Origin of the sequence: Desulfitobacterium hafniense DCB-2 (assembly GCF_000021925.1) — a bacterium.
Taxonomy (GTDB): Bacteria; Bacillota; Desulfitobacteriia; order Desulfitobacteriales; family Desulfitobacteriaceae; genus Desulfitobacterium; species Desulfitobacterium hafniense.
Genome location: NC_011830.1, coordinates 387,844 through 503,186, shown reverse-complemented (window position 1 = coordinate 503,186; position 115,343 = coordinate 387,844). Strand labels below are relative to the sequence as shown.

117 protein-coding genes, 2 tRNA genes, 1 riboswitch and 2 other annotated features (2 of these 122 only partly in view) are annotated in these 115,343 nt (G+C 48.8%); of the genes, 31 read left to right on the top strand and 88 right to left on the bottom strand.

The window, feature by feature from the left end; genetic code table 11:
• The 3 genes from acs to DHAF_RS02405 form a co-directional block, all read left to right on the top strand.
• Positions 1 to 89: the 3' portion of an acetate--CoA ligase gene (acs, locus tag DHAF_RS02415; protein ID WP_011459120.1), read on the top strand. It extends 1,843 nt beyond the left edge of the window; 89 of the gene's 1,932 nt are visible here — the last part of the coding sequence; its start codon lies beyond the left edge, outside the window; it ends in the stop codon at positions 87 to 89.
• A 268-nt stretch (positions 90 to 357) separates the two neighbouring features.
• Positions 358 to 1,605, top strand: a complete 1,248-nt coding sequence (locus DHAF_RS02410) for an L-lactate MFS transporter (protein WP_011459119.1) — start codon at positions 358 to 360, stop codon at positions 1,603 to 1,605.
• A 314-nt stretch (positions 1,606 to 1,919) separates the two neighbouring features.
• Positions 1,920 to 3,494, top strand: coding sequence for an FAD-dependent oxidoreductase (locus DHAF_RS02405; protein WP_015942778.1), 1,575 nt, complete (start codon positions 1,920 to 1,922; stop codon positions 3,492 to 3,494).
• Between the two features lie 131 nt (positions 3,495 to 3,625).
• On the opposite strand, the gene DHAF_RS02400 is transcribed toward DHAF_RS02405, so the two are convergent.
• On the bottom strand, positions 3,626 to 5,593 hold the full coding sequence (locus DHAF_RS02400; RefSeq protein ID WP_015942777.1) for a sigma-54 interaction domain-containing protein: 1,968 nt from the start codon (positions 5,591 to 5,593) through the stop codon (positions 3,626 to 3,628).
• Positions 5,594 to 6,007: 414 nt separating this feature from the next.
• On the opposite strand from DHAF_RS02400, the gene DHAF_RS02395 reads away from it, so the two are divergent.
• The 5 genes from DHAF_RS02395 (at position 6,008) to DHAF_RS02375 (ending at position 11,365) form a co-directional block, all read left to right on the top strand.
• Complete coding sequence (locus DHAF_RS02395) at positions 6,008 to 7,618, top strand: FAD-dependent oxidoreductase (RefSeq protein WP_011459116.1); 1,611 nt, start codon at positions 6,008 to 6,010, stop codon at positions 7,616 to 7,618.
• A 118-nt stretch (positions 7,619 to 7,736) separates the two neighbouring features.
• Complete coding sequence (locus tag DHAF_RS02390; protein WP_005810083.1) at positions 7,737 to 8,462, top strand: RluA family pseudouridine synthase; 726 nt, start codon at positions 7,737 to 7,739, stop codon at positions 8,460 to 8,462.
• Positions 8,463 to 8,581: 119 nt separating this feature from the next.
• Positions 8,582 to 9,241 carry a hypothetical protein gene (locus DHAF_RS02385; protein ID WP_015942774.1) on the top strand — a complete coding sequence of 220 codons (660 nt, stop codon included), beginning with the start codon at positions 8,582 to 8,584 and terminating at the stop codon, positions 9,239 to 9,241.
• A 270-nt stretch (positions 9,242 to 9,511) separates the two neighbouring features.
• Positions 9,512 to 10,798 (top strand): HD-GYP domain-containing protein, encoded by a 1,287-nt coding sequence (locus DHAF_RS02380; protein WP_011459114.1) that lies wholly within the window; start codon positions 9,512 to 9,514, stop codon positions 10,796 to 10,798.
• 18 nt (positions 10,799 to 10,816) lie between these two features.
• Positions 10,817 to 11,365, top strand: a complete 549-nt coding sequence (locus DHAF_RS02375; protein WP_015942773.1) for a DUF5317 domain-containing protein — start codon at positions 10,817 to 10,819, stop codon at positions 11,363 to 11,365.
• 71 nt (positions 11,366 to 11,436) lie between these two features.
• Here DHAF_RS02375 and DHAF_RS02370 read toward each other — a convergent pair whose 3' ends face one another.
• From DHAF_RS02370 to DHAF_RS02150, 46 genes are all read right to left on the bottom strand, one after another.
• The gene (locus tag DHAF_RS02370) at positions 11,437 to 12,402 is read right to left on the bottom strand and encodes an ABC transporter ATP-binding protein (protein ID WP_005810089.1); all 966 of its coding nucleotides are present in this window, start codon (positions 12,400 to 12,402) and stop codon (positions 11,437 to 11,439) included.
• Positions 12,399 to 13,397: an ABC transporter ATP-binding protein gene (locus tag DHAF_RS02365; RefSeq protein WP_015942772.1), complete on the bottom strand. Its 999-nt coding sequence runs from the start codon at positions 13,395 to 13,397 to the stop codon at positions 12,399 to 12,401. Before DHAF_RS02365 ends, DHAF_RS02370 begins: the two co-directional genes overlap by 4 nt.
• Positions 13,398 to 13,410: 13 nt before the next feature.
• Positions 13,411 to 14,340, bottom strand: coding sequence for an ABC transporter permease (locus tag DHAF_RS02360; RefSeq protein WP_005810093.1), 930 nt, complete (start codon positions 14,338 to 14,340; stop codon positions 13,411 to 13,413).
• Positions 14,341 to 14,352: 12 nt separating this feature from the next.
• Positions 14,353 to 15,360 (bottom strand): ABC transporter permease, encoded by a 1,008-nt coding sequence (locus DHAF_RS02355; protein ID WP_015942771.1) that lies wholly within the window; start codon positions 15,358 to 15,360, stop codon positions 14,353 to 14,355.
• A gap of 160 nt (positions 15,361 to 15,520) precedes the next feature.
• Positions 15,521 to 17,101 (bottom strand): ABC transporter substrate-binding protein, encoded by a 1,581-nt coding sequence (locus tag DHAF_RS02350; RefSeq protein ID WP_015942770.1) that lies wholly within the window; start codon positions 17,099 to 17,101, stop codon positions 15,521 to 15,523.
• Between the two features lie 324 nt (positions 17,102 to 17,425).
• Positions 17,426 to 18,469 (bottom strand): 4Fe-4S binding protein, encoded by a 1,044-nt coding sequence (locus tag DHAF_RS02345; protein WP_015942769.1) that lies wholly within the window; start codon positions 18,467 to 18,469, stop codon positions 17,426 to 17,428.
• Positions 18,470 to 18,656: 187 nt separating this feature from the next.
• Positions 18,657 to 18,995, bottom strand: coding sequence for a 50S ribosomal protein L17 (rplQ, locus tag DHAF_RS02340; protein ID WP_011459109.1), 339 nt, complete (start codon positions 18,993 to 18,995; stop codon positions 18,657 to 18,659).
• 26 nt (positions 18,996 to 19,021) lie between these two features.
• Entirely contained in the window at positions 19,022 to 19,969 is a 948-nt protein-coding gene (locus tag DHAF_RS02335) for a DNA-directed RNA polymerase subunit alpha (protein ID WP_005810110.1), read from the bottom strand.
• A 63-nt stretch (positions 19,970 to 20,032) separates the two neighbouring features.
• Positions 20,033 to 20,659, bottom strand: a complete 627-nt coding sequence (rpsD, locus tag DHAF_RS02330; RefSeq protein ID WP_015942768.1) for a 30S ribosomal protein S4 — start codon at positions 20,657 to 20,659, stop codon at positions 20,033 to 20,035.
• Between the two features lie 12 nt (positions 20,660 to 20,671).
• Positions 20,672 to 21,061 (bottom strand): 30S ribosomal protein S11, encoded by a 390-nt coding sequence (gene rpsK, locus DHAF_RS02325; RefSeq protein WP_005810114.1) that lies wholly within the window; start codon positions 21,059 to 21,061, stop codon positions 20,672 to 20,674.
• 18 nt (positions 21,062 to 21,079) lie between these two features.
• Positions 21,080 to 21,451, bottom strand: a complete 372-nt coding sequence (gene rpsM / locus DHAF_RS02320; protein WP_005810116.1) for a 30S ribosomal protein S13 — start codon at positions 21,449 to 21,451, stop codon at positions 21,080 to 21,082.
• A 176-nt stretch (positions 21,452 to 21,627) separates the two neighbouring features.
• Complete coding sequence (rpmJ, locus tag DHAF_RS02315; protein ID WP_005810119.1) at positions 21,628 to 21,741, bottom strand: 50S ribosomal protein L36; 114 nt, start codon at positions 21,739 to 21,741, stop codon at positions 21,628 to 21,630.
• 23 nt (positions 21,742 to 21,764) lie between these two features.
• Positions 21,765 to 21,983: a translation initiation factor IF-1 gene (infA, locus tag DHAF_RS02310; RefSeq protein ID WP_005810121.1), complete on the bottom strand. Its 219-nt coding sequence runs from the start codon at positions 21,981 to 21,983 to the stop codon at positions 21,765 to 21,767.
• Positions 21,984 to 22,017: 34 nt separating this feature from the next.
• A complete protein-coding gene (gene map / locus DHAF_RS02305) occupies positions 22,018 to 22,764 on the bottom strand; it encodes a type I methionyl aminopeptidase (RefSeq protein WP_015942767.1) in 747 nt (248 codons plus the stop codon).
• Positions 22,757 to 23,410, bottom strand: coding sequence for an adenylate kinase (locus DHAF_RS02300; protein WP_005810125.1), 654 nt, complete (start codon positions 23,408 to 23,410; stop codon positions 22,757 to 22,759). The genes map and DHAF_RS02300 overlap by 8 nt, the downstream gene beginning before the upstream one ends.
• Positions 23,411 to 23,421: 11 nt before the next feature.
• Entirely contained in the window at positions 23,422 to 24,711 is a 1,290-nt protein-coding gene (secY, locus tag DHAF_RS02295; protein ID WP_015942766.1) for a preprotein translocase subunit SecY, read from the bottom strand.
• Position 24,712: 1 nt separating this feature from the next.
• Positions 24,713 to 25,156 carry a 50S ribosomal protein L15 gene (gene rplO / locus DHAF_RS02290; RefSeq protein WP_015942765.1) on the bottom strand — a complete coding sequence of 148 codons (444 nt, stop codon included), beginning with the start codon at positions 25,154 to 25,156 and terminating at the stop codon, positions 24,713 to 24,715.
• An 18-nt stretch (positions 25,157 to 25,174) separates the two neighbouring features.
• Positions 25,175 to 25,357, bottom strand: a complete 183-nt coding sequence (rpmD, locus tag DHAF_RS02285) for a 50S ribosomal protein L30 (protein ID WP_014792401.1) — start codon at positions 25,355 to 25,357, stop codon at positions 25,175 to 25,177.
• 11 nt (positions 25,358 to 25,368) lie between these two features.
• Complete coding sequence (gene rpsE / locus DHAF_RS02280; RefSeq protein ID WP_015942764.1) at positions 25,369 to 25,869, bottom strand: 30S ribosomal protein S5; 501 nt, start codon at positions 25,867 to 25,869, stop codon at positions 25,369 to 25,371.
• 24 nt (positions 25,870 to 25,893) lie between these two features.
• Positions 25,894 to 26,262 carry a 50S ribosomal protein L18 gene (gene rplR, locus DHAF_RS02275; protein ID WP_015942763.1) on the bottom strand — a complete coding sequence of 123 codons (369 nt, stop codon included), beginning with the start codon at positions 26,260 to 26,262 and terminating at the stop codon, positions 25,894 to 25,896.
• A 52-nt stretch (positions 26,263 to 26,314) separates the two neighbouring features.
• Entirely contained in the window at positions 26,315 to 26,869 is a 555-nt protein-coding gene (rplF, locus tag DHAF_RS02270; RefSeq protein WP_005810135.1) for a 50S ribosomal protein L6, read from the bottom strand.
• A 24-nt stretch (positions 26,870 to 26,893) separates the two neighbouring features.
• The gene (gene rpsH / locus DHAF_RS02265; protein WP_011459105.1) at positions 26,894 to 27,292 is read right to left on the bottom strand and encodes a 30S ribosomal protein S8; all 399 of its coding nucleotides are present in this window, start codon (positions 27,290 to 27,292) and stop codon (positions 26,894 to 26,896) included.
• Between the two features lie 25 nt (positions 27,293 to 27,317).
• Positions 27,318 to 27,503 (bottom strand): type Z 30S ribosomal protein S14, encoded by a 186-nt coding sequence (locus DHAF_RS24870; RefSeq protein ID WP_011459104.1) that lies wholly within the window; start codon positions 27,501 to 27,503, stop codon positions 27,318 to 27,320.
• Between the two features lie 20 nt (positions 27,504 to 27,523).
• Complete coding sequence (rplE, locus tag DHAF_RS02260; RefSeq protein ID WP_005810141.1) at positions 27,524 to 28,063, bottom strand: 50S ribosomal protein L5; 540 nt, start codon at positions 28,061 to 28,063, stop codon at positions 27,524 to 27,526.
• Positions 28,064 to 28,084: 21 nt separating this feature from the next.
• Positions 28,085 to 28,423 carry a 50S ribosomal protein L24 gene (rplX, locus tag DHAF_RS02255; protein WP_015942762.1) on the bottom strand — a complete coding sequence of 113 codons (339 nt, stop codon included), beginning with the start codon at positions 28,421 to 28,423 and terminating at the stop codon, positions 28,085 to 28,087.
• Between the two features lie 27 nt (positions 28,424 to 28,450).
• Positions 28,451 to 28,819: a 50S ribosomal protein L14 gene (gene rplN, locus DHAF_RS02250; protein WP_005810144.1), complete on the bottom strand. Its 369-nt coding sequence runs from the start codon at positions 28,817 to 28,819 to the stop codon at positions 28,451 to 28,453.
• Between the two features lie 35 nt (positions 28,820 to 28,854).
• The gene (gene rpsQ / locus DHAF_RS02245) at positions 28,855 to 29,115 is read right to left on the bottom strand and encodes a 30S ribosomal protein S17 (RefSeq protein ID WP_005810146.1); all 261 of its coding nucleotides are present in this window, start codon (positions 29,113 to 29,115) and stop codon (positions 28,855 to 28,857) included.
• A gap of 23 nt (positions 29,116 to 29,138) precedes the next feature.
• Positions 29,139 to 29,342, bottom strand: a complete 204-nt coding sequence (rpmC, locus tag DHAF_RS02240; RefSeq protein WP_015942761.1) for a 50S ribosomal protein L29 — start codon at positions 29,340 to 29,342, stop codon at positions 29,139 to 29,141.
• Positions 29,332 to 29,769: a 50S ribosomal protein L16 gene (gene rplP, locus DHAF_RS02235; protein ID WP_015942760.1), complete on the bottom strand. Its 438-nt coding sequence runs from the start codon at positions 29,767 to 29,769 to the stop codon at positions 29,332 to 29,334. The genes rpmC and rplP overlap by 11 nt, the downstream gene beginning before the upstream one ends.
• Positions 29,770 to 30,429, bottom strand: a complete 660-nt coding sequence (gene rpsC, locus DHAF_RS02230) for a 30S ribosomal protein S3 (protein ID WP_015942759.1) — start codon at positions 30,427 to 30,429, stop codon at positions 29,770 to 29,772. It lies immediately after the preceding gene.
• 3 nt (positions 30,430 to 30,432) lie between these two features.
• The gene (gene rplV / locus DHAF_RS02225; RefSeq protein WP_015942758.1) at positions 30,433 to 30,777 is read right to left on the bottom strand and encodes a 50S ribosomal protein L22; all 345 of its coding nucleotides are present in this window, start codon (positions 30,775 to 30,777) and stop codon (positions 30,433 to 30,435) included.
• 18 nt (positions 30,778 to 30,795) lie between these two features.
• Positions 30,796 to 31,077: a 30S ribosomal protein S19 gene (rpsS, locus tag DHAF_RS02220; protein WP_015942757.1), complete on the bottom strand. Its 282-nt coding sequence runs from the start codon at positions 31,075 to 31,077 to the stop codon at positions 30,796 to 30,798.
• A gap of 19 nt (positions 31,078 to 31,096) precedes the next feature.
• Complete coding sequence (gene rplB, locus DHAF_RS02215) at positions 31,097 to 31,927, bottom strand: 50S ribosomal protein L2 (RefSeq protein ID WP_015942756.1); 831 nt, start codon at positions 31,925 to 31,927, stop codon at positions 31,097 to 31,099.
• A gap of 24 nt (positions 31,928 to 31,951) precedes the next feature.
• Complete coding sequence (locus DHAF_RS02210; RefSeq protein ID WP_015942755.1) at positions 31,952 to 32,239, bottom strand: 50S ribosomal protein L23; 288 nt, start codon at positions 32,237 to 32,239, stop codon at positions 31,952 to 31,954.
• The gene (gene rplD, locus DHAF_RS02205) at positions 32,239 to 32,862 is read right to left on the bottom strand and encodes a 50S ribosomal protein L4 (protein ID WP_015942754.1); all 624 of its coding nucleotides are present in this window, start codon (positions 32,860 to 32,862) and stop codon (positions 32,239 to 32,241) included. The genes DHAF_RS02210 and rplD overlap by 1 nt, the downstream gene beginning before the upstream one ends.
• A 24-nt stretch (positions 32,863 to 32,886) precedes the next feature.
• The gene (gene rplC, locus DHAF_RS02200; protein WP_015942753.1) at positions 32,887 to 33,516 is read right to left on the bottom strand and encodes a 50S ribosomal protein L3; all 630 of its coding nucleotides are present in this window, start codon (positions 33,514 to 33,516) and stop codon (positions 32,887 to 32,889) included.
• A 254-nt stretch (positions 33,517 to 33,770) separates the two neighbouring features.
• Complete coding sequence (rpsJ, locus tag DHAF_RS02195) at positions 33,771 to 34,079, bottom strand: 30S ribosomal protein S10 (protein ID WP_005810163.1); 309 nt, start codon at positions 34,077 to 34,079, stop codon at positions 33,771 to 33,773.
• A gap of 227 nt (positions 34,080 to 34,306) precedes the next feature.
• Positions 34,307 to 35,509, bottom strand: a complete 1,203-nt coding sequence (tuf, locus tag DHAF_RS02190) for an elongation factor Tu (protein ID WP_005810165.1) — start codon at positions 35,507 to 35,509, stop codon at positions 34,307 to 34,309.
• 124 nt (positions 35,510 to 35,633) lie between these two features.
• Entirely contained in the window at positions 35,634 to 37,712 is a 2,079-nt protein-coding gene (fusA, locus tag DHAF_RS02185) for an elongation factor G (protein WP_015942752.1), read from the bottom strand.
• Between the two features lie 68 nt (positions 37,713 to 37,780).
• Complete coding sequence (gene rpsG, locus DHAF_RS02180) at positions 37,781 to 38,251, bottom strand: 30S ribosomal protein S7 (protein WP_015942751.1); 471 nt, start codon at positions 38,249 to 38,251, stop codon at positions 37,781 to 37,783.
• Between the two features lie 51 nt (positions 38,252 to 38,302).
• Complete coding sequence (gene rpsL, locus DHAF_RS02175; protein ID WP_011459097.1) at positions 38,303 to 38,725, bottom strand: 30S ribosomal protein S12; 423 nt, start codon at positions 38,723 to 38,725, stop codon at positions 38,303 to 38,305.
• A 99-nt stretch (positions 38,726 to 38,824) separates the two neighbouring features.
• Entirely contained in the window at positions 38,825 to 39,076 is a 252-nt protein-coding gene (locus DHAF_RS02170; RefSeq protein ID WP_011459096.1) for a ribosomal L7Ae/L30e/S12e/Gadd45 family protein, read from the bottom strand.
• Positions 39,077 to 39,169: 93 nt separating this feature from the next.
• Positions 39,170 to 42,637: a DNA-directed RNA polymerase subunit beta' gene (gene rpoC / locus DHAF_RS02165; protein WP_015942750.1), complete on the bottom strand. Its 3,468-nt coding sequence runs from the start codon at positions 42,635 to 42,637 to the stop codon at positions 39,170 to 39,172.
• 24 nt (positions 42,638 to 42,661) lie between these two features.
• The gene (gene rpoB / locus DHAF_RS02160; RefSeq protein WP_015942749.1) at positions 42,662 to 46,009 is read right to left on the bottom strand and encodes a DNA-directed RNA polymerase subunit beta; all 3,348 of its coding nucleotides are present in this window, start codon (positions 46,007 to 46,009) and stop codon (positions 42,662 to 42,664) included.
• Positions 46,010 to 46,506: 497 nt separating this feature from the next.
• Positions 46,507 to 47,700 (bottom strand): EAL and HDOD domain-containing protein, encoded by a 1,194-nt coding sequence (locus DHAF_RS02155; protein ID WP_005810182.1) that lies wholly within the window; start codon positions 47,698 to 47,700, stop codon positions 46,507 to 46,509.
• Positions 47,701 to 47,771: 71 nt separating this feature from the next.
• Positions 47,772 to 49,775, bottom strand: coding sequence for a methyl-accepting chemotaxis protein (locus DHAF_RS02150; protein ID WP_011459092.1), 2,004 nt, complete (start codon positions 49,773 to 49,775; stop codon positions 47,772 to 47,774).
• Positions 49,776 to 49,979: 204 nt separating this feature from the next.
• Here DHAF_RS02150 and DHAF_RS02145 point away from each other — a divergent pair, with 204 nt between their 5' ends.
• Both DHAF_RS02145 and DHAF_RS02140 read left to right on the top strand, forming a co-directional pair.
• Positions 49,980 to 53,036 (top strand): ATP-binding protein, encoded by a 3,057-nt coding sequence (locus DHAF_RS02145; protein WP_011459091.1) that lies wholly within the window; start codon positions 49,980 to 49,982, stop codon positions 53,034 to 53,036.
• A gap of 59 nt (positions 53,037 to 53,095) precedes the next feature.
• Positions 53,096 to 54,226 carry a response regulator gene (locus DHAF_RS02140; RefSeq protein WP_015942748.1) on the top strand — a complete coding sequence of 377 codons (1,131 nt, stop codon included), beginning with the start codon at positions 53,096 to 53,098 and terminating at the stop codon, positions 54,224 to 54,226.
• Positions 54,227 to 54,301: 75 nt separating this feature from the next.
• On the opposite strand, the gene rplL is transcribed toward DHAF_RS02140, so the two are convergent.
• From rplL to DHAF_RS02040, 20 genes are all read right to left on the bottom strand, one after another.
• Positions 54,302 to 54,676, bottom strand: a complete 375-nt coding sequence (rplL, locus tag DHAF_RS02135) for a 50S ribosomal protein L7/L12 (protein ID WP_011459089.1) — start codon at positions 54,674 to 54,676, stop codon at positions 54,302 to 54,304.
• A gap of 158 nt (positions 54,677 to 54,834) precedes the next feature.
• A complete protein-coding gene (gene rplJ, locus DHAF_RS02130) occupies positions 54,835 to 55,359 on the bottom strand; it encodes a 50S ribosomal protein L10 (RefSeq protein ID WP_005810195.1) in 525 nt (174 codons plus the stop codon).
• Between the two features lie 27 nt (positions 55,360 to 55,386).
• Positions 55,387 to 55,522, bottom strand: a sequence feature (ribosomal protein L10 leader region).
• 65 nt (positions 55,523 to 55,587) lie between these two features.
• Positions 55,588 to 56,280: a 50S ribosomal protein L1 gene (rplA, locus tag DHAF_RS02125; protein WP_005810196.1), complete on the bottom strand. Its 693-nt coding sequence runs from the start codon at positions 56,278 to 56,280 to the stop codon at positions 55,588 to 55,590.
• A 49-nt stretch (positions 56,281 to 56,329) separates the two neighbouring features.
• Positions 56,330 to 56,758, bottom strand: coding sequence for a 50S ribosomal protein L11 (gene rplK, locus DHAF_RS02120; protein WP_005810197.1), 429 nt, complete (start codon positions 56,756 to 56,758; stop codon positions 56,330 to 56,332).
• Between the two features lie 47 nt (positions 56,759 to 56,805).
• On the bottom strand, positions 56,806 to 57,333 hold the full coding sequence (nusG, locus tag DHAF_RS02115) for a transcription termination/antitermination protein NusG (protein WP_005810198.1): 528 nt from the start codon (positions 57,331 to 57,333) through the stop codon (positions 56,806 to 56,808).
• A 74-nt stretch (positions 57,334 to 57,407) separates the two neighbouring features.
• Positions 57,408 to 57,626 (bottom strand): preprotein translocase subunit SecE, encoded by a 219-nt coding sequence (gene secE, locus DHAF_RS02110; protein ID WP_015942747.1) that lies wholly within the window; start codon positions 57,624 to 57,626, stop codon positions 57,408 to 57,410.
• A 109-nt stretch (positions 57,627 to 57,735) separates the two neighbouring features.
• Entirely contained in the window at positions 57,736 to 57,885 is a 150-nt protein-coding gene (rpmG, locus tag DHAF_RS02105) for a 50S ribosomal protein L33 (protein WP_005810204.1), read from the bottom strand.
• A 162-nt stretch (positions 57,886 to 58,047) separates the two neighbouring features.
• A tRNA-Met gene (locus tag DHAF_RS02100) sits at positions 58,048 to 58,122 on the bottom strand.
• An 8-nt stretch (positions 58,123 to 58,130) separates the two neighbouring features.
• A tRNA-Tyr gene (locus DHAF_RS02095) sits at positions 58,131 to 58,214 on the bottom strand.
• 189 nt (positions 58,215 to 58,403) lie between these two features.
• A complete protein-coding gene (gene sigH / locus DHAF_RS02090) occupies positions 58,404 to 59,057 on the bottom strand; it encodes an RNA polymerase sporulation sigma factor SigH (RefSeq protein ID WP_015942746.1) in 654 nt (217 codons plus the stop codon).
• A 261-nt stretch (positions 59,058 to 59,318) separates the two neighbouring features.
• Positions 59,319 to 60,059 carry a 23S rRNA (guanosine(2251)-2'-O)-methyltransferase RlmB gene (gene rlmB, locus DHAF_RS02085; protein ID WP_011459087.1) on the bottom strand — a complete coding sequence of 247 codons (741 nt, stop codon included), beginning with the start codon at positions 60,057 to 60,059 and terminating at the stop codon, positions 59,319 to 59,321.
• Entirely contained in the window at positions 60,049 to 60,753 is a 705-nt protein-coding gene (gene thyX, locus DHAF_RS02080) for an FAD-dependent thymidylate synthase (RefSeq protein ID WP_011459086.1), read from the bottom strand. The genes rlmB and thyX overlap by 11 nt, the downstream gene beginning before the upstream one ends.
• Positions 60,754 to 60,784: 31 nt before the next feature.
• Entirely contained in the window at positions 60,785 to 61,258 is a 474-nt protein-coding gene (locus DHAF_RS02075) for a Mini-ribonuclease 3 (RefSeq protein ID WP_011459085.1), read from the bottom strand.
• Between the two features lie 30 nt (positions 61,259 to 61,288).
• Positions 61,289 to 62,722 carry a cysteine--tRNA ligase gene (gene cysS / locus DHAF_RS02070; protein ID WP_011459084.1) on the bottom strand — a complete coding sequence of 478 codons (1,434 nt, stop codon included), beginning with the start codon at positions 62,720 to 62,722 and terminating at the stop codon, positions 61,289 to 61,291.
• Between the two features lie 5 nt (positions 62,723 to 62,727).
• Positions 62,728 to 63,399, bottom strand: coding sequence for a serine O-acetyltransferase (gene cysE / locus DHAF_RS02065; RefSeq protein WP_011459083.1), 672 nt, complete (start codon positions 63,397 to 63,399; stop codon positions 62,728 to 62,730).
• A 78-nt stretch (positions 63,400 to 63,477) separates the two neighbouring features.
• Positions 63,478 to 63,683, bottom strand: a binding site (T-box leader).
• A 194-nt stretch (positions 63,684 to 63,877) separates the two neighbouring features.
• Positions 63,878 to 65,344 (bottom strand): glutamate--tRNA ligase, encoded by a 1,467-nt coding sequence (gene gltX, locus DHAF_RS02060; protein WP_005810213.1) that lies wholly within the window; start codon positions 65,342 to 65,344, stop codon positions 63,878 to 63,880.
• A gap of 30 nt (positions 65,345 to 65,374) precedes the next feature.
• Positions 65,375 to 65,851, bottom strand: a complete 477-nt coding sequence (ispF, locus tag DHAF_RS02055) for a 2-C-methyl-D-erythritol 2,4-cyclodiphosphate synthase (RefSeq protein ID WP_011459082.1) — start codon at positions 65,849 to 65,851, stop codon at positions 65,375 to 65,377.
• 89 nt (positions 65,852 to 65,940) lie between these two features.
• The gene (ispD, locus tag DHAF_RS02050; protein ID WP_015942744.1) at positions 65,941 to 66,669 is read right to left on the bottom strand and encodes a 2-C-methyl-D-erythritol 4-phosphate cytidylyltransferase; all 729 of its coding nucleotides are present in this window, start codon (positions 66,667 to 66,669) and stop codon (positions 65,941 to 65,943) included.
• Positions 66,662 to 67,828: a PIN/TRAM domain-containing protein gene (locus tag DHAF_RS02045; RefSeq protein WP_015942743.1), complete on the bottom strand. Its 1,167-nt coding sequence runs from the start codon at positions 67,826 to 67,828 to the stop codon at positions 66,662 to 66,664. The genes ispD and DHAF_RS02045 overlap by 8 nt, the downstream gene beginning before the upstream one ends.
• Before the next feature lie 81 nt (positions 67,829 to 67,909).
• Entirely contained in the window at positions 67,910 to 68,386 is a 477-nt protein-coding gene (locus DHAF_RS02040) for a CarD family transcriptional regulator (RefSeq protein ID WP_005810219.1), read from the bottom strand.
• A 201-nt stretch (positions 68,387 to 68,587) separates the two neighbouring features.
• Here DHAF_RS02040 and DHAF_RS02035 point away from each other — a divergent pair, with 201 nt between their 5' ends.
• Positions 68,588 to 68,980, top strand: coding sequence for a nucleoside triphosphate pyrophosphohydrolase family protein (locus DHAF_RS02035; RefSeq protein ID WP_005810220.1), 393 nt, complete (start codon positions 68,588 to 68,590; stop codon positions 68,978 to 68,980).
• A gap of 135 nt (positions 68,981 to 69,115) precedes the next feature.
• On the opposite strand, the gene radA is transcribed toward DHAF_RS02035, so the two are convergent.
• From radA to DHAF_RS02000, 7 genes are all read right to left on the bottom strand, one after another.
• Positions 69,116 to 70,465 (bottom strand): DNA repair protein RadA, encoded by a 1,350-nt coding sequence (radA, locus tag DHAF_RS02030; RefSeq protein WP_015942742.1) that lies wholly within the window; start codon positions 70,463 to 70,465, stop codon positions 69,116 to 69,118.
• Positions 70,466 to 70,717: 252 nt separating this feature from the next.
• Complete coding sequence (locus tag DHAF_RS02025; protein ID WP_005810223.1) at positions 70,718 to 73,198, bottom strand: ATP-dependent Clp protease ATP-binding subunit; 2,481 nt, start codon at positions 73,196 to 73,198, stop codon at positions 70,718 to 70,720.
• A gap of 37 nt (positions 73,199 to 73,235) precedes the next feature.
• Entirely contained in the window at positions 73,236 to 74,288 is a 1,053-nt protein-coding gene (locus tag DHAF_RS02020) for a protein arginine kinase (RefSeq protein ID WP_015942741.1), read from the bottom strand.
• A gap of 4 nt (positions 74,289 to 74,292) precedes the next feature.
• Positions 74,293 to 74,790, bottom strand: a complete 498-nt coding sequence (locus DHAF_RS02015; RefSeq protein ID WP_015942740.1) for a UvrB/UvrC motif-containing protein — start codon at positions 74,788 to 74,790, stop codon at positions 74,293 to 74,295.
• 16 nt (positions 74,791 to 74,806) lie between these two features.
• A complete protein-coding gene (locus DHAF_RS02010; protein WP_005810233.1) occupies positions 74,807 to 75,277 on the bottom strand; it encodes a CtsR family transcriptional regulator in 471 nt (156 codons plus the stop codon).
• 226 nt (positions 75,278 to 75,503) lie between these two features.
• On the bottom strand, positions 75,504 to 75,917 hold the full coding sequence (locus DHAF_RS02005; RefSeq protein ID WP_005810236.1) for a hypothetical protein: 414 nt from the start codon (positions 75,915 to 75,917) through the stop codon (positions 75,504 to 75,506).
• A gap of 185 nt (positions 75,918 to 76,102) precedes the next feature.
• Positions 76,103 to 76,531 carry a universal stress protein gene (locus DHAF_RS02000; RefSeq protein ID WP_005810241.1) on the bottom strand — a complete coding sequence of 143 codons (429 nt, stop codon included), beginning with the start codon at positions 76,529 to 76,531 and terminating at the stop codon, positions 76,103 to 76,105.
• Between the two features lie 160 nt (positions 76,532 to 76,691).
• Between DHAF_RS02000 and DHAF_RS01995 the strand changes: the two genes are divergently transcribed.
• The gene (locus DHAF_RS01995; RefSeq protein WP_015942739.1) at positions 76,692 to 78,011 is read left to right on the top strand and encodes an MFS transporter; all 1,320 of its coding nucleotides are present in this window, start codon (positions 76,692 to 76,694) and stop codon (positions 78,009 to 78,011) included.
• A 184-nt stretch (positions 78,012 to 78,195) separates the two neighbouring features.
• On the opposite strand, the gene rbr is transcribed toward DHAF_RS01995, so the two are convergent.
• Positions 78,196 to 78,780: a rubrerythrin gene (gene rbr / locus DHAF_RS01990; RefSeq protein WP_015942738.1), complete on the bottom strand. Its 585-nt coding sequence runs from the start codon at positions 78,778 to 78,780 to the stop codon at positions 78,196 to 78,198.
• Between the two features lie 252 nt (positions 78,781 to 79,032).
• Here rbr and DHAF_RS01985 point away from each other — a divergent pair, with 252 nt between their 5' ends.
• Both DHAF_RS01985 and DHAF_RS01980 read left to right on the top strand, forming a co-directional pair.
• A complete protein-coding gene (locus DHAF_RS01985; RefSeq protein ID WP_015942737.1) occupies positions 79,033 to 80,256 on the top strand; it encodes an MFS transporter in 1,224 nt (407 codons plus the stop codon).
• 41 nt (positions 80,257 to 80,297) lie between these two features.
• On the top strand, positions 80,298 to 80,897 hold the full coding sequence (locus DHAF_RS01980; protein WP_015942736.1) for an NUDIX hydrolase: 600 nt from the start codon (positions 80,298 to 80,300) through the stop codon (positions 80,895 to 80,897).
• 48 nt (positions 80,898 to 80,945) lie between these two features.
• Here DHAF_RS01980 and panB read toward each other — a convergent pair whose 3' ends face one another.
• Positions 80,946 to 81,782 (bottom strand): 3-methyl-2-oxobutanoate hydroxymethyltransferase, encoded by an 837-nt coding sequence (panB, locus tag DHAF_RS01975; protein ID WP_015942735.1) that lies wholly within the window; start codon positions 81,780 to 81,782, stop codon positions 80,946 to 80,948.
• A gap of 370 nt (positions 81,783 to 82,152) precedes the next feature.
• On the opposite strand from panB, the gene DHAF_RS01970 reads away from it, so the two are divergent.
• Complete coding sequence (locus tag DHAF_RS01970) at positions 82,153 to 84,273, top strand: transglycosylase domain-containing protein (RefSeq protein ID WP_015942734.1); 2,121 nt, start codon at positions 82,153 to 82,155, stop codon at positions 84,271 to 84,273.
• Positions 84,274 to 84,278: 5 nt separating this feature from the next.
• Here DHAF_RS01970 and DHAF_RS01965 read toward each other — a convergent pair whose 3' ends face one another.
• Positions 84,279 to 84,806 (bottom strand): WapI family immunity protein, encoded by a 528-nt coding sequence (locus tag DHAF_RS01965; protein WP_015942733.1) that lies wholly within the window; start codon positions 84,804 to 84,806, stop codon positions 84,279 to 84,281.
• A 33-nt stretch (positions 84,807 to 84,839) separates the two neighbouring features.
• The gene (locus DHAF_RS01960) at positions 84,840 to 85,616 is read right to left on the bottom strand and encodes a YdcF family protein (protein WP_015942732.1); all 777 of its coding nucleotides are present in this window, start codon (positions 85,614 to 85,616) and stop codon (positions 84,840 to 84,842) included.
• A gap of 192 nt (positions 85,617 to 85,808) precedes the next feature.
• Between DHAF_RS01960 and DHAF_RS01955 the strand changes: the two genes are divergently transcribed.
• Positions 85,809 to 87,167, top strand: coding sequence for an IS1182-like element ISDha8 family transposase (locus DHAF_RS01955; protein WP_015942731.1), 1,359 nt, complete (start codon positions 85,809 to 85,811; stop codon positions 87,165 to 87,167).
• A 231-nt stretch (positions 87,168 to 87,398) separates the two neighbouring features.
• Here the strand turns inward: DHAF_RS01955 and DHAF_RS01950 are convergent, their stop codons facing one another.
• The 3 genes from DHAF_RS01950 to DHAF_RS01940 all read right to left on the bottom strand — a co-directional run bounded on the left by DHAF_RS01950 (position 87,399) and on the right by DHAF_RS01940 (position 89,653).
• Positions 87,399 to 88,238 carry an alpha/beta hydrolase gene (locus tag DHAF_RS01950; protein WP_015942730.1) on the bottom strand — a complete coding sequence of 280 codons (840 nt, stop codon included), beginning with the start codon at positions 88,236 to 88,238 and terminating at the stop codon, positions 87,399 to 87,401.
• 101 nt (positions 88,239 to 88,339) lie between these two features.
• Complete coding sequence (locus tag DHAF_RS01945; protein WP_005810266.1) at positions 88,340 to 89,068, bottom strand: M48 family metallopeptidase; 729 nt, start codon at positions 89,066 to 89,068, stop codon at positions 88,340 to 88,342.
• A gap of 48 nt (positions 89,069 to 89,116) precedes the next feature.
• Positions 89,117 to 89,653: a nitroreductase family protein gene (locus DHAF_RS01940; RefSeq protein WP_011459068.1), complete on the bottom strand. Its 537-nt coding sequence runs from the start codon at positions 89,651 to 89,653 to the stop codon at positions 89,117 to 89,119.
• 185 nt (positions 89,654 to 89,838) lie between these two features.
• Between DHAF_RS01940 and DHAF_RS01935 the strand changes: the two genes are divergently transcribed.
• A complete protein-coding gene (locus DHAF_RS01935; RefSeq protein ID WP_015942729.1) occupies positions 89,839 to 90,876 on the top strand; it encodes a hypothetical protein in 1,038 nt (345 codons plus the stop codon).
• A gap of 67 nt (positions 90,877 to 90,943) precedes the next feature.
• Here the strand turns inward: DHAF_RS01935 and dinB are convergent, their stop codons facing one another.
• From dinB to DHAF_RS01905, 6 genes are all read right to left on the bottom strand, one after another.
• Positions 90,944 to 92,215 carry a DNA polymerase IV gene (dinB, locus tag DHAF_RS01930; protein ID WP_015942728.1) on the bottom strand — a complete coding sequence of 424 codons (1,272 nt, stop codon included), beginning with the start codon at positions 92,213 to 92,215 and terminating at the stop codon, positions 90,944 to 90,946.
• Positions 92,216 to 92,409: 194 nt separating this feature from the next.
• Positions 92,410 to 94,284, bottom strand: a complete 1,875-nt coding sequence (locus DHAF_RS01925) for a TRAP transporter large permease (RefSeq protein WP_015942727.1) — start codon at positions 94,282 to 94,284, stop codon at positions 92,410 to 92,412.
• A 158-nt stretch (positions 94,285 to 94,442) separates the two neighbouring features.
• Positions 94,443 to 95,465, bottom strand: a complete 1,023-nt coding sequence (locus DHAF_RS01920; protein ID WP_015942726.1) for a TRAP transporter substrate-binding protein — start codon at positions 95,463 to 95,465, stop codon at positions 94,443 to 94,445.
• A gap of 21 nt (positions 95,466 to 95,486) precedes the next feature.
• Positions 95,487 to 96,419, bottom strand: a complete 933-nt coding sequence (hpsH, locus tag DHAF_RS01915) for a (2S)-3-sulfopropanediol dehydratase activating enzyme (RefSeq protein ID WP_015942725.1) — start codon at positions 96,417 to 96,419, stop codon at positions 95,487 to 95,489.
• Positions 96,420 to 96,481: 62 nt separating this feature from the next.
• On the bottom strand, positions 96,482 to 98,959 hold the full coding sequence (hpsG, locus tag DHAF_RS01910) for a (2S)-3-sulfopropanediol dehydratase (protein WP_015942724.1): 2,478 nt from the start codon (positions 98,957 to 98,959) through the stop codon (positions 96,482 to 96,484).
• 308 nt (positions 98,960 to 99,267) lie between these two features.
• On the bottom strand, positions 99,268 to 100,662 hold the full coding sequence (locus DHAF_RS01905) for a sigma-54 interaction domain-containing protein (RefSeq protein WP_005810284.1): 1,395 nt from the start codon (positions 100,660 to 100,662) through the stop codon (positions 99,268 to 99,270).
• 303 nt (positions 100,663 to 100,965) lie between these two features.
• Between DHAF_RS01905 and DHAF_RS01900 the strand changes: the two genes are divergently transcribed.
• The 12 genes from DHAF_RS01900 (at position 100,966) to DHAF_RS01845 (ending at position 109,481) form a co-directional block, all read left to right on the top strand.
• Positions 100,966 to 101,904 (top strand): amidohydrolase family protein, encoded by a 939-nt coding sequence (locus tag DHAF_RS01900; RefSeq protein WP_015942723.1) that lies wholly within the window; start codon positions 100,966 to 100,968, stop codon positions 101,902 to 101,904.
• Positions 101,905 to 101,933: 29 nt separating this feature from the next.
• Positions 101,934 to 102,119, top strand: coding sequence for a hypothetical protein (locus DHAF_RS26295; RefSeq protein ID WP_144677438.1), 186 nt, complete (start codon positions 101,934 to 101,936; stop codon positions 102,117 to 102,119).
• On the top strand, positions 102,083 to 102,799 hold the full coding sequence (gene eutJ / locus DHAF_RS01890; protein ID WP_015942722.1) for an ethanolamine utilization protein EutJ: 717 nt from the start codon (positions 102,083 to 102,085) through the stop codon (positions 102,797 to 102,799). The genes DHAF_RS26295 and eutJ overlap by 37 nt, the downstream gene beginning before the upstream one ends.
• A gap of 50 nt (positions 102,800 to 102,849) precedes the next feature.
• On the top strand, positions 102,850 to 103,140 hold the full coding sequence (locus DHAF_RS01885) for a EutN/CcmL family microcompartment protein (protein WP_015942721.1): 291 nt from the start codon (positions 102,850 to 102,852) through the stop codon (positions 103,138 to 103,140).
• Entirely contained in the window at positions 103,133 to 104,488 is a 1,356-nt protein-coding gene (locus tag DHAF_RS01880) for a 4Fe-4S dicluster domain-containing protein (RefSeq protein ID WP_015942720.1), read from the top strand. The genes DHAF_RS01885 and DHAF_RS01880 overlap by 8 nt, the downstream gene beginning before the upstream one ends.
• Complete coding sequence (locus tag DHAF_RS01875; protein ID WP_015942719.1) at positions 104,470 to 105,015, top strand: BMC domain-containing protein; 546 nt, start codon at positions 104,470 to 104,472, stop codon at positions 105,013 to 105,015. The genes DHAF_RS01880 and DHAF_RS01875 overlap by 19 nt, the downstream gene beginning before the upstream one ends.
• A gap of 48 nt (positions 105,016 to 105,063) precedes the next feature.
• Complete coding sequence (locus DHAF_RS01870; protein WP_015942718.1) at positions 105,064 to 105,681, top strand: cupin domain-containing protein; 618 nt, start codon at positions 105,064 to 105,066, stop codon at positions 105,679 to 105,681.
• Between the two features lie 57 nt (positions 105,682 to 105,738).
• Positions 105,739 to 106,017: a BMC domain-containing protein gene (locus tag DHAF_RS01865; RefSeq protein WP_005810301.1), complete on the top strand. Its 279-nt coding sequence runs from the start codon at positions 105,739 to 105,741 to the stop codon at positions 106,015 to 106,017.
• Between the two features lie 28 nt (positions 106,018 to 106,045).
• A complete protein-coding gene (locus DHAF_RS01860; RefSeq protein WP_005810303.1) occupies positions 106,046 to 106,336 on the top strand; it encodes a BMC domain-containing protein in 291 nt (96 codons plus the stop codon).
• Between the two features lie 19 nt (positions 106,337 to 106,355).
• Positions 106,356 to 107,843, top strand: a complete 1,488-nt coding sequence (locus DHAF_RS01855) for an aldehyde dehydrogenase family protein (RefSeq protein ID WP_015942717.1) — start codon at positions 106,356 to 106,358, stop codon at positions 107,841 to 107,843.
• 29 nt (positions 107,844 to 107,872) lie between these two features.
• Positions 107,873 to 108,529: a phosphate propanoyltransferase gene (locus DHAF_RS01850; RefSeq protein WP_015942716.1), complete on the top strand. Its 657-nt coding sequence runs from the start codon at positions 107,873 to 107,875 to the stop codon at positions 108,527 to 108,529.
• 232 nt (positions 108,530 to 108,761) lie between these two features.
• The gene (locus DHAF_RS01845) at positions 108,762 to 109,481 is read left to right on the top strand and encodes a sulfite exporter TauE/SafE family protein (protein ID WP_015942715.1); all 720 of its coding nucleotides are present in this window, start codon (positions 108,762 to 108,764) and stop codon (positions 109,479 to 109,481) included.
• A 47-nt stretch (positions 109,482 to 109,528) separates the two neighbouring features.
• Here the strand turns inward: DHAF_RS01845 and DHAF_RS01840 are convergent, their stop codons facing one another.
• On the bottom strand, positions 109,529 to 110,527 hold the full coding sequence (locus DHAF_RS01840; RefSeq protein ID WP_015942714.1) for a type II TA system antitoxin MqsA family protein: 999 nt from the start codon (positions 110,525 to 110,527) through the stop codon (positions 109,529 to 109,531).
• Positions 110,528 to 110,802: 275 nt separating this feature from the next.
• Here DHAF_RS01840 and carB point away from each other — a divergent pair, with 275 nt between their 5' ends.
• Positions 110,803 to 114,030: a carbamoyl-phosphate synthase large subunit gene (gene carB, locus DHAF_RS01835; protein WP_015942713.1), complete on the top strand. Its 3,228-nt coding sequence runs from the start codon at positions 110,803 to 110,805 to the stop codon at positions 114,028 to 114,030.
• A gap of 213 nt (positions 114,031 to 114,243) precedes the next feature.
• Positions 114,244 to 114,427: riboswitch (cobalamin riboswitch) on the top strand.
• Between the two features lie 148 nt (positions 114,428 to 114,575).
• Positions 114,576 to 115,343: the start of an anaerobic ribonucleoside triphosphate reductase gene (locus DHAF_RS01830; RefSeq protein ID WP_015942712.1), read on the top strand. It continues 1,602 nt past the right edge of the window; only the first 768 of its 2,370 coding nucleotides appear in the window; the start codon lies at positions 114,576 to 114,578; its stop codon lies off the right edge, out of view.

Here is a 115,343-nt window from a genome sequence, read left to right as displayed (position 1 = left end):
ACATTGCCGAGGGACGTGCTATCGGTGATACCACCACTTTGGCCGATGCCTCTGTGGTCAATACCCTTAAAGCCAATTACCAGGAGTAAGTCAACCCCATAGTGAGAAGTCCCTCACTACTATGAGGCCAGGGATTCCCCTGGCCTTTCTTTAACCATATCTCCAGCATTCCAAGCCTTCATTTTCCTAGTGTATATGATAAGCCTCCCTAAATGTATATTGATGAAAATATAAAACCCCGCAGCCGTCTTAAATGAATCCTGTCAAAGATGACCAAAGCCATAATTTCATAATTATTGTCAATTCCCATCGGATTTTCTTGAGCCCCAACGTTTCCCAAAGGAAAGGAGCGAGATTATGAATAAAACTACGCGCGGGTGGACTGTAACCTTTGCCGGCACAGGTATCAACCTTGCCCTGGGAGTGCTCTATACCTGGAGTGTTTTCGCCGCTGCCTTGACCGAGCAATTAGCCTGGTCAAAAACTGCCGCCTCCCTGCCCTATACGGTGGCCTGTGCGGTATTTGCCCTGATGATGGTTCCCGGAGGCCGCCTCCAGGACCGTTTCGGACCCCGCTGGGTGGCTACGGCAGGAGGCATCTTCGCCGGAGGAGGACTTATTCTAAGCAGCCTGACGGATTCTCTCTTCGTCCTCACCTTAACCTTCGGACTCATCGCCGGAATTGGGATCGGCCTTGGCTATTCGGCAGCAACCCCGGCCGCTGTAAAATGGTTCCCTCCCCAAAAGAAAGGCCTGATCTCAGGCATCGTCGTCGCCGGTTTTGGATTAGCCTCCCTCTACATCGCTCCCCTGACCAATTCTCTCATCGGCAATCTCGGTGTCAAAAGCGCCTTCCGCATTGAGGGATTGATTTTCCTCTTTGCCATTGTTGCTCTCTCCCAAGTATTAGCAGTTCCTCAATCTAACCCCACCCCCACCGCTCCCTCCACACCGGCCTCTCCCCAAGCCGCCACTTCCCTCAATGCTCCCCCATCTCCTCCGCCTGCAGCAAAAGGGGATTTCAGCTGGCAGGAAATGCTTAAAGATCCCCGCTTCTATCTCCTCTGGGTTATGTTCGCTGCCGGTGCTACCGCAGGACTTATGATCATCGGGCAGCTTTCCACCATCACTAAGCTTCAGACCGGGATCTCCTGGGGTTTCGCCATGGTCGCTTTGTTGGCCATCTTTAACGCCGGCGGCCGGGTGTTGGCCGGTTGGCTTTCAGACCGAATCGGCAGAAGTTGGACCATGCGCATCTTTTTCAGTCTGCAAGGTCTTAATATGCTGGCCTTTACCTTCTACAGCAGCCCCGCGCTCATCGCCCTGGGGGCCATTATGACCGGTCTGAGCTATGGTTCCCTCCTTTCCCTTTTCCCCTCAGCCACTTATGACTTTTTCGGCACCAAAAACGGCGGTGTCAACTACGGGCTGATCTTCACCGCCTGGGGTGTGGGCGGAGTCTTCGGTCCTCTGATGGCCGGAGCAGTGGTGGACCTGACCAACAGTTACTTCTATGCTTATTTAATCGCTGCCGCTCTCTGTCTGATCGCCGCTTTCCTGACCATCTTCCTAAAAAGCAGTCCCCTGGAAGCGGAAAAAGCATAGTCAAGACTGCAGGCCAGAATACGCCGACAAGCCGACAAAGCGTAAACATTGACTGCATCTTAACTTAATAAATATGGCGGTTAAGCTTAACGTAAAGACCACTGGCTACCAGAGGTCTTTACGTTTTTCTTATGCTCTTCAAAAGTGCTAAGGTCCGGATAACGGTATTCTTCTTTAAGCCTTATTTACGAAAACCTGATTTATCAAATAACATTAGAGTTTTTTGGAATAATAAAAGCCTGTAGATAAGTTAAGCACTGGTTTCTCTCCTGAAATCAGTCTCCATCAAATTGAACCAAAGGAGGGTATTAAATATGACTCTAAATCGACGGGATTTTCTTAAGAAGGCATCCTTAGGCGCTGCCGTAATGGCTGGTTCCGGCTTCTTAGTCGGCTGTAACACCACCAATGTCACTCCCCCTGCCGCTACTCCTGACAAATGGGATATGGAGACGGACGTGGTCGTTGTCGGAGCAGGCAACGGCGGCTTAAGTGCGGGTGCCGCTGCTGCGGAAGAGGGAAAAAAGGTCATCATCTGCGAAATCAGTGGTTTCATCGGCGGTGGTTCCATTTATTCCGGCGGCGGGCTCCACACCTGGGGCACCAAAACCTGGGAGGAATACAAAGCTCACACGGAAGACTTGCACGACCCGGTCTTGGCTAAAACCTATGTGGAAACCTTCAGACAAACCTACATTCCCTGGCTGCAAAAAATCGGCATTCCCATCACCCCAGCCGGCGGGGATCGGGGTTATCTCAAAGACTACACCATGGGCTCCGGAGAGCAGGGCTATCTCAGGCAAAAAGCCTATTTCGATGCTTTGCAAAAATTCATCGAAGGCAAAGGCGGCCAGATCTTAACCAACACCCGGGTTCGCCAATTGGTTATCGACGAAAACGGTGCCGTCAACGGGGTTTACGCTCAGAAAAAAGGAGAGAATCCGGTCTTTATTAAAGCCGGTGCTGTGGTCTTGGCTGCCGGAGGCTTCCAAGCCAACAAAGGCCTGACCGCCCAATACATAGGCTCCTATGGGGACACTGTCCGCAATATGGGAACTCCCTACAATACCGGGAGCGGTATGCTCATGGCTCAAGGTGTGGGAGCATTGACCGGCGGCAGTTTCTCCACTTTCTCCGGAACCCTCATCGGAATTTCTCCTAATCGTCAAACTGAGGAAAACCCTGAAGAGTATGAAAAGGCCCGGAGCGGCGATCCCCAGACTCTCCCCGGCATCGGCAACGGCCGGCCGCCCGCGCCCGGCTGGGTCTCCTTCCTTTTCCCGGAAGATACCACCGGCATTTTAGTCAATCTTCAAGGCAAGCGGTTTATGGATGAAACTTCGCCTATTGATGCCAAGTATCCCCGGGTCCCCCAAACCATTATCAAGCAAAAGCGGGGCATGGCTCTTATGATCGCCGACCAGGCCATCTTTGACAAAAACAAAAGCTCAGACGCCATTCTGAAAATGAATGAAAGCCAGGGAGTCAAGGTGATCAAAGGCAATACTCTGGATGAATTGGCCACGAAATTGCAGGATGCCTATGGTGTCTATAAAGGAACCTTGATCAAAACCATTAACGACTATAACACAGCTGTTGGTAACGGTACCGCGGCTCAGTTGGATGTTCCCAGAGTAGGAGGGCATTTTAAAGTTGCCGCCGGCCCCTTCTATGCCTTTCCCACAGGTGTCGCCATCTACCACACCTTTGGCGGTCTGATTATCAACGAAAAGGCTCAGGTTCTCGATCTGCAGCGGCAGCCCATCGCGAATCTCTATGCCGCGCCTCCTACTGCCGCCATGTTCCGGGAACCCTATGCAGGTGGGATCGCCTCGGCAGGAACCTTTGGCTACATTGCCGGTAAAGTGATTGCCAAGGGCTCAGTCTGATTCCCTCATAGTAACCGATAAGATAAGATTCAAACTGGCATGCTTCTAGCCAAAAGAGGTATCTTGCCTGATACACTTCTCTGTCAATAGAAAACAGGGCTTATCAGTTCTTGCTGATAATGCCCTGTTTTTTATGCATCCAATACCTCTCTGCCGGAATTGGATTTACCATTGAGCTTCGTGTAGAGGGTCCTGCGATTGATTCCCAGCTGTTGGGCAGCCAGACTTTGGTTCCCATCCACCAGCTCCAGGACATACTCAATGACCCTTCTCTCAGCCAATTCCAGCAAACCTTGGCGATGGGAGGTCGTCTGGACTGTCTCTGCCACTAATTTTTCCACAGTTCTTTTCCTATAAGCTTGCTGTATGCCCGGAGATAGATGCTCCAGCATGAGAGTCTCTCCATCCTCCAGCATAATGATCGCCCGCTCCATAGCATGCTCCAGTTCCCGGACATTGCCCCGCCAATAATACCTCTGCAGCGCATCGACGAACACTGGATCCATTTTAATCTTACCCCGATCGTATTTTGAGGCAAGCTTCTTAATAAAATACTCGGCCAAAGCTCCAATGTCTTCCTTGCGCTGCCTTAAGGCCGGCAGCTCAATAATAAAGGTACTGATCCGGTAGAATAAATCCTCACGGAATAAACCATCATCGGCATGCTTCAGCAGATCGATCTTGGTGGCCGCCACGATGCGGACATCCACTTGGATTTCTTTGGTGCTGCCGATCTTCTGCACTTTCCCAGTGGAGAGCACACGCAGGAGTTTGATTTGATCCTTAAGGGGCATGCTTTCGATCTCATCCAGGAAGAGGGTTCCTCCTGAAGCCGCTTCTACCTTACCGATCCTGCCTCCCTTCAGAGCACCGGTAAAAGAGCCTTCTTCATAACCGAACAACTCACTTTCCACCAGCTCCCCGGGGAGGGCCCCGCAGTTAATCGCCACGAAAGGTCCGTTGCGGCGAGGACTGGCACAATGCATGGCTTGAGCAAACATTTCCTTACCTGTGCCGCTCTCGCCATGAATCATAACCGGTACCGAAGTCCTGGCTACATTGGCAGCAACCTTTTTGGCTTCCTTAAGGAGGGTACTTTCCCCAATAATCTGGTCAAAGGTAAACAGCCCTTTTCCTTCCCCTTCCGGAGATGGAGAAATTCCAGGCTTTCTGCCCTCCAGCCTGTCTTTAAGCAAGATAAGCTTATAAGGTTTTTCATTATCCACCTGAATTTCTGCACAAGTAACCGCAGCTTCTTGCTTATCCTTAAAACCTGCTCCGACACCCAACCTTGCCAGATGCTTGTTTAATTCGCTCTCTATATTGTTCTTGCGCCTAATCTTCAATAGTTCCAAAATTTTATTGTTATAAAGCTGAACCGTATCCCGCTCATCCACAAAGGCAACTCCATGGGGCATACAATCAATAATCTTTTGGATATGCTTCTCATACCCATTTGTCAAAGGCAGGTACAAGCTATCAAAAGCCTGGGCGATAAAGCTGATCATACTATAAGCCTGAATGCAAAATCGGGGATCTTCAAATCCTAAACCCAAAGCTCCGATGACTTCATTCTTTTCATTATGAATCGGAGCCGAAACACCATGATTCTGAGTATAGTTTTGACTGTACCGATAAGGGTGAACCAGAAGGATGGGCTGATTATAAAGTTTTGCAAGGCAACTGGCGGTGGTACCTACGGTTTTCTCATTGCAATGTCCCAAGGAAGCATGACCGGACATTCCACCACTGCGAAACAGATGATAGTTTAAACCATCAGCAGTATTAAGGTATAGGGTAAGATCGTCCTGCTCCACGAGTTCCACTATCCGCTCAAAAAAGAACCCGTATCTGTTTAAAATCTCCTGTAAATTTTTATATTCTTTTCCTGAGAGATTGACCGGATGGGGGTCTGTCCCATAGGGATCGATCCCATAGCTTCTGCTCCGCTCCCATGATTCAATCACTTCGCTCGGAACCATTTGCTTATTAACCTTTTCCCCCGCTAAAAAGCGCTGCCATTCATCCTTAATCTTCGGGAAGTATGCGGGATCAATCCCTTCCGCCCTCACTAACTTCAAACAATCGTGCAACCTCATCTTTCTTCACTCTCCCCAGGCATCCTCTTTTCTACCCTCGCATAGTTTCCTGGCCCTATAACGGTTATACCGCTCTTTATATTTCTTGATACCAGGTTATGAACTTCAAGCAAAGGATAACTATTTCTTTCACATGAACGCAGATATGCTTTAATTATACTAAATGGAACAATTAAGAACAAGAAGGGGTTAAGAGGGCCAGATTTTGAGTAAAAAATAAGCACTTGCTCTAAAGTGGATAAAAAATCTCAAGCCAATTCATGGGGTATTGACTGTTTTGAGCCGGAAGTCCTTGATAACACGAGCACAATTCAACTCTTGGAGCCGCTGGCATACTTTTTGCATTATAAAATTCATATCACATCTCCTTCACCCCTGAAAAGATAAAAAGCGACAGGCGGATAGGAAGGGATAATGCAAAAAGAAAGCTCAAATAACAAGGAGGAAGAATTAACAATGAACAGAAGGGATTTTCTCAAAAAAGCTTCTTTAGGCGCTGCCGTAGTCGCCGGCTCCGGCTTCTTAGTAGGCTGCAACACCACCGACGCCACCGCTCCCGCTTCAGCCCCGGAGAAATGGGATATGGAGACCGATGTGGCTATCGTCGGCTCCGGCAATGGTGGATTAAGCGCCGGATGCGCTGTGGTCGAAGAAGGAAAAAAAGCTGTCATTTGCGAAATCGCCGGTTTTATTGGCGGCGGCTCCATCTATTCCGGCGGTGGTATCCACTGCTGGGGAGTTAATACCTGGGAAGAGTATCGAAAGCATTTCGAAGACTTGCATGATCCAGTTCTCGGCAAGACCTATGTCGAAACCTTCAGACAGACCTATATCCCCTGGCTCCAAAAGAATGGTTTCCCCATCACCCCTGCCGGCGGCACCCGCGGCTACACCAAAGACTGGACCATGGGCTCCGGTGAACCGGGTTATCTCAAGCAAAAATCCTATTTTGATGCTCTCCACAAATTCTTTGAAAGCAAAGGCGGCCAGGTTTTATTAAGCACCCGTGTCATGCGTCTGGTCATCGATGAAGCCGGTGAAGTCTGTGGGGTTCATGCCCTGAAGAATGACGGAACCCAGCTCTTTATCAAGGCCGGTGCCGTCATCCTCGCCGCCGGCGGCTTCCAGGCCAATAAAGGGCTCACTGCCCGCTATATGGGTCCCTACGGTGATTCCATCCGTACCATGGGTGTTCCTTACAACACAGGCAGCGGCATGCTCATGGCTCAAGGAGTCGGCGCTTTGACCGGCGGAAGCTTCTCCACCTTCTCCGGAACCCTGATCGGAATTTCTCCTAATCCTCAAACTGAGGAAAACCCTGAAGCCTGGGAAAAAGCCCGCGGCAGCGATCCCCAAAGCTTACCGGGTATCGGTGATGGCCGCCCCCCTGCTATCGGTTGGGTCTCCTTCCTCTTCCCTGAAGACACGACAGGATTATTGGTCAACCTTGAAGGAAAGCGTTTTATTGATGAATCCTCTCCAATCGATGCTAAATATCCCAGAGTTCCCCAATCCATCATCAAACAAAAACGAGGCATGGCCCTCATGATCGGTGACCAGGCTATCTATGATGCCAACAAGAGCTCTGAAGCCATTATGAAGATGAATGAAGCCCAAGGCTGCCTGACGGTCAAAGGCGATACTCTCGAAGAATTGGCTGTTAAGCTGCAGGAAACCTATGGATTCTATAAAGGGGCATTCCTGAAAACCATCAGTGAATATAACAAAGCCATCGACAATGGAACGGCTGACCAGCTGGATGTTCCCCGTGTAGCCGGACACCATAAAATAGCCCAAGGACCTTTCTATGCCTTCCCGACGGGAACCTGCGCCTATCACACCTTCGGCGGTTTGGTCATTAACGAAAAAGCTCAAGTCCTCGATGTGCAAAGACAACCCATTAAAAACCTCTACGCAGCTCCTCCTACTGCAGCCATGTTCAAGGAGCCTTATGGCGGTGGTGTAGCTGCTGCAGGAACCTTCGGATATATTGCCGCCAAAGTCATCACCAAAGGGTCTGTTTAATTCAACTCTTTACAGCAAAGCCAGGTCAATTCATGACCTGGCTTTTTGTTTCACTATTCCGACAAAATGCAGCAGGAAAATCCTGCTAAAAATAGAAGTAGTAATCAACTGAGCGTAAATGAGGTTTGAAGGAGTTGGCGAGTTGTTCACGATACCAATTGTCTATGAAGATAATCATTTACTGGTCGTTGATAAACCACCCAATATCCTATCCCAAAAAGACAGTACCGGGGATATGGATATACTTACCTTACTCAAGCAGGATATCAAAATACGCTACAATAAACCCGGCAATGTCTATTTAGGCCTGGTTCATCGCCTGGACCGGCCTGTAGGCGGAGTCATGGTTTTTGCCAAAACTTCCAAATCGGCAGCGAGACTTTCCGAGCAGATCAGAAATCGGGAGTTTACCAAAACCTATTTAGCACTTATCCAGGGGCAGCCGGCGAAGCAAAAAAACACCTTAATCCACTATTTAGTCAAGGACGAAAAGTCAAATAAGGTATCCGCAGTGAAGAAAGGCGCTAAAGGGGCCAAAGAGGCTATTCTGGACTATGAAGTGGTGCATAGTCAGTCTGATCTCAGCCTGGTAAAAGTCAATTTGCGTACAGGCAGACCGCATCAAATCCGTGTGCAGTTTGCCCATCTGGGCCATCCTCTTTATGGAGATTATAAATACGGCAAGATAGTAAAGACTTCTAAAACATCCCTGACGAAACCGCACCTTGGCCTTTGGTCTTATGAGATTTCTTGTCTGCATCCCATATCCAAGGGTCAAATACATTTTAAGAGTTATCCCCATCAACACAAGCCTTGGAATCAATTTGACCTGGGTTTGCCATGACCAAAACAGGGACATATCTGGAAGAAATATCTTTTCATAATCCAAATAAAGAAGGAAAGTTATGAACTAGTGTCGAAATACACAAATCGACAAATTATCTTGGTTTCGGGAGGAACTTTATGTCAGGCGAAATGATCTGGGCGTCCTATGAGGAGGCCATTAAAAAAATCAGGTCGGTCATCGGAACGCGCATAAAAGGTAATGAGTCTAATGAAATCTCCGAGATTCATATTCTGGCCAATTCAGAGCGTAACCCCAAACAAATCGTACGGGATGTCGAATCCGTACTGGCTGCTCAATTCGGCATAGAAATCGACCACAAAATAGTGAGTGTTGTGCAACTGGAGCAGCAAGAAGATGAAGAAAGCCCTTCTCCCAACTTCCCCCCGAAAAGAGCACAGATCCGCCCTAAGCTGATCAGTATATCCTTACATACAAACAAGATGATGGCTGAGGTAAAAGTTGAGCTCTCTATGGGAGATGAGACCTATGAAGGAATTGCTTCAGGCACCTCCACAACTTATAACAGACTGCGCCTTTTTGTGGATGCTACAATCAATGCCTTATCAGGTTCCCTCATGGAAAAACTTTTCTTTGCCACGGAAGATGTGATGATCACCCGTTTAGGAAAATATCAGGTGGCACAGGTCATCATCTGCTTGATAACCCCCTTAGGCGAACAGAACTTGGTTGGCTGTGCACTTGTCAAAAACGATGAGCGGGAAGCCATCGTCAAAGCGACCTTAGATGCTGTAAACCGAAAACTATGGTTTTATTAAATTAAATTTAAAAAGATAACTTTTTAGCTATGTTGATTTTGACCGGCTTAACACCTAAAGATTAGCATTGTAAAATCGTTCTTTCCTATTTGAGCGAAGCGGAAAAGAGCGAAGCGGTTACACCTTGATCTTAAATAGATTAAAAGGGGGTCTACCGCAATGAGCAAACTCTATAAAATCATTACTGTCCTTGTAACGCTTGTTCTCGCAGGCGGCGCAAGCTACAAAATCTAATCTGTGTTAAAGCCGGTCATTCAAGATGAGGAGAGCATGTTAAAAGCAAACTTCAAATTCCGCAGCTATTTTAACTTCATAGTTTTTTGTGCAACCCTCATTCTGATATGGAGCATGTTAAGCACTCATTGGGAAATAGGTATGCTGTCTTCTTTTTTAATTTTTGCAGTGTTAACCGTTGCCAGTGAGTGCTTACCTGTAGCTCTGCCTAAGGGTGGCTACGTCACAGTAAGTTGTGCAGTCTTTGTCGCAGCGGCCATCTTATTCCCCATGGGAGTTATCCTTCCCATAGCAACCTGTGGAGCATTGATTCTCTTTGGCAAGGCGGCTGAAGATCAGCCTTTATGGAAACGTTTTTTCAATGCCTCACAATTTATCATCTCCTTAGCTATGGCTAAAACTGTCCTTATCCAAGCCGGACTCACTGATTTTGCGGTGGATATAAGACATTTACCCTTCTATCTCCTTGCCGCCTTTACGTACATGCTCTCCAATGTAACTCTTGTCTCCATTGCCTTAGGAAAAATCAGCGGCAAATCCCCTTGGGCTATTTGGAAGGGCAATATCCGCTGGTCTGTACCCAACTTTCTGGCCCTTGCTCCTCTGGGGGTCCTTATGGCTATGATTTATGTACGTTATGGCCCCTTAGGACTGATCATGCTTTCCGTACCCCTGCTGCTTGCCCGCCACTCCTTCCAGCTCTACATCGATATGCGGAAAAATTATCTTAACACGGTTACCGCCCTCGTCCAGGCTTTGGAAGCCAAAGATTCCTATACCAGCGGCCATTCCAGCCGTGTTGCCCAATGGTCTATTAAATTAGCTGAAGAAATGAACTTGCCGGAGGACCGGGTGGAGTTTATCAAGTACGCCGGAATTTTGCATGATGTGGGGAAAATCGGAGTCAGTGAAACTATTCTTAATAAAAAAGGCAAACTGGATGATGCGGAATGGAAATTTATCTGCAATCACCCCGTGATCGGTCAAAACATTATTCAGAGCATTGATTTTCTCTTTGATGTGGGATCTGCAGTGCGCTTTCATCATGAGCGCTTTGATGGTGCAGGTTATCCCGACGGTATCAAGGGCAAGGATATTCCCCAGGAAAGCCGGATTATTGCTGTGGCCGATACTTATGACGCCATGACCTCAAGCAGAAGCTACCGGCAGGCCCTTTCTTCCTCAGAAGCTATTGCCGAATTGCGGCGGGTTGCGGGAAGCCAATTGGACCCGGAAGTAGTAGAAGCCTTTTGCCGGGTTATTCAGAAGGAAAATCAGATGGAAAAACTTTCGCCCATAACAGACATGCCAATAGCCAACTAAGGGTTAGGGGGAGATGAGATGCTGCTTGAATCCATTATTTTGGCTATCCTGATCGGCTTTTTAGTTGGAGGAAAGCTTAATTCTTTGTTTGAAATAAACCTTAAAGGACTGGAGCTCTTATTTTTAGGAGCTCTTTTGCAACTTTTTGCCTTTTGGTCAGTAAAACTCCATCTGGAGTGGGCAAATTACTGGGTTATACCTTTTTCTCACTCACTATCTTATTTATTGCTGATGGGCTTTACCTTGAAAAATCGAGCCTATAGAAGCTTTTCTCTGGTTGCTCTGGGAATTGCCCTAAATGGGGTGGTCATTGTTCTTAATGGGGGACTAATGCCGGTTGACCCTGCTTATCTCCCTGAAGCAAGCCGACAACTTCTCCAAGCTGGAACAGGCACCCATGGCATCCTTACGGATTCGACCCGTTTAAAAATACTGGCGGATATCTTGTTTATAAATATCCCGGTTTTGGGAAAGCAGCTCTTTAGTCTGGGTGATATTCTTATCGACCTGGGCATGGGAACCTTTATTGTCATGCAGATGCGCCGATCATATGATATTCCACAATAAAGAAAGATGACCTTATCTTACAATAATGCAGGCTAAGGTCATCTTTCTTTATTGATTTTCGATAAGCCTTCCTAATCAAAAAGATGGCAGGCCACCCAATGCCCCGGAGAAATCTCTTTCAGCTCCGGTGCTGTTTCTTTACAGACAGGCATTTCCTTAAAACAGCGGGAACAGAAGCGGCAGCCGGCAGGGGGGTTAATGGGGCTGGGCACATCCCCTTCCAAAATAATCCGCCGCTTTTTCTTCTCCGGATCAATGATCGGTATAGCGGAAAGCAAAGCCTGGGTATAAGGATGCAAAGGATTGGCATACAGCTCCTTTTTAGGGGCTATTTCCACCAGTTTCCCCAGATACATGACACCTACCCGGTCGCTGATATGCTTCACTACATTCAAACCATGGGCAATGAAGAGATAGGTCAGCCCGAATTCATCCTTCAGATCAGCCAAAAGATTAAGGACCTGGGCTTGAATGGACACATCCAAGGCCGAAACCGGCTCATCACAGACAATGAGCTTGGGTTCTACAGCCAAAGCCCGGGCAATCCCTACCCGCTGGCGCTGGCCTCCGGAAAATTCGTGAGGGTAGCGGTTTCTTTGATGCTGGGCCAGACCGACACAGTTCAAAAGGTAAGTGACACGTTCCTCCACCTTGTTGGCCGGCAATAACTTATTGATCACAATCGGCTCAGCAATGATATCCCCTACGGTCATCCGGGGATTTAAGGAAGCGTAAGGATCCTGGAAAATCATCTGCATATCCTTGCAATAGGCCCGGCGCTGATTTTCCTTAAGCTTGGTAAGATCCTTGCCCTCAAAAATCATACTGCCCTTTGTGGGGCTGTAGAGATTAACAATAATTTTACCCAGAGTGGTTTTTCCGCAACCGGATTCTCCCACCAGACCAAAAGCCTCTCCTTTATGAATGGTAAACGAGACATCGTCCACTGCCTTCAGCAAACTGCTGGATTTGCCGAAAAAGTTGCTTTCTACAGAAAAGTGTTTGGAGAGATTTTGAATTTCCATTAAAACGCTCATTGGGCAGCCAATCCCCCTTCCTCAGCTTCTTCCTGAGCTTCTTCGTATAAAAAGCAGCGCACTTTGTGCCCGTCGATCTCCAGAAGTTCCGGGGTTTCCCTGGTGCAGCGCTCCATGGAGCGGTCACAGCGATCAGAAAAAGAGCATCCGGGCGGCATATTTAAGGGATTAGGCACCATGCCCTTGATCATATACAAACGTTCATCGCTGTCATCATCGATCTGGGGGATGGAGTTGAGCAGCCCCACCGTATAGGGATGGAGAGGATTTTTAAATAAAGTCTTCACATCAGCCTCTTCCACGATTTTTCCGCAATACATGACGATGACCCGGTCTGCCGCTTCTGAAACAACACCCAGGTCATGGGTGATCAGCAAAACCGCCATATTAAATTTTTCCCGCATATGATAAAGCAGATCGAGAATCTGAGCCTGAATAGTGACATCAAGAGCTGTGGTCGGTTCGTCGGCGATCAACAGCTGGGGCTCACAGGACAAGGCCATGGCGATCATGACTCTCTGACGCATTCCCCCGCTCATTTGGTGGGGATAATCATCAGCCCGTTGAGCCGCCGAAGGTATACCTACCATGTCCAGCAACTCTATGGTTCTGGCCAGAGCCTCTTTTTTGTTGATCTTTTTATGGATCATCAGGCTTTCCATAATCTGATCCTTAATCCTTTGGACTGGATTCAAAGAAGTCATGGGTTCCTGAAAGATCATAGAGATTTTGTTGCCCCGAATATCCTGAAGCTCCTTCTTGTTCATCCGGGTCAGGTTTTGGGAATCAAACAGAATATCGCCGCCGGCAATTTTGCCGGGGTTCTGTAAAAGCCCCATAATGGACAGGGAGGTCACGCTTTTACCGGAGCCCGATTCCCCCACAATAGCCAGAATTTCACCTTTATCTACAGAAAAACTGATGTCGTCAACGGCTCTCACCGTACCGCGCTTCAGTTTAAATTCCGTTTTTAAATTTTTTACTTCCAATAACATTGTACTCATACCCCTATTTTATTCTGGATTTTGGATCAAGAGCATCACGAAGCCCGTCACCCAGTAAATTAAAGGCCAAAACCGTAATCGTGATGGCAATGCCCGGGAAAATCAAGGTATAGGGTGCGGTAAAAATGAAACCTCTGGCCCTTCCTAACATATCTCCCCATTCAGCAAAGGGCGGTTGGACACCCAGTCCTAAAAAGCCAAGAGCCGCGGTATCCAGCACAGCTGTGGAAATTCCCAAGGTGGCCCGCACAACGATCAGGGATACGATATTGGGCAGGATATGTTTAAAGATGATCCGGCTGTCCCTGTTGCCAATCACCTTGGCCGCCTGCACATAGTCACTTTCTTTGATCGAGAGAATACTGCCCCGGACGATGCGGGCATACTCCGGAATGGACACCAAGCCAATGGCTATGACCGCTTTATCCAGGCCCTTGCCCAGAGCAGCCATGAAAGCAATGGCCAACAAGATGGAGGGGATGGCCAGGATCATATCCATGAATCTCATGATGATCGTATCTGTTCGGCCGCCGCGATAGCCGGCGATGGCTCCCAGAACAACACCGACAGTAAGTGAGATGGAAACTGCCGCAATTCCGACAAAGAGAGAAATCTTCGTTCCATCCATGACTCTGCTGAACATGTCTCTGCCCAACTGGTCGGTGCCAAACCAATGCTCGGCATTAGGATGAGTAAAGCTTTTGGACATATCGGAATAGTTGGGGTCATAGGGCAAAACCTGGATGCCCAGGAGGTTGCTCACCCAGACCACGAGAGAAATAAGAACCAGCATGATGATGATACATAAGCCGACCACTGCGGCCTTATTCTGTTTGAGTGTATCCCACATTTCCTTCAGCTGCGACTCCGGTTTTTCCACGTATTCAGCAGCCTGCAGAGTGTTATCTGAGCTTGAAACATTCGTGTTCTTCATACAAGCTACCTCCTACTTGGAATATTTAATACGTGGATCTAAAAAGGCATAGATCACGTCGACCAGCAAATTCATCAGTACAAAAACCGTGGCAATCAGCAGTACAACTCCCTGCACCACCGGAAAATCAGACTTAAGGATACAGGCTACGGTATAGGAACCGATGCCCGGCCAGGAGAAGACGGTTTCTGTCAGCACTGCTCCGCCGAGCAGACTCCCCAATTGGAGACCAATAACCGTGACGATAGGTATCAGACCATTGCGGAAGGCATGCTTGCGTATGACCTTCCCCTCAGATACTCCCTTCGCCCTTGCGGTGCGGATATAATCCTGCTGCAGGGTCTCCAGCATGCTGGAGCGGGTCATCCGGGTAATGATGGCCATGGAGTACATAGCAAGGGCCGTACCCGGTAAGATCAAATGCTGGAAAGCATCGGCAAAGGCTTCTAGGTCTCCGGCAATCAGACTGTCAATAAGATAAAATCCAGTAACACTCATGGGCCTCAGCAACGGATCGATCCTGCCGCTGGAGGGAAGCCAATGGAGAGTCCCGGAGAAAAGAATAATCAGCAGGATTCCCAGCCAAAAGATGGGCATGGATACTCCCACCAGGGCCAGGAACATACCTGCATTATCAAACAAGGAGTTCTTTTTCACCGCGGAAATAATACCAATAATGATTCCGAATACAGAAGCAATAATAATAGCGAACAAGGCCAATTCAATAGTGGCCGGAAAACGGGACATAATTTCCTCAATGACCGGTGCCTTAGTATAATAGGATGTTCCAAAGTTGCCTTGCAGAGCACCTGTAATAAAATGAAGATATTGAAGGGGAATGGGGTCGTTTAAGCCGTTGGCCTGCCTCCAAACATCCACTGTCTCCTGAGTCGCATGCTGCCCGAGGACAATGGGCGCAGGATCGGGTGAAAAAACACGCATGATCAGGAACACAATAATGGATACACCTATCAATACTGGAATTAACATTAAGATTCGTTTAATGATATATTTTAGCATCTCCAACACCCTTCGGCTCTAAAGATAAAGAAAACTTGGCGGGCGGCAAGCCTCGTGAAAAAAATCCGGCTTTGCTTAAAAACACCGGGGGGATTAGTTCAGTGTGAAAAAGCAAAACCGGGAACCGGTAAAGATACCGGTTCTCGGCAGCCTGCGCTTGCTATTGTTTGGATACTCCGGCAAATGGAGTAACACCGGTTACATGATATAAGAAGTTTTGAACATTCGGTCTGTATGCAGCAAGGGTCTGAGCATGGGAAATGGGGAGCCATGCTGCGTCGGCAGCTGCGATCTTTTCCAGTTCAGTATAAATCTTATTGCGCTCTGGGCCTGCAGGAGCTTTAATACCTTCTTTAATCAGGTTGTTAAATTCAGGGTTAGCATAGCGGGCTACGTTCATAGTCGGATCTTCATGGGCCAGCAGATACATAAAGTTGTCCGGATCTCCGTTATCGCCGATCCAACCGTAGAAGCAAATATCATAATCTCCTGCCTTAATTTTCTCTTTATAGGTGGTCCAGTCAAAGGAGTCGATGGTGGCAGTTACACCAACTTTAGAAAGGTAACCTTGAATTGCTTCAGCCAAGGCCTGACCGGTAGCGGCATTGTAAGGTCTGGGGTTGGTATAGGTGATGATATGAACATTTGTTATGCCGGCAGCCTTGAGGGCTTCCGCAGATGCCGCAGGATCATAGGCAGCTTGAGTGATGCTCTTGTCATACCCTTCCATAAAGGTCGGCAGAATGGAGGTTGCCGTCTCGGAATAGCCTTGGTAGAGACTGTCAACTAATTCCGGAACATTAATAGCTTGAGAAACGGCTTTGCGGGCTTTAGCATCATTAAAAGGTGCTTTTGAAGTGTTATAAGCCATGTAGTTGATATTCATGCCGGGAGCCTGGAAGACTTTATTCCCTGCACCGGTGATTTGATCAACCACTGTAGCATCGATGCCATCGATCATATCGGCTTCGCCATTATTTAAGGCAACCACACGGGCTGAGTTATCTTTGATGAATTTGAAAATGACATTCTTGGTCAATGCTTTTTCGCCCCAGTATTCATCATTGCGAACCAGAACGATGTTTTCATCCTTAGCCCAGCTGACAAATTTGTAGGGACCGGTGCCTACAGGAGTTTGGTTCACGTTGTTATTGTTGTCCTGTAAGGCCTTAGGACTGACCATAGGAGCACTCATAACCATAGCCAGGTTATTGAGGAAAGGAGTACTGGGATCTGTTAAATTAATTTTAACTGTGTAGTTATCCACAACTTCTACGCTTTTTACCGATCCATAAACAAAGGAACCATAGGCCATATCAGGAGTGGCCTGAGGCGGAATTTGACGGTCGATATTGAACTTCGCCGCTTCGGCATTGAAGTCTGTTCCGTCATGGAACTTGACGCCCTCTTGAAGGTAGAAAGTGTAAGTAAGGCCATCTTCACTTACATCCCACTTTTTAGCCAAAGAAGGTTCAACCTTTGTTGAATCCTTATTGTACTGCAGAAGGCCTTCATAAATATTGATCATGACCTTTGCCGATTCTCCATCATCGACAAGGGCTGGGTCCAGTCCTCTGGGCTCGGCACCCTGAGCATAGATTAATGTTTCTTTTGCTTTGTCCACTTTTTCTCCTGAGTCAGGACTCCCTGTGCTTGTGCTGCCTCCACCGCAACCGGTGATGGAAATGCCGACTAAAAGCACCATCAAGGCAAGGGCAATAAACCGTTTTCCTTTTTTCAACTTTCTTCTCCCCTTTGTTATATATTAGTTAACCTTATTTTATTCTATCACTCAATAGGATTCTGTCAATAATCTAAATCTTTTCTAGATTATAAAACTTTTAGGTAGATCTAAGGAATATTCAGTTAAGATATGGCATTTCTTAAATATTTGAAAAAATAGGTGCAGATCTCATGAGTTATCAGTGCTTCTTGATGGGATTTAAATTCTCCTAAGAGCAAAATCAGCTGACCGGGTTATGCTGGACATGGAAAATCTCCCGCAAAGGTGAGCTTTGCGGGAGATCGGCAAAATAACCTGAACAGAATGAGCAATTTGTTTCTCCTAATGGTTAAGCTGCTCCGCTTGAGGAATAAGAACTCTATACATTTCCGGGGGAATACTGGTTTCCCAATGTCCCGTGAACTTTGCCAACCCAACCACCATAAACCAGACCAGGATAAGGGCAATAGCCGTCCTTTTAGGGTCGAAGGCCAGCTCTTTCCCACCGGATGAAGGTAAACTGAATTCTAAGGTTCCTTTGACCGGACAACTTTTAATACAGTTCAGACACCCGGAGCACTCCGGCGACCAAATAGCTTTTGCTTCAGCTACTTTGAGCTGATTAGGGCAAACAGCCGTACATTTTTGGCAGGAGATGCATGTATCCCCATTTCTACGGATCTTCCAGGGGCTGAAGATGCTGAGCAGGCTCATCAGCGCACCATAGGGACAAAGATATCTGCACCAGAAGTTCTGGATAACTACCGAAAGCAAAGCAAGCACGGCAATAACGGTCATGCCCGTCACGGTAAGGTTTTTAAAAAAATCCAGCATTTTAACATCAGCGATCATATTATAAGGGGTCTGCAGAAAACCATAGGCACTGGGGCCATCCATAAGGATCAGGATAAAGACAAGGAAAAAGCTGAGAAGAATATATTTCAGAGAACGCAAAGGATAATCCAGCCAACGGGGCAAAACAAAATTCCTGCCCCAAAGCTTCCTGCCGAGGATAGCCAATCCCTCGGATAAGGTGCCAATGGGACAGATCCAAGAGCAGAAGCTCCGTTTGAATAGAAGAGAAAGGGCCATAGCCAAGAGGAGGATGACAAGTCCCGCTGGATGAATAATATCAAATATCCCTGTGTACAGCCAGGATTTCAGAGCAACCAAGGCACTGATGGGCAGAAAAGCTTCCACTCCGGCCGGACGGTGAACCAGCAAGGCGGCATTAGGATCGGCATAGGAATTAACAAAGCGAATGAATTGAATGCCGATCAACAAAGTAATCAACCCAAATAAAAGCTGCACCACCCTCCGCTCCAGAGGTGCCTGGTCTTGATTGAGCAGCTTCAATCTGCTTTTTTTCTCTTTTTTAATACTCATTATTGTCCATCCTTCTTGCACATCTTTACTCATTATTTTGGCATACATCTCATTTTACTTAAAAATTTCCTACCAGAGTGTGATTACAATCACTTAATAGTGTTTCAGCAATCGAACGCAACTCAAAAAGCCAGGCTTAATAAAGCCTGGCTTTTCTCACAGAGACCAGAATCCCGCTAATGTTTCACTAGACGAGTTCAATAAGAACCATTTCTGCAGCGTCTCCGCGGCGAGGCCCGACCTTAATGACCCGGGTATATCCACCTTGGCGATCAGCATACTTTGGAGCAATTTCTGTAAACAGTTTGGTGACCACATCTTCTTCCAACAGATAAGTCAGTGCGTTTCTGCGTGCAGCGAGATCCCCTTGCTTGCCGAGAGTAATCATCTTCTCAGCAATCGCGTTAACCTCTTTGGCACGGGCTTCTGTGGTTTGGATGCGCTCGTGTTTTAAAAGGGAGGTAGCCAGGTTGCGAAGCATGGAGCCTCTGTGACCTGTGTTTCTTCCCAATTTACGGTAAGCCAATGTTGTTCCCCTCCTTTTGCACCGAATTAGTCATCGGCTTTGCGGAACCCCAAGCCGAGCTCTTTTAACTTAGACTCCACTTCTTCCAAGGATTTACGACCCAGGTTGCGCACCTTGATCATATCCTCTTCCGTCTTCTGGGTCAGTTCTTCTACTGAGTTAATGCCGGCCCGTTTCAGACAATTGTAAGAGCGGACTGAGAGGTCAAGATCTTCAATCGTCATCTCCAGGATTTTGTCTTTCGCTTCTTCTTCTTTCTCCACCATAATCTCAACATTGTTGAGCTTATCGGTGAGGCCGATAAAGAGACGCAAGTGCTCACTGAGAATTTTCGCAGCCAGGCTGGTCGCTTCTTCCGGTGTGATACTGCCGTTGGACCAGACTTCAAGGGTAAGCTTGTCATAGTCTGTGACCATTCCGACACGAGTATCTTCAACGGTATAATTGACCTTATAGATGGGCGCGAAGATGGAGTCGATGGGAATGATTCCGATGGCTTGGTCTGGCTTTTTGTTCTTATCAGCCGAAACATAGCCCCGTCCTCTTTCGGCAGTCATCTCCATGAAAAGACGACCATCCTTATCCAAAGTCGCGATCTTCAAGTCCGGATTGAGTATCTCAATATCGGCATCGGTGATGATGTCGCCGGCCTTGATGACTCCTTCTCCTTCGGCTTCCAGACGGAGAACTTTGGGTTCATCCGTATGTCCTTTTAATGCAAGGCTCTTCAGGTTGAGGATAATGTCTGTAACATCTTCCAAAACCCCTGGTACAGTAGAAAACTCGTGGAGCACCCCTTCGATCTTTACGGATGTGACTGCCGTCCCCGGAAGAGAGGAGAGAAGAATTCTTCTCAGGGAATTACCCAGGGTAATCCCATATCCTCTTTCGAGAGGCTCAACGACAAATTTAGCGTAGGAATTATCGTCTGTACGTTCGACACATTCAATCTTGGGCTTCTCGATTTCTAACATCGGAATGCACCTTCTTTCTCGGGAACTTGATATCAACAAGCCATCCTAAGCTCATGATTATGATTAACGGGAGTATTTTTCAACGATGAGATGTTCTTGGATGGGCAATTGAATATCTTCTCGATCAGGTAGTGCGATGATTGTTCCGGTTGCAGCATTAGCATCCAAGCTCATCCATTTCGGTGGAGTCCGGTCCAAAGAGGACAGGATTTCCTTCAGGCGTGGTGAAGATTTGCTGGCTTCTTTGACACCAACGACATCCCCCACACGAACGAGGAAAGAAGGAATATCAACACGGCGGCCATTGATGGTAAAGTGACCATGGCGCACCAGTTGACGAGCTTCCGGACGGGATGTAGCAAATCCCAGTTGGAATACTACATTGTCAAGGCGACGCTCCAAGAGACGAAGCAGGTTTTCACCCACGATCCCTTTTTGGCGGTTAGCCTTATCATAGTAGCTGCGGAATTGTTTTTCCTGAACGCCATAGATCCGGCGGACTTTTTGTTTTTCACGCAACTGAATACCATATTCAGTTGGCTTCTTGCCACGGCTTTGGCCGTGCTGACCAGGGGCATAGGCACGACGATCGATCGCGCATTTGCCTGTATAACAACGATCTCCCTTAAGGAAGAGCTTCATACCTTCCCGGCGGCATAAACGACAAACAGGGCCTGTATATCTTGCCATGATGACACCTCCTTATACCCTTCTACGTTTCGGAGGCCGACAACCATTATGGGGAATCGGCGTCACGTCTTTAATCATATTGACTTCCAAGCCGGCAGCTTGCAGAGCACGGATCGCAGCCTCACGGCCGGCACCCGGTCCCTTGACAAAGCATTCAACTTCTTTCAGGCCATGTTCCATGGCAGCTTTGGCAGCAGTTTCGGCAGCCATTTGGGCAGCATAAGGAGTGCTCTTACGAGATCCTTTGAAGCCAAGGGCTCCCGCACTGGACCAAGAGATCACATTACCTTTTGGATCGGTAATGGTGACCATACTATTGTTAAATGTGGACTTAATATGGGCAACGCCAGTAGCGATGTTTTTACGCTCACGGCGTTTTGTGCGTACAACTTTACGCGCCATCTCGGTAATCCCCCCTTATTACTTTTTACGTTTTGCGCCAACGGTCTTGATCGGACCTTTACGGGTACGAGCATTCGTCTTAGTGCGTTGACCCCGTACAGGAAGCCCGCGACGATGACGTAATCCACGGTAGCAGCCGATTTCCATCAAGCGCTTAATATTAAGGGATACTTCCCGACGCAAGTCACCTTCAACTTTAATTTCTTTATCAATAACTTCCCGAAGGCGGTTTACTTCCTCCTCGGATAAGTCACGAATACGGGTCTCCGGGTTGACGCCGGTTCTGGCGAGGATCTTTTGTGCGGTGGGAAGTCCGATACCATAGATATAGGTCAGACCCACTTCAACACGTTTTTCCCGCGGTAAATCTACTCCAGCGATACGTGCCATCTAAACTTTACACCCCCATAAGCTGTTACACCATTGGGACACACATCCCATGGCTGTTACATTCATTCCAATAAACAAACCATCCGCAACAAACTCTAGTTATGCAAGGTGACAGCTCCCGCTACATTGGATCTAGCTCTAGAACCAATCAGCCGCGCAACGGTGGGCTTAATGTCTTACCCTTGCCTTTGTTTGTGTTTCGGGTTTTCACATATCACCATGACTTTGCCATGGCGCTTAATGACCTTGCATTTTTCACAGATTTTTTTTACAGAAGGCCTTACTTTCACCGTAATCCCCTCCCTTTGGTCCTTTACTTAAACCGATACACGATCCGTCCGCGAGATAAGTCATAGGGAGAAAGCTCCACAGTGACCCGGTCTCCCGGCAGAATGCGTATAAAATTCATGCGGATCTTCCCGGATACATGAGCCAATACCTTGTGTCCATTGGATAATTCCACTAAAAACATGGCATTGGGCAGTGGTTCCAGGACTTTTCCTTCAACTTCAATAACGTCTTCTTTTGACATGTTCAGCCCTCCTCCGGCACTCTATCGGGTGTACTTAACTCCGAGTTAATATCTCAGGGCCATTTTCTGTAATGGCTACTGTGTGTTCGAAATGGGCAGATGCTTTACCATCCTTCGTCACGACAGTCCAATGGTCACTTAAGACTTTTACTTCATAAGTTCCTAAGTTAACCATGGGTTCGATAGCCAAAACCATCCCGATTTCGAGTCGTGGCCCTCGGCCTGGCTTACCGTAGTTAGGAATCTGCGGATCCTCATGCATCGCCCGACCAATTCCATGGCCGACATAGTCTCGTACAACAGATAGGCCATGGGCCTCTACATGGGTTTGTACGGCGTGGGATATATCCTGAAGGCGGTTGCCTTTAATAGCTTGGGGTATGCCCATCATTAAAGATTCTTCCGTAACCCGCAGCAGCAGCTGCAATTCTTCGGAAATTTCGCCTACAGGTAAGGTAATTGCTGCATCTCCCACATATCCATCAAAAACCGCACCACAGTCAATACTGATAATATCTCCAGATTTCAGAGTCCTTAAACCGGGGAAGCCATGAACCACTTGTTCATTGACGGAAGTGCAGAGAGAGGAGGGAAATCCGTTGTACCCTTTGAAGGCAGGAACGGCACCGCATTTGCGGATATACTCCTCAGCGATTCCATCCAACTCCCCCGTGGTGATTCCCGGCCTAACGTTTTCACGCATCAGCTGGAGAGTGTCAGCCACAATCTTCCCTGCTTTTCGCATCACGGCAATCTGAGAAGGATTTTTTAACTCAATCATGCCCATGCTCCATAGCGTCCACAATATCCTGCAGCACTTGGGCAATATCCTGGTCCCCGTTGATCTCCTTCAGCAGGCCCTTTTCTCGATAGTAATCGATGAGGGGCTGAGTTTGATCATTATAGACCTGCAACCGGTTCTTGGCGGTTTCCAAAGTGTCATCACTGCGTTGATAAAGCTCTCCACCGCATTTATCGCAAACCGCTTCTGCTGCGGGTGGATTGAAAACCATATGGTAGGTCCCTCCACACTGCCGGCAAATCCGGCGGCCTGTCAGGCGCTCAAGGAGTTTTGCTTCAGGAACTTCGATATTGATCACGCCGTCAAGATTCATCTTGAGCTGGGTGAGAATCTTGTCTAAAGCGTCCGCTTGAGCGACTGTCCGTGGAAAACCATCCAACAAGAATCCTTTGCTGCAATCGGGTTCTGCCAATCGCTCAGCAACGATCCCGATGGTTACCTCGTCAGGGACGAGAGAACCGGCATCCATATATTCCTTAGCTTTCATTCCCAGGGCAGTTCCTGCTTTAATCGCAGCCCGGAACATATCCCCGGTAGAAATATGAGGGATTTGATACCGTGTAATTAAATCGGCAGCTTGTGTTCCTTTACCTGCCCCAGGGGGCCCCATGAGGATTGCTCTCATAGTTTACCTCCTTACTTCATGAACCCTTGGTAGTGCCGCTGCATCAGCATGGACTCCAACTGTTTCATGGTTTCCAGCGCAACGCTCACTACGATCAAGAGTGAGGTTCCGCCCAGAGTGATGTTGGGAATTCCAGTCAGCCCGATGACTAAACTCGGAAGAACCGCAATCATGGCGAGGAAGGTTCCCCCGGCTAAAGTAAGCCGGCTTAAAATTTTGGAAAGATAGTCAGAGGTAGCACGGCCCGGGCGAAGTCCAGGAATGAACCCGCCGTACTTCTTCAGGTTATCTGCCACATCCACCGGATTAAAACTGACGGCTGTGTAGAAGTAAGTGAAGAAGATGATCAGCACCGCATAAACGATCAGGTAAGGGATCGAAGTCAGCGAGCCGTTCATGACAAACCACGTGTTAACAAATCGTACATAGGCGGAGGTTGGGTCCATCCAGGTGGCGATAGTGCTCGGGAAAGCGAGCAAGCTAATCGCAAAGATGATGGGAATAACCCCGGCTTGGTTGACTTTCATAGGAATATGGGAGGATTGACCTCCATAAACGCGGCGTCCAACCACACGCTTAGCATACTGAACCTGGATTCTGCGTTGACCTTCCTGAATAAAGACAACTCCGGCAATGATCCCCAGACCAATCACGATAAGTCCAAATACGGAGAAAACATTGATCTCTCCAACGCTGAGGAGTCCGGCGATGCGTTTAATCGCATCCGGTACTCCGGCCACGATCCCGGCGAAGATGATCAGCGAGATCCCGTTACCGATCCCATTCTCAGTGATTCGTTCTCCCAGCCACATCAGGAATGCTGTTCCGGCGGTTAGGATCAAAGCCACTAAGAGATAGATAGCCCATTCCATTCCCGGCTTGGGAATGATGAGGGCACCGCGCAATCCAAAGGTCATACCAAAACCTTGGATGAAACCAAGGATGACGGTTCCATAACGGGTATACTGGGTGATTTTCTTCCGTCCGAATTCCCCTTCTTTAGCAAGACGCTCCAGGGAGGGGATGACAATGGTCAAAAGCTGAAGAATAATCGATGCCGTAATATAAGGAGTGATACTCAGCGCAAAGACTGAGAACCTCCTAAAGGATCCACCGGAGAAGGTATCTAAGAAATCATACAAAGTTCCCGATCCCAGGATATTCGACAAAATGTCATGGTTGATGAAGGGAATCGGGATATGAGCACCAATACGGAAAATAAGGAACATGAGTAAGGTGAATCCGATTTTTGTCCTGATCTCTGGCAATTTCCAGGCATTTTTCAGGGAATCGACAATCATCTTATTCCACCTCGACTTTTCCACCGGCAGCTACAATCTTCTCTGCCGCGGTTTGGCTGACTTTGTCCACCTGGACTGTCAAAGCTTTGGTCAGTTCTCCTGTTCCCAGTATCTTTACACCATCTTTAATCGTTTTGATGAGTCCTACTTCAAAGAGGCTCTCATAACCGACTACCGCGCCATTTTCAAAGCGTTCTTCCAAATCACGGACATTCAAGACAACATATTCTTTCTTGAAGATGTTCGTAAAACCGCGTTTGGGCATCCGGCGGGAAAGAGGCTGCTGGCCGCCTTCGAAGCCGGGACGTACGCCGCCGCCGGCACGGGCTTTTTGGCCCTTATGACCTTTACCGGAAGTTTTTCCGGTTCCGGAGCCAATACCACGGCCTAAACGCTTAGGAGCTTTCGTTGAACCTTGTGCAGGCTTAAGTTCATGCAATTTCATGCTCGTCAACACCTCCTTTTATTCTGCGACGTTTTCCACCGCAACCAAGTGTGCGCATTTGCGAATCATCCCTTGGATATTGGGGGTATCGTCATGAACTACACTGGAGCCCATTTTACCTAAGCCAAGAGACTTAAGGACTTTGCGTTGGTTTTCTGAATACCCGATGGGGCTTTTTACGAGTGTTACTTTAATTTTCACTGCCAACCCTCCTAACCCAGAATTTCTTCTACGGTTTTACCGCGGAGTCTAGCAACATCTTCCGCCCGCTTCAGAGATTTTAAGGCAGCCATGGTGGCGTTCACCATATTGTGAGGATTTGCTGATCCCAGAGACTTGGTGAGAATATCGGATACACCGGCAACTTCCAGAACGGCACGGACCGCTCCACCGGCAATAACTCCGGTACCTTTTGCTGCAGGCTTGAGCAGTACGGAGCCTGCTCCGTAGTTACCTAAGATAGCATGAGGAATGGTGGTACCGATCAAGGGTACTGATACCATATTCTTTTTAGCATCTTCCATGCCTTTACGAATGGCTTCAGGTACCTCTCCGGCTTTACCAAGTCCAGCTCCCACGTTGCCGTGGCCGTCTCCGACGACGACCAGGGCGCTGAAGCTGAAACGGCGTCCCCCTTTGACAACTTTTGCCACGCGGGCAATATGAACGACTTTTTCAGTCAACTCTAGCTTACTCGCATCGATTTTCGCCAATGATTTTCCCTCCTTTACCGTGTCTTAGAACTCCAGACCGGCTTCACGAGCTGCTTCTGCAACAGCCGCAATCCGTCCATGGTAAATGTTTCCGCCACGGTCGAAAACCACTTTGGAAACACCTTTTTCCTGTGCGCGCTTGGCAACCAGTTCGCCAACTTTTTTGGCCCCTTCAACATTGCCTCCAGCCAGCTCAGCTGCTTTAAACTCAGCATCCAGGGATGAAGCGGTTGCTAACGTCACGCCAAGTTCATCGTTAATCACTTGGGCGTAAATATGATTGAGACTCCGGAATACAGCTAAACGCGGACGTTCTGCTGTGCCGAAAACGCTCTTCCGGACTCGCTTATGCTTCTTCATGCGAATTGCTTTGCGGTCAATTTGCGTGATCAAAGGAAACTCACTCCTTTCATTTATGCAAGAGTTTTTGCCCTTGCCTTACGTCTTACTTCTTACCGCCTTTTTTAGCACCGGTCTTACCGGCCTTACGACGGACGACTTCGTTTTCATACTTGATTCCTTTGCCTTTGTAAGGCTCAGGTGGACGTTCCTTGCGGATCTCGGCGGCAAAATCGCCGACCAGTTCTTTGTCCATGCCTTTAACAATGATCTTGTTCTGAGCAGGAACTTCAACTTCGATTCCTTCGAAAGGAATCAATTCCACAGGATGGGATTTACCGACTGAGAGAACCAGTTTGTTGCCTTGTTTCGCAGCACGGTATCCTACCCCTACCATATCCAGGCTCTTGCTGAAACCCTTCGTAACACCTTCAACCATGTTGGCGACCAGTGTACGGGTTAAGCCATGCAAGGAGCGGCTGAGAGGTTGATCGTCAGGACGAGTCACGACGATTTGTTGTTCTTCCACGGCAATGTTGATCAGTGAATGCATTTCTTTCGTCAAAGTTCCCTTAGGTCCTTTAACGGTCACAACATTGCCCTCTATGTTGACGTCGACGCCACCAGGAATACTAATGGGCCGCTTGCCAATTCTGGACATTCTCTGCACCTCCGTAGTGTGTGATTACCAAATGTAGCAGAGCACTTCTCCGCCAAGGCCTTCTTGACGAGCCCGCTTGTCGGTCATAAGGCCTTTGGATGTGGAGAGTATCGCCACGCCCAGGCCGCCGAGAACCTTCGGTACTTCATCTTTTTTCGCATAGACGCGCAGTCCGGGACGGCTGATCCGCTTCAGTCCGGTGATGACACGCTCACGATTTTGGCCGTATTTCAGATAACAACGGATCACTCCTTGTTTGTTATCGGAAATATATTCAACATCTTTGATGAAACCCTCTTCTTTAAGAATTTCAGCAATCGCTTTCTTGACATTGGAAGCAGGTACTTCAACTTTATCATGATACACCATGCCTGCATTACGAATGCGGGTCAAGAAATCTGCAATTGGATCTGACATTGCCACTTGAGTTTTCCCCCTTCCTTACGCCTTACCAACTGGCCTTCTTCACGCCAGGAAGCTCGCCTTTGTAAGCTAACTCCCTGAAGCAAATCCTGCATATTCCGAACTTGCGGATATATGCATGGGGACGGCCGCAGAGTTTGCAACGGTTATGGTGACGAACTGCATATTTCGGTTGACGTGCATTGCGCACGATCATAGACTTTTTAGCCACGCTCTAGGACCCTCCTTTTTCTACTTGCGGAATGGCATTCCCAGCATTCCGAGTAATTCACGAGCTTCCTCATCGGTTTTCGCCGTTGTAACGAAAATGATATCCATACCACGGACCTTATCGATCTTATCGTATTCGATTTCCGGGAAGATGAGTTGCTCTTTAATACCGAGCGTATAGTTACCACGTCCGTCAAATGCCTTATCGGATACACCGTGGAAGTCACGAACACGAGGTAATGCTACGTTCATTAAACGATCAACGAACTCATACATGCGGTCGCCCCGTAAGGTCACTTTCGTTCCGATGGGCATCCCTGTACGGAGTTTGAAAGCGGCGATGGATTTCTTCGCCCGGGTTACAACGGGTTTTTGTCCGGTGATTTTGCTCAGATCGCCGACGGCCGCGTCGATAGCTTTGGAGTTTTGGATGGCTTCCCCAACGCCCACATTGATAACCACTTTTTCGAGCTTGGGAATTTGCATCACATTTTTATAGTTGAACTTCTGCTGTAATGCAGGAGCTATTTCACTGCTGAACTTATCTTTTAGACGAGCCAACTAAGGTCCCTCCCTTCTCGATTATTTTTTGTCGGGCAGGTTCACACCGCATTTTTTGCAAACACGGACTTTTCCAGCCTCAGTTACCTTCATGCTGACCCGGGTCACTTTATTGCACTCGGTGCAAAACAGCATGACATTTGAACTGGCGACAGGTGCCTCTTTTTCAAAGATCCCACCTTGGGGCATGCTTTGACTGGGTTTGGTGTGACGTTTTACGATATTGACTTTCTCAATAACCACACGGCCCTTTTTCGGAAACACTTCCAGGACTTTGCCTTTCTTGCCGGCATCTTTTCCTGTAATGACCATAACCATATCGCCTTTTTTGACGTGTATCTTTTGCTTTACAGCAGCCACTTCATTCACCTCCACTGGTATGGGGTCTTAGATTACTTCCGGTGCGAGAGAGATGATTTTCATGAAATCTCTATCACGCAGTTCCCGGGCAACGGGTCCGAAAATACGAGTTCCCCGCGGGCTTCTATCATCTTTAATTACGACTGCAGCGTTTTCACTGAAACGGATATAGGTGCCGTCTTTGCGTTTGATTTCTTTCTTGGTACGAACAACAACCGCTTTCACGACATCTCCCTTTTTGACAACGCCGCCTGGTGTTGCTTCTTTAACAGAAGCGACAATTATATCTCCAATGGATGCATAACGGCGCATTGAACCGCCGAGCACCTTGATGCACATGAGTTCTTTAGCTCCAGAATTGTCTCCGACTCTGAGGCGAGTTTGAACTTGGATCATCTATTGACCCTCCTTCCGCATTAAAAGTTCAGTTCTTAGAGAACAACAGCTCTTTCTGTGATCTCTACCAGACGCCAGCGTTTATCCTTGCTAATAGGGCGGGTCTCCATAATGACTACGCTATCGCCGATCTTAGCTTCATTGTTTTCATCATGAGCCTTGAATTTCTTGGTTTGAGTAATCGTTCTATGGTAAAGGGGATGACGGACTTTCATCTCGACGGCAACGACGATAGTTTTTTCCATCTTATCGCTGACGACTTTGCCCACTCTGACTTTGCGTTGGGTTCTTTCCATGTTAAAAAGTCTCCTTTCCAACCTTAAGCACGGTTAATTTTTAGTTCGCGCTCACGGAGAATGGTCTTGCCACGGGCAATCCCTTTCCTGACTTCCCGGATTCTGGCTGGATTGTCCAGTTGTCCGGTGGCCAGTTGGAAACGCAAATTGAACAGTTCCGTTTTGAAGCCATCAATCTCCTTGAGGAGTTCTTCATCGGTCATATCACGGAAATTCTTAGTTTTCATTTGCGTCACCTCCCTCTAATTCCTCGCGGCGTACAATCTTACACTTAACCGGAAGTTTATGCATAGCAAGGCGAAGTGCTTCTTTAGCAATCTCTTCAGGCACCCCAGCCAATTCAAACATTACACGACCGGGTTTGACCACGGCTACCCAGTATTCCGGGGAACCTTTACCACTACCCATACGAGTCTCAGCCGGCTTAGCCGTAATCGGCTTATCCGGGAAAATTTTAATCCAAACTTTACCGCCCCGTTTGATATAACGAGTCATGGCAATACGAGCGGCCTCAATCTGGCGATTGGTAATCCATGCTGGCTCCATAGCCACTAATCCATACTCGCCGAAGGTAATCACATTACCGCGAGTTGCTTTTCCATGCATCCGGCCACGATGTTGTTTCCGGTGCTTTACTCTGGTTGGGACTAGCATTTATTTTCCTCCTTCCACCTGAGCGACCTTCTTGGCGGGAAGAACCTCTCCTTTATATATCCAGACTTTTACGCCAATCTTTCCATAGGTGGTATTTGCTTCAGCAAATCCATAATCAATGTCGGCACGAAGAGTATGGAGGGGAACTTTCCCTTCACTGTACCACTCGGTCCGTGCGATTTCCGCACCGCCTAAACGGCCGCTGCAGGAAATCTTAATTCCCTGACCGCCTTGACGCATGGTGCGCTGTACGGTTTGTTTCATAGCCCGGCGGAAAGACACACGCTTCTCTAATTGCTGAGCGACACTCTCAGCAACCAGTTGTGCATCAAGCTCAGGCTTCTTAACTTCCACGATGTTGACAGCCACTTGTTTGCCTGTCATGGCTTCCAGTTGCTTGCGGAGATTTTCTACTTCAGTACCGCCCCGGCCGATGACGATTCCCGGCTTAGCCGCATAAATCGAAACCTTAACCCGGTTGGCTGCCCGTTCAATCTCAACTTTAGGAACACCTGCTTGCTGTAATTTGGTCTTCACAAATTTGCGAACCTTCAAATCTTCATGAAGGAGTTCCAGGTAGTTTTTATCTGCAAACCAACGGCCTTCCCAGTCACGGATAATTCCGACCCTGAGGCCTTTAGGATTTACTTTTTGACCCACGTTTTAACCCTCCTTCTTCTCAACCACAACCACGGTAATGTGACTGGTCCGCTTCCGGATCTGATCCGCACGTCCCATGGCTCGAGGTTTAATGCGCTTCAAGGTCGGTCCTTCATCCACATAAATTTCTTTAACAATCAGAGCGTCGGTATCCATATCGTAGTTGTGCTCCGCATTGGCTACCGCGGAGTTCAGCACTTTCGTTACAGGCTCTGTGGCACCTTTTGGGGTGAATTGAAGAATCGCGAGAGCGTCGCTGACGTTCTTGCCGCGAATGAGATCGACAACTTGGCGCACCTTACGAGGAGAGATCCGCACATATCTTGCAATCGCTTTAGCTTGTTGCATTTCGTTGACTCCTCCTTTTTAGCGCAGGCCGCTGGATTTTTCGCTGCCAGCATGCCCTTTGTAGGTGCGTGTAGGAGCAAACTCACCGAGTTTGTGCCCTACCATATCTTCGGTAATATAGATGGGGATGTGTTTCCGTCCCTCATGAACCGCGATGGTGTGTCCCACCATTTGCGGAAATATTGTTGAACTTCTGGACCAGGTCTTGAGGACACGCTTCTCATTGGCGGCATTCATCTTTTCCACACGTTCGAGCAAGCGTCCTTCTACATAAGGCCCTTTTTTCAGAGATCGACTCATTTAATTGGCCTCCTTTCGATTACTTCTTGCCACGTCGTTTCACGATGAAGCGGTTAGAAGGATTCTTCTTCTTACGGGTCTTCGCTCCAAGGGCAGGTTTACCCCAAGGTGTAACAGGGTTGCGGCCGATTGGGTTACGGCCTTCACCACCGCCGTGTGGGTGATCGTTGGGGTTCATAACAGCACCACGAACTGTGGGGCGGATTCCTAACCAGCGTGAACGACCTGCTTTACCGATGTTGATGTTCTCATGTTCCAGATTGCCGACCTGGCCGATGGTGGCCCGGCAGTCGATATGAACCATGCGCATTTCACCGGAAGGAAGTCTCAAGGTCGCATACTTGCCTTCTTTAGCCATCAGCTGAGCTGAACCACCCGCAGAGCGGACCAATTGAGCTCCTTTGCCAGGCTTCATTTCGATATTATGGAGCAGGGTACCCACGGGAATGTTTTTAATCGGCAGGGCATTTCCTACTTTAATATCGGCATCCGGTCCGGATACGACCATTTGTCCCACTTGCAGGCCATTAGGAGCCAGGATATAGGCTTTATGACCATCCAAGTAATGGAGCAGGGCAATATTCGCGGAACGATTCGGGTCATATTCGATAGAAGCGACTTTCGCCGGCACACTATCCTTATTGCGTTTGAAGTCAATCAAACGATACTTCCGTTTATGTCCGCCGCCTTGGTGACGCACAGTCAGTTTACCTTGATTGTTGCGGCCGGCTTTGCTTTTTAACGGTGCGAGCAAAGAGCGCTCCGGTGTTGTTTTCGTAATTTCTTCAAAAGTCGACACTGTCATTTGACGACGACCAGGAGAATACGGTTTAAATCCTTTTACTGGCATGGGTTTCCCTCCTTTGCATCAAGCTTACAGGCCAGCAAAGCCTTCAATGCGATCTCCAGCTTTAAGCGTAACAATCGCCTTTTTACGGTCTGCTGTTCTACCTACGTGTTTTCCGACACGCTTCTTTTTACCATCGACGTTGATGGTACGAACATCAACGACTTTAACTTTAAACATCTTTTCCACAGCATTCTTGATCTCAATCTTGTTGGCCGCTGTGTCTACCCAGAAGGAGTACTTGTTTTCCTCAATAAGTCCAACAGACTTCTCGGAAATCACTGGACGTTTGAGTACATCACGAGCATCGCGCATTACGCTAACACCTCCTCCGTTTTCGTTACCGCTGCTTTGGTCATGACGATGACATCAGAATTGAGAAGATCGTAAATATTCATGCCTTCTACTGCAGTGGTTTTGATCCCAGCAATATTGCGGGCAGAACGATCGATGGTTTCCATAAATTCATCTGTAACGATTAAAGCTTTTTTGCCGACATTCAGGGCCTGCAGAACTTTAACCATTTCCCGGGTTTTTGCTTCGTTCAAGCTCAAATCTTCCAATACGATCAGTTTTTGTTCGTTTACCTTGGAAGAAAGGGCTGAACGCAAAGCCAGGCGGCGAACCTTCTTAGGAAGGCTGAAGCCATATTTGCGGGGCTTGGGTCCGAAAAGCACAGCGCCGCCTCTCCATAGAGGTGAACGAATGCTGCCTGCGCGAGCCCGGCCGGTACCTTTTTGACGCCAGGGCTTGCGGCCGCCTCCGCGAACTTCTCCACGGAGTAAGGTGGAGTGAGTACCACGTCTTTGGCTGGCCAGTTGTCCTACTACTGCCTGGTGCATAACATGGGTATTGGGTTCAATACCGAACACATATTCATCCAGCTCCAGCTCTCCAACGGGAGAACCTTGCATATTAACTACTTGAACCTTTGGCATTGCTTATTCCTCCTTTCTTACAAGTTACTTCGCCTTAACGGAAGGCTTCAGAATGAGCAATGACTTTTTCGCGCCGGGTACAGCGCCTTTGACGAGAATCATATTCTTATCCGCATCCACCCGAACAACCTTCAGGTTTTGAACGGTAACCCGCTCGCCACCCATGCGCCCTGGCAGGTTGCGGCCCTTAAATACACGAGCCGGGCCTTTCGCGCCGAGGGAACCGGTACGGCGATGATACTTGGAACCATGCTTCATGGGTCCGCGGCCGGCACCATGACGTTTAATCATCCCGGCAAAGCCTTTACCTTTGGAGATTCCGACTACGTCCACTGCATCACCTGCAGCAAACACTTCAGCCGTGATTTCTTGTCCGATTTCGTAAGCATCCACATCATCCACGCGGAACTCACGAATGTAGCGCATCGGCTTCACAGAAGCTTTTGCAACATGTCCTTTTTGCGGCTTGTTCGCCAGTCTTTCCCTCAGAGCACCAAAGCCAACCTGGATTGCGTTGTAACCATCCGTTGCCTTCGTTTTCTTTTGGATGACATAGCAAGGACCTGCTTCGACCACAGTCACGGGAATAAGATGTCCTTCTTCCGTGAAAACCTGGGTCATACCCACTTTTTTACCCAAAATTCCTTTCGACACGATTGCCACCTCCTGAACACTTTGAAGTGCGCCGGCTCTATGACCGGAGCACGAGAGCGTTCCAAATTTGAATTGATATTTTGAAGCGAGTCGACCTTGAGCACCAATCCACAGTGCCGGGTGTTTCGCGCCACAAACAAAAATATTATATCATAAACCCCAAATGAACGCTAGTTTTTTCGTCTGTCTGAATCTTTAATCTTTCAGGCAGGCGATTAAACCAGCGTTTGCGCTCAGGTTTTATGATTCGCCAATTAGAGTTTGATTTCGATATCGACGCCAGCGGGAAGATCTAAACGCATCAGAGCATCCACCGTTTTGGAGGTTGGCTCCAGGATATCGATCAGGCGTTTATGAGTCCGCATTTCGAATTGCTCGCGAGAATCCTTGTTAACGTGGGGAGAACGAAGAATGGTATAAATGCTTTTTTCAGTGGGAAGGGGAATCGGTCCACTGACACGGGCACCTGTTCTCTTGGCTGTTTCAACAATTTTCTCTGCTGATTGATCCAATGTTTTGTGATCAAACGCTTTCAGGCGGATACGAATTTTTTGACTGCTCATTAAAAAAACCCTCCTAATAATTCCGTTTAACGGATGTACTGGGTCCAGAAATTCCCTGATGAGCAGCGGAGACACTTTCATCAGCAACCTTCTGCACCAGAGACCCGAGAGATGTTTCCACAGCATCCCAGCAGTGGAAACGAGGCAGGATGCCACAGTGAATCTGTGGCATCCTTTATCAATAGACTCTAAGTCTATGCCTGCATAATACCAAGGACTAAAGCCTACTATTCGATGATGCTGACAACAACGCCGGCTCCAACAGTACGGCCACCTTCACGGATAGCGAAACGAAGTCCTTCTTCCATAGCGATAGGGGAGATAATTTCGCAAGTGATGGTAACACGGTCTCCGGGCATAACCATTTCCGTTCCTTCAGGAAGGGTTACAACACCGGTAACGTCGGTTGTACGGAAGTAGAACTGAGGGCGGTAGTTGTTGAAGAATGGGGTATGACGTCCGCCTTCTTCTTTGCTCAGTACGAAAACTTCGCCGGTAAATTTGGTGTGAGGTTTAATAGAACCGGTTTTAGCAAGTACTTGACCGCGTTCGATATCTTTACGATCCACACCGCGGAGAAGAGCTCCGATGTTGTCCCCTGCTTGAGCTTGGTCAAGGAGCTTGCGGAACATTTCCACGCCGGTGCAAACGGTTTTGCGAGGAGCTTCTGTCAAACCAACGATTTCAATCTCGTCACCGACTTTAATCACACCGCGCTCGACACGACCGGTAGCAACGGTACCACGACCGGTAATGGTGAATACGTCCTCCACAGGCATAAGGAAAGGCTTGTCGGTAGCACGCTCTGGAGTTGGAATATAGGAGTCAACAGCATCCATCAGATTCCAGATCTTGCCGCACCATTCACAATCACGGGATCCGCAACCGCATTGGAGAGCTTTCAGGCCGGAACCGGGAATGATGGGAATATCATCGCCAGGGAATTCGTACTCGGAGAGGAGTTCACGAATTTCCATTTCAACCAGTTCCATGAGTTCCGGATCATCTACCATGTCGGCTTTGTTCAACCAAACCACGATGTAAGGAACACCTACTTGACGGGCAAGGAGGATGTGCTCACGGGTTTGGGGCATCGGGCCGTCAGCAGCGGATACAACCAGGATAGCTCCATCCATTTGGGCAGCACCGGTGATCATGTTTTTAACATAGTCGGCGTGGCCTGGGCAGTCAACGTGAGCATAGTGGCGGTTAGCGGTTTCATACTCAACGTGAGAAGTGGAGATGGTGATTCCACGCTCTCTTTCTTCCGGAGCCTTGTCGATTTGGTCGAATGCTTGGGCTACTGCGCCGCCGGCTTTGGAAAGAACTAAGGTGATAGCAGCAGTAGAGGTGGTTTTACCATGGTCAACGTGACCGATGGTTCCAACGTTAACGTGGGGTTTAGTACGTTCGAATTTTTGCTTTGCCATTTTAAATTTTCACTCCCTCTAAATAATAAAGTAAGCAATAGAAGTTTCCTTTTATTTGAGCGAGGTCCGCTGACAAGGAGATCCCTGAACTTCGAACCCCGCACCGTAAACCATGGACTTAAGATTAAGCGCCGGCGCGTTTAGCAACAATGCCTTCAGCGATATTCTTGGGCACTTCCTCGTAGTGGTCAAACATCATGACGTAGACACCGCGCCCTTGGGTCTTGGAACGAAGGTCGGTGGCATAGCCAAACATTTCGGAAAGCGGGACAAACCCGCGAACGATTTGTGCTGTTCCTGTGGCTTCCATGCCCTCAATCCGTCCCCGACGGGAGTTCATATCGCCAATAACCTCACCCATATACTCCTCAGGTACAGTAACCTCTACCTTCATAACGGGCTCGATGATAGCAGGATCAGCTTTCGCCGCACCAGCCTTGAAGGCCATAGAGCCGGCGATCTTAAAGGCCATTTCGGAAGAGTCTACATCATGGTAAGAACCGTCATAGACTGTAGCCCGGATATCCATCACAGGATAGCCTGCCTGGATACCATTTTGCATGGCTTCTTCGATCCCCTGACCGATGGGAGCGATATATTCCCTGGGAATCACGCCACCCACGATTTTGTTGACGAACTCGAAACCACTGCCTTGCTCCAGAGGTTCAATCTCGATCCAGCAGTGTCCGTATTGTCCACGTCCACCGGATTGACGAACGAACTTACCCTCAGATTTAACAGCACGGCGGATGGTTTCTTTGTAAGCAACCTGAGGACGTCCCACATTGCACTCGACTTTAAATTCACGCTGCAAACGGTCAACGATGATTTCCAGGTGAAGCTCACCCATTCCTTCGATGATGGTTTGCCCGCTATCCTGGTCGGTATGCATTTTAAAGGTGGGATCTTCCTCAGCCAAACGAGCCAGAGCGGTACCCATCTTCTCCTGGTCCTGTTTCGTCTTGGGCTCAATGGCCACGTTGATGACAGGATCAGGGAATTGCATGGATTCGAGAATGATGGGGGCTTTGTCATCACAGAGGGTATCCCCGGTGGTGGTATCTTTTAAGCCCACAGCTGCGGCGATATCTCCTGCATAGACCTCGGGAATCTCTTCCCGGTGGTTGGCATGCATTTGGAGAATCCGGCCGATTCTCTCCCGTTTGCCTTTGGTTGAGTTGTAAACATAGGATCCCGAACCCAGGACTCCCGAGTATACCCGGAAAAATGCCAATTTACCCACGTAAGGGTCAGCCATGATCTTAAAGGCCAAGGCAGAGAACGGATCTTTGTCGCTGGAATGGCGTTCATCAGCTTCACCGGTCTCCGGATGCACCCCTTTAATATTCGGTACATCAGTTGGGGCTGGCATATACTCTACAACCGCATCAAGTAGTGGTTGCACCCCTTTATTCTTGAACGAAGAGCCACAGACCACTGGGATAAACTTCAGCCCAATTGTTCCTTTACGGATTCCGTTACGAATCTCTTCTTCGGTCAGTTCTTCACCTTCGAGATATTTCATCATGAGCTCTTCATCTGTATCAGCAACTGCTTCCAGAAGCTTCTCACGATATTCATTGGCTTGGTCGACTAAGTCTCCGGGGATATCGGCAACGTCGCTGGTGGTGCCTAAATCGTCCGTATAGATCATAGCCTTCATGGTTACGAGGTCAATAATTCCTTTGAATTGATCCTCTGCGCCAATCGGAATTTGGATCGGTACAGGGTTTGCACCTAACCGGTCAGCAATCATAGATACTCCCCGGAAGAAATCTGCACCCATACGATCCATTTTGTTAATATAGGCGATACGGGGTACACCGTACTTGTCCGCCTGCCGCCATACTGTTTCAGATTGAGGCTCAACACCGCCGACAGAGCAGAACACTGCTACAGCTCCGTCAAGTACACGCAAGCTGCGCTCTACCTCGACGGTAAAGTCCACGTGCCCTGGTGTATCGATGATGTTAATACGATGGCCTTTCCATTGGGCTGTCGTCGCTGCAGAAGTAATGGTAATCCCACGCTCCTGCTCCTGAACCATCCAGTCCATGGTTGCTGCTCCATCGTGAACTTCCCCGATCTTATGAACACGCCCGGTGTAGAACAAAATACGCTCGGTCGTGGTCGTTTTACCCGCATCAATATGGGCCATAATCCCGATATTCCGCGTTTTCTCTAATGGAAATTGCCTTGCCACTGATAATCCCCCTTTCTGCCGTAGTCATTCCCCATTGTGAATGATTTTAAGCATACGCTTTGATCATCCTACCAACGGTAATGCGCAAAAGCCTTATTGGCTTCGGCCATCTTATGAGTGTCTTCTTTTTTCTTAATAGAGCCGCCGGTGTTGTTGGCTGCATCCATCAGTTCACCTGCGATCCTCTCTTCCATGGTCTTTTCACTGCGTTTGCGGGCATAGCCTACAAGCCAGCGCAAGCCCAAGGTTTGACGGCGATCGGTGCGAACTTCGATGGGTACTTGGTAGTTGGCGCCGCCGACACGGCGTGCTTTTACCTCCAATACAGGCATCACATTCTTGAGAGCGGTTTCGAACACTTCAATTGGATCTTTACCGGTCTTCTCTTGAATGAGCTCAAATGCATTATAGCAAATGGATTCTGCAGTGCCTTTTTTACCATCCAACATAATTTGGTTGATAAATTTGGTCAGCACCCGGTTCTTATAAATCGGATCCGGCAGAATCTCACGTTTAGCAATATAACCTTTACGTGGCAAATCATTTCCCTCCTTTACAGCGCAATTCGTATTCCCCTCGTTACTTACGGCTTACTTCCCTTTCTTAGGACGTTTGGCACCGTATTTGGAACGAGCTTGCATCCGTTTCTGAACACCTTGAGTATCAAGGGCCCCACGAACGATGTGGTAACGAACACCCGGAAGGTCTTTAACACGGCCGCCACGGACAAGAACAACACTGTGCTCCTGCAGGTTGTGCCCGATGCCTGGGATGTATGATGATACTTCAATCGTATTGGTTAAACGCACACGGGCAACTTTACGGAGAGCAGAGTTCGGCTTCTTTGGAGTTGTCGTGTAAACCCTGGTGCAAACCCCACGCTTTTGAGGTGATCCCCCAGAGGCGAATTGCTTGCGTTGTAAAGAGTTATAGCCCCATTGCATAGCTGGAGCTGTTGATTTCTTTGCAATCTTCGAACGGCCATTGCGAATCAATTGATTAATCGTCGGCATAACTACACCTCCTTCCCAAGAAAGAACATATCAAAGGAATTGCTTGCTTCAGCATAAAGCAAGCAATCCCCAAAACTAACACATTTCGGAGCTTCCTGTCTATTCGGATAACAGGGCCGCTACAGCAGCGCCTACTTCAATCCCGCAGGCTTTGCCCAGCTCAAGCATCGTCTGAACTTCCTGAACTTGAATCCTTTTGTTCCGGCACTGTTCAAGGATGGGGCGAAGCACATGGCTTTCCGCATCCTTAGCCACATAGACACAGATTAAACTCTCTTTTTCCAGGGCCCGCAGAGTTTGCTTGACTCCCACGGTCCTGTTTTTGGATTTTTTTAAGGCTTCATCAAGCATTAATATGCTTTCCTCCTCAAAGAGCAACATTGATTGGTGAAAAAACTACATATTTTTCCCATAATCGTTAAATCACACTATAGTATTTTATCATCATGGATTTACACTGTCAAGATTTTCAACTTGCTCTTCATCAAGATTAATAACTTTTACATTCCGGTAACGGGACATTCCTGTACCCGCCGGAATGAGCTTCCCGATGATGACGTTTTCCTTGAGTCCCAGCAGAGGATCGACCTTTCCTTTGATGGCTGCCTCCGTGAGAACACGGGTTGTTTCCTGGAAGGATGCCGCAGAAAGGAAGGAGTCCGTAGCCAGGGAGGCTTTGGTAATGCCCAGAAGTACCGGTCTTGCTACTGCAGGCTCACCGCCGGCGGCAATCACCTTGGTGTTCTCTTCTTCGAAATCAAAGACATCAATCAAGCCGCCGGGTAAGAGGGTGGTATCACCGGCCTCTTCCACTTTAACCTTGCGGAGCATCTGGCGAACCATAACCTCAATATGTTTATCGTTAATATCCACACCCTGCAGACGGTAAACTCTTTGCACTTCACCCAGGAGATAAACCTGGACACCGCGGATTCCCTTAACCTTAAGCATATCATGGGGATTGATGCTTCCTTCAGTCAGTTCATCGCCGGCTTCAATCCGGTGACCTTCCCGAACCTTCAAGCGGGAGCCATAGGGTATCGTATAGGTCATCCGTTCTTCCGTATCACTGATAACATCCACTTCCCGGCGGCCTTTGACTTCGCGGATGGCGACCACACCGTCATTTTCCGAAATGATGGCCTGGCCTTTAGGTTTGCGTGCTTCAAAAAGTTCCTCAACACGGGGCAAACCTTGGGTGATATCGTCCCCGGCCACACCACCGGTATGGAAGGTCCGCATGGTCAGCTGAGTTCCCGGCTCACCGATGGATTGGGCAGCAATGATGCCCACGGCTTCTCCCATCTCCACATGATGGCCTGTGGCCAGATTCCGTCCGTAGCACTTGCGGCACACCCCGTAGCGGGTTTTGCAAGTGAGGACAGAACGAATGGTGACATTATCATAAACAGCAGCGATATCATGGGCTTGTTCTTCCGTAATCTCGTTGTCGGCAGTAGCCAGGATTTCCCCGGTCTCAGGATGCTTTAAATCTTCCAAAAGGAAGCGGCCCACGAGACGTTCTTCCAGTTTTTCGATGACTTCCGGACCATCCTTGACATCATCCACCATAATACCCTGGGTCGTACCGCAATCTTCATCCCGGACAATGACATCCTGAGATACGTCCACAAGACGGCGGGTAAGATAACCGGAGTCGGCGGTCCGCAGTGCCGTATCGGCCAGACCTTTCCGCGCTCCGTGGGAGGAGATGAAATACTCCAAAACGGTGAGGCCTTCACGGAAGTTAGCCTTAATGGGCAACTCGATGGTTCGTCCCGAAGGATCCGCCATCAGTCCCCGCATCCCGGCCAGCTGACGAAGCTGCTGAATATTACCCCGGGCACCGGAGGTGGCCATCATGTACACCGGATTGAATTTATCCAAGGAGTGCATCAAGGCTTTGGTCACGGTGTCCGTGGCTTTGGTCCAGATCTCGATAACTTTTTCATACCGCTCTTCGTCGGTAATCAAACCGCGGCGGAATTGCTGCTCCGTTTTATTGACCATGCCATCAGCATCGGCAAGAATCTGCCGCTTCTCTTCAGGTACGGTAATATCGGCAAGACCAACGGTCATCCCGGCACGGGTGGAGTATTTAAACCCTAAGCTCTTGATTCCGTCCAGGAGCTGGGCCGTTGCTTTATAGCCGCCGAGGCGGTAGCATTTGGCAACGATATTGTTAAGGGCCTTTTTCCCGGCCACTTCATTGATATAGCCTACCTCCGGTGGAATCACCGAATTAAAGATAAGCCTGCCAATGGTGGTTTCCAAAAGTTCACCATTAGGTTGGCGGACTTTAATCATCGCCTGGAGGTTTGCCTGCTTGGTATCATAGGCCAGAACCGCTTCATCCCGATTCTTAAAGATCTTGCCTTCCCCCAGCGCTCCCGGACGTTCCATGGTCAGGTAGTAGGAGCCTAAAACCATGTCCTGTGTGGGGGAAGCGACGGGACGGCCGTCTTTAGGATTCAAAATATTATGAGCGGAGAGCATCAGCAATCTTGCTTCAGCCTGAGCTTCTGCGGAGAGGGGTACGTGAACAGCCATTTGGTCCCCGTCGAAGTCCGCATTGTAAGCGGTACAGACTAAAGGATGGATCTGCAGGGCACGCCCTTCAACCAGAACAGGCTCAAAAGCCTGAATCCCTAAGCGGTGAAGGGTTGGCGCCCGGTTCAGCAGCACAGGATGCTCGGTGATCACTTCTTCCAAAACGTCCCAGACTTCAGAACGAACCCTTTCCACCATCCGCTTGGCGCTCTTGATATTATGGGCATGGCCTTCCTTGACCAGTTTTTTCATGACGAAGGGCTTGAAAAGCTCCAAGGCCATTTCTTTAGGCAGACCGCATTGATGAAGTCTCAGGTTGGGTCCGACCACAATAACGGAACGACCGGAATAATCAACCCGTTTACCCAGCAGGTTTTGCCGGAAACGCCCTTGCTTGCCTTTGAGCATATCACTCAAGGATTTTAAAGGACGGTTACCGGGGCCGGTAACGGGACGTCCCCGCCGGCCATTGTCGATCAAGGCATCCACGGCCTCCTGGAGCATCCGTTTTTCGTTGCGGACAATGATATCCGGCGCTCCCAGATCCAAAAGACGCTTGAGACGGTTATTTCTGTTGATCACCCGACGGTAAAGGTCATTGAGGTCGGAGGTGGCAAACCGCCCGCCATCCAGCTGCACCATAGGGCGGAGCTCCGGCGGAATGACGGGAACCACGTCCATAATCATCCACTCAGGACGGTTACCGGATTCCTTAAAGGCTTCCACCACTTCCAGGCGGCGGATGGCCCTGATTTTCCTTTGACCGGAAACCTCTTTCAATTCAACCCGGAGCTCGTCATTAAGCTTATCCAGGTCCATTTCCTCAAGAAGCATCTTAATCGCTTCCGCACCCATGCTGGCTTTGAAGCGGCTGCCGTATTTATCACGGTATTCCCGGTATTCGGTTTCCGTCAGGAGTTGTTTTTTCATTAACGAGGTATCCCCGGCATCGGTAACGATGTAGGATACGAAATAAAGAACCTTTTCCAGGGAACGGGGAGACATATCCAGGAGAAGACCCATCCGGCTGGGAATACCCTTGAAGTACCAGATATGCGATACTGGAGCCGCCAGTTCGATATGGCCCATGCGCTCTCTACGCACCTTGGAACGGGTGACCTCCACACCGCAGCGGTCACAGACAATGCCTTTATAGCGAACCCGTTTGTATTTGCCGCAATGGCACTCCCAGTCACGGGTTGGTCCAAAGATCTTTTCGCAAAAGAGTCCTTCCCGCTCCGGTTTCAGGGTTCTATAGTTAATCGTTTCCGGCTTCCTGACTTCTCCATGAGACCACTCACGGATCATCGTCGGAGAAGCCAAACCAATACGCATCCGGTCAAAATTGTTGACGTCTAGCACGGTTCTCTCTCCTTTCACCCGGGTCTATTCCATATCGTCATCATCAAAGGTCATCGGCTCATCATCAACAGCTTCTTCGTCCTCTTCGAAGTACTCATCATCCTCACCTTCACCGGCTTCATGGATGACAGGCGCCGGGAGGTCTTCATGAAGATCGATGCCCAGCTCTTTCGCCGTCTCGGTCACATCCTCATCGATTTCACGGATTTCAATTTCTTCGTCGTTTTCAGAAAGCACGCGGACATCAAGCCCTAAGCTTTGCAACTCTTTGATGAGAACCTTAAAAGATTCCGGAACTCCCGGTTCAGGGATGTTTTCACCTTTAACAATGGCTTCATAAGTCTTGACCCGTCCCACCACATCGTCAGACTTGACGGTAAGAATCTCCTGGAGAGTATAGGCTGCTCCATAAGCCTCCAGAGCCCAAACCTCCATCTCCCCGAAACGCTGACCGCCGAATTGGGCTTTACCGCCCAAGGGCTGCTGTGTAACCAAGCTGTAGGGTCCGGTGGACCGGGCATGAATCTTGTCGTCCACCAGATGGTGGAGCTTCAGGAAGTACATATAGCCGACGGTAATCTTATTATCAAAGGGATCTCCCGTCCGTCCGTCGTAAAGTACGGTTTTGCCTGTCTCTGGAAGTCCGGCTTTTCTAAGGGTGGCAAAGACATCCTCTTCCTGTGCTCCGTCAAAGACCGGTGTGGCCAAACGAAGTCCGAGAGCTTTCGCCGCCCAGCCTAAATGGGTTTCCATAACCTGACCGATGTTCATCCGGGAAGGAACACCCAGGGGGTTCAAGACGATTTCCACCGGAGTTCCGTCAGGCAGGAAAGGCATATCTTCCTGCTTCATAATGCGGGAGATAACCCCTTTGTTGCCGTGGCGGCCGGCCATTTTATCCCCAACGGAGATTTTCCGTTTTTGAGCGATATAGACCCGTACCAGCTCGTTGACTCCAGGGGCCAGCTCATCCCCGTTTTCCCGGGTAAAGACTTTGACATCCACGATCTTGCCGGCTTCCCCGTGAGGTACACGCAGAGAGGTATCCCGCACTTCCCGGGCTTTTTCGCCGAAAATGGCTCTGAGAAGGCGCTCTTCCGCGGTAAGCTCCGTTTCACCTTTCGGAGTAACTTTACCCACCAGGATATCCCCGGTGCTGACTTCCGCACCGATGCGGATAATTCCCCGCTCATCCAAATCTTTCAGCACATCTTCCCCGACGTTAGGAATATCCCGGGTAATTTCTTCCGGTCCCAGTTTAGTGTCCCGGGCATCGGCTTCATACTCTTCAATGTGGATGGAGGTATAGTAATCTTCCTTAACCAGCTTTTCGCTGATCAGAATAGCATCCTCATAGTTATAACCTTCCCAGGTCATAAAAGCGATCAAAACGTTGCGGCCAAGAGCCAGCTCACCATGATCCGTAGATGGACCGTCAGCGATGATCTGACCTGCTTCCACCCGCTCATTCTTCATCACGATGGGACGTTGATTGATACAGGTTCCCTGGTTGGAGCGCAGGTACTTTAAGAGTTTATGCTTCTCCAGGGTTCCGTCGTCATGACGGATGATGATATCCTCGGCTGTAGCCCGCTCCACAGTGCCGTCTTTAGAAGCTAAGACACAGACTCCGGAATCCTTGGCCGCTTTGTACTCCATCCCTGTTCCCACATAGGGAGCATCGGTGCGCAAAAGGGGCACAGCCTGCCGCTGCATGTTAGCGCCCATCAAAGCACGGTTGGCGTCGTCGTGCTCCAGGAAGGGAATTAAGGCCGTCGCGATGGATACCATTTGTTTCGGAGAAACGTCCATGTAGTCAATCCGCTCCGGCGCCACCAAAACGAAGTCGGGACCATGACGTCCATCGATCTTCTCTTCAATGAAATGCCCGTCATCCGTCAAAGGAGCATTGGCCTGAGCTACGACGAATTTCTCTTCTTCGTCGGCGGTCAGGTAATCGATCTGATCCGTAACCTGACCATTGTTCACTTTACGGTAAGGAGCTTCAATAAATCCATAGGGATTAATCCGGCCATAGGTGCTTAAGGAGCCGATCAAACCGATGTTGGGACCTTCAGGAGTCTCGATGGGGCACATCCGGCCATAGTGAGAGTGGTGAACGTCACGCACCTCAAAGCCGGCCCGTTCACGGCTTAGACCACCGGGTCCCAGGGCACTGAGACGGCGCTTATGGGTCAGTTCAGCCAAAGGATTGGTTTGGTCCATAAATTGGGACAACTGACTGCTGCCGAAGAATTCCTTAATGGCAGCCACTACAGGACGGATATTGATCAGAACCTGAGGCGTGATCACATCCACATCCTGAATAGTCATCCGTTCCCGGACCACCCGCTCCATACGGGATAAACCGATCCGGAATTGGTTCTGCAGCAGCTCTCCCACGGAACGAAGGCGGCGATTGCCCAGATGATCGATATCATCCTTATGTCCTTCTCCGCTCATCAGGGTCAGCATTTGCCGCAGGGAAGCCACGATATCTTCCTTGGTCAAATGATGCACATCAGTAGGAACACTGAGCTTCAGCTTTTTATTGAGTTTATAGCGGCCTACTTTAGCCAGATCATAACGCTTGGGATCAAAAAATAATGCTTCTAATAGAGAGCGCGCACTGTCCACAGTGGGAGGTTCTCCCGGGCGCAGACGCTTGTAGATTTCCACCAGGGCTTCCTCTGCCGACTCCGTATTATCCCGCTCCAGGGTAATACGGATATGCTCGTTATCATCGAAAAGCTCGGCAATCTGCCCATTGGTAGCATAACCCAAAGCCCGAATCAATACGGTGGCTGGAAGTTTACGAGTTCTATCCACACGAACAAAAATATTATCATTAACGTCCGTTTCAAACTCTAACCAAGCTCCACGGTTAGGAATAACCGTCGCTCCGAAGACTTTCTTCCCGCTGGGGTCGATGCTTTCGGAATAGTAAACACCGGGAGAACGAACCAGCTGACTGACGATAACCCGTTCTGCTCCGTTAATAATGAAGGTTCCTTTGGTGGTCATCAAGGGAAAATCACCCATGAAGACCTCTTGTTCCTTCACTTCCCCTGTCTCTTTATTAATGAGACGAACTTTAACCCGCAGAGGTGCCGCATACGTTACGTCGCGTTCCTTACACTCTTCCACCTCGTATTTAGGCTCTCCTAAACTATAGTCGATAAATTCCAATACAAGGTTGCCTGTGAAATCTTGAATGGGGGAAATATCCCTGAACATTTCCCTTAACCCTTCATCAAGAAACCACTGATAAGAGTTTTGCTGAATTTCGATTAGATTTGGCATGTCGAGAACTTCTCGAATTCTGGAATAACTCCAGCGTTCCCGCGTCCCTACCTTAACAGGATAGAACATGTACGCTTCACCCCTCAAGTGTGATGTCCTCGCCCCGAGGATAGTATTATGACATAAACAGCCAAAAGCAAGGCCTCATATGCAAAACCTCGCTTCGTCGTTTATGGAGATCCCTCTTGCGTGATCAAATTAATCAAATGACAATCTCCCCATCGTCACCTTTAGTACGATCCGATCGAAAGTTCTATCGGCATCCTAAGTTACTGTTTGGAATAGTCTGGATAATTCGTCCATTTTATGTACAGTAACAATTACTAAGGATACCAAGATTATCTACTATTGTCAAGGAGAAATATTTCTTTTTTTGCAGTTTTATGTCCTTCCCGGAAAATTATTTTCCGGGAACCCCTTGCCACCAAGTAGATTATACCAAATTTGTCTCCAAAACAATAATCGGGAGGACTTATAAGGAAATTTTTCTGGAGGGAATGCCCCTGATCATATAAAGGGGCTGCTCCTTTTAAGGAACAGCCCCTGTTTGTTTTCCGGAAAGCCCATCAGTAATTCAGTTTTTGTGTCCATTTCAAGGCTTCAAAATACAGCTCCATAAACTTTCGCGACATGGTATACCGATCCGCAGCTTTTTCCCAGTGACCTTTTTCCCAAGCCGTCACAAAATTCAACAGTTGCCGTTGCTCATTTTCGGCCCCCAGCAAGGCCTGTTTAACCTGTATGGATAGGGGAAGCCCCTTTAACACCTGTTCCATCGGACTGTTGAGCAATACATCAATGGCAGAGAAGATCCCTGTGAAGAAAAAACCGGAACTTTCACTCTGAGGGTAAAGTTCTGAGGCAAGGAGTTCCATGAATTTTCCTCGGATCAGGGACTGCTTAATCAATTCGGCATTTTCAACATTCTGCATATCCTTTAACAGCATCAGGGCAATCCATTGATGCATTTCTTTAATCCCGATAAAGGATAACGCGTGAGGAATGGACTGAATCTTATTTTTTGAACCCATATACACCGAATTAGCCAACTTCAATAGTTTATAGGAAAGCCCTAAATCACTTTTTATAATATTGGCCATAACTCCATAACTGGGCTCCGCTGAATTCAGCTCTTCAAGAACACTAAAAAGGTTGACGTTAAGGGTTACCACCTCTTTGGACTGGATTATGGCGGGCTTACTGAAAAAGTACCCCTGAAACAGGTCATAGCCCATAGCCGCCGCTTGTCTGAACTCTTCCCTGGTTTCAATCTTCTCGGCTAAAAACTTTACATTTTTACCGCAGCGTTTCATCAGGCTGGATTGTTCATTTTTACTGACAGCCGGAAATTCTATCTTAATAATATCAGCCATTTCGATTAAAGGCAGATTGTTTTGATCGGCTACAAAATCATCGAGAGCCAGCTTATAGCCCATAGCCTTCATCTTTTTGCAGGCCTCTACCGTAGCCGGAGTGACTTGGTCCCGTTCCAGAATTTCCACCACAATATTTTCCTTGGGCAGCAAGAAAGGAATATCACTGTCAATCAGCTTTTTTGAGAAATTGATAAAGGCATTGCTGCCATCAGTCAAATCCTGGAGTCCCATGACAAGAAAGGTGTTGTAAATTAATTCGGCGGTGGCCTGGTCGTCGTCAATGCCGGAGAAAAAATTATCACGGCTCTGTCTGTACAAAAGTTCATAGCCGTAGATTTTCAGGCCTCTGTCAAAAATAGGCTGTCTCGCCAGAAAAGCGTCCATTATCCGCACCCCCTTGCCGACCTGAGCTTATCCGCCTCCCACTCAAGCCAGCAGCAGATTATCCCTTGAATTTATATTTTAAATTTCCTTACTAAAGCCTGCAGATTATCCGCACTGTCTTTAACGCTATCCGTCTCCGTTTTGATTTCGTTAGCCTTATCTTTGAGCATGGCCACTTGAGCGGCGACATGAGCCGTTCTTTCGGACCCGGATTCCGTGGCTCTAGCTATCTCGGCAATTCCGTCCGCTACCGTTTTAATTGAAGCAAGCAGCTCCTGGGAAGTGGCGCTTAGTTCTCCAGCCCACCCATCAATGGTTTGGGCGTCATGATCATAGTTTTCCCCCACCAGGACGGATTCCTTATAGTTTTCAACCACTTTGGTGTCAATGTATACCAGCATCTGCCTGGAGGTATCCGCCAGGTTCTCCACCACTTCAAAAATAACTCCTAAGGTATCTTGAATTTCTTTCACCGTATTCTGGGAGTTTTCCGCTAATTTTCGTATCTCTTCCGAAACCACCGAAAAACCCTTCCCGGCTTCGCCGGCCCTAGCTGATTCAATAGCCGCATTTAAAGCCAATAGGTTGGTTTGCACAGCTATCTGCAAAATAACCTCGGATAAACTTTTAATTTTGGCCACTTCCGTGGTTTTTGCCAAGGCGGCATCCATCGTTTGCTTGATAGCTGAACGAGTCTGATCCGCCTCGGCCTGCAGTTCGAAAGCATTGTCCTTTAAGGAGACCGCTTTCGAGCTGATTTCATGAGCGGATAAGGCTCCTTCCTGAGCTTTTATGGCTACGACTTCCACCGCACTGGCAATTTCAGTGGAGGTTGCGGTTATTTCTTCCGTAGAGGAGGCCGTTTCCTCCATCCCGGCCGACAATTCCTGCACGGTTGCCGCCGCGTTTTCCAACTCACCCGTGAGAACCCCTATATTTCGATGGGAGGCAAGGATCGCCGTATTGACCTTATTCGTTTCCGCAATGATTCCCTTAACCACTTCATGGATATTTTCTATGAATAAATTAAAGTAATCGGACATCTCCCCGATTTCATCTTGAGCTGAAACCGCCACCCGTTTGGTCAGGTCCCCTTCTCCCTCAGCGATGTCTTTGAGCATGGCAGTGATGGCCTTAATCTTGCGGAGGATCATAATCCGAAACATAAATACCACGCAAAAACCCATAAAGACTCCTAAAACGGCCATAAAAACCGCCTGATTCATGATCAGCTTTTGGCTCAGCATCGCGGCCATATTATAGCTTTGTCCAAGAAAAAGCATCCCGCTGACTTTTCCTGTAACATCAGCAAGGGGTGTATAACCGACAAAATACTTTGAACCGTTAATAGTCGTTGAGCCATAATAAGCTTTTCCTTGCTTCAAAACGGTATCGATAATCCTTTGATCTTCCATTTTGGTGCCGACGAGACGAGTGCCGTTTTTGCTCATAATCGTCGTCGCAATTCTCTCATCGCCTAAAAATACTGTCACATCACAATTGAAGATTTTCTTTTGCGCATCCACATAGTCATTTTCTGAAAGAGCATATCCCAGGGATACGGCACCGTAAATACGGCCTTCCTCATCCTGCAGGGGCGCACCGGCCCGGATTGAATAGTTTATCGACGTCCCTTCTTCAATGCCGACAGAGGCCTCCCCTTGCAGGGCCTTCTGAATATTGACCTGGTCAATAATACTGTCCCCGTATTTTTCCGGCTCATGAGTCCGCACAAATACCTTTCCTTCTTGGTCGGTAACCACCAAAAAATCAAGCTCCAATGTTTTTAACGCCTGTTGACCGATGGCCAGCGCCCCTTGGCGGTTCCCGGTTCGAATCGCCTCGAGCAGCCCAGGGGATCCTGTCAATAATTCCGTGGCATTTAAAGCTCTTTGCTGCCTATTCTGGAGTTCTTCGCTTAAAACAAGGGCCTTGGCCCTTACCTCATCCTCAATATTTTGGTTAATAACACTTTCCACTGTTAAGGAAATGATAAAGTAAACCGCTATAGTAAAAACCGCCACACATCCCGCCATTAACACCGATATCTTCCCTGACAAACTGTGGATTTTCATAAACGCCTCTCCTTTGATGCGAACTAATCATTTTAATTTAAATAATTTAAAAATTAATTATTATTTTAACAAAGGAGTCTGAACATTTTCTGAACAATTCCTTAAAAGTAAAACATTTAAAATTGTCGTAAAAATGACTATAAAAATCTTCCCGCTTTATATAGAATAAGAGAAAAGGCTACTAACTCGGAAGGATTCTCTATTATGAACAATACCAACATGCAAAAGTCCTTTTTCGTCATCATGTTGCTGATCATGGCTGCCAGTCTTGCTGTACCGCTCTTCCGCCTCTCCCTGTCCGATATCCCCAAAGCCGTAAAAGGCACCCTGGATCTAAGGGATTATAACGGAGTGCGCGACAAAACTGTAAAATTGAGCGGTGAATGGGAGTTTTATTTCGGGCAGCTTCTGACTCCCGAAGACTTTAAAAACCAGGAACCCTCAGGCAAAACCATTCAAAATGTTCCCGCCAGTTGGGGTTCTTATCAAATAGAAGGGGAGCATTTACCCCCTCAGGGAAGCGCCACCTATCGTCTGAGAATCCTGCTTCCTGCCGAGGGAGGAAACTTCGGGATTAAAATCACCTGCATATCCGCCTCCGCCAGAATATTTGCCGATGATCAGCTTATTCTGGAATGCGGCAGCCCTGGAAACTCACCTGAAACCACCGTCCATAAATATTATGCAGATACCGGCTACTTCCAAACAGATGACGGCGAGGTAGAAATCCTTGTTCAGGCGGCTGACTTTTCTTATGTCAACAGCGGCATCCTTTATGAAATTCACTTTGGCGATCAAAAATCCATTGCCGCCCTGCGGATGTATGACTCTTTCCTTGATATATCCCTCATATCCGGAATGTCTTTTCTGGCCCTTTACTTCTTCGGTTTAGGCCTGCAAAGAAAAAAGAGCGCCGAGATCCTGTTTTTTGCCCTTTATTGCTTGGTTTCATCACTCCAGGCTTCTGTTCGTTCGGAAGCACTACTAAATTATGCACTCCCTGCTTTATCGTATAATACCTCCTTAAAAATTCTGATCATTTCCTATACTTTATGTCTTTATGCCCTGATCAAATTTCTCTATCACGCTCAAGAAGGCGGTTCTTCCCGCCGGGCTAACCTGATTATCGATGGTATAACCCTATTTTTTATCTTGCTGGACTGGTTCACCGATTTTTACTTATGGGGATATATCTATACGGTTGCTTTGGTCGGTCAGATTTATGTACTTTTTTTACTTATTGCCCTTCTCGCCAAGAACACCAAGGGTGGCAGCGAGGGCCGTTATTATCTTTTTTCCGCTGTAGTGAGCTCCCTGATTCACTTGCTGACCATCCTCGCTAATTTTATTCTGCTCTGGGAATCCAATCTGTTCCTTCCCGTTTTTCAGCCGATTTTTGTTTTGTCTTTAGCCTTGTACATGTCCGAAAAATATGAGAACTCCTTCAAAACCATTGAAAAACTCAGTGACCGGCTGGTGGTTTTAGATAAATTGAAAGATGATTTCCTGGCCAAGACCTCCCATGAGCTGAAAACGCCCTTAAATGGCATCATCAATATTTCCCAGTCCCTTCTGGATGGCGCGGGAGGCAGCTTAAGCCGGGCCCAGGCCGAAGATATCCGCTTGATCACCAGCATCGGCAAACGGCTCTCCACCCTGGTTTATGATATTCTGGATTATTCTAAGTTAAAGGTCATGGACATTCAATTGCATATTGTTTGTCTGGACGTGCACCAGGTTGCCGAATCGACGGTGGATATTTTCCGTTATTTGATCAAAGGAAGACCCATCACCCTGGAAAATAAAATACCGCCCAATCAGCACTTGATTTGGGCGGATGAGAACCGGTTAAAGCAGATCTTCTCCAATTTGCTGGATAATAGCCTTAAATACACAGAGCTGGGGAGCATTTCTCTCAGCTGCCGGCAGGATGGAGGGTTTCTATGGATCCAGGTCAGCGATACAGGCATCGGCATCCCCGCCGACAAGCTCAAAGACATTTTTGCCCCCTATGAACAGCTGGGGGAACAATCGGCCAACCAAAGAGGAATAGGGTTGGGGCTGACCATAACCCAACAGCTGATTGAACTGCATGGGGGACAGATCGTTGCCCGTTCCGAGCCTGGTCAGGGAACCTCCTTCACCTTCTCAATACCTCTTGCCAAAGACAATAAACCCCAGAGATCATTGCCGGGGGACTATGTGGGATACGACGGGTCTGAATCCTTAGCCACTGAAGCTCTTCCCCAGACAGTTCATGTGGGAGGAGAATTCTCTATTCTTGTCGTTGATGATGAGTTCTCCAATCTAAAAGCCCTGATGAATATCCTGACCCTCAATCAATACAATGTGACCGTGGCGATCAACGGAGAAGCGGCGCTGCATCTCCTTAAAGGAGCCTTTCACTACGATCTCTGCATTCTTGATGTTATGATGCCGGGTATCAGCGGCTATGAAGTTTGCCGAAAAATCAGGGAAACCTATTCCCCCCTCGAACTGCCGATCCTGCTCCTTACTGCCAAGGCCTTACCGGAGGATATGGAGGCGGGTTTTCGAGCGGGTGCCAACGATTTTATCGAAAAACCCTTTGAAGTCAGGGAGCTTAAGTGCCGCGTCAGCACCCTTGTCCAGTTGAAAAATTCTATGGATCTGCTGCTGAAAAAAGAAACCGCTTTTCTGCAGGCCCAAATCAGACCTCATTTTCTATTCAATGCTCTGAATACCATCTACTCTTTTTGTTATACCAATCCCGGCAAGGCAGGGGAGCTGCTTGCCGAATTGGGGGTTTTTTTAAGGAGCAGCTTTGATTTCTCCAGCACAGCTTCCCTGGTTACCGTCGAAAAGGAACTTAGACTGGTCAAAGCCTATGTAGCTATTGAAGAAGCCAGGTTCGGCAGTCAGCTTGAAGTGGAGTACGCCGTTGAGCCCTCTGTGTTAAATTTCTCCATTCTTCCCCTCATGATCCAGCCCATCGTTGAAAATTCAATCCGGCATGGCTTGCTGAAGAGAAGCCAGGGCGGAAAGGTCTCTTTGTCTCTGACACACTCTGAAGACTGCATTCAGGTAGAAGTCATAGATAACGGTGTCGGTATCCCCGCTTCCGTCCTGAAGGATTTGATCCATGCAAAATCCGAAACCCGGGGAGTTGGTTTGACCAATATCAGCCGCAGGTTGCTGCGCTTCTATGGGACCACTTTAACTATCTTCAGCGTGGAAGACCACGGGACAACCGTTTCTTTCCGCATCCCGGCCAAAACCTGATTGACAAATATCCTAAACCGCCACTCATAACTAAAGTCTTATAGAAAGGAGCTGCATCGATGCTAAGAGCCATTATTGTAGATAATGAAGAACCGGCGACCCAGATTCTGCAGATGCTTCTGGAAAAAACCGGTCAAATCAGGGTTGTCGGCACTTTTCTCAGGGCGGCAGACGCTTTATCCAGCCTAAGGCTAACCAAACCGGATGTTGCTTTCCTGGATATTGAAATACCTGACACAAGTGGCCTGGAGCTGGCCAATCATATCCTGGCTATGGACAGCGATGTGGAAATCATCTTTGTGACCGCCTATGATCACTATGCTCTGCATGCCTTCCGGGTCAATGCTTTAGACTATTTATTAAAGCCCCTCCTCCCGGAAGATGTGGAGAGAGCCGTCAGACGCCTTATCAAAAGAAAAGGGTTAGCCAAGGATTCTGCCCCGGAATCTCCTTTGGGAGCCAATATTCATTATTTCGGAAAATTTTCAGTGTACGGCCCCGCCAGCAAAAAGCCAGTTAAATGGCGGACATCCAAGGCCGAAGAACTTTTTGCCTATCTGGTGCAGAATCTGGAAAAGGAAGTTCCCAAGTGGCGAATCTGCGAAGCTCTCTGGCCGGAATACCATAGCGAAAAGGTGGATATTCAGCTCCATACTACCGTATATAAACTAAAAAAAGTGTTGACTGCGGCCAATATCCCTTTCGATTTAAGTTTCAGCAACGGCTGCTATTGGCTGAGCCTTCCCCAAGCAGCCATTGATAAGGTCGAGTTTGATGCCCATATCGCTTCCTCCGTCCCTGTAAATCAAAGCACCATTGCGAGATGCGAACATGCCCTTTCTCTCTATACCGGAGATTACTTGGAGGAAAACGGCTATCTGTGGTCTTTGGCTCTAAAAGCCGAGTATGGGCAGAAATTTTATAAGCTGGCGTCTTCCGTCGTAAACTTCTATATGACTCAAGGTGATTGGGTCAGAGCAGAGAAGATTCTGCGCAGTATTTTAGAACGCTGCCCTTTAGATGAAACTGTACATGAAATGCTCTTAACCTGCTATTTTACCCAAAAGGACCGGACCGCTTTTATTACCCACTATCATACTGTACGAAAGCTTTTCCAGGCCGAATTGGGACTTGAGCCTGGAAAATCCATACAAACTCTGTATCACAGTCTTCTCAAGAGAATGGATTAAACCAAAGAAGGCGCCCTCCTCTCACCTTTATGGGTGGAGAAGGGCGCCTTCTTTAAGCACTATTATAGGCTAAACTTACTTAACTTCGACAGTTGCACCAGCTTCAACGAGCTTAGCTTTGATAGCTTCGGCATCATCTTTGCTGACTTTTTCTTTAACAGGCTTTGGAGCGCCGTCAACCAGTTCTTTAGCTTCTTTCAGGCCAAGACCGGTGATTTCGCGAACAACTTTGATGACGTTGATTTTTCCGGCACCAGCATTCATAAGAACAACATCGAATTCGGTTTGCTCTTCAGCAACAGGAGCAGCAGCAGCGCCAGGAGCAGCAGCTACAGCTACAGGAGCAGCAGCACTAACACCAAATTCTTCTTCGAAAGCTTTGACGAGCTCAGCAAGCTCGAGAACGGTTAAGCCTTTTACGGCTTCGAGAATTTCAGCAGTTTTAGACATTGAAATTTTCCTCCCTAATATCACTTAAAATTAATTTTTGTTTTGGAATCCATTTACGGAAATCATTATAATTCAGTTACGATGCTTTGAGGGCCAGGCCCCCCATCATAACCCGAACATCGTAGTTCCCATCCTCAGCGCAGCGTTTTAAATCCTGCTTACGCCTGAGCTTCTTTAAGCTTACGCACTTCTTCCAAGGCATAACCCATTTTGCGGATTGGTCCTTGAAGTACATTGGCCATGCCGACGAGGGGTGCTTGCATTCCTCGCAGGACTTGAGCAAGGAGAACTTCGCGAGAAGGAAGTTCCGCAAGGGCTTTAACTCCCGCTTCGTCAACGACTTTTCCTTCGACCACGCCTGCTTTGATAGCAAAGGTCTTCGAGGTCTTAGCAAAATCAGCTAATACTTTAGCTCCAGCCACTGGATCAGCACTGAAAGCAACGGCTGTAGGTCCTTCCAGATATCCATCCAAACCTTCGATACCGACTTCATGAGCCGCCCGGCGAACCATGGTGTTTTTCAATACATGGTATTCGACACCGGCTTGACGCAGTTGGGCACGCAGTTGAGTTACTTGAGCAACGGTCAGGCCGCGATAATCAGCCAGTACGACCCCTGTGGAGTTTTGGAACCGCTCCTTAATCTCCGCAACCACTTGTGCTTTTTCTTCGATATTTGGCACTTAAGTCCACCTCCTTCCGAAATACCCACACTAATAGAAAAACCCCCGCTTTGACTGCAGAGGTTAAGAAGGCCCAATATAACTTAAGGCTATCTTTCCAACCTCGGCAGGGATATTAAGCTCTAAGAGCACCTGCTGTCTACAGTGGAAGGCTATTCAATTCTAGTAGAGTATAGCTTATCTATGCAAACCTGTCAAGAAATATTCCAGACACTTTTTGGAATCCAATTAATTGGCTTTGACCGGGTTAATCCGTACTCCAGGTCCCATAGTAGAGGACACTGTGACGCTGCGGATATACTGACCCTTAGCGGCAGCCGGCTTCGCTTTAACCAAGGTCTCAACCAGAACCTTATAGTTCTGATAGAGTTGTTCTTCGCTGAAGGAAACTTTGCCGATAGGGGCATGAATGATACCGGCTTTGTCAGCACGATATTCAATCTTACCGGCTTTGATCTCTTTGACAGCTTTGGCTACATCAAAGGTAACGGTACCGGTCTTGGGGTTTGGCATAAGTCCTTTAGGACCGAGCACACGACCCAGTTTACCGACCATACCCATCATATCCGGTGTAGCAACAACCACATCGAAACCAAACCAACCCTGCTCGATTTTCGCAATCATGTCTTCAGCACCAACAAAATCTGCACCGGCAGCCTCAGCTTCTTTAGCTTTATCGCCTTTAGCGAAGACTAACACACTGCGGGTTTTACCGGTTCCGTGAGGAAGCACAAGGGCTCCACGGATTTGTTGGTCCGCATGACGGGTATCGATACCGAGCTTGAATGCTACTTCAACAGTTTCGTCAAACTTTGCTTTAGCGATCTTCTTAACGACTGCTAAAGCTTCCATAGGCTCATGAAGAGCAGCACGGTCAAAAGCTTTAACTGCTTCTTGATAGTTTTTACCTACTTTGGCCATTCTTTAACCTCCTAGTGGTTCTTCGGGACGAGCCCTCCCACAAAAATCATTAACCTTCGACGATGGTGATTCCCATACTGCGCGCAGTACCTTCAACCATACTCATAGCCGCTTCAACGCTTGCTGCATTGAGGTCTTTCATCTTGGTTTCAGCGATCTCACGAACTTTAGTTTTGCTCACCTGAGCCACCTTTTTACGGTTAGGCTCTGAAGAACCTGAATTAATGTTCGCAGCTTTCTTCAACAAAATAGATGCTGGCGGAGTTTTGGTAATAAAGGTAAAGGAACGGTCCTCATAAACGGTAATTTCAACCGGAATAATTAATCCCGCTTGATCCTTTGTACGCTCGTTGTATTCTTTGCAGAAGGCCATAATGTTGACCCCGTGCTGACCAAGAGCTGGACCAACCGGAGGTGCCGGATTTGCTTTACCTGCGTTGATCGCTAATTTAACCAAACCAACGACTTTCTTTGCCATAGTTACACCTCCTTAATAGGGTAATTTCCTGCCCAGTGAGAAGGACACTAGTCGACTTTCTCGACCTGAGCAAAATCAAGTTCCACCGGAGTCTCCCGTCCAAACATGGACACAGATACCCGCAGCTTCCCTTTATCTTCAAGGATTTCCCGAACAGAAGCGATGAAATCCTTAAAAGGACCTGATATTACACGTACGTTTTGACCCACGGTATAATCCACACGTGTACGGACTTCTTCCACACCCATTTGCTTTAGAATAGCTTGTACTTCATGATCCAGCAAGGGAATGGGCTTGGCCCCGGTGCCGACAAAGCCTGTCACACCCGGAGTATTGCGCACCACATACCATGAATCGTCCGTCATATCCATTTCCACCAGAACATAGCCCGGGAAAACTTTACGCTTGGCGATCTTCTTCTTCCCATTTTTGATTTCAATCTCATCTTCCATGGGAACAAGAACACGAAAGATTTTATCCTCCATGTTCATGGATTCTACGCGCTTTTCAAGATTGGTCTTCACCTTATTCTCATAGCCGGAATAAGTGTGAATAACATACCAGTTCTTAGTCATATTTCGAACAGGAACCTCCAATACAAGGCCCCAAACTAACTTGCCTTACTTTCAGGGGCAACCTGTTTGAGTACCTATCCGAGAATCTTGGTCATTAAGATACTTAATCCGCTGTCTACAACCCACAGCATAACAGCTACAATAGCCACAGCGACGAGAACCACTCCTGTATAAGTCAAAAGCTGTTTGCGGTCCGGCCAGTGTACTTTTTTAAGTTCACTCCATACTCCTTTAAAGTACTCTGTGGACTTTTCTTTTGCAGGAGCATTCGTTTGCTTCTTAACTGCGCCCATCCAATCACATCCTTACAAGACTCTGAGCCACCATCATTGACAACGCAGCCCGGCGTACAGACTTTTGGGCCAAGACATAAAGACAATTCGCCCAACGCCCAGCTATAAATTACTTGGTTTCTTTGTGAGCTGTGTGGGACTTGCAAAACTTACAATACTTTTTAACTTCCAAACGATCCGGGTTATTTTTCTTATTTTTTATGGAAGCATAATTCCGGTTTTTGCACTCGGTACAAGCTAAAGTAATGCCAACACGCATTCACGAACACCTCCCTGGGCACAACTAAAAATCCGCATTCAATCCATGCTCATAATACATTATCATATGTAATTTAGCATGTCAAGAATTTGAAAAATTTAGTATGCAATATAATTCAATATAAAAAAACCGCAGAGCTTTAGCCATGCGGATTTTCGTCTTTGGTTGCGGGAGCCGGATTTGAACCGACGACCTTCGGGTTATGAGCCCGACGAGCTACCGCTGCTCCATCCCGCGATGTTTAGTGGTGGGCAGGAATGGATTCGAACCACCGTACCTTTCGGAACAGATTTACAGTCTGCCGCCTTTAACCACTCGGCCACCTACCCAAGTCACTCATTCATTATATACCAAAAGCTAAAAAAATACACCCTTTTTCTAAAAGAAATCTACAGTAAGTGATTGAGTTGAACTCGAAAATGAAAAACCGACTCCATCAAGCCGGCACATGATCCTCTCATAGCAGAGCATAGCTTGTTCTCCAAAATGCACATAAATCCGGACTCCTGACTTCAAGCTTATCCATCACGACGTTCTAAGTAACGCTCAAGCTTCCTTTTTACTCTTTGGAGAGCATTATCAATGGATTTCACATGTCTATGTAGGTCTACAGCAATCTCTTGATAGGATTTTCCTTCAAGGTAAGCCATCAGGACTTTCCACTCCAAGGAACTCAAGATCTCACCCATCTTTTCTTCGATATCGTCGAACTCTTCCTGACTGATGATCAATTCCTCCGGGTCGGTTATTCTGGTGCCGGAAATCACATCCAATAAGGTTCTATCCGAATCTTCGTCATAGATAGGTTTATTTAAGGACACGTAGGAATTCAAAGGAATATGCTTTTGCCGGGTAGCCGTCTTAATGGCGGTAATAATCTGCCTTGTAATACACAGCTCAGCAAAGGCTCGGAACGAGGAGAGCTTATCACCACGGAAATCTCGAATCGCTTTGTAGAGTCCAATCATACCCTCTTGGATAATATCTTCACGATCTGCTCCGATCAGGAAGTATGATCTTGCTTTTGCTCTGACAAAGTTCTTGTACTTATTAATTAAGTATTCCTGTGCTTCGGCATCACCGTTTTTGGCCAGCTCTACCACTTCTTCATCCACTATGACTTCATTCGTGTCGCACTCTTCCAACGCTTCAAGTTGGGCGTTAAGTGTCAAAGCGATCCCTCCCGTATCATGGTGATGAAGATGTTGTAATGGATTATCGCTCTTGTCCTCAAGAACATACTCATTATACCTTGAAAAAAACGGAAGCGTCAAGGCGAAGTTTTAGAGGTTATGTCGTCTCATGCACTCTACAAGCCGGGTTTGGGCTTTTGGCCCCGGCCCTTTCCATGATTGGCTCCAATTATCCCATAGTTTAGGTTGATTTACAAGATTTTTGCAATACAAATCCATTATGGGGTTATCCTTTATAACCTAATTCCTGCTGCCCCGCTGACGAAGAACCTCGTACATAAGAATGGAACCCGCCACACTGGCGTTTAATGAATTGATCCGTCCCTTCATAGGCAGACTGACGATCTCATCACAGGTCTCCTTGACCAGCCGGCTCAATCCCTTCCCTTCGCTTCCGATGACGATGACCCGCGCCCCTGTGAGGTCGGACCGGTAGACTTCCGTTCCCTCCGCTTCAGCTCCTGAGACCCAGCATCCTGCCTTTTGGAGGTCCTTCAGGGTCTGAACCAGATTCCCTACCCGGGCTACCAGGACATGCTCTACGGCACCGGCTGAGGTCTTCGCTACTGTGGCGGTCAGAGATACACTGCGCCGCTTGGGGATAATTACCCCGTGGACTCCCGCAGCATCGGCGGTCCGAATGAGGGCACCCAGATTATGGGGATCTTCCACTTCGTCCAGAACAAGGATAAAAGGATCTTCCCCTTTTTCTCCGGCCAGAGCGAGGATATCGTCCACTTCGGCATATTCCCGGGGGGCGACGTAGGCCAGGATTCCTTGATGCTTGGCTTTTTCAGTTAAACGATCCAGAGCTGCTTTATCCACAAATTGAAAGGGAATCTTCTGAGCCCGGGCATGGCTGACTATGTCCTGGAAGCGGCCGGCCGTGCCTTCCCCTTGCAGGAGGAGCTTATTGACGGGTTTGCCCGATTGGAGAAGTTCCCAAACAGCGTTGCGTCCATAGACGATTTCATCGGTCATAGATTAGGGTCATCCTTTCCGCTTCCTTCTTCAGTGCCTTGATCCGTCCGCAGCTCATGGCCCCTTCGTGACAAACCCCTTGAGTGACACAGGTAGGCCCGGCTTGACCAAAAACATTAGGGGCAACTTCCCGGACCAGCTCCAGCATTTTTTCGGCCAGGATGCGAATTTCCCACTGGGCGCGCATGCAGGTTCGATGTTCGAAGAAATTCAGCAAAGAGCGGGCATTAAAGGTAGCCATCAACGAGGTGGTGCAGGCATTGGGAAGGATATAACGGGCATCCTCTGCGGGAACCATCGCCAACAGAGCTTGGTATTCCTCCTGCAGAGTGGCCATAATATTCTCGAAGCGTTCCTGGGTTTGGGGATTACGGCGTATGGTCGGGGGGGTGACGAAGTCAAACCCCTCTTCTTTTACATACCGCTGTGATCGTTGAGAATAGCTGGCGATCCGATGGCGAACCAATTGATGGGATAACGCACGGGATACCCCATCGATGGAGAATTGAAAGCTAATGTGTTCAAAGGTCGAAAGATGACCCATGGCGCGAAGCTTCTGGACAAGATTGGCTACCTTTTCCTCATCCAACTTTTCCATGAGCTCCGGAACCGGATCAGGCGAATAGCACAAACGAGCAGCGGCAGCAATGACTTTTTCCGGATCCGGTGTGTATTGAATCAGTTCAACATTCACTTCTCTCTCCCCCTATATTCCTCCCCCGACTTCAGCAGTCTATCTCCGACTGCTCCGCCGGGCTCAATGCATCAGTGATGGATTCTTCTTCCTTGGCTGTTTCTCCCTTGCCTTTTCCTTCATCCTCTTCCCCAACAAATTGGTCCACCTGCTCAAAGGCCCACAGCATACGCTCTGTCCTGCCGGTTAGCTGCCAATAGCCTACCAGCGCTTCAAAGCCGGTGGCATAGCGGTATGTTACGACATCGGTGCTTTTAGGGTGGCCCCCTTTAGCATTTCTGCCCCGGTGAACCACCGAGAGCTCCTGTTCATCGAGATGAGGGAGAATATGGTGAAGAAGCTTGGCTTGGGTCCCCGCCCGGACATATTGGGTAGCCAGGCGGTGAAGTTCATTAACCTTTTCATAGCCATTATTGAGAAGATGGGTCCTGACCCAAAGCTCATAGACCACATCTCCCAGATAGGCCAGGGTAAGGGCATTCATTTCCTGCCAGGATCTTGGCATGGGAGCGGGCAGAATGCCCTTCCCTCCTTTCTATTTCAGGGTCCAACGCGCCCCTTGAGGAGTATCTTCCAGAACAATTCCCAGATCTTTCAGCCGGTCCCGGATCAGGTCGGACATTTCCCAGTCTTTCTTTTTCCGGGCAATGGCTCTTACTTCCAGGAGGAGCTCCATGACTTGATCCAGTTTTTGGTTGCCGGCTTCAGCTTGGTTGGCAGGCTTAGCCAGATCAAAGCCCAGGACATCAGCCAGCTCCCAAAGGGTAGCTCTGGCTTTTAACAGACCTTCCGAGCTGTAGGGATAAGCTTGCACATGAGCGTTAATGGCTTTCCCCAACTCAAAGAGGCTGGCATAAGCCAGGGCGGAGTTAAAGTCGTCATCCATAGCCTCTGCGAATTCCCGGCGGGCTTCTTCTGCTGCTGCCCTTAGCTTTTGCCCGGAGGCGGCATCTGCGGAGTTTTGTCCCTGGCGGCCCAGTGCTTCATCGGCCAGGCGGATGCTGGTCTGCAGACGCTCCAAACCTTTCTGAGCCATCTGCAGATTCTCATCATCAAAGTCCAACGGACTGCGGTAATGAGTGCCCAGAAGATAAAAACGAATCACTTCCCCGGGGAAATGTTCAAGAATCTCCCGAACCGTAAAAAAGTTCCCCAGGGATTTGGACATTTTCTGTTGATTGATGGTTAAAAAGGCATTATGCATCCAATACCGGGCAAAGGTCTCGCCATGGAGATATCCTTCCGCTTGGGCAATTTCATTTTCATGGTGAGGGAAGACCAAATCTCCCCCTCCTCCGTGAATATCAAAGCCGGAGCCCAAATACTTCAAGGACATGGCACTACACTCAATATGCCAGCCGGGACGGCCTTTTCCCCAAGGGCTTTCCCAAAAGGGCTCCCCGGGTTTGGCATTTTTCCACAGTGCAAAATCCATGGGGTTCTGTTTGCGTTCCCCTACTTCCACCCGGGCACCGGCTTGCATATCCTCCAGCGTCCGGCCGGAAAGCTTACCATAAGCGGGAAGCTTGTCCACGGCAAAATAAACGTCCCCGTCCACAGCATAAGCTAAGCCTTGCTCCTCCAGGCCTTTAATAATCTCGATCATCTCCGGAATATGATCGGTGGCTTTGGGATGTATGGAGGCCGGCATCAGGTTAAGAGCTGCGGCATCCTTAAAATATTCTCCGATATAATCCTGGGCCAGCTCCAGGGGATCCCTTCCCTCTTCCTGGCCCCGCTTGATAATCTTATCATCAATATCGGTAAAATTTTGAACGAAGGTCACATCATAGCCTTTATATAAAAGATAGCGGCGGATCATATCAAAGACAACAAGCATCCGTCCATTGCCCACATGGAAGTAGTTGTACACCGTTGGGCCGCAGGTATACATGCCCACTTTGCCTTCTTCCCGTGGCTTAAACTCCTCTTTTTGGTGGCTCATGGTGTTGAATAGTCTTAATGCCATTGCATTCAGCTCTCCTTTTCCCCTAGTTTTTTCTCCAGATAATTAATCCGTTCCATGAGGATTTGCAATGTTTCTTGAACAGGATCCGGCATTTCTTCTGCCCGGATCTCTTTATTACATACGGATTTCGTAACCACATGCAATTCCTTTAAGGGCATCCCGTGGCGTGAGACAACCTTTCCAGGAACACCCACCACCGTGGTATTGCTGGGAACAGGCTTCGTGACCACAGATCCTGCCCCGATTTTAACATTATCCCCAATTTTAATGGAACCTAATATTTTAGCTCCCGAACCGATAAAAACATTATTCCCAACAGTAGGGTGTCTTTTCCCTTTTTCCTTACCTGTTCCGCCCAGAGTGACCCCTTGGTAGATGGTAACATTATCCCCCACTTCGGCCGTCTCCCCGATGACCACTCCCATCCCGTGATCAATAAAGAGCCCCTGGCCGATTTTCGCACCGGGATGAATTTCTATCCCCGTAAAAAAACGGGAGGTCTGGGAGATTAAGCGAGGGATTAAAACCATATTCTTTTTATACAGACAGTGTGCCAGACGATGGGCGATCAACGCATGAAGACCCGGATAGCACAGGATAACCTCAACTATCGTTTTAGCCGCCGGATCTCTTTCAAAAATCACTTTAATGTCTTGCTTAATTTGGCCAAACACCACATATCACCTTCTACAGATAAATCCATCTTAAAACCACAGGACACCGAAAACCAACTCAATATAAAAAGAAACCCTCCGTCCAGAGACGAAGGATTTCCGCGGTTCCACTCTGATTGAACAGTTTCCTGCTCCACTCACAGCCTTAACGCAGCCTTACGGAAGGATCTGTTCACCCTTCAAACGCTCCAGGACGCACTTCAAAAGATCCTCCGGGATGGCTTCCACCTTTTCCATCCTCTCTTTGACAAAGGTCTCTTTCTACTCTTTCCCTTCATGACGTACCTTTCATATTCACAAACAAAAAGGATCTATTGCATTATATGCAAATGCAACTCATGGTGTTAGTATAGAGAATCCTTAAGAAGCTGTCAACAGAGTAAGTCAGTCGGGCCGCGCAGCTTATGAAGCGACCGGTGTAAATCAAAATCCTGGAGACTAACTCACGAGTCTATTTTCAAAAGCAGTAAGCCACATCCTATTAGCGGCTGCCGGCAAGCAAAGCTTTCGTCCCCGCCAAGCGGCTCAGCACATTCTCCAGCCCCAGCAGCGGGACAATGTCATAGAGCTCCGGTCCATGCATCTGTCCGGTCAGTGCGATCCGAATGGGCATAAAGACTTGTTTGCCGCCCAGCTTCGTTTCTTTGGTGATCTGCTTAAATAAAGGCTTCACCGTATCGACACGAATTGCCTCCAGGCTCTTTAATTTTTCCACAAAGAGGTCCAGAACAGCCGGGACTTGCTCCCCTTGCAGGATCTCCAGGGCTTCCCCTTCCGGAGTGGGAGCTTCTCCCCCCTGTACATAATGGACAAAATCCTTAACCTGAGCCATATAGGATAGGTGATTAATGATGGCTTGAACGTAGTGAGTCACCCAGGCCCGTTCCTCTTCGGAAAGGGTTCCCTGGGGAATAGCTCCCATCTCCCGGAGATAAGGCACAGCCAAATCTGTGAGTCGCTCGGGGTCCGCCTGCTTAATATAATGAGCGTTCATATAGTTTAGTTTATTCAAGTCAAAAACCGCCGGACTCTTGGAGACCCGCTCCAAAGAGAAGGCTTGGGTCATTTCCTCCAGGGTAAAGAATTCTTCTTCCCCCGGGGGAGACCAGCCCATCAGGGCAATGAAATTCACCACAGCCTCCGGCAGATATCCTTTGGCCTGATAATCGATAACCGCTGTATCCCCATCCCGTTTGCTCATCTTTTTTCCTTCAGTGTTGAGAATCAGGGAGATATGAGCGAATTCCGGAGTGGGGAGGCCTAAAGCCTGGTAAATCAGCACTTGTCGGGGAGTATTGGAGAGATGTTCTTCCCCGCGGATGACATGGGTGATATTCATAGTGGTATCGTCGATGACCACGGCAAAATTATAGGTGGGAATGCCATCGGACTTAACGATGACATAATCGCCGATGCCGTCGCTGTCAAAGACCACTTCTCCCCGCACCCGGTCGTTGATCAGGATCTGCCGGCCTTCAGGCACCCGAAAACGAACCACAGGTTTACGGCCCGCCGCTTCGTATGTTTGGCGCTCTGCTGCGGAAAGATGACGGCATTTACCCAGGTAGCGGGGAGTTTCCCCTTTAGCCATCAAATCCTGGCGTTCCTGCTCCAGCTCTTCTTCTGAACAATAGCAATAATAGGCGTCTCCGCTGGCGAGAAGCCTGTCCGTATATTCCTGATAAAGAGCCAGACGCTCGGTCTGGCGGTAAGGTCCGTTGTCGCCGCCGACTTCGATTCCTTCATCCCATTGAATGTTGAGCCAGCGCAGAGCCTCCATAATATTGTGTTCCGATTCCCGGCTGGAGCGCTCCAGATCGGTATCCTCACTGCGGACGATAAAAACCCCGTCTTCTTTGCGGGCGAGCAGGTAATTAAAGAGGGCGGAACGTGCACCGCCGATATGTAAGGGGCCCGTCGGGCTGGGGGCAAAACGAACTTTAAGCATAGGTATCCTCCTTGAATAAAATAGTTTAACTCAAACCTTAACCAGGCACACAATAGCCTGAGAACTGATTCCTTCTTCACGGCCTTCGAAACCCAGACGCTCCGTGGTGGTTGCCTTTACCGAAACGTTTTCCAGATCGGTTTTGAGAGCACGGGCGAGATTCTCCCGCATTTGGGGAATATAGGGAGCCAGCTTTGGCCGCTGGGCGGCGATGATGCAGTCAATATTGCCGATGGCATAGCCTCGTTCCTCCAGCAGCTTCATAACCTGTTCAAGCAGCTTCATGCTGGAAATCCCCCGATATCGCTCATCGGTATCCGGAAAATGCTTCCCCAGATCCCCCAGGGCCAAGGCCCCTAAGAGGGCATCCATGAGGGTATGGGTTAAGACATCGGCATCGGAATGACCCAACAATCCTTTTTCATGGGGGATGTCTATTCCAGCCAGTATGAGAGGACGCCCCGCCACCAGGGCATGAACGTCATAGCCAATTCCTACTCTTAGCATGGATTATCTCCTTCTGAACTTGCTGATCTAATTTATTGATTTAACTTATTGATCTAAGGGCGGTTCACTTACTTCATTCGTTCCCTGAACTAGAGTGAATCAAGGGACCTGTCCCCATGATTCACCTGATTCATTCGCTTGGCGAGGATAGCCTCGGCCAGGTCCAGGTCTTCGGGAGTGGTGATTTTGATATTTTCCAGGGAACCCATCAGGGTTTGGACAGGGTGACCCAGCCATTCGATAAGAGCGGCATCGTCCGTGGTGAGGTACCCCGCTTCTCTTGCCTTATGATGGGCTTCTTCCAGGAGGGAGCGGGCAAAGACTTGGGGAGTCTGGACAGCCCTCAGGGTTTCCCGGGGAGGTGTCTCCAGGACCTTGCCCTGGGCATCGACTCGTTTAATCGTATCCTTGACCGGAACAGCCATAATGGCTGCCCCAAACTTTTCCGCCTCTGTAAAAAACCGGTTTAATTCCAGACAAGTCAAAAGGGGGCGGGCCCCATCATGGACCGCCACCCTTTGGATTAACGAGCTAAGAGCCTTTACCCCCGCAAATACTGATTCCTGACGTTCTTCTCCGCCTAAGACAATGGCGGAGACCTTCTGAAAACCTTCTGTACGAACCAATTCAGCGATTCGTTCCCTATCCTCTTTTGCACTGACAATTACAATCTCAGCGACAGCCCCGGACCGCTCAAAGAGCGAGAGAGTATGGGCGAGAAGCGGGCGTCCCTGTAAAGGGAGGAATTGTTTATTGACAGAGGCTCCCATGCGTTTTCCTTGACCTGCAGCAGGGATGATGACACCCAGCTTAACCAAGCGCATTCACCTCATTCGTCCCCGACAGGCCAATCGACTTTTTTTCAACAAGAGCTTTGGGTTTGGCAAAAATCATCCGTCCCGCGGCAGTCTGCAGTACACTTGTTACCAACACGGTGATGGTTTGCCCCATATAACGCCGGCCGGTATCCACAACGATCATGGTGCCGTCATCCAGATAGGCTACCCCTTGTCCCGGCTCCTTGCCCTCTTTCATCACCTGAACTTCCATTTCTTCTCCGGGAAGGACAATAGGCTTCACTGCGTTGGCCAGCTCATTGATATTGAGGACCTTGACCCCTTGCAGTTCCGCTACCTTATTAAGGTTATAGTCGTTGGTGAGGATAGGAGCGCCAAGATTCTGCCCTAAGCGGACCAATTTGCTGTCCACTTCAGAAATATCTTCGAAATCTATCTCCATGATCTCCACATTGTTTGCCAACTCTTCCTTGGAGATTTGGTTTAAGATATCCAGGCCCCGACGACCGCGGTTGCGCTTCAGCAGATCGGAGGAGTCCGCGATATGCTGAAGCTCTTCCAGAACAAAGCCCGGGATCAGAAGTGTGCCTTCAAGAAAGCCGGTCTGAACGATGTCCGCAATACGCCCATCGATAATCACACTGGTATCCAAAATTTTATAATTGGGCAGAGCTGCGCCAAGACTTTGTCTATTGCCATCCTTGCCCTTGCCTTTCTCTCCTTTATCCCCTTTAAATTTCGGAAGAAAGGTGAAGAAGCCCAAAACCTCTTCTTTGCGTTTTACCCCAATGATCAAACCTAAATAACCAAGGGAAACGCTTAAAATAATGGATATTACAGAGCCGATAATGGGGATGCCCCTCAAGGCACTGCTTAATAAACTAGCAATTATAAGTCCGATAATAACACCAACTGCTCCACCAATCAAATCGTGTGTAGGCACTTTAGTCATGCGGGCATCGAACCAGGAAATCATCTTCAAAAAACCTCGCATGCTCGCCGGAGCAATCAGGAAGCCGAGAATAGCAAAAATTGCTACCATCGCCACAAAAGCCCAAATGGGAGAAATCTGCCATCCCAGAGACTGGAGCACATCAAGTCTCATAAGAACAACATTAAGGTAAAAACCTATGGCACCTGCTAAAACCGTGATGATAACGCGCACAATGTTGCGAATCATCATTTCACCTCCTTTATCATATTTTGGCTGAAACCTTTTTTCATTATACAAGAAATTACCATATATTTTCAATTCTAAAATTTAGGCAAGAAGTCCCTTAATTCTCTCTGACATTTCATCTGCTTGCACACCCTCGGCCAGAATCAATTCGCTGACGAGAATCTGATAAGCATTATCATACATTTTCTTCTCACCTGTCGATAAGCCCTTTTCCCTATCCCTTTGAGAAAGACTGCGCACCACCTCCGCAACAGAATATATATCCCCGCTTTTTATTCGATCCATATTGGCCCGGTATCTTCTGTTCCAGGCCAAAGCAGGCAGAGTACTTTCATTTTCTAGAATTTTTAAAACCTGAGGCACCTCTTCGGAAGAGATAACCCCCCGTATACCCAATTGATTCACATTTTTTAAAGGTATATAAACCTTCATATTCCCTACGGGAATATTCATGACATAGTACTGATGGGACTCGCCAAGAACTTCCCGCTCTTCGATAGCTTCAATGATACCTGCCCCGTGCATAGGGTAAACCACTCTATCTCCGATATCAAACATTCAGATCCCCCCTTATACTCATTATAGCAATATTTAAATAGGGGGTCAAAAATTTTTTAATTATATCACAGACGAGCTATTCTGTCAATTTCTTGTTTTCTTCGAGTTTTCCTTATCAGAATTAGAGGATTGTAGAAAATTGACAACTCCACCAAACGCTCGCTATAATTAAGGTGTCAGAAAGGAGTGAGGAAATAACTCATGGAAAATCTCACGGATCGCTATCAGATACTCGTTGAATCTCTCTTAATCCGCCACCAAAGTGTCTTGGATATCCTGACCAAGGGTCAGGAAGCCTCCGCTCGGGTCAATCGGGCTGTAGTCAAGACGGTAACTGATTGTGGCTGCTTAAGCATAGACGCCCGCAAGAAGCCTATCCCGGAAGAAGCGAGTTTTAGCGACTTAAAAAGTTTGCTGGACAGCCAGCTTGACGGCGAGCTTTGCGAAAGCTGCAAAGACATCATCGAAACGGAACTGGGTAAGCAGCTCTTCTACATAGCCGCCTTAGCAAACACCCTGGGAATTTCTCTTGACGACGTCATCCAAAAAGAAGAAACACGACTTTCTACCCTGACCATCTTTAACCTCACCTAGAACCCGCTCAATTCTGATGTTACCATGTGAACCTTAAATAAACCATAAACATTCTCTTAACTTTTAGTGAAAAATCTGTTACAGCCGTATCTTCAGGATGCGGCTTATTTTATATCCATTTCAAGCCCATCAAGATTACTGCTCAAACATAACCTGAACAGCCTCCTCCACCGTCTTCACCGCAATCACCGTAAAATTCCCGGGAACCTTCACCGCTGAGACATTAATCCGGGGAATAATGCAGCCTTCAAAGCCCAGCTTCACAGCTTCCTTCACCCGCTTCTCGATCTGAGAAATCCCGCGCACTTCTCCGGTAAGCCCCACTTCCCCAACCAGAGCATAACGCTTCAGCGGCCGTTCCCCCAGGCTGGAGGCAATGGCTGCAATGCAGGCCAGATCTACTCCCGGTTCATCGATGCGGATACCGCCGGCAATATTGATAAACACATCCTGGGCTCCCAGATGAAGGCCTACCTTTTTATCCAAAACAGCCAAGAGCATCAAAATCCGGTTGTAGTCGATTCCCGTAGCCGTACGGCGAGGCGGTCCATAGGTGGTAGGTGTCACGAGAGCCTGAATCTCCACCAGCAAAGGCCGGGAACCTTCCACGATCACCGCCACCGAGGAGCCGGGGGCCGTGGCTGAATTCTCTCCCAAGAACACTTTGGAGGGATTGGGAACCTCCACCAGGCCGTCTTCATGCATCTCAAAAACACCGATCTCATTGGTGGAGCCGAAACGATTCTTCACAGCCCTTAACAAACGATAAACATGATGACGGTCCCCTTCAAAATAAAGCACCGTATCCACAATATGTTCCAGTACTCTCGGTCCGGCGATAGCTCCTTCCTTGGTCACATGGCCGACGAGAAAGATGGGGATCTCCTCCTCTTTGGCTAACCGCATCAAAAAGGCTGCGCCCTCCCGCACCTGGCTCACACTGCCTGCGGCGGCCTGCAGCTCTTCCAGCACCATGGTTTGGATAGAATCGACGATTAAGAGACCCGGCCCCATAGCCAAAGCCACGTCCCGGACCACCTCCAGCCGGGTCTCCGTTAAAATATGCAAACGGGATTCCTTAATGCCCAGCCGCTCTGCTCTCAGCTTAATCTGCTTCTCCGATTCTTCTCCGGAGATATACAGTACATCCATGCCCTTGGCCAATAATCCCGCCGTTTGCAGAAGCAGGGTGGATTTGCCGATGCCCGGCTCGCCGCCCAGAAGAACAAAGGAGCCGGGGACGATTCCCCCACCCAAGACCCTGTTCAACTCCTGACTGCCCGAGCTGACCCGTTCTTCCTCCCGGATCTGAATCTCTGTCAAAGGCGTTGCCTTTACTCCTAAGGGGGTACGCTTGGCAGCGGCACGCTCCACAACTTCTTCAACTAAGGTATTCCATTCCCCACAGCCCGGACATTTCCCCAACCACCGGGGGCTTTCCTGACCGCAGGACTGACAAAAAAACCGCGTCTTCACCTTTGCCAAAACCCTATCCGCCTTTCCTCCGTATATGTTCTATAATACACTAACTCCCGCAAAGAGCTTTGGCTTGCGCCTCAAAGATAAAGTTGTGAAATTCATCCAACCCAATTATTATACGGCGCAGAGGACTCAAAACCCTTTTCATTCCAGTGGGATCCGCTTAAGAATACAAAATTCATCAAGATCGGTCACAGGATCGGCCACAAGAAGCACCATAGACTAACCCCAGGGCTAGTCTATGGCTCATCATTCAACCTACTCCGCCGCTTCGGCCTTTTTGCTTTTACGGGCTCTGACTTTGGCGAATTTCATCTTGTCCTCTACGGCCTCAACTTTGATTTTGTCCCCGGACTTAAATTCTCCGAGGAGAATCTTTTCCGACAAGCTGTCTTCGATCAGGCGTTGGATAGCCCGGCGCAGAGGACGGGCGCCGAAGGTAGGATCATTGCCCTCTTTGGCAATCAGCTCAAGAGCACTCTTTTCCACCTGCAGATCATAGCCCTGTTCCTGGAGACGGCCATTAACCTGCTTCATCAAAATCTCGGTAATCTTCAAGAGTCCCTCAGTTTGCAGGGAATGGAAGACCACAATTTCGTCCACCCGGTTGAGGAACTCCGGACGGAAGGTCTTTTTCAGTTCCTCCATTACCCGTGAGCTCATATTCTTGTACTCGGTTTCCTCATCCCGGCGGGAGGCAAAGCCCAAAGCTTCTTTCTTCATGAAGGAAGCGCCCACATTGGAGGTCATAATAATCACCGCATTACGGAAATCCACCGTCCTGCCCTTGGTATCGGTGAGACGGCCATCCTCCAGAACCTGCAGCAGGATATTGAAGACCTCAGGATGAGCTTTTTCGATTTCATCCAGCAGGATAACACTATAGGGTTTACGGCGGATGGCTTCGGTCAATTGGCCCCCTTCATCATGACCGATGTATCCGGGAGGTGCTCCCACCAGACGGGAAACCGCATGCTTCTCCATATATTCGGACATATCGATACGAATCAGAGCGTCTTCCTCACCAAATAAAGCTTCTGCCAAAGCCCGGGCCAGTTCGGTCTTGCCCACGCCGGTGGGCCCGAGGAAGATGAAGGAACCTACCGGGCGTTTGGGATCTTTCAATCCGGCACGAGCCCGCCGCACAGCGCGGGAAACAGCCTTCACAGCATCTTCTTGCCCCACCACCCGTTGATGGAGAGTTTCTTCCAAGCCCAGGAGCCGTTCGCTTTCTTCCTGAGCCAGCTTCTTCACCGGAATTCCTGTCCAACTGGCCACGATCTGAGCGATATCATCGGCGGTGACCTGACTTTGGCTTATATCCCGTTTACTCTCCCAGGTGTTGCGAAGCTGAGCAAGCTCTTCCCGAAGCTGATGCTCCTCATCCCGGAATTTAGCCGCTTTTTCAAACTCCTGACCTAAGACAGCCGCTTCCTTCTCACTCTTTAAGGCTTCGATCTTTTCTTCCAAAGACTTAAGATCGGGGGGAGCTGTAAAGGCTGCCAAGCGCACACGGGAAGCAGCCTCATCCATTAAATCAATGGCCTTATCGGGAAGGAAGCGATCCGAGATATAGCGATCGGACATCTTCACAGCTGCTTCCACCGCTTCATCGGTAATCTGGGTCCGGTGATGGGCTTCATAACGATCCCGTAAACCCAAGAGAATCTGAACAGCCTGCTCTACTGTAGGCTCTCCTACCGTAATAGGCTGGAAACGCCGCTCCAGAGCGGGATCTTTTTCAATATATTTACGATATTCATCCAAGGTCGTCGCGCCGATGCATTGGAGCTCTCCCCGGGCTAAGGCCGGTTTGAGGATATTGGCCGCATCGATGGCTCCTTCAGCCGCTCCGGCTCCGATTAAGGTGTGAAGCTCATCGATGAAAACGATAATGCGGCCGTCCACCCGAATCTCTTCCATGACCTTTTTCAGGCGCTCTTCAAATTCCCCGCGATACTTGCTTCCAGCCACCACAGCGGAGAGATCTAAGGTAACCACCCGCTTGCCCGCCAGGGTTTCGGGCACTTTATTATTGATGATCCGTTGGGCCAGCCCCTCGGCAATGGCCGTTTTCCCTACCCCCGGTTCGCCGATGAGCACAGGATTATTTTTGGTGCGGCGGCTGAGGACCTGAACTACACGCTCAATCTCGTCTTCCCGTCCCACTACCGGGTCCAGCCTGCCCTCCCGGGCTTGCTGGGTCAGATCCCGGCCAAATTCATTCAAAGCCGGCGTATTGGCAGCTCCGTTATTCTTGGCTGTGCCGGGCCCGGGAGCACCGCCGGGCATGGGAATATCATCCGGTTGACCTCCTAAAAGCTGAACCACTTGCTTCCAAATTCTTTCCGGGCTCACACCGAGATTGCGCAGCACCCGGGCCGCTACACCTTCTCCTTCCATCAGCAGACCGAGGAGCAGATGCTCAGTACCGATATAGCTGACCCCATGACGACGGGCTTCTTCATGAGCCAGCTCCATTACCCGTTTAACCCGGGGAGTCAGGCTTACCTCTCCGGTAAAAGGCTGGCCGATACCAGTCAGGTTGCCGATTTGTTCCCGGATTTTCTCCGGAGTCACCCCGATGCCATGAAGGGATTTGGCGGCGATACCTTCCCCTTCAGCCACTAAACCAAGCAGCAGATGCTCGGTGCCAATCACATTGGAGCCCATGCGCTTAGCTTCGTCTGAGGCGAATTGCAGCGCCTTGAGAGCCTTTTCCGTATATTTTTCATTCATTTTGATTTCACCATCCTTGTTTTAATTCATTAAGCATTTATTTCACTTCGGCCATAGCCTTGCGCATATAACTGGCGCGCTCCTCATCTCGTTGCTCCGGACTAAGCTCCCGCTCCAAGCCATATTGCAGGGAAGCCGGCAAAGTCTCCACCAACAAAGTACTAAAGCTTTGCTGACGGGGAGGAAGAATTCCCATATCGACTCCCAGACGATCCAGGGACAGGCATTGCAAAGCATCCTCAGAGTTGAGAAGCCTGGCCTTTTCCAGGGTTCCCCGAGCTCTCCAGACCTTATCTTGGAGGACCAGGGGGGCCTCCCGGACCAAGCCTTCCCGGGCATGAACCTCCTGTTCGATAATCTGACGGGTCACCGCTTCCAGATGAGTGATGGTATCCTCTTCACTCTTGCCCAGAGTGATCTGATTGGATACTTGATAGATATGCCCAAAGGCTTGGGAACCTTCCCCATACAAGCCCCGGACAGCTAAACCCAGATGATTGAGAGCCCCCAGCAGCTGCTGCACACGGTTAGTCATGACCAGCGCCGGCATATGCACCATCACTGAGGCCCGCATGCCTGTACCCACATTGGTGGGGCAGGCGGTCAGATACCCCTGGGCTTCCCGATAGGCGAAATCCAAACGTTCCTCCAACTGATCATCCATGGTATTGGACAAGAGATAGGCTTCCTTGAGCTGATCTCCCGGCAGCAGCACCTGGATTCTGAGATGATCCTCTTCGTTGACCATCACGGAAACCCGGTGATCTGAATTAATCGCCACCCCGCGAGCGCCCCGGGAGTTGACCAAGGCCGGGCTGATCAGGTGTTTTTCGATCAGCACATACTGCTCAATAGGCGTCAAATCCTTCATAGAATAGTAGGTTAATTTATCCTGATCGATAGTCAGGGCTTCCAGCTCAGCGGAGACTTTCTGTTCGATATCCTGAGCAGCTTCCTGGGAAAGCCCCAGAGGGAAAGGCACTCCTTCCAGATTGCGGGCCAGACGAATCCGGCTGCTCAGCACCACCGGGGTGTCCGGGTTTTCCCTCATCCACTCACTATTCTTCAGCAAATGTTCTTTTCTCTCCATAGTCTCATCCCCCCAGCTTCTGCTCGAGTTCACGAATTTGGTCACGCACCACGGCGGCTGCTTCAAATTCTTCCTTGCGAATGAGCTGTTGCAGCTTCTCCTTGAGTTTTTCAATCTCCGCTTTTTCGCGCAGGTCGGCTCCTTTGCGGGCAGGAATCTTGCCCACATGACAGCCGCCCCCATGGATCTTGCGCAGGATAGGCTCCAGCTCCGACTGGAATTTATCGTAACAGCCGCTGCAGCCCAGCTTTCCCGCCTGAGTAATCTCCGAAAGCCGGCGTCCGCATTGGGGACAGGCTTCTTCCTTTAAGGCCTGGGCATTGGTGGTAAAATTAAAAAGGGACTGTAAGAAATCCGGAATAATTCCCGGGCTGAAAACAAAGCTCACTTCCGGAGCATTCTTAGCGCAGTGATCGCAAAGGTACAGTTTGACCATTTCCCCATTGACGATCTTGGTAAACTGAACATTGGCCTCTCTCTGTTGGCAATGTTGGCAGAGCATAGTGATCCCCTCCTGTTTAATGCAAATCCTCCCGGCTTAAGGTCAGAAGGATTCGTTTCATCATATGGGCCCTGAGCCCATTGATGGTGGGGCTTTCCGGACCCAGAGTTTCCCGGTGGAAAACAGTGCGGATGATCTCTTCTTCCCGCCGGGTAATAATCTCATCTTCAACCAGACGCTGCAGCAGGTTAAAGGCTCGGCTCTCCCCCAACTGACTGCCGATCAGCTGTTTCATGATCGTTTGAAAATCTCCGTCATCATGAAAGCCCAGGCGGACAATCCGCAGATACCCGCCGCCGCCGCGACGGCTCTCTACCAAATATCCCCGCTCTACAGAAAAGCGAGTATCAAGAACATAATTAATCTGAGATGGAGCACATGAGAACTCCTCAGCCAGAACACCCCGTTGCAGGATAACATAGCCCTCCGCCGATTGTTCCAGGATCCGCTTCAAATAAACCTCGATGCGGTCCGCTAGATTTCCCATTACACGACACTCCCTTGACTATGACATTCTTTGACCTTATGACCTTCTTTGACCTTTGATAATATTTTACCCTAAAAATGCATTTTTGCAAATACTTTCAGCAGATTCTTTCTGCACATCCTTCCCGAACTATCCTTCCCGATTTCTTATAAATCATTGCATAGTGTTATCCGGGGCGGACAGAAGGAGCCAGCTGAAGATAAATAAAAAACTTCGTTTTTGCCAATCAAGCAAAAACGAAGTATGCCCATGTCCCCAGGGTGATGCATCCCGTTAAGGATAAGATGATATAGACTTTGGTTCCCGACCAAAAGGGCTGGTCCTCTGCCAAAAAGTCTTCAGCAAAATCCTCATCAGTATCCTCTTTAAAATTAAAGCTTTCCCGGCCCTTTTCATTATGATTAAAGTTCCTGCCCTGACCCTCACTATTAAAAGGACCTCTATCCGGAACCTTTGTCTGCTCAATATCCTTAAAGGAAGGCTTCTTCAGGAAGTCCCCGGACTCAGCCTCTCTGGTCCCCAGGTCCACAGTTTTCCTTAAGGGCCCTGCCGTCCGGGATGCAATATCCTCCCAATGAATCGTACCCTTTAATAGATAGTCAATCTCCTCTGAAGTGAGGCGAATTTCTTTTTCCTTCATGTCTGCACTACGCTCCTATTGGGTTTAACTTACACATTTTGGTATTCGCTAAAAAAAGAAAAAACCCTGCTTGCCATAGCAGGGCTAAAGGCCTATTTATCCAAGAATTTTGTACTAATTTGCCGGACTTTGCTGCGAATCATCTGATTCATAAAACAGAACCAGTCTAATAAGCAGTGCTCAGCCTACTTCACAAGCAACACCGGAACCGGTGATTTCTGCAGTACCCGTTGGCTGACGCTGCCCAGGACAGATCCCGTGATCGGTCCATAGCCATGACTGCCGATGACTACCAAATCAATACCATCCTTCTTAATCTGATCGATAATCTTAATAACCGGGTGACCAATCTCCAGCACCGTCTTCGTCGGCACTCCCTCTGCGGACACTTCCGCCATGGTCGCATCTAAGGCCATCTGGCCGTTCTTGGCAACATCCTCCTGGGAGAAAACATAGCCATAAGGTACAGTGTTGCCCCAAAGAGCTTGCGGTGTATAGGTCACATGAATGAGTACAATTTCTGATTGAAAAAGTCCGGCCAGCTCGACAGCCGTCTTAAAGGCCCGCACAGAGAATTCGGACCCATCTGTTGGAACAAGTATCTTCTTATACATAGAAATTGCCCCCCTTCTTTTAAAGACTCCCGGCAAGGATTCTTCTTACTTTAATTTTAAGTAGTTATTTTTCAAAAAGCAACTTATAATAGTGTTTTATAGGACATTTTTAAAATGTAACAGGTCGGCTTGTTTATCATCTCAGAAAGAAGTGGGAATTTTGCAACCCTATGTAAAATCATTCCGTTATGGCTGGAGCAGCTGGAGCATCTTAGTCATAGCCTTCATTACCGTCTTTTTTCACCGCTTATCCGTTGGCTCCGTAGCAGACGAACTGACCCGGGAAATTCCCATGAATTCAGTGACTCTGGGGAATCTGACCGCCATGAATTATTACGCCTACGCCCTGATGCAAATACCCGTAGGCATCCTGGTGGATCGCATCGGTGTCCGCAAAATCAACTTCTGCGGGCTCTTGGTCACAGCGGCCGGAAGCATTCTGTTCGGACTGGCCCATACCCTGGAAGCGGCCTATCTCTCTCGTTTCCTGGTCGGCATCGGCTCCTCGGTGATTATCGTCTCCATCTTCAAGATTCAAGCCACTTGGTTTCCCCTTTCACGCTTCTCCGTCCTGTCGGGGCTGACGTCCTTCTTTGGTAATTTCGGCTCCTTACTGGCCCTCTATCCCCTGACCTTTCTCTCCCTGACCTTCGGGTGGCGGAATGTCTTTTATTGGATGGCCGGCATCTCCCTCTTGTTGGCCCTTCTGGTACTCTGGGGAGTGCGGGATGCCAGGACCGAAATTTACAGCCCCCCTCGGGAGACAGCCGCAGCCGGTTCAACAGGTCCAACCGGTTCAGTCAGCCCCTTAAGCCGAAAGCATTCCCAAACCCCAGAACATACCTCCACCGCAGTAAAGCCCCTTCCTTTCCTGGCTTACCTCAAGGAAAGCCTCTCCTGCGTTCTCAAGAATCCCCGGACCTGGCCCAATGTGCTGATCCTTTTCGCCTTTACCGGATCCAGTACCACCTTGCTGGGACTGTGGGGAATTCCCCTCATGACTCAACTTTACTCTCTCGATAAAGCCACCGCAGCGGGATATGTGACTTTTGCCACCTTCGGCTTCATCCTGGGCGCTCCTTTAATCTCCCTTTGGGTCCGTTTGCTGAAGGGGATCCGCCCGGCTCTTTTAGCCGGAACGGGGCTTAACCTGCTGTTGTGGATATACATCGTCATCATTGCCGGCGGCCGCCCGGCAGCAGAGCTCTGGCCCGCCTTTTTCTTCATATTCGGCCTGCTGATCATGACTCATATTCTCGCTTTCTCCAATGTCACCGCTGTCAACCCTCTCAACTACAGCGGCATGGCCACAGCGATTACCAATATGGCTGAATTCATCGGCAGCTCCCTGGCCAGCTTAACCATCGGCTTGATTTTAGATTTCAGCGGCAACCCCAGTGCCGCCTGGTGGGTCATCCTGAGCATGGCTGCTCTAGGCTTTATGGCCGCCCTGCTTATAAAGGAGCAACCTGCAAGTTGATTCTCCAGGATTTTGCTTTAGGCGTTCACTCCATAAGCTGCGCGGAGCAATCTAATCGCTTAAATCTGTTCTCTGCCTTAAAGCAAAATCCTTGGGCTGCTTTGCAGGTCTGAGTAGTTCAACTCTGCAAAAAACAAAGAACCCTTTACGGGTTCTTCGCAATATCCTGATCTGGAGCAAGTTTTTAGTATACTTCCGGCAGTGGCTTGAAATAGCCTTGAGGATGTTGGCAAGCCGGGCAAAGATCGGGAGCTCCGGAGCCCTCATGAACATAGCCACAGTTCTCACATTTCCAGGAGATTTTTTCATCTTTTTTGTAGAGAGTGCCATTTTCCAATTCAGCGGCCAAGCGGGCATAACGCTCTTGATGGTGAGCTTCTACCGTGGCGATTTTGCGGAAGGCCACGGCGATATCGGCATAACCTTCTTCATCAGCAATATCGGCAAAGGTATTGTAGTCGATTACTTCTTCACCTTCACCGGCGGCTGCGCTCTTCAGGTTGGCCAAAGTATCCCGATAGTTGAGAGGATAATCGGCGTTCACACGGAAAACCTCTGTTTGGTCACCGGCATATTTTTGCAGGAATTTATAGAATACTTTTGCATGCTCTTTTTCGTTGTCTGCAGTAGAGATGAAGATGTTTTGAATGGCTTGGTGTCCTTCATTCTTGGCGACGCCGGCGTAAAAGGTATAGCGATTGCGTGCTTGAGACTCCCCCGCAAATCCATTGACTAAGTTCTGAAATGTTTTTGAATCCTTGAAATCCATTGATACAAACCTCCCCGTTTTTGCTTTTGGTAGTATACCAAGTATTGGTCTTTCTATACTTGGCTCAATACACTTTTGTTAAATTCTTCATTTAGGTTGCTTTTCCTGCCTCTTTTCCTAAAGTTTTTTAAAATCATTATTGATTACCCGATTTTAGAGATATTATTTTCCTAAAAGTGGATTGTTATTTTTTCTTTCCAGTGATACGTTATTATGGCGGTTACTATCTTTAACTACATAAGAGGTTATACTATGAATACACAGTACCTGAATAAATTCAATATCCCACGGCCCATCCTGGTTTTGATCATCGGAGGATTTATCCACTCAGTGGGCAGCTCCTTTATGTGGCCCCTGAACAGTATCTTTATGCATAATATCCTGGGACGTTCCCTCACTGAAGCAGGAGCCCTTATCTCTCTTCAAGCTCTGGCCACCTTGGTGGGACAGTTTATCAGCGGTGTCCTGGCCGATCGTTTTGGTTCCCGCAGGGTTATGATCTATGGATTGATCGGCGCGATTCTTCCCCTCATCTTAATCAGCTGCTTCCCTATTTGGGAAGTGTATGCTCCCGGCCTCCTTTTCTATGGTTTTGCAATCGCCTTCATTTTCGTGCCCATCAACGCCTTAGTCTTTACCCTCTGGCCTGAAGGCGGGCGGCGGGGATTTAACCTGCTCTACGTGTTCAACAATGCCGGAGTAGCTGTGGGAACAGCTCTAGGCGGCTTTATCGCCGCCCTGTCCTTCAAATTGGTCTTTTTGCTCAACGGTCTTTTCTTTTTTATTTATCTTTTAATGGTTCTTATCTTCTTGCCTGCCAAAGATATCCAGAGCAAGCCCTTGAGCAAATCCCGGGTTAAAGTGCCTATTTTTAAGGATCGGGGCTTCCCTGTTCTGATCGCTCTTTGTGCCGCTATCTTCCTTATGTGGGGTGCCTATATCCAGATCAACACCGTTCTGCCGGTGACCATGACGAATCTGGGGTATTCCCTGCCCCAATACAGTATTCTCTGGACCTTAAACGGGGTGATCATCGTCGCCTTCCAACCGGTCATCCATTGGATTATCCGCCACTGGGCGCCTACCCTCTCCCGTCAATTCTATGTATCCTGCCTATTTTACGCCATAGGCTTTCTGATCCTGCTGGGCAATTTCCCTTACCCCTCTTACTTCATAATGATGATCATCATCACCTTGGGAGAAATGCTGGTTCTGCCCGGTGTTCCGGCTGCAGCCGCCCTCATCGCCCCGGAAGGAAAAACAGCCACCTATCAGGGGGTCGTGGGAGGAGCTGCCTCCGGCGGCCGTGCCCTTGGCCCTATTCTGGGAGGCTTGGCCTTTGACCATTACGGCGGCAACATGGCTTGGGCTTTGGCCCTAATCTTTGTCAGCATCGCCCTGTTGCCTTTCTATCTCTATCAGCGTCGGGAGAGAACCTTCACCCAAGGAACCGGCACCAAGGAGCAAGCAATTTAAAATTAATAAACTAAAGAAAAAATACTAAAGGGATGAATGCTATGCCGCTACCAATCGTTGACTATAAATTCTGCCCCCAATGCGGGAAGCCTCTCCTCAGCGTCGATTTCTCCGGCCAGCACCGTCCTCACTGCCCGGATTGTTCCTTTGTCTTCTGGGGGAATTTCTCCTTAGGGGTAGGAGGAGTGGTCTGGCATGAGGGCAAGGTCCTCCTGGTTCAACGGGCCCATAATCCCGGCAAGGGGAACTGGACCATCCCCGGAGGCTATGTGGAACAAGACGAGCAAATCGCCGTTGCCATCACCCGGGAAATCCGGGAAGAGACCGGCATCCACGCCAAGCCCCTTTCCGTCATTGCCTTGCGGGATCGCCCCGGGGAAAAGCACGATGCTTATGTCGTCTTTCTCCTGGAATACTTAGGGGGCACTTTGCAGGGTGAGCCTGAAGAAGTTAGCGATTTGGGCTTCTTCACCCTTGAGGAATGCGAAAACCTCCCCATTGCCCAGCTCAGCCTCAGTGTGATCAAAGCTTCCCGCACCCTGCTTATCCCCACCTCTCCAGGCTTTCTGCCCCAGACAGGGGTAAAAATGATCGGTGGCGATCAGGCTATTTTATATCAGATATCGAAGGAGCAGGAATAACAAAAGCAGCATGCCATTAGAAAAAATGGCCATGCTGCTTTCTTAGCTTTAGCCCCTGCCTCCATACAAGGTTTTTAATTCCTCTTCCTTCATGGTAAAGCTGTGCTCATCATCGGGGAAATTCATACTTCTTACCTCATCCGCATAGTCCTGCAATCCTTTGAGCATGAGTTGATCAGCATTGGCATAAGCTTTGACAAACTTGGGAGCCCGGTTCACCCCATAGGTGAGTATGTCATGGTAGACGAGCACTTGTCCATCGGTATGAACACCTGCGCCGATGCCAATGGTGGGAATTGTCAAGGTCGTAGAAATTTCCTGGGCCAGCTGCTTAGGAATACACTCCAGGACCAGGGCAAAGGCCCCTGCCTCCTGGCATTCCTTCACATCCTCCAGCATTTTGCGGGCGGCTTCCCCATCTTTACCCTGAACTTTAAAACCACCGAGAACTGCAGCAGTCTGAGGTGTCAGACCAAGATGAGAGACTACAGGTATCCCCGCGCGGACAAGAGCTTTGATATGAGGGATCATTTCATCCGCACCTTCCACCTTTACAGCCTGGGCCCCCGTCTCCTGAATAAGCCTTGCTCCATTGAGCAAAGTATCCCTGATGGACAGATGGCAGCTCATAAAAGGCATGTCCGCCACGATAAACGTATTGGGAGCCCCGCGCTTAGCTGCTTTCCCATGATGGATCATGTCTTCCATGGTGACATAAACCGTAGAGTCGTAGCCCAGCACCACATTGCCCAGAGAATCCCCCACTAGAATTATGTCCGCACCCGCTTGTTCGGCCTGCTTGGCTGAGGGGTAATCGTAGGCGGTAATCATGACAATCTTTTTTCCCTCATTTTTCATCACCCAGAAGTCTTTTGTTGTTTTCAACGTTTTTCCTCCTTTTTTCAGGAGAGAAGACAAAACAGAGCAACAAAAAAGTTCCCCCTTGTCAGAAGGAACCACACAAAACACAGCACTGTTTTATCCCTCTGTCCCGGTCCGTATTGGCTACAGGCAGTGTAATATTGAATGGTTCTTACGAAAAGGTGCAGTTCGAATGATACTGCCCAAATCAAGTATAGCAGATATTATCCGGATCGGCTACAGAAGAAAAACAACGGCTCATGGCACCCCCCTAAAACCTTTCAGGCTTTTCGTATATCTGAATAAATACCTATAGCAAAACCATCAGTCATTAAGACCGATGGTTTATTTCTTTGTTTATGATTCTTCTATATAATCCAAAAGGAGGCCTATCATGAATAATTCCCCGGACCCTCAAGGGAAATGGCAAGCTTATCTTAGCAAGGCCTTAGCAAAATGCCGCACCTTTAAGTTCCCTGCTTTCTATAAAAAACCTAAATTCTGGCGCAACCTGGCCATCCTTTTTTTGTTCGTACTGCTGTCCGGCCTGGGCGCCGGTTACTATTGGATCTCCACCCTGGATGTAAGCAAGCTGGAAAGCCCCCTGGCCAAGCCCACCTATATCTACGACCAGGCAGGCAACAAGATCTCGCAGCTCTCTTCCTCCCGTATTGAGCCCGTAACTCTGGAACAAGTCCCTCAGCTTGCACAGCAGGCCATTATCGCTACCGAAGATAAACGCTTCTATGAACACCAAGGTGTGGATTTCCGCTCCATCCTGCGCGCCCTCATCCAGGACCTGAAAACCCGGAATTTCTCCGAGGGGGGCAGCACTATCAGCCAACAGCTGGCGAAAAATCTTTTTCTCACCTCAGACAAGACCCTCAGCCGCAAGTTGAAGGAAGCCGGCTATGCCATTAAAATTGAAGCCACCCTCTCCAAGGAAGAGATTCTGGAAGCCTACCTCAACCATATCTATTTTGGGGAAGGCCGCTGGGGACTTCAGGAAGCCGCCCGTTACTATTTTGGCAAAAATGCCGAAGAGCTGAACCTGGAGGAATCCGCCCTTCTTGCCGGCATCCTCAAAGGCCCCACCATCTACTCCCCTCTCCAAGATAAGGAACTGGCTCTCCAGCGCCGGAACATCGTCCTCGCCATGATGGCCGACCAGGGCTATATTACCGCCAAGGAAGCCGCTCAGGCTACTGCAGCGCCCATCGCCCTGCGCACCAAGCCTTTAGATAATTTATCCGGCAAATACGCCCCCTACGTGGATTATGTCATCGAAGAAGCTATCAACCGCTATGGCTTTACAGAAGATCAGATTCTCACCCTTGGTCTGCAAATTCATACCCAAATGGATGCCAAGGTTCAACAAGCCGCCGAAACCGTCTATAAAGATGACCAATTCTTCCCCCAAGGCCAGAGCGATCAAAAGGTCCAAAGCGGCATCGCCATTCTTGACCAGCATACCGGGGCTATCCGAGGTCTGGTGGGGTATCGGGGGGAAAGCGCTTTCCGCCAGTTTAACCATGCCTCCCAGCTCAAGCGCCAACCCGGTTCCATCATCAAACCCCTGATGGTCTATGGCCCCGCTTTAGAAAAAGGCTATCGCCCTGATGCCCTCCTCTATGACGGTCCTCTGGATCTGGACGGTTATGCGCCAAAGGATTGGGACGGCCAAACCCGGGGCTGGGTGACCATGGAAGAGGCCATTCAGCAATCCTGGAACATCCCCGCTGTCTGGTTATTTGATCAAATCGGCATCGACACCGGAAAAGCCTTTGTGCAAAAAGCCGGCATCCCTTTAACTGAAAAGGATGCCCATTTAAGTCTGGCTCTGGGTGGATTTGCAGAAGGAGTCTCTCCCCTGGAGATCGCCCAGGCCTATACCGCCTTTGCCAATCAAGGGCTCATGCACACAGCTCACGCCATCACCAAAATTACCACCGCCGACGGACATGTCTTAGCCCAAATGCAGCCGGAAAGCGTCCAGGTCACAGAGCCTGATCACGCCTATACCATGACCCTTCTTCTCCAAAACGTCGTCCAGCAGGGAACCGCCCCTAAAGCCGCTCTGGGCAGTCGTCCCGTAGCCGGAAAAACCGGTTCTGTGGAGTTGCCGCCTACCCAAGAGTTTGCAGGTATCAGCAAGGGGCAAAAAGATGTCTGGTTTGTCGGTTACACGCCTGAGCTGACCGCTGCCATCTGGATGGGCTATGATCAAACGGATCGGGATCATTACCTCACCACCTCCGGCGGCTCGGGGCCTGCCGTCGTCTTCCATGAAGTCCTCTCTTCAGCCCTCAAGGACACCCCTATCAAACCTTTTGAGGTTCCCGCCGGGTATGTGAAGGATTGGAATATCTGGCCCGAAGGCTGGGATGATCAGGATGAATACGACCAAAACAAGGATGACGATAAAGATAAAAAGGACAAAAAGGGTAAGAAGAACAAGAAAGACCCCAAAGATAAAAACGAGTTCTGGGACCTTTTTCAGGATCTATGGAGCTAGTAACCTTATGTCCTGTCGTTATCTTTCTTAACGATTCTTAACCTATCCCGCGGCGAGGATGCCAGCTCCTTGATGCCCTGGAGCCGCCGCGGATAGATCAGCAAATCGGCTTCGAGGGATTGGCAAAAGGCCTCGATATCCTCAAGATTAATGGCGAAGTCCATGGAAAAATAGGCAGGTTTACGCAGGGTATGAACCCAATCGGGACAGGTTTCATGACCTAATGTAACCCGCAGCGTCTCGATTTTTCCATTCTCTCCCCGAAGAGCTTGAAACAGGAGGTTAGGCTCAATAAACTCCAGCACCTCTGACTCCGGCTGTTTATAAAGTATATCCCGTGCCCATTTAATCAAAATTCCCGCTTCCCAGGTTAATAGACTGGGGTCTCTTTTGACCCAAGTCTTTTCCCCATGTTTGCAATAGACCTCCACAATCAGCCAATTGGAGTCAAACCCCAGATCATTGTCTTTATCAGGAAACTCATATCCTACAATCCTTAATGAGAATTCATCTCCATGACTCCCTCTGAGCATAGTGCTAATCCTCCTTCTTCAAAGCGTCTTTCTTTACCTGTCAATAAGAATGGACTTTACCACAGCAAAATACTCGCGAAGATAAGCATTGGGTCTGATATACCAAGGGGTGGAGCAAGGTACCCCCACAGGATTCAGCCCATTGCGTTCGGCTAAAATCTTGGAACGAAACATATGAAAATCGCTGGTGATCACCAGCACCGGTTCAGCCGGATCAAAGCCCTCCAATTGATCAAGCAAAACGCGGGAAAACCGGAAGTTTTCCATAGTACTGGTGGAGCGATCTTCTTTGAGGATTCGCTCCGGGGCAATTCCCTGCCCGATCAAATACTGAGCCATGGCCTCCGCCTCGGGAATCCATTCCCCTGGTCCTTGGCCGCCGGAAACCACCACCTTCATCTGCGGGTTTTCTGCTAAGATTCCTACCCCCTTATCCACCCGCTCCCGCAGAGTCCAGGAAAGCTGCTCCCCATTCAGACCTGCGCCCAGGATGATCAAAACCTTCCCCTGTTCAGGTCTTCTATCCTCTGTGTTCCATAATATTAATCCCTCAATAATGAAAAAGGAGCCCAGCAACAGAACGATTCCCCAGCGAATTAGTTTACGCAACCCTGGAAACCGCTGGCTAAAAAGCGTATTTCTAAACTTATCCCCCCATAATCCCCATAACAAGAATAAGCTCCCTACTCCCGCGGGGAGGATAGTCCCTAAATTGACTCCACCCTTAAGACCGGTTACTACGATTGTATCAAGGATCCCGATGATCCCTGCCAGGATGCTAAGCCAGGAACCCCAGCTTCTCTTCACCATAGCTACACCCCTAACCATTGCCATTGTTACACACAAATTTGTGAATTTATTGTTAAATGAGTTAGTTTCATAACTCGAAACCCTTAATATTTCAGCTTTTTTTGACAAATTAAAAAGGAGTACCTCCCCAACATCTCGAAATTGTAGTCGTCCAAAACCAAACACCGAGAGGTAGGAAAGGAGTACTCCCTGATGTTTAATATTCGCCAAGAACGTCTATTTTCCTTGGAGGAAATACTAGAAACTTCTCCAAGAGAATCATATGCTCTAATTCTTGGGCCTTTGGACATTAACCCTTTACTTGAGGCGGTTTCAAAAAAGGCAATCTTCGGAGCTCCAACTCAACTAAACTACACCGCTATGATCTACTCTTTGATCATTCGAGTCATTGAAAGAATCCCTACAATTAAGGACTTGCGTAAGCGTTTGAAAAACAGCCTGGAATTTCGTTTCGACTGTGGATTTACGCTTGCTGACTCGGTTCCTAGCGAAGCATCTTATTGCCGAATGATCAAAAAGATAGATGACTCCTCTGTTTTGGCTAACTCTCAGGATGATTTGGTGCTTCAGGCATTTAAAGAAGGGTTTATTGATCCAGAATGTGTTGTGGCAATAGATGCTACTCATATCGAAGCGAGAGATCGCAAGCCTGAAAAAAAGCAAGAAGAAACTCCGGTTGAAAAGACTCCTAAAAAGCGTGGACGGAAGCCCAAATCAGAAAGAGAGGCATGGCTTAAGGAACAAGAGGAGCTAGAAAAGAATCGCCCCATATTTGAGAAGAAGATTGAAGATCAACTTTCCTGCACCTTCACAGAATTAGCACAACACATTCCTCTTGATCCTCAATGGGGGATTAAAAAGAATTCAGAAGGAAAAAACGTGTTCTGGTATGGCTTCAAAGGGCACCTCCTTGTTGATTGTAAGGGTCAGTACGTTTTAAGTTCTTTACTATCTTCAGGGAACATAAATGATGGGAAAATGGCTATTCCTTTGCTTAAAGCGCTGAGTGAAAAACATCCTTACTTGAACCCCTCCTATATCCTCGCAGATGCTGGATATGACTATATCCCCATATACCAGCAAGCGAGATGTATAGGAGCACGGGCACTCATTGATTACAATAAGCGAAACGAGCAACTTCCAGAAGACAATGATAAATATTTTCGTCCAATATGCCAGAAGGGTTATTCGTACCGCTACGATAGCCATGATCCGCGTTATGATACTTTGAAATACACTCGACCCAAGGAATGCCAGGAGTGTCCCCTCAAAGATAGTGATACCTGCCAAAAGGTATTTAAGATTAAGACTTTGTCAGATCCCAGAAAGTACACAGTACCAGCTAGGGGAAGCGACCGTTACTTTGAGCTTTACAAACAACGAACCGCTGTAGAGCGAGTCAATGCGTATCTAAAGGAGTATTTCCAGCTCAACAATATCCGTCATCGCGGAAAAAGTGCCCAAGTAGATTTTCAGTTTTCAATCCTTGCTTATACCCTCTGCAAATTAGCAGTTGACCGACTAAACAAGTCCATGAGAATTGCCGCTTAATTTTTAAAAACGTATGCTCCGAAATTCTGTTAGTCTATTCTATTTTCAGACTAACATTATGAAATTAACTCAAATAGCAACATTATCTATTATGACATTTCTAGGCATATTCCTGCTATTTTTTCTATTTTTAAACAAAATATCAAATATAAAAACAGCAAACTATAAAAATCTGCTGTTTCGCCTTAAATTTGGGATATTTTAGCATTTACTTTAAAAATTAAAGGGATTTTAGCAAAATTTCACCCGTCGCTCCAACCAGTCCACAATATCCGCCAAAACCTCTTCCCGCTCCGGCTCATGAATCAATTCATGATAAAGCCCTTCATAAAGCTTGAGGGTCTTATCCCGAGAGAAAATCTCAGCGAATATCCTTTGGGAGGCCTGATAAGGAACGAGTCGATCACCGGTTCCATGGAGTATGAGGCAGGGCAATTGATAGCGGCCGGCTTTTTCCTGAGCAAAGGCCACTCCCCGACAGGCAAACTGATAGAAAAAACCCAGAGTTGCATACCTTAGAACCAAAGAATCCCCATCGGAAATTTTGCGCACAGCCATGTTCCGGGTTGTCTTGCCGCTCAATTTAGGGCGAATTCTGAGCCGCTTCAATACTACATTCAAGAGTTTAAAGAGAAAAGTCGGAATATATTCCGTTCCCACAGGCCTGGCCAAGGCAGCTCCGCTGAAAATCTGCCCCTGCAATTTTCCCGGGTGGAGAATCCCATAATTAAAGCTGATTAATCCTCCCATACTGTGGCCAAACATGAAGAGAGGCTGTGTTGGGTGAAGCTCCCGAACATGATCCACGAAAACATCCAGATCCTCCAGGAACACCTCAAAGCGGTCCAGATGACCCCGCTCAGCCTCGGAATGCCCATGGCCCCGATGATCCAAAGCATAAGCCCCATAGTCATGCTCAGCCAAAAACTCCATAAACTGAACATAAAAGCTGGAATGCTCCGCATAGCCATGGCAGATCATCACCACAGCCTTAGGATGGGCGGGGAGTCTTTGCCGATAATAGATCCTGGTTCCTTCTCTGGTTTGAATAAGCTGACAGCCTTGCTCCAAGTTGTGTCACTCCTTTATCGTATGCAGCTCCGTTGCAGTCCCGGTGTCTATGGAAAAATCAGCAGGCCCTCAACCTGCTGATTTTTTGCACTTGTACTCGGCTAAATAACCAGACTATGACCCTTTTCCCGCAGCCAGCGGCGGTGAGCGGCATGCTCCGGACAGTAACGGGCCACATGCTCCCAAAACTCCGCCGAATGATTCAGATAGATAAGATGGGAAAGCTCATGGATCACCAGATAATCCAGCACCGGCTCCGGGGCCATAACGGCCCGCCAGTTCAGATTGATATTGCCCAGGCTGGAGCAGCTTCCCCAGCGGGTTTTCTGCTCTTTTAAGCGGAACTGGTTATAGGTTACTCCCATTTGGCGGCTCCAAAGATTAAGCTTCTGGAGAAACACCGCACGGGCTTTTTGCTTATACCACTTGTCAAGAATCTCCCGAACCGCTTCCTGCCGCTGTTCTCCCTGAAGCTCCTGAGGCATCTTGATCTCTAAGGTTTCCTGGTCCTTTCTGTAAAAGGCACTGATCATTTTATGAGGGGTATCGATGATCTCCAGGTTCAGCTCTTTTCCCAGATAGGAAACCTTTTCACCCGTTTCATACACCCTTGGGGGCTTAACCATCGTTTCCTGAAGCTTGGTCCAATTCTCTAAGATCCACTCCTGATTCTTCTCAATGAAGGCCTGAATCTCACCCTTGGCAGTACGCGCAGGAGCAGATACTCTGACCTTTTCGGGCGTAATGCGGATGGAAATTCGCTTGATCCGGGAGCTTTTTCTTTCTTCATAAGGAATAATCGTCTTTCCCAGCTTCAAAGATGAGGGCATATTATCCTGCTCCTAATTACTTTATTCGGTAACTTTCAGCCGTAAGAGTTAAGCATTACCTGAGCCCCAAGTCCCTTTAAAGACGATCTGTGACATCTCTTTGCGGGGTCTTGGCTTTCTTTCCTCCGCCGGGTAACCCAAAGGAGTCATGGCCAGGACGCGGACATTCTCAGGAACCTTCAGGATCTCCCGCACCTTATCTTCAGCGAAAAGCCCTTGCCAGCAGGTTCCCAGACCCTGCTCGGCCGCCGCCAGGATCAAATGCTCCATAGCCAATCCCGCATCCAGCATCATATAGTCCTTGCCTTCCCAGACCTCGGACTCCGCCGGCACCCCGCAGAGCACCACGATCAGAGGGGCCTGCAGCAAAGCTTTGCGTCCGGGATTGGTCTCCGCATAGGCTGTGGTCAGCTCCTGCCGCAAATCGGCATCTTCTACCACGATAAAACGCCAGCACTGCAGGTTTTTCCAGGAGGGAGCCAAACGGGCGCACTCCAGAACATACTCCAGCTTTTCCTGCTCCACAGGGTCAGGCAGATAACTCCGCAGACTTCTTCTTTTTTGAGCCAGTTCAAGAAAACTCATATCGATTCCTCCTCTTTCATTCTCTACCACTTTATTCTTTATTATGTCCTTCATTCCCTCTTCATTGTCATATACTTCTAAATTTTATGAACACTTCCTAATGTCGTTAAGAACTGCCCTTGATGTGCCGATAACATAGATAAGGGATCTTTTAAGGATGAAATCGACGACAAGGAGGTCGCCCTATGAAAATTCAAAGCTCAGCCATCGTCATGGCAGGGGAATCCAAGCATACGGAGAGCTACAAAAAGGAAGTCACCCTGCAAAGCTGGCAGAACAAAGACGCCGCCGGAAAGCCGGTCCTTAATCTGGAGAATGCAGACATACTTGATCTATCTGATTCGATTAAAGACCGGAAAAGTCCTGCCGCCAATGTCCAGCAAGCCCAAGAGATTAGCCTGGAAATGAGCGAAGGGGATAAGCGCAAGCTGGAACTGCTCCAGCTCATGCTGGAAGCCATCACCGGCAAGAAGCTGCGCTTCTTTGTACCTCAAAAGCTCGTTCTCAATGATTCCAACAGGCTCCCCTTTTCCCCCACTCAAGCCCCCACTCAAGGCTGGGGCATCGTCTTCGAATCCAGAGAACAGTATATTGAGCAGCAATCCATGTCCTTTTCCGCTCAAGGCCAGGTGACCACTGCCGACGGTAAGACCATTGACCTGCAGCTTCAGTTGAATATAAGCCGCAGCTTCGCCTATCAAAACAACATCAGCTTCCGGGCCGGTGATGCCGTGACCATCGATCCTCTGGCGATCAACCTGGGGGTCAGCTCCGCCCAGCTGACCCAGCAAAAATACGTCTTTGATCTCGACTACGACGGCAACACTGAATTGATCTCCTTCCTGGCTCCCGGCAGCGGCTTTATCGCTCTGGACAAAAATGGGGATGGCATCATCAACGACGGCAGCGAGCTTTTCGGCACGAAAAGCGGGGACGGTTTTGCTGATTTGGCCCTCTACGACAGTGACCGCAATGGCTGGATCGATGAGAACGACCCCATCTATGACAAGCTCCGCATCTGGACCAAAAACGAAAAGGGAGAAGATGTACTCTTCGCCCTGGGTGAACAAGGCATCGGTGCCCTCTATTTAGGCAGCGCCGCCACCAACTTCAGCCTGAAGGATGACCGCAATCAATCTTTGGGCGAGATCCGCAGGACCGGCATCTACCTGAATGAAAACGGTACTGTGGGAACCCTCCAGCATGTGGATTTGACCATCTGAGTTTCCTGCCGATACCTGTCTATTCCTTATAGACGCTACGTGTATCTATCTATATCTATATTTGCCCTTACTCCCGTTTGTCCTTCGTGCTTCGTCCCGCCAGCTTGCGGCTTAAGGAAAGGTACTGGGTTCCGCGCATCAGGATCCCGGAGCCATATTTATCCCGAAGTTCATCCACCGTTCGATCCAGCTCAGTTTGTTCCTCGCTCTCTTCCTGGAACAGACTGAGCTGTTCTATACCCTTTTGCAGACGGCTGGCGGTCAGACCCAGCAGGCGGATGGGTTTTCCTTGGGGCCATTTGGCCAGGAGTTTAAGACTCTCCCGATAGATCACATCGGTACTATCCGTAGGCTCAAAAAGGGTCGTGGAATAGGTCCTGGTTTTAAACTCTGCATCCTTGACCTGTACCGTAAGAGTCTGAGCCTTGGTCTCCTCCCGGCGGACCTTTCTGCCCACGCTGTCAGCCAGAAACAACAGGACCTCCGTTCCTTGCTCCGGGTCTGTTATATCCTGAGGCAAGGTGATGGACCGCCCGATGGAATGATCCTTCGCCTGATCTTCCGGGGTTACAGGCCGTTCATCACGCCCATTGGCCCATGCATAGAGTTTGGCCCCGTAGACACCAAATCCCTTGCGAAGTGCCTGAGGAGAAGCCTGCGCCAAATCCCCGATGGTTCGAATCCCAAGGTCCGCCAGCTGTTTTTCCGTCTGCCGGCCGATGCCGGACAACTCACCGACCCCTAAGGGCCATACTTTGCTTTCCAGCTCACCTGGAGCGATCACGGTGAAACTGCGGGGAAGCTTGACTCTGGTCTTCGGGTCCCGCTGGTAGTCGCTGGCCAGCTTAGCAAAAATCTTGCAGTAGCTGACCCCCACCGATACCCCCAGGCCTAACTCTTCCAGAATCTCCTTTTGCACCCGGCGGGCTATCTCTTCCGTACTGCCAAAAAGAAGATGGGAACCTCGAAAATCCGCAAAGCACTCATCCACAGAGACCACTTCAATATGATCTTCGTCAGTATACCGCTCAACGATCTCCCACATTTTCCTGCTGAGGTCCAGGTACAGCCGAAAATCCGGGGACAGCACCACCGCCTCCGGGCACAGCTTTAAAGCCTGAAACAAAGGCATGGCCGTCTTAACCCCATAAAACCGCGCCTCATAGCTGGCCGTAAGGATAATCCCTGTCCGGTTCCTGGGATCTCCAGCCACCAGCAGGGGCTTACCCTGGAGTTCAGGATTTACTGCCTGATGACAGCTGGCATAATAGCTGTTGGCATCGAAGAGAACAATATCACAGTCCTTCGCTTTATGTTCCGGCATCATGGCCTTTTCCATCTCCCGTCCCTCGTTCCAGAGCTACCTGTCCCTTTGACTCCGCTCTGTCCTATATCACAAAGTATACCACAGGGCCGGTGCAGCAAAAAGCCGGACAATAGGATACCTTTCATGACCAGCTCCAGCGAGACCTGGTTATGAAAGGTATTTGAGAGGGCATATGCACCGGTTATTTTTCTCTTAATATGGTTGTCTTACTTCACAAATTGAGTCAGGAACATGGAAATGGAAGGCACATAAGAAATCAGCAACAGTACGGCGATCATGCCTAAGAGGAAGGGGACCACCGCTTTGGATATCTCTTCGATCTTCAGCTTCGCCAAACCGCTTGCCACAAACAGGTTCACACCAACCGGTGGTGTAATGAAGCCGATCGCCAGGTTGACCACCATAATGATTCCGAAGTGAATCGGATCGATACCCACCTGAAGGACAATCGGCAGTAAAATCGGGGTAAGAATAACAATCGCCGCCAAAGCTTCCATGAAGGTTCCCACGAAGAGCAGCAATAGGGTAATGATCAGGAGAATAACGTATTTGCTGTCGGTTATCGCCAGCATCCAGGTGGCGATTTTGGTGGGAATCTGTTCAATCGTCAAAATATTACCGAAGATCGTGGCCATGGCCATCAAGGCAATAATGACGGCGGAGGTACTGCAGGATTCCGTGAAGCAATAGACAATATTCTTGCGGTTAATCCCTTTGTGGATGAAAACACCGACGATCAGTCCATAAAAGGCTGCCACAGCCGCCGATTCGGTAGGGGTCATGTACCCGGAATAAATCCCGCCTAAAATTATCACCGGAACCATCAAGGCCCACTTGGCCTCCCAAAAAGCCTTGCCCACTGTACGAAAGGTACGTTTGCGGGCTTCGCCTTTCCAGCCGTTCTTTTTGGAATAGTAGTAACTGATGCCCATTAAAACCAAACCAATGATCAAGCCGGGAACAATCCCGCCCATAAAGAGTTTGCCAATGGAGACCTGAGCGGAAACACCATAAACGACAAAGGGGTTGCTGGGAGGAATCATCACCCCGATGGAGCCGGCCGCTGCCACAAGTGCCGCCGCAAAGGCCCGGGAATACCCTCTTTCCACCATGGCCGGAATGGTCAGGGAGCCGATGGCAGCTACCGTAGCCGGCCCCGAGCCGCTGATCGCCGCAAAAAACATACAGGTGACAACCGTAGCCAAGGCCAGGCCCCCGGTAAAGGACCCCAGGAGTTCATCAGCCAGGCCTAAGAGCCGCTTGGATAATCCCCCTTCCCCCATGAAGACACCTGCCGCCACAAAAAAGGGAATGGCCATAATCGGAAAACTATCAATGGAGGTAAAGGAAATTTGTGATATATACTCGATGGGCATCGTATTGGCACAGAGAATCGTCCCTAAAGCGGAAAGGCCTAAGGCCATGGCAATGGGCACCCCAATAAAGATAAAAAGCACAAAATAGCCAAAAAGCCAAGCCATGGCCGGAACATCGGGCTTTAAGAAGAGGGGAGAAAAAATTGCCGCCGTAACCAAAACCCCGATCAAGGTATCCTTAAGGCCAATTTCCAACGCCTGCTTGACCAAGTCCTGGATACACCGGATGGACATTAAGCCAAAACCAATGGGTAGGATTAAGTAGGGAAAAAAGAAGGGGATATTGAGCGCCGGGGAAGTCTGAGGATAGTTTAGCATCATCTGCAGATGATCGATCCCCATAAAGAATATCACACCCGTTAAGACGAGGATGCAGCTGTCGACCATGATCCAGCTGATTTTCTGCCACCGGTCGGAAATCCGGTCATAGAGAATATCGACCCTGATATTATTGCGCCCTTTAATGGCCAGCGGGATCGCCAAATAGGTGATCCATATGAAAATAAAGCGCGCTAATTCTTCTAAGCCCACAATGGCCGTACCGCCGGTGATATTGGAAACGATATAACGATAAAGAGTTTGATAGGTAATCAGCATAATAATCGCCAGCATGCCGATTACAAGAAATGGTTTTTCAAAATTCCCATCGATCCATCTCAGCCATTTTTTCCAGGAATTTTCTGGATTCTTTGCAATGTCCAGCATAAATTACCTCCCGTCTTACTCGCTGAAGAAAACCCCGAAAGCACTGCTTTCACACTTGTTGCTTCGCTTAAGGCAACGTTCGTGCTTGTCCTTATCCTGCCGGTGAAAACAGGAGAGCGGGGAATACCCCTCTCCCCTGTTTCCCATAGCCAGGGCTGTTATTTTTGCGTAGCTGTGACCAAATCAATCAACTCTTGAGGAATTTCCGGGAATTTATCCCACACCGGACGGGTTATAGTCTTCAACTCTTCTTTTTCTGCCGGAGTCAAGTCATAAAGGGTTACCCCGCTGTCGATCAACTTTTGTTTAGCTTCCGTTTCCATGTCATTGCTTACGGCACGCTGCCATTCCAGAGCCTCTTTACCCGATTCAACCAAGATCGTTTGCAGATCTTCAGGCAACGCTTCAAAATACTTTTTGTTGATCATCAACAAATGCATACTGTAGTTATGGCCCGAATCAATGCCGTATTCCAAAATCTCACCGTGTTTGGCATCGGAGAGCAATCCCCAGGTATTTCCCTCCGCATCAACTGTGCCTTGCTGCAAAGCGGTATAGGTTTCCCCCCAGGCCACTGGGGTGGCACTCATTCCTAGCGCTTCCGCTACGGCAACTTCTACGGGGGAGTCCGTTGTCCGGACTTTTAAACCTTTCAAATCCGCTGCCTTGGTAATCGGTTTCTTGGTGGTCACAAAATTGCGATAACCAAATTCACTGTACATAATGGGTTTTAAGCCGATTTTTCCACAAACATTGTCAAGGTATTGCTGCAGTTCGCCCTCATTTAAGGCGGCATACAATTGGGGCTGATGTTCAAGAGAGGTGATATAGGGAAGGTCAAACACCATGAATTCACGGGCAAAACTAGCCATATTGGGAGATGAGCAGGATGCCATCTCCAGGGTGCCCTTTTGGGTGGATTCCATGGTGACACGGTCACTGCCTAAGGTGGTGTTGCCAAAGATTTGGATTTCGATTTTACCCTCTGATTTTTGCTCAACGATTTCCTTGAATTTTTCATAGCCTACCGTGACATTATTTCCGGGCGCCATGGGATGCCCCAAGCGGATGACGATTTTTCCATCAGCCGAAGCTTTCTCAGTTTTACTGCAACCGGACAGGGAGAAGACCAGCAGACATGTCAAAATAAGCACCGAAACCTTTAATAGCCCCTTTTTCATGACAATTCTCCTTCCAAATAATCACTGATTTACTATGGATTTTGCCACTTCTTTAAGCTTTTCGAACTTAACATCCTCCAGCTGGGTATCCGGCCAGGGATACTCTCGACCCATAAAATGGTATTTCTGCTGTCCCAGCCGATGATACTTGAGCAATTCATAGGTCACATTCGGCTTATCCTTGACAAACTCAGCGATTTCCCGGATATCTTCTTCCCTATCGTTAAAACCGGGAACCACCGGAGTTCTGATAAGTTTAGGCAACTTAGGAAAATGCTCACAGAGCTTGTTGAAATTGTCCAGAATAAGCTCGTTGGAAGCGCCTGTATATTTTTGGTGTTTTTCCGGGTCCATGCATTTAATATCCATAATGAGCGAAGTCAAATGCTGGCAGACTTTTTCCATGGTTGACCAATCGACATAGCCACAGGTTTCAATGGTTGTTTTCAGCCTTCTGCGGCGGGCTTCTTTCAGTGTTTCGGCCACAAAATCCCCTTGCATCAAGGGTTCACCGCCGCTGAAGGTCAGGCCCCCACCTGATCGCGCATAGAAAACACTGTCTTTTTCAACTTCTTTGAGCACATCTTCAACCGTTGTCGGTTTTCCGAAGGCTTGCAACGCTTGGGAAGGACAGACATCCACACATTGCAGACAATCCGTACATAATTTGCGGTCAATCAGAATTCTGTCACTTTCCTCCACATTCAGCTTAACCGCTCCATAGGCGCAAACCTCCGCACAGCGAAAGCAGGCTTTGATTCCCAGGCATTTATTGGGGTTAAACCCCAGCTGCGGCTGCAGCCGCTGCGACTCAGGATTGCTGCACCAAGGGCATCTAAGGGGACAACCCTTGGTGAAAACAATCGTTCGTATACCCGGACCATCATGAACAGAATAATGCTGAATGTTAAATACTATTCCGGTTTTGCGTTCCGGAACTTTCGGCTCCCCCATAAAGACCCTCCTCAACCACTACTATAATTACTTCTCTAACTGCTTCTATAAACTACTTCTATTTAGATCATCTCGTGCTCCGTTCTGGCGATAATATCATCCTGAAGGTCTGAGGAAAGATCCACAAAGTAGGCACTATAACCGGCAACCCGCACGATCAAACCGCGATATTTATCCGGGTCCTGCTTGGCCGCCAGCAAAGTTTCCCGGTTGACAATATTGAACTGGATATGCCATAGTTTCAAATCACACCAGGTTCTGATGAAGGAGACTAATTTTTCGCTGCCTTCCTCACCGGCTACACAGGAAGGACTTAATTTGATGTTCAGCAAGCGGGCCGCCCGATTGCGATAGCCATAATTCTTGGAGAAGAAATTGGACAGGAGCACTGCTGTGGGGCCGTTCACATCGGCACCGTGGGATGCGGAGGAACCGTCGGCCAGGGGCATCCAGGCTTTTCTGCCATTGGGTGTGGCACTGACCACCTTCCCGAAAGGCACGTGGGAAGTGAAGGGCACCAGTCTCAGGTCCAGATGAACCCCCAGCTCCCGGGAATATTTCTTCGTGAACTCAACCGCCGTACGATCGACTTCTTTAGCAATAACATCCGAGTAAGGGTCATTGTTGCCGTATTTCGGTGTATGCATGACCATTTCCCTGATCACTTCATGTCCTTCAAAGTTATTGCGAACCGCTTCCAGCAATTCTGCCATGGTCAGTTTTTTCTCTTCATAGACTAATTTCTTAATGGCAGCTAAGGAATCGACGACAGTACCATAGCCGATCAATTCAAAGTAGCCTAGATCGATACCGCCCTTAATCACCGGCTGATGCAAATCGGTGTAATTTTCCATACAAAGGTCATGCATTAAGGAGCCTAAGGGTGAGGCAAAATGCTGGGCACGCAGCCTGATAATAATATGCTGTTGGATAAAAGCATGTTTGAGGAAGTTGGTTTGTTGGGCAAGGTAGGCCTTCCAGAACTCATCCCAAGTCTCAAATTGGGTGGGATCGCCGGTTTCCAGCCCCAGTTGTTCATCCCCGTATTTAAGCATCCGGCCGTTATATAAGGTCATCTCGATGGCGGCGGCAAAGTTAATATAGGGATTACCGCTGGTATAAGTATCCCGGTTCGGCATCCGGCACTCAGCACATCCGGACACCGCATAGTCCAAGGCTTCAGCAAATTTAGCACCCTTAGACAAGAGAAGGGGCACGACCTCCTCATCGTTGATGAGTTTCGGGAAACCGGTTCCTTCCTTGACCGTCTCAGCCACTTCATAGAGATAGCGTTCCGGCGAACGGGAATGAATCCGGGCAGCCAGGTCTGGATAGTTAAGAGGGAATTTTTGTTTGGATTCCAGGAACAGATAGGTCAGCTCATTGGTTGCATCCACACCGTCCGGGGTTTGGCCACCCACAGTAACAGCCTCCCAGTGGGCATATCCTTCGTTAAAGGCGCCGCCGGTGGGGGATAAGTAAAGGTCAATAAATTGAGCCATCCCTACCCACATGCACTCCAACAGCTCGATGGCCTGCTGAGTGTTGAGGATGCCTTCTGCCACATCCTTTTGATAATAGGGGTAAAAATATTGATCCATCCGGCCATTGGAAATGATCGTCCCGGTTTTTTGCTCAATTCTGGAGAACATTTGCACAAACCATTGGGATTGAACCGCTTCCCGGAAATTGCGCGCCGGATGTGCAGGCACCCAGGCACATCTTTCGGCAATATCCGACAACTCCTGTTTGCGTTGGGGGTCCTTCTCCAGTTTAGCCATTTGGGCAGCCAAGTCGGCATGGCGGTTGGCCCAAACTACGATGGCATCACAGGTGATGATCACCGCTTCCAGGAAAGGCCTTTTCTCCATATTATCGGCAGGGCTCAAAGGATCAAGCTGGTCCAGTTTGGCTTGAGCTTCTTCTTTGATCCCCTTAAAGCCTCTCTTGAGAACCTTTTCATAGTCATGGACCCATTGAATGGATGAGCGGAAGGAGGCTGTTTCGTTGACAATAAATCTGGAGGCTAAGGGATCCGCCGGATCATAGGTCACTTTCAACGTATCCTCGGGAAGTGCCTTGGCCAACTCCTCATGGAAGGTCTTTCCTTTCCAGTAAGGGGCAACATCATTGATAATGATTTGGGCATCGTCGGGATCGATATTAAAGGGAGACTCCACCCGTTGGGGCAGCTGCTCAATGGCTAAGCCCAGAAAATCCCCATCCAGCTCCGGAAAAATGATCCCATAGCGCCCTTGAGCGCCGGCCCGGCCGACAATCAGTTGCTGATCGTCAATATAAACGGTGATATTCTGAGCAATATGCATCAGGGCTTTGGCCCATCTCAGCTGTAGGGGCTGTCCTTCCGTCGCTTTGAAGGACTCTGTAAAATATTTGGCCCGTTCAACATCAATTTTCGGGCGGAGATCCTGAAAACTCTCCAGAATCTTGAATACCCTTTCACGGCCTTCATAATTCACCTTACCCTTTTGCGGGTCGATAATTCTCTCTTCATGAGGAGATAGACAACATGCGCTCATTATGATACTCCTTTCGATAAAAACAAGTTCATTCTGGGGATACCTTCCGATAGCCGGGATGGCAAGTGTGTAAACCGGTCCTCCTTTTATCATCAGAATAACCAATTGCGCTCCATGCTTTTCTTAATTGCAAAAGTCATGCCAACCGCAAATCCCCTGAATATCCTGCCTATTTTCCAGGTCGGCGCAAGTTGAGTTGCACATGTGCAACGCATCCTTGGCCCCAAACTCATGTGCTAGCTATCCCATTCACAAGAAAGAGGGTTTGTTGTCTTTTTGCACCGTTGTTTCCGAACTGCAACATCCGCTCATAACAGTTTATATTTTTTGGCTTTTCTAAAGATGGTTGAACGATCCACTTGAAAAAACTCCGCCACCTTGGAACTTGATTTATATCGGTCTAAAGCCTTTTTAAGCAGATTTCTTTCATAATCCGCCACAAGCTCATCCAGGGATTTTCCCTGGGAAGGATTACCGGCTTCTTCTGGCTTGCTGAGATCGAGAAGCATATAATGGGGCAAATCCGTCACATCAACACTCTCCGTCTCATGAGTAACCACCAGGCTCTGAATCAGGTTGTCCATTTGCCGGACATTGCCGGGCCATTTGTAGGCAAGGAGCACTTCCGCCAATTCTTTGGTAAAGGATATTTCTTTACGAAATTTAGCATTGTATTTGTCCAGAAAGGCTTGCATCATCACTCTGATATCTTCCTGCCGCTCCCGCAGCGGAGGAATCTCCAGATCGGCAACACGTAAACGATAGTACAAGTCGCTCCTGAACGTTCCTTTTCTCACTTCTTCCTCCAGATCGCGGTTGGTGGCGGCGATGAAGCGGACGTTGACCTTTTTCACCTTGGTTGAACCAATATGGATGATTTCCTGATCCTGGAGAACCCGCAGCAGCTTAACTTGCAGCTGTAAGGGAATTTCACCGATCTCATCCAGGAATAAGGTCCCCTTGTCGGCCATCTCGAACAAACCGACCTTTCCTTTCGTATTGGCCCCCGAAAAGGCCCCCTGCTCATAACCAAACAACTCCGATTCAATTAAGTTTTCAGGAATGGTGGAACAATCGATTTTGAGAAAAGGTTCTTTGCGCCTTGGGCTGTATTGGTGAATCTTGCGCGCTAAAACATCCTTCCCTACCCCGGTTTCCCCCAGCAGCAGCACCGTGGTATCTGTTTTGGCTATCTTCTTCAGTTTTTCCATGAGGGCGATCATTTTTTTACTTTCAAAAATCTCCACATTGCTGGTCAAGGCCTTTTTACACTGCTCATTGGCTTCCCGATATTTATCGATAATCTCCTGTTGATCCGCAATCTGCTCCTTAAGCTGGGACAATAAAGAAATATCCCGCACAAAGGTTAATACAAAGGAAACCTTGCCTGAGTCATCAAATATGGGATAGCCGTTCAGCAAAACTTTCCGCCCGGTCTTGGTGATCTGCACAGACATCTTATGCTCACCAGTGACCACAATCTCCGGATTTAATGCCAGATTGTAGACCCCTTTTTCCACCAGCACCTTGACATTCTCCCCCATGACTTCCTGACCTTTCAATCCCGTCAGCTGCTCATACATCGAATTGACCGCAATTGTCGTCCCCTCGGCATCAGAAATATAGACTCCCTCAGGCAACAATTCGATAACTTGCTGATACACTTGAGACGTAGCGAATTTATTCCAATGATCCTGAGTCATCCTGAATCTCTCCCTTCCTTATTGCTCGTTGCCTCATGGTATGGCACGTTGCATAACGGCAACACCCATGCAATAGTGCATCAAAACGACAAAGTTCTTATCCCCCCTTTCACAATTCCGCTCTCAAAACCGGGGATTCGTTGCATTTTTACAACGATTCTATCATTCATTTCTTGACTGTGTAAACCCCTCAGCCAATTTCCGTGGTTGGTATGATTATTGCAATACAATTAAACCGAAGTGTGTCGACTTGGGCTGCTGCGGAATTGCGCTCCGCTTTATGTACAACAAGGAGGAACCTTCATGAACATTATTGATTTCAGGTTCAGGCCCAATACTGAAGCCATCTTAAAAGGAATCTCAAGCAACCCTGCCTTTAAAGGGATGTGCCAGTCCATCGACTTCAACAAAATGCTTCCCCAAACCCTGGAAGAAGTCGTTGAAGAGCTGGACCGGCATCATGTGGTTAAGGCCGTTATCTCCGGCCGGGATTGTGAAACAACTTACGGTGCCAAATCCAATAATCCCAGTGTCATTGAGTTTTGTCACAAATTTCCGGATAAGTTTATCGGTTTTGCCGGGCTGGATCCCCATAAAGGGATGGCTGCCCTGGCCGAGATCACCCATGCTGTCCATGAAGAGGGGATCAAAGGAGCGGCCATTGACCCCTACCTGGCCCGCATTTATGTTAACGATGCCAAATACTATCCCATCTATGCCAAATGCTGTGAGCTGGGGATTCCTTTGATCATTGCCACGGGACCCGGAACCCTGGTTCCCAATGCGGTGATCGATCATGTGGCCCCCCGGTACATCGACTTTGTGGCCCGTGACTTTCCCGAGTTAAAAATTATTGCCAGTCATGGGGGCTATCCCTGGGTCAATGAGATGATCACGGTGGCCCAACGGAATGCCAATGTCTATCTGGAATTATCGGAATATGAATTTTTCCCCCAATCAAGCGCTTATATCGAGGCGGCCAATTCCATCCTCAGCGATAAGATCATGTACGCCAGCGCCCATCCTTTTGTGGATTTTAAACTTGCCTTGAAGAATTATGAGCAGCTCCCTTTAAAACCCGAAGTCCGTGAAAAAGTGATGTACAAAAATGCCGCTAAGGTCCTGGGGCTTAGTGATGGGACTTTCTCCGCAAGCAAAGCCATGGACGCCCAGGAGGTCCAGATGATTATCGAAAATGTGATCGCCCAACTCTCACAAAGAGGTTTGTTAGCAAACCGCTAACTATAACAGCTATGAAAGATATGAACGCCATGAAAAATATAAACGCTCAGAACGCTATGACAGCTATGGAAAAAGCCAACCAACGTATCGCCGCCTTCCAGGAGACTATGGAGCACCCCAAGCCTTATCAGGAGCAGAAAAAGCTTTACACAGTGTTGATCTCGGCACAGCCTATACTGTGCTGGCCGTGGTCGATGAAGAAGGGACTCCGGTAGCCGGCGCCATGGGTTTTGCCCAGGTGGTCCGGGACGGCCTTGTTGTGGATTATATTGGCGCTGTTGATATCCTGCGCGAGCTGAAGGCAACCCTGGAGGAGAGCCTGGGGGCTGAGCTCCTTAAGGCAGGAGTAGCCTATCCTCCGGGAACTTCCCCAGGGGACCAAAAAGCGCTTCACTATATTGCCGAAGCTGCTGGCTTCAATGTGATCGCTGCCCTGGATGAACCCACCGCTGCCAACAATGTCTTGAATATTGAGGACGGTGCCGTCATCGATATCGGCGGCGGAACAACAGGTACTGCCGTCATCGGCCAGGGGCAAGTGGTCTGCGTTGCTGACGAACCTACGGGTGGAACCCATGTCAGTTTAGTCATTGCCGGTGCTTATCGACTGCCCTTTGCCGAAGCAGAAAAGCTGAAAATGGATTCCTGCAAACATCAGGAGCTGTTGCCCATCATTAAACCCGTTATCGAAAAAATTGCCGGCATCATCAGACAGCATATCCAGGAGCACCCTGTTGATCAGGTTTACCTTGTCGGCGGCACCAGCTGCTTTACAGGATTTGAAACCATCGTGGCGGCAGAGCTGCAGCGGCCGGTGATTAAACCTGCCAACCCCTTCTTAGTGACTCCCTTGGGAATCGCTTTAGCAGCAGCCAAAACCTGCTCAAACCCTTGAGCTGTTTTATCCTTAATCCCTTGATCCATCTTAAGTAAAGGGGTGAACTTATGCGAATTGGAAGAGTCCTCAACAGTATCTGGGCTACACGCAAAGCGGATTCTCTGATCGGAACCAAGCTGATGATCGTGCAGCTCCTTGACCGGCCCCATGGTGAATTAGGTCCCATCATTGTTGCCGCCGACATTATCGGCGCAGGCATCGGCGAGAAAGTCCTGGTTACTGAAGGCAGCTCAGCACGAAATATGGATAACTTTAACGACTCCCCCATCGACTCGACCATAGTCGGGATCATCGATGAGGAGAAAGATAAACTGGCCGAGGTGTCCAAGCATGCGTGAAGAATTGATCGAAAAAATTAAAAAAGCCGGTGTGGTTGGCGCTGGGGGTGCAGGCTTTCCGACCCATGTCAAGGTCAATTCAAAAGCCCGGACCGTTCTTGTCAATGGGGCTGAGTGTGAACCCCTGCTCCGGGTTGACCAGCAGCTGATGGCGGGGCAAGCCTCGAAAGTGGTCATGGGTTTGGAACTGGTGATGTCCGTCACCGGGGCCAAGGAGGGGATCATCTCCCTTAAGCACAAGTATCACGATGCCATCAGTGCCCTGGAAAAAGAAATCAGCGGCAAGCCCATCCGCATCCACATCCTGGATGATTTTTATCCGGCCGGTGACGAGCATGTTACTGTCTATGAATCCACAGGACGTCTCGTACCCCAGGGCAGTATTCCTCTTAAAGTGGACTGTGTCGTCCATAATGTGGAGACCCTGCTCAATACTGTTGATGCTGTTGCCGATCAACCGGTGACTGATACCTACCTCACCATCACCGGCGAGGTCAATCAGCCGTTGACCTTAAGATTGCCCATTGGCACCGCCATAAGCGAAGCCCTGGCTATGGCCGGTTACCATGATTCAGGGGGCATGCAGGTCATTGAAGGCGGTCCCATGATGGGAAAAATCGTCGCGGATCTCCATCAGCCCATCACCAAAACTACCAAGGGATTAATTGTCCTGCCCCGGGAACATCCTTTGCTGAGGCTGAAAACCCTGCCTGCCGACAAAGTTCTGCGCCAATCCCGGGTCAGTTGTGTTCAGTGCCGTTTTTGTACAGATTTATGTCCCCGCTATTTGCTGGGGCATCAGCTTGAACCCCATAAAATCATGCGGATGGTTAACTATGGCCAAGGGCAGGAGGAGACGATGAAGATGGCTTTTGCCTGCTCCGAATGCGGGGTTTGCGAGCAATACGCCTGCATCATGGGGCTCTCCCCCCGGGCCGTCAATGCCCTGCTCAAAAAAGAGCTGACCAGGTTAGGGATAAAACCTTCCCCCTCCCCGGCAGACCAAGCCGTTGATCCCCTCCAGCCCCATCGCAAAATACCTGTAAAGCGCCTGATCAGCCGGCTGGCTCTCCAGGACTATGACCGGAATGCACCTTTACAGGAAAGGGACTATCCCATTGACCGTGTGGCCATAAAATTATGCCAGCATGTGGGTGCCCCCAGTGTGCCTACCGTTAAAGCAGGACAAAAGGTAAAAAAAGGAGACCCCATAGCTTCACCCCCTGCCAAGGGTCTGGGGTCTTATCTCCATGCCAGCATCGACGGCGTCGTCCAGGAAATCACGGATAGTATCCTTATCTCTGCACGGAAAGGAAGTGAAACACAGCCATGGAATCCATCGGTTTAGTGGAAGTCAACAGTATTGCCAGAGGCATCGAAGCCGCCGATGCTATGCTGAAAGCGGCCCAAGTCGATCTCCTGGAGGCCAAGCCGGTTTGTCCGGGAAAATATATCGTTCTGATTTGCGGTGATGTAGCCGCTGTGCAAAGCTCGGTAACTGCCGGAAAAACTATGGCCGCCCACTCGGTCCTTGATGATTTTATTCTCCCCAACGTTCATCCGCAGGTTCTCACCGCTATCTCAGCCGCCACGCCCCTTACCCTGATCAAGGCCCTGGGTATTATTGAAACCTTTTCCATTGCCTCACTCATAGTGGCCGCCGATACTGCTGCCAAAACCGGTCAGGTGGACCTGGTGGAAATACGGATCGGAATGGGCATCGGCGGAAAATCCTTTGTTACCCTCACCGGGGACGTGGCCTCGGTGGAATCCTCCGTTGCCGCAGGGGTTATGCTGGCTTCGGAAAGAGGAATGCTTGTGGATAAGGTCGTGATCCCTTCCCCTCATGACCATTTGAAACGATGTCTTTGTTGAGAATTCCGACCCGGCAGAAGGTCCGTCACAAAGGAGGTGAAGTGACGCTTGAAAGCCTTAATTACCGCAGCTGACATTAAAAAAGCATCGGAAACCCCTGAAAAAATCCTCACGATCTCTGAGGCAGACCTGATCACCCCGGCTGCCCGGGATGCTGCCAAGGAGCTGGGCGTTCAAATCACAGCCCACCCTGTTTCTCTGCCGCCAACTGTTGCTCCGTCTCCGGCCTTCTCCCCGGCCTCCCCTCTCGATCCGGCCTTGGTATCCCGCATTATTGAGGAGGTCATGGTTTGCCTCAATCGGTCCGGCTCACCTGCACAGCCTCAAAAAGAAGCCGATCCCGGTGGTTTAAGAATTGTAAAGGGGAACAGCCTTATTCTAGAGGATTTTGCTACCGGCAACCCCAGGGACCAGATCAAGATTAAAGAACTATTCAACAAAAAAGAGTGCCCCCTCTATTCGGCAGGGATCATGGCTCTTGACAAAACCAGTTATAGTTTGACTCCGGCCAGGGATGAGCTGAATTACATCATCGAAGGCACTTTGGAATGTTGTATTGATAACCGCTGCTATACGGCCCAAGCCGGCGATACACTCTATATTCCCGCCCAGGCCAAGATAATCTTGACTGCTGCAGACAAAGTCAAGCTGTTTTATGTCTGCTGACCCAGTACTCTGTAATACCCACAGAGTAGCAGCCAATTTAAAAAGGAGGATTTTACTATGCAACAGGAAGCTTTAGGAATGATCGAAACCAAAGGTCTCATTGGTGCCATTGAGGCAGCAGATGCCATGGTCAAAGCCGCCAATGTTCACTTAATCGGCAATGTGCTGGTCGGCGGCGGTCTCGTTGCCGTCATGGTCCGCGGCGATGTCGGTGCAGTCAAAGCCGCTACAGATGCCGGTGCCGCTGCCGCCCAGCGGGTGGGCGAGTTGATCTCCGTCCATGTTATTCCCAGACCTCATGGCGAGGTGGAAATGATCCTGCCGAAAGCCAAGTAATTGAAGTTAAACCTTAGGAGGGAACGCAATGCAACAAGATGCCTTAGGAATGGTTGAAACAAAAGGTTTGGTTGGCGCCATCGAGGCCGCCGACGCCATGGTCAAAGCAGCCAATGTTCATTTAATTGGTAAAGTTCTCGTCGGAGGCGGTCTCGTCACCGTCATGGTCCGTGGGGATGTCGGAGCGGTCAAAGCCGCTACAGATGCCGGTGCTGCCGCTGCCCAGCGGGTAGGTGAATTGAAATCCGTTCATGTCATTCCCAGACCCCATACAGAAGTTGAAATGATTCTTCCCCATGATGATTCAGGGAAGGCGTAATTGGAAAGGATGATTCCTCGTGGTATTAGATACGGACTTAGCTTCTATTCAAGAATCCCGTAATCTTGTCCAAAAGGCCAAGGAAGCCCAACTCCACTTAGCTCATTTTAATGAGCAGCAGATTGATAAGATCCTGGCGTCCATCGTTGCCGCTGTTGAAGAGAATGCCGAAGGATTGGCACGGATGGCTTGCCAGGAGACTGAATACGGGATCGTTGAGCATAAAATCGCCAAAAACCTTTTTGCTGCGCGGGATGTCTATGAATCCACAAAACATATCAAAACCATCGGTACCATCAGTGAAGACCCCGACCGGAAAGTCATCCGCTATGCCGCCCCCATGGGTGTACTGGTAGGAATTACTCCCCGTACCAATCCCACCTCGACCATCATTCACAATGCTCTTTGCGCCATCAAGGGAGCCAATGCCATCGTCTTTTCCCCCCATCCCTTTGCTGTTCAATGTGGGTGTGCCACTGCCAGTCTGATCAATGAGGCTGCCGTCAAAGCCGGGGCTCCCGACGGGGTCTGCTCCTGCCTCAGCATGACCTCCCTGCAGGCCAGCCATGAGCTTATGCATCATCCCGACGTCGCCGCGATTATCGCCACCGGGGGACCGGGACTGGTTAAATCGGCCTACAGTGCCGGCAAGCCGGCCTTTGGGGTGGGATCGGGCAATGTTCCCGTCTTTATCGAGCGCTCGGCGGATATCAAGCAGGCCGTCAATGATATTATGGTCAGCAAAACCTTTGATAATGGCATGATCTGCGCTTCAGAGCAAGCGATTCTTGCCGACCAGCCGATTAAAGATGAGGTGATCAAAGAGCTGCAAAACCAGGGCGCTTACTTCCTCTCTCCGGAAGAAGTTCAAAAGGTGGGCCGGGTGGTCATCCATGCCAACGGCAGTATGAATAACGCCTTAGTCGGACAATCCCCTGCCGTCATCGCCCAACGGGCAGGGATCAGCATTCCTGCCGATACAGCCCTGCTCATTGCCCCCATGGAGGGTTACGGCAAGGATTATCCCCTCTCCCACGAGAAACTTACCACTGTATTAGGCTTCTATGTGGTTCAGGATTGGAAAGAAGCCTGTCATCTCAGCATTGAGCTTTTAAAGTTGGGGGGAATCGGCCATTCTTGTGCGATCCATTCCCAAAACGAGCAGGTGATTCGGGAATTTTTGGCTAAACCGGTTTTCCGGATTATCGTCAATACACCTTCAGCCCTTGGCGGCATCGGCCAAACCACCGGCATCATGCCCTCTTTAACCCTTGGTTGCGGCACATGGGGCGGCAGCAGCATCTCGGAGAACTTAGGACCTCAGCATTTGATCAATATTAAACATCTGACCTATGGTCTTAAAAAAGTGGCTTTCCATAAGGTGCCGGCTACCCAAGGCAATGTTTCCCCACTTCTGCCGCCGACCAAGGCAACTTCCTGGGACATCAAATCAGACGATATCGACGATGTGGTTAAACAGGTTCTTCAGCAACTGAAGATCGGTTAGTCATCATCAAGCAAGTGCAGGTGAGATACATGGAGCATAATCAGCTTATTGCCATGATTACTGAAGCCGTCATGGAACAAATCCGCCCCCTCCCTAAGATAAATCAGATTCCCGTGGCCATATCCAACCGCCATGTCCATTTGTCCCAGGAAGACGCCCAAACCCTCTTCGGCCCCAACTATTCGTTTAAAATAAAAAAAGACCTCTCCCAGCCCGGGCAATATGCCTGTGAAGAAAGGGTAACCCTGGTGGGACCCAAAGGAGTTATTGAAAACGTGCGTATTTTAGGACCGGTCCGCCCTCAGACTCAGGTGGAGCTCTCGGTTTCTGATGGGATCAAGCTCGGTATCACCCCACCCGTCCGGGATTCCGGCGATCTGGCCAACTCAGCCGGGATCACTCTGGTTGGCCCTTCAGGCTCCCTCACCTTACCGGAAGGGGTGATCGCCGCCGCCAGGCATATCCATATGCATAGCACCGATGCTGCACGTTTCGGAGTCAAAGACAGGGACCGGGTCAGCGTCACTGCACCTGGCCCCCGGGGATTAGTCTTCAGGGAAACCCTGATTCGCGTCAGCCATAACTTTACCCTGGAGATGCATATCGATATTGATGAGGCCAATGCTGCAGCCCTGCGCAATCAGGACTATGTGGAGCTGCTTTTAGTGAATCATCTGCTTCCATAGGCCGGCTGCTTAGGGCTAATTTCAGGGCTAATTTTCTATGAAATCTTAACTACTGAAGTCTTAACTTCGCCGCATAAAGGAGGGGCGTGTCGGAACCAAGCTTTCCACACGCCCCCTTTTTGCATACCGTCCCGCACCGGCATAAGCTATACTTCTGATATACAGCCTATGCTTCCAAGCCGGATGAGTGCAGAATACAGTCCTTAATGCAGGCTACCAGGGAGGATCGACCATGAACACCTATGCCCTTATATTAATCGTACTCATCGCTTCAACCATGCAGGCCGCCACCGGATTCGGATTTGCCATCATGTCCATTCCTTTCCTGCTTCTCTTGCTTGACCCCCGTGACGCCATCCAACTGAATATTCTACTTGCCTTCATCATCTCCCTGATGATGATCTATAAAATCCGCCATACTGTTAAAGCAGCCACTTTAAAGAGATTAATCATGGGCAGCTTACTGGGAACGCTGCCGGGAATCCTTATCTTTATTTTTCTGGATGTACGTCCCTTGAAACTCTTGATCAGTGTATTGCTGCTGATATCGACCTGTTTATTGGCTGCTAAAATTTGCTTTAAAGAAAGCAACACCAAAGAATTCCTGATGGGGGTCTGTTCCGGATTTCTCACCACCAGCATCGGTATGCCCGGTCCCCCCCTGATGATCTATTATGCGGGAACCGATCTTGATAAGGCCACCATACGCAGTACAACCGTCGCCTACTTTGTCTTCATCAATTTGCTCAGCATTCTCATGCAAACCTTTCTTTACGGCAATTCCGCCATAGTCTGGAAGTCCACCCTGATTTCTCTTCCTTTTCTGGTGCTGGGAATTGTGCTTGGACAATTTGTCTTTGTCCGGCTCAATCAACAGCGGATGCAGCAGCTTATCTATCTTTTATTGTTTTTTACCAGCATCTACTTATTTATAACCACGATTATTGTCTAAAAACGTTTGACTGAGGACACCGTCATCCTGTCTGAAGAAAACGGAGGTTAACTCAACTTTAAATCATTTGCATAACGATAGGGTATGATCTCTCTTTGAGCCGTTTCTATATACCCTTTTTCCTTATGAGAAAAATCCGATATCTTCGTTGCCGAAAAATCCTTGAAATATTCAGCTATGGCAAAAATTACTTCCAGCTCCTCATTAGAAAACAGGTCTTGATTTCCCCTTTCTGTTGGCATCAATATCTCACCCTCGTATAGTCCGTCATAGGGCTTTGTTTCAATGACTCCTACACTTTCAAGTACCCAATGGATTAAATCATGATTTACAGGAACCGGGCCAAAATGATGGTGAATATAGACCAGCCCCGTTATGGGATATCCATAACGCTTAAAATGAAGGTTATCAGCATAATAAAGAAGCTTTTGCAACTTCGTCTTCACTAATTCCCTATTCGTTACAGCAAATATCTGAACCAGAGCAGCAAGTTTTTCAAAATCAAATTCAATATTTGTAATCCCCTTGTTATAAAATGGAGCGAAACGTTTATTCAAAAAATCAACCGGATCTTGCTCCGCCGCTGGATCTGTCTTATCGATTTGGGCTAAGATTTTTCTCTTTTCTCTATCGGTCAGTTTGTTTTTATTACTGTCATAAAGATAGTTGAGATAAGTGGGATCATTTTTCAAACGCAATAATTGCTCATGATGAGATGCACTCGGTATGGCTCCTCCCTCATAACGCACAAAGGTAGCCTGGCTCCATCCCAGTAGTGAAGCGACAGTTCTTCCCGAGCCAATGGATTCACGGATTTGCTTTATTTCGAAAGGTGAAAGCAAATTGTGTTTGTTGCGATAGGCTTGATAAACCCTCTCCAGATTCTTGGTATCCAGCTCTTCATCGAAAAGCTCATTTCTGCAGATTGAACAAATGCGAATATCGGAAACGGTCTCTATTTCTTCCCCACGAACAGAAAAAGTCTCCCTCTTATTGTCAACTTGTGTTTCTTGCTCACATTGGCAAATATCACAGTATTTTTTCACGATGCTATTCCTCCTTATCCAAGGCGAAGGGAAGTGTCTTTGGTCCAGCAATTTTTATCACCCTTTTTTATTATAACACCATTTGCTATTAAATAGTAGCAAAAATATGGAGGAATTTCTCTTACCAAGTTGCTTCTCTCTAGGCTATCAATTCTTTAAAAAAACACTGTATTTTTCAGTCTACAGATATTATATTTATGCATAATAATGTATAATTATATAAGGTTTTTCTGCACGTATTCCCTTCAATAGAAAGTAAGGAGTGGTTGATCAAGATGCCTAAGAGAGAAGATATTAAGAAGATAATGATCATCGGTTCCGGCCCCATCGTCATCGGGCAGGCTGCCGAATTTGACTATTCAGGAACCCAGGCTTGCAAAGCCCTCAAAAACTTAGGTTATGAAGTGGTGTTGGTGAACTCCAATCCCGCCACGATTATGACGGATGCCGGTACGGCTGATGCTACCTACATCGAGCCTCTCAATGTCCAGAGAATCACCGAGATCATCGAGAAAGAGCGCCCCGATGCCCTTCTGCCCAATTTAGGAGGACAATCCGGGCTAAATCTGAGTTCCGAACTGGCCAAAGCGGGAATTCTCGATCACTATGGCGTGAAAGTCATCGGGGTACAGCTGGATGCCATCGAGCGGGGGGAAGACCGCATCGCCTTCAAGGAGACCATGGAACGCCTGGGTATCGATATGCCCAAAAGCAGCCCTGCTTACACTGTGGAAGAAGCCGAGAAAATCGCTCAGGAGCTGGGCTATCCCGTGGTGATTCGTCCTGCTTACACCCTGGGCGGCACCGGGGGCGGCCTGGTCTACAATGTGGAAGAATTAAAAACCATCGTGAACCGGGGCATCTCCGCCAGCATGATCGGACAGGTTCTGGTGGAAGAATCCGTCCTGGGCTGGGAAGAGCTGGAGCTGGAAGTGGTCCGGGACTCCAAAAACCAAATGATCACCGTCTGCTTCATCGAAAACATCGACGCTATCGGCGTCCATACCGGGGATTCCTTCTGCAGCGCCCCCATGCTGACCATCTCTCAGGAGCTTCAGGAAAGGCTTCAGAAATACGCCTACTCTATCGTGGAAGCCATCGAAGTCATCGGTGGGACCAATGTCCAATTCGCCCATGATCCCAAAACCGACCGGGTGGTGATCATCGAGATCAACCCCCGTACCTCCCGCTCCTCCGCCCTGGCTTCCAAAGCCACCGGGTTCCCCATTGCCCTGATCTCTTCCCTGCTGGCCGCCGGCCTGACCCTGGATGAAATCCCCTACTGGCGGGAGGGAACCCTGGATAAATATACTCCCTGGGGTGACTATGTAGTGATCAAGTTCGCCCGCTGGGCCTTTGAAAAGTTCAAGGGTGTGGAAGACAAACTGGGCACCCAGATGCGGGCCGTGGGTGAAGTCATGAGCATCGGCAAAAACTATAAAGAAGCCTTCCAAAAAGCCATTCGCAGTTTGGAAATAGGCCGTTACGGCTTAGGCTTTGCCAAAGATTTCAACACCAAGACCCTCCCCGAGCTTCTGGAGCTGCTGAAAACCCCTACCAGTGAACGGCATTTTATGATGTACGAAGCCCTCCGCCAAGGGGCTGATCCGGCGGAGCTTGCCGCCATCACCTATGTCAAGACCTGGTTCATTGAACAAATGAAGGAATTGGTGGACCTGGAAGAAAAGATCCTGGAGTATCAAGGCCGGGAGCTCCCCGCCGAGCTCCTGATCCAAGCCAAAAAGGATGGTTTTGCCGACCGCTATCTGGCCCAGCTCTTAGGTATTTCTGAGACGCAAGTCCGCCGGCAGCGCCTGGGGCTGGGGTTGACCCAGGCCTGGGATGCCGTACCTGTAAGCGGGGTAAACAACGCCTCCTATTATTACTCCACCTATAATGCCCCGGACAAGGTCACCACCAGCCAGAGGGAAAAGGTCCTCATCCTGGGCGGCGGCCCCAACCGCATCGGCCAGGGCATCGAATTTGACTACTGCTGCGTTCACGCCGCTTTTGCCTTAAAAAACCTGGGCTATGAAACCATCATGATCAACTGCAACCCCGAGACCGTATCCACCGATTATGACACCTCGGATAAGCTATATTTCGAGCCCCTGACTGTGGAGGATGTCTTAAGCATCTATGAAAAAGAACGCCCCATCGGCGCCATCGTCCAATTCGGAGGCCAGACACCCCTGAATATCGCCGCCCAGCTCCAGGAGGCGGGAGTAAGAATTCTCGGTACCGTACCGGAAGTCATCGACCAGGCTGAGGATCGGGATCAGTTCCGCAAAATGATGGAGAAACTGGCTATCCCCATGCCCCAGGCAGGTATGGCCAGCACTCTGGAGGAAGCTTTGGCAGCGGCGGAGATGATCGGTTATCCCGTCATGGTTCGTCCCTCCTATGTCCTGGGAGGCCGGGGCATGGAAATTGTCTTTGATGAAGAACAGCTGCGGGAATATGTGGCCGCCGCCGTGGACATCACCCCGGAACGCCCCATTCTTATCGATAAATTCCTGGAGAATGCCATCGAAGCAGAAGCCGATGCCGTCTCAGACGGTACTCATGCCTTCGTCCCTGCCGTTATGGAGCACATCGAGCTGGCGGGGATCCATTCCGGAGACAGTGCCTGCGTCATTCCTCCCCTGACCATTGCCGACCGCCATTTGCGCACCATTATCGATTATACCCAGCGGATTGCCCAGGAACTCCATGTGGTAGGGCTTATGAATATCCAGTACGCCATCGCCGAGGATAAGGTCTACGTCTTAGAGGCCAATCCCAGAGCTTCCCGCACCGTACCCCTGGTCTCCAAAATCTGCAACACCCCCATGGCCAGGCTGGCCACGGAGTTGATACTGGCTGATTATACCGGGCAAAAGAACGATATCGCAACCAACTTCAAGCCTGCTCAGATCTCCCATTACGGCGTCAAAGAAGCGGTCTTCCCCTTTGACAAATTCCCTGAAGTAGATCCCGTCCTCGGCCCGGAAATGCGTTCCACCGGAGAGGTTTTGGGCATGGCCAATTCCTTCGGCCTGGCCTATTTCAAGGCTCAGGAAGCAACCCACTCCTCCCTGCCCTTCAGCGGAACCGTCCTTATGAGCATTGCCGAACAGGACCGCTCTTCAGGGGTCATCGAAATCGCCCAGGAATTCCTCAAGCTGGGCTTTAAGATCAAAGCCACTCAGGGGACCCGGAAATTCCTTCAGGATCATAGCATTGACGCCGAATTCATCCATAAAATTGAGGAAGGCCGTCCCAATATCACTGATGGTATTATGAACGGCGAGATCCAATTGGTCATTAACACCCCCATCGGCAAACGCAGCCTCAAAGATGATTCCTACATCCGCAAGACCGCCATTAAGTATAAGATCCCTTATATCACCACCACCCCGGCCGCCTTAGCCAGCGCCAAAGGAATTGCCGCATCTCAGGAGGCGGCAGCCAATAAAACCGTGGTTAAATCCCTGCAGGAATATCATGGTGAGATAATGTAATTTCGGTAATATAATTCAGATCATATAATTTGGCTCATGTAATTAGATAATGTGATTTAGATCGTTGACAGTCCCCTTGCTTTTAAGATATGATTTTATCAGTCTTAGCTCAACTGGTTTTCGGTTGCACACCCCTATATATAGTGTTTTTTTATAAACTTTCATCTATATATGGTGTTCAACGAGATTTTGATGTATAATGAGACTGGTTCATTAATAAGGAATCTCATAGGTGACTGTACAACCACAGTTGAAAAGGGAAGCCGGTTAGAGGCCGGCACGGTCCCGCCGCTGTAAGGGAAATATACTTCTTGGCATTACCACTGAAAGGGTTTCGGGAAGGTAAGAAGTATAGATGATCCTAAGTCAGAAGACCTGCCTATGTGTATACCACCAACTCTACGGAGGATAGAGTATGTTGGGCTGCTAACGGCATGTTGTTTTTAGCTTCTCGGCATCTCTGTCGGGAAGTTTTTGTTTCGGATGTCATCATGAGTCCCTGAACGATGATAAGAGATCAGATTGAGAAAAGAGGTAGATTGTATTTGATTACTAAGATTCGCAAGCGCGACGGACGGGAAGCTCCTTTTAACATTGAAAAAATAGCCAACGCTATCTTTAAGGCAGCCAGTGCCACAGGAGGCAAGGACTATCAATCCTCTCTCCTTCTTGCGGAAGAAGTGGTCAACTACCTTGAGGTTAACCTACATAAAAAAGTCCCCTCTGTGGAAGAAATTCAGGATGCTGTGGAAAAGATCCTGATCGAAAGAGGCCACGCCCGCACAGCCAAGGAATTCATTCTCTATCGGGCGGAACGGACCCGTGTCCGGGAAATGGATACCCGGCTTATGAAGGTCTATGAGGAGCTGACTTTTAAAGAAGCCAAAGATAATGATATGAAGCGGGAAAATGCCAACATTGACGGAGATACCGCCATGGGCACCATGCTGCGCTACGGCTCCGAAGGAGCTAAACAGTTTAATGAGATGTTTGTCTTAAAGCCCGAACACTCCAAAGCCCACAAAGAAGGAGATATTCACATCCATGATATGGATTTTCTCACCCTCACCACTACCTGCTGCCAGATCGATATTATTAAACTTTTCAAAGAAGGCTTTGGGACCGGCCACGGCTTCTTAAGAGAACCCAATGATATCCAGAGCTACAGTGCTTTGGCTTGTATCGCTATTCAGTCCAACCAAAACGATCAACACGGCGGCCAAAGCATTCCTAATTTTGATTACGGTATGGCGCCGGGAGTAGCCAAAACCTATATTAAGCTTTATAGACAGAACCTGCTTAAAGCCTGCGAG

What these genes read in the sequence shown, in the direction of transcription:
- DHAF_RS01865 (WP_005810301.1), top strand. Translation starts at nt 105,739, where the DNA reads ATGCAACAGGAAGCTTTAGGAATGATCGAAACCAAAGGTCTCATTGGT.
- DHAF_RS01935 (WP_015942729.1), top strand. Translation starts at nt 89,839, where the DNA reads ATGAAAATTCAAAGCTCAGCCATCGTCATGGCAGGGGAATCCAAGCAT.
- DHAF_RS02035 (WP_005810220.1), top strand. Translation starts at nt 68,588, where the DNA reads ATGGAAAATCTCACGGATCGCTATCAGATACTCGTTGAATCTCTCTTA.
- rpsS (WP_015942757.1), bottom strand. Translation starts at nt 31,077, where the DNA reads ATGAGTCGATCTCTGAAAAAAGGGCCTTATGTAGAAGGACGCTTGCTC.
- DHAF_RS02155 (WP_005810182.1), bottom strand. Translation starts at nt 47,700, where the DNA reads ATGGACGCTTTTCTGGCGAGACAGCCTATTTTTGACAGAGGCCTGAAA.
- DHAF_RS02150 (WP_011459092.1), bottom strand. Translation starts at nt 49,775, where the DNA reads ATGAAAATCCACAGTTTGTCAGGGAAGATATCGGTGTTAATGGCGGGA.
- rpoB (WP_015942749.1), bottom strand. Translation starts at nt 46,009, where the DNA reads ATGTTCTATCCTGTTAAGGTAGGGACGCGGGAACGCTGGAGTTATTCC.
- DHAF_RS02390 (WP_005810083.1), top strand. Translation starts at nt 7,737, where the DNA reads ATGAGGTTTGAAGGAGTTGGCGAGTTGTTCACGATACCAATTGTCTAT.
- rplB (WP_015942756.1), bottom strand. Translation starts at nt 31,927, where the DNA reads ATGCCAGTAAAAGGATTTAAACCGTATTCTCCTGGTCGTCGTCAAATG.
- rlmB (WP_011459087.1), bottom strand. Translation starts at nt 60,059, where the DNA reads ATGACCGATGAAATCGTCTATGGACGCAACGCTGTTTGGGAACTTCTC.
- DHAF_RS02005 (WP_005810236.1), bottom strand. Translation starts at nt 75,917, where the DNA reads ATGAAGGAAAAAGAAATTCGCCTCACTTCAGAGGAGATTGACTATCTA.
- DHAF_RS01945 (WP_005810266.1), bottom strand. Translation starts at nt 89,068, where the DNA reads ATGCCCTCATCTTTGAAGCTGGGAAAGACGATTATTCCTTATGAAGAA.
- DHAF_RS01980 (WP_015942736.1), top strand. Translation starts at nt 80,298, where the DNA reads ATGCCGCTACCAATCGTTGACTATAAATTCTGCCCCCAATGCGGGAAG.
- DHAF_RS02140 (WP_015942748.1), top strand. Translation starts at nt 53,096, where the DNA reads ATGCTAAGAGCCATTATTGTAGATAATGAAGAACCGGCGACCCAGATT.
- DHAF_RS02010 (WP_005810233.1), bottom strand. Translation starts at nt 75,277, where the DNA reads ATGGGAAATCTAGCGGACCGCATCGAGGTTTATTTGAAGCGGATCCTG.
- carB (WP_015942713.1), top strand. Translation starts at nt 110,803, where the DNA reads ATGCCTAAGAGAGAAGATATTAAGAAGATAATGATCATCGGTTCCGGC.
- DHAF_RS02075 (WP_011459085.1), bottom strand. Translation starts at nt 61,258, where the DNA reads ATGCCAAGATCCTGGCAGGAAATGAATGCCCTTACCCTGGCCTATCTG.
- rpsD (WP_015942768.1), bottom strand. Translation starts at nt 20,659, where the DNA reads ATGGCAAGATATACAGGCCCTGTTTGTCGTTTATGCCGCCGGGAAGGT.
- rpsM (WP_005810116.1), bottom strand. Translation starts at nt 21,451, where the DNA reads ATGGCACGTATCGCTGGAGTAGATTTACCGCGGGAAAAACGTGTTGAA.
- rpsL (WP_011459097.1), bottom strand. Translation starts at nt 38,725, where the DNA reads ATGCCGACGATTAATCAATTGATTCGCAATGGCCGTTCGAAGATTGCA.
- DHAF_RS02020 (WP_015942741.1), bottom strand. Translation starts at nt 74,288, where the DNA reads ATGGAGAGAAAAGAACATTTGCTGAAGAATAGTGAGTGGATGAGGGAA.
- rbr (WP_015942738.1), bottom strand. Translation starts at nt 78,780, where the DNA reads ATGGATTTCAAGGATTCAAAAACATTTCAGAACTTAGTCAATGGATTT.
- rpmC (WP_015942761.1), bottom strand. Translation starts at nt 29,342, where the DNA reads ATGAAAACTAAGAATTTCCGTGATATGACCGATGAAGAACTCCTCAAG.
- DHAF_RS01970 (WP_015942734.1), top strand. Translation starts at nt 82,153, where the DNA reads ATGAATAATTCCCCGGACCCTCAAGGGAAATGGCAAGCTTATCTTAGC.
- rplK (WP_005810197.1), bottom strand. Translation starts at nt 56,758, where the DNA reads ATGGCAAAGAAAGTCGTTGGTTTGGTTAAATTAGCGATCAACGCAGGT.
- rplN (WP_005810144.1), bottom strand. Translation starts at nt 28,819, where the DNA reads ATGATCCAAGTTCAAACTCGCCTCAGAGTCGGAGACAATTCTGGAGCT.
- gltX (WP_005810213.1), bottom strand. Translation starts at nt 65,344, where the DNA reads ATGCTTAAAGTTCGTTTTGCCCCCAGCCCGACGGGCCCCTTACATATC.
- DHAF_RS02395 (WP_011459116.1), top strand. Translation starts at nt 6,008, where the DNA reads ATGCAAAAAGAAAGCTCAAATAACAAGGAGGAAGAATTAACAATGAAC.
- DHAF_RS02025 (WP_005810223.1), bottom strand. Translation starts at nt 73,198, where the DNA reads ATGAATGAAAAATATACGGAAAAGGCTCTCAAGGCGCTGCAATTCGCC.
- tuf (WP_005810165.1), bottom strand. Translation starts at nt 35,509, where the DNA reads ATGGCAAAGCAAAAATTCGAACGTACTAAACCCCACGTTAACGTTGGA.
- DHAF_RS02365 (WP_015942772.1), bottom strand. Translation starts at nt 13,397, where the DNA reads ATGTTATTGGAAGTAAAAAATTTAAAAACGGAATTTAAACTGAAGCGC.
- DHAF_RS02380 (WP_011459114.1), top strand. Translation starts at nt 9,512, where the DNA reads ATGTTAAAAGCAAACTTCAAATTCCGCAGCTATTTTAACTTCATAGTT.
- DHAF_RS01965 (WP_015942733.1), bottom strand. Translation starts at nt 84,806, where the DNA reads ATGCTCAGAGGGAGTCATGGAGATGAATTCTCATTAAGGATTGTAGGA.
- DHAF_RS02300 (WP_005810125.1), bottom strand. Translation starts at nt 23,410, where the DNA reads ATGAGAGCAATCCTCATGGGGCCCCCTGGGGCAGGTAAAGGAACACAA.
- DHAF_RS02210 (WP_015942755.1), bottom strand. Translation starts at nt 32,239, where the DNA reads ATGCGCGATGCTCGTGATGTACTCAAACGTCCAGTGATTTCCGAGAAG.
- DHAF_RS01880 (WP_015942720.1), top strand. Translation starts at nt 103,133, where the DNA reads ATGCGTGAAGAATTGATCGAAAAAATTAAAAAAGCCGGTGTGGTTGGC.
- DHAF_RS02360 (WP_005810093.1), bottom strand. Translation starts at nt 14,340, where the DNA reads ATGAAGAACACGAATGTTTCAAGCTCAGATAACACTCTGCAGGCTGCT.
- secY (WP_015942766.1), bottom strand. Translation starts at nt 24,711, where the DNA reads ATGATTGTCGATTCCCTGAAAAATGCCTGGAAATTGCCAGAGATCAGG.
- DHAF_RS01920 (WP_015942726.1), bottom strand. Translation starts at nt 95,465, where the DNA reads ATGAAAAAGGGGCTATTAAAGGTTTCGGTGCTTATTTTGACATGTCTG.
- DHAF_RS01875 (WP_015942719.1), top strand. Translation starts at nt 104,470, where the DNA reads ATGGAATCCATCGGTTTAGTGGAAGTCAACAGTATTGCCAGAGGCATC.
- rplP (WP_015942760.1), bottom strand. Translation starts at nt 29,769, where the DNA reads ATGCTAGTCCCAACCAGAGTAAAGCACCGGAAACAACATCGTGGCCGG.
- cysS (WP_011459084.1), bottom strand. Translation starts at nt 62,722, where the DNA reads ATGGCATTAAGACTATTCAACACCATGAGCCACCAAAAAGAGGAGTTT.
- rpsK (WP_005810114.1), bottom strand. Translation starts at nt 21,061, where the DNA reads ATGGCGCGTAAAGTTGTACGCACAAAACGCCGTGAGCGTAAAAACATC.
- DHAF_RS01925 (WP_015942727.1), bottom strand. Translation starts at nt 94,284, where the DNA reads ATGCTGGACATTGCAAAGAATCCAGAAAATTCCTGGAAAAAATGGCTG.
- rplV (WP_015942758.1), bottom strand. Translation starts at nt 30,777, where the DNA reads ATGCAACAAGCTAAAGCGATTGCAAGATATGTGCGGATCTCTCCTCGT.
- rpmG (WP_005810204.1), bottom strand. Translation starts at nt 57,885, where the DNA reads ATGCGTGTTGGCATTACTTTAGCTTGTACCGAGTGCAAAAACCGGAAT.
- DHAF_RS01885 (WP_015942721.1), top strand. Translation starts at nt 102,850, where the DNA reads ATGCGAATTGGAAGAGTCCTCAACAGTATCTGGGCTACACGCAAAGCG.
- DHAF_RS01860 (WP_005810303.1), top strand. Translation starts at nt 106,046, where the DNA reads ATGCAACAAGATGCCTTAGGAATGGTTGAAACAAAAGGTTTGGTTGGC.
- DHAF_RS01985 (WP_015942737.1), top strand. Translation starts at nt 79,033, where the DNA reads ATGAATACACAGTACCTGAATAAATTCAATATCCCACGGCCCATCCTG.
- map (WP_015942767.1), bottom strand. Translation starts at nt 22,764, where the DNA reads ATGATTGAGTTAAAAAATCCTTCTCAGATTGCCGTGATGCGAAAAGCA.
- hpsG (WP_015942724.1), bottom strand. Translation starts at nt 98,959, where the DNA reads ATGAGCGCATGTTGTCTATCTCCTCATGAAGAGAGAATTATCGACCCG.
- DHAF_RS02045 (WP_015942743.1), bottom strand. Translation starts at nt 67,828, where the DNA reads ATGATTCGCAACATTGTGCGCGTTATCATCACGGTTTTAGCAGGTGCC.
- dinB (WP_015942728.1), bottom strand. Translation starts at nt 92,215, where the DNA reads ATGGAAAAGGCCATGATGCCGGAACATAAAGCGAAGGACTGTGATATT.
- DHAF_RS02370 (WP_005810089.1), bottom strand. Translation starts at nt 12,402, where the DNA reads ATGAGCGTTTTAATGGAAATTCAAAATCTCTCCAAACACTTTTCTGTA.
- DHAF_RS02385 (WP_015942774.1), top strand. Translation starts at nt 8,582, where the DNA reads ATGTCAGGCGAAATGATCTGGGCGTCCTATGAGGAGGCCATTAAAAAA.
- DHAF_RS01940 (WP_011459068.1), bottom strand. Translation starts at nt 89,653, where the DNA reads ATGAGTTTTCTTGAACTGGCTCAAAAAAGAAGAAGTCTGCGGAGTTAT.
- hpsH (WP_015942725.1), bottom strand. Translation starts at nt 96,419, where the DNA reads ATGGGGGAGCCGAAAGTTCCGGAACGCAAAACCGGAATAGTATTTAAC.
- rpsQ (WP_005810146.1), bottom strand. Translation starts at nt 29,115, where the DNA reads ATGGAAAGAACCCAACGCAAAGTCAGAGTGGGCAAAGTCGTCAGCGAT.
- infA (WP_005810121.1), bottom strand. Translation starts at nt 21,983, where the DNA reads ATGTCAAAAGAAGACGTTATTGAAGTTGAAGGAAAAGTCCTGGAACCA.
- DHAF_RS02375 (WP_015942773.1), top strand. Translation starts at nt 10,817, where the DNA reads ATGCTGCTTGAATCCATTATTTTGGCTATCCTGATCGGCTTTTTAGTT.
- DHAF_RS01960 (WP_015942732.1), bottom strand. Translation starts at nt 85,616, where the DNA reads ATGGTGAAGAGAAGCTGGGGTTCCTGGCTTAGCATCCTGGCAGGGATC.
- DHAF_RS26295 (WP_144677438.1), top strand. Translation starts at nt 101,934, where the DNA reads ATGAAAAATATAAACGCTCAGAACGCTATGACAGCTATGGAAAAAGCC.
- DHAF_RS02345 (WP_015942769.1), bottom strand. Translation starts at nt 18,469, where the DNA reads ATGAGTATTAAAAAAGAGAAAAAAAGCAGATTGAAGCTGCTCAATCAA.
- DHAF_RS02335 (WP_005810110.1), bottom strand. Translation starts at nt 19,969, where the DNA reads ATGTTAGAAATCGAGAAGCCCAAGATTGAATGTGTCGAACGTACAGAC.
- DHAF_RS02040 (WP_005810219.1), bottom strand. Translation starts at nt 68,386, where the DNA reads ATGTTTGATATCGGAGATAGAGTGGTTTACCCTATGCACGGGGCAGGT.
- DHAF_RS02410 (WP_011459119.1), top strand. Translation starts at nt 358, where the DNA reads ATGAATAAAACTACGCGCGGGTGGACTGTAACCTTTGCCGGCACAGGT.
- rplO (WP_015942765.1), bottom strand. Translation starts at nt 25,156, where the DNA reads ATGAAATTGCATGAACTTAAGCCTGCACAAGGTTCAACGAAAGCTCCT.
- DHAF_RS01845 (WP_015942715.1), top strand. Translation starts at nt 108,762, where the DNA reads ATGAACACCTATGCCCTTATATTAATCGTACTCATCGCTTCAACCATG.
- DHAF_RS02400 (WP_015942777.1), bottom strand. Translation starts at nt 5,593, where the DNA reads ATGAGGTTGCACGATTGTTTGAAGTTAGTGAGGGCGGAAGGGATTGAT.
- DHAF_RS02000 (WP_005810241.1), bottom strand. Translation starts at nt 76,531, where the DNA reads ATGTATAAGAAGATACTTGTTCCAACAGATGGGTCCGAATTCTCTGTG.
- DHAF_RS02145 (WP_011459091.1), top strand. Translation starts at nt 49,980, where the DNA reads ATGAACAATACCAACATGCAAAAGTCCTTTTTCGTCATCATGTTGCTG.
- DHAF_RS02170 (WP_011459096.1), bottom strand. Translation starts at nt 39,076, where the DNA reads ATGCTTGATGAAGCCTTAAAAAAATCCAAAAACAGGACCGTGGGAGTC.
- DHAF_RS02355 (WP_015942771.1), bottom strand. Translation starts at nt 15,360, where the DNA reads ATGCTAAAATATATCATTAAACGAATCTTAATGTTAATTCCAGTATTG.
- DHAF_RS02015 (WP_015942740.1), bottom strand. Translation starts at nt 74,790, where the DNA reads ATGCTCTGCCAACATTGCCAACAGAGAGAGGCCAATGTTCAGTTTACC.
- DHAF_RS01905 (WP_005810284.1), bottom strand. Translation starts at nt 100,662, where the DNA reads ATGACTCAGGATCATTGGAATAAATTCGCTACGTCTCAAGTGTATCAG.
- nusG (WP_005810198.1), bottom strand. Translation starts at nt 57,333, where the DNA reads ATGACTAAGAACTGGTATGTTATTCACACTTATTCCGGCTATGAGAAT.
- DHAF_RS01850 (WP_015942716.1), top strand. Translation starts at nt 107,873, where the DNA reads ATGGAGCATAATCAGCTTATTGCCATGATTACTGAAGCCGTCATGGAA.
- ispF (WP_011459082.1), bottom strand. Translation starts at nt 65,851, where the DNA reads ATGCTAAGAGTAGGAATTGGCTATGACGTTCATGCCCTGGTGGCGGGG.
- rplA (WP_005810196.1), bottom strand. Translation starts at nt 56,280, where the DNA reads ATGGCCAAAGTAGGTAAAAACTATCAAGAAGCAGTTAAAGCTTTTGAC.
- secE (WP_015942747.1), bottom strand. Translation starts at nt 57,626, where the DNA reads ATGGGCGCAGTTAAGAAGCAAACGAATGCTCCTGCAAAAGAAAAGTCC.
- DHAF_RS01900 (WP_015942723.1), top strand. Translation starts at nt 100,966, where the DNA reads ATGAACATTATTGATTTCAGGTTCAGGCCCAATACTGAAGCCATCTTA.
- DHAF_RS02405 (WP_015942778.1), top strand. Translation starts at nt 1,920, where the DNA reads ATGACTCTAAATCGACGGGATTTTCTTAAGAAGGCATCCTTAGGCGCT.
- rplL (WP_011459089.1), bottom strand. Translation starts at nt 54,676, where the DNA reads ATGTCTAAAACTGCTGAAATTCTCGAAGCCGTAAAAGGCTTAACCGTT.
- rplF (WP_005810135.1), bottom strand. Translation starts at nt 26,869, where the DNA reads ATGTCCAGAATTGGCAAGCGGCCCATTAGTATTCCTGGTGGCGTCGAC.
- DHAF_RS01955 (WP_015942731.1), top strand. Translation starts at nt 85,809, where the DNA reads ATGTTTAATATTCGCCAAGAACGTCTATTTTCCTTGGAGGAAATACTA.
- rplD (WP_015942754.1), bottom strand. Translation starts at nt 32,862, where the DNA reads ATGCCAAAGGTTCAAGTAGTTAATATGCAAGGTTCTCCCGTTGGAGAG.
- rpsJ (WP_005810163.1), bottom strand. Translation starts at nt 34,079, where the DNA reads ATGAGCAGTCAAAAAATTCGTATCCGCCTGAAAGCGTTTGATCACAAA.